The organism is Allokutzneria multivorans, assembly GCF_039537405.1.
GTDB classification, from domain to species: Bacteria; Actinomycetota; Actinomycetes; order Mycobacteriales; family Pseudonocardiaceae; genus Allokutzneria; species Allokutzneria multivorans.
This window is the reverse complement of sequence record NZ_BAABAL010000016.1, coordinates 376,336-477,547: the sequence shown is the minus strand read 5'-3', so window position 1 is coordinate 477,547 and position 101,212 is coordinate 376,336. Positions and strand designations below refer to the sequence as shown.

Here is a 101,212-nt window from a genome sequence, read left to right as displayed (position 1 = left end):
GGGGTTCTATCCCGTGCCCCTGTAAGGCCCAGGGGCACGCGCAAGGGGCCCCAGGTCAAGCCGACCCCACCCAGGAACCGGCGCGAACCACGCACCCCCGCTGGTACCGGTGCGGCCCGGAAGCCCAGCCGATACCAGCAGAAAGCCCAGCCGTCCCCAACCAAAAAACCCCACCCCAAGAGCTAAACCCCCAACCCCCGCCACCTCCGCACACTCAACGGCACAAAAACCGCCACCAACACCACCGGCCACACCACAGCAAAAATCACAGCATTCTCGGCCACCCAAGACGCCCCAACCCCAGGATTCCCGAACAACCCCCGACAAGCAGCAACAGTCGCCGACAACGGATTCCACTCCGCCACCGCCCCAACCCACCCGGGCATGGTCTCCGGCGACACAAAAGCACTCGACAAGAACCCCAGGGGCCACACCAGAATCTGCGCGGCCGCCAACGCCTCCGGCCCGCGCATCAACAGCCCGACGTAAATCCCCACCCAGATCAACGCGAACCGCAGCAACAGCAACAACCCGAACGCCACCAGCGTCGGCAAGAACCCGCCGTGCGAGCGCCACCCCACGAGCAGCCCGCACACGACCAGCACCACGAGCACCGCCGCCGCGTTGAGCATGTCCGCGCAGCTCCGCCCCAACAGCACCGCCGACGAAGCCATCGGCATGGACCGGAACCGATCGGTCACACCGCGCTGCGCGTCCGCGACGACGGACGCCATGGTCGATTCCATGCCGAAGACCATGGTGAGCGCGAACATCCCCGGCATCAGGAACTCGCGGTAGTTCCCTCCGCCGGGCACGCTCAGCGCCCCGCCGAACAGGAATCCGAACATCAGCACGGTCATCACCGGGAACAGCAGCCCGATGACGACCGGGGTCGGCTGGGCGATCCAGTGCCGCAGATCGCGCTGGGTCAACGTCCACGTGTCGGCGGCGAGCCTGTTCACGCGGCCTCCTTCCCGGTCAGGTGCAGGAAAACCTCGTCGAGGGTGGGGCGGCGCAGCGTGAGGTCCTCGACGTCGACGGCGGCCTCGTGCAGCGCGGTGACCGTCCGCGTCAACGCGCGAACCCGATCAGAGACGAGCGCTCCGATCAGGCGAGTGTCCTTGTCCACCAACGGTTCCGAGCCGGTCGCGACGGCGATGAGCGAAGCAGCTCGCGCGAGGTCGGCCGCTTCGTGCAGCACCACCTCGATCCGGTCTCCGCCCAGGTCCTCCTTGAGCGCGGCCGGGCTGCCCTCGGCGATCACCCGTCCTGCCGCGATCACCGCGACGTGGTCGGCGAGCTGGTCGGCCTCCTCCAGGTACTGCGTGGTCAGCAGCACCGAGGTGCCCGCCGCCACCAACGCGCGCACCTCCTCCCACACTTCGGCTCGGCTGTGCGGGTCGAGACCCGTCGTGGGTTCGTCGAGGAACAGCACCTTCGGCGCGCACACCAGGCTCGCGGCGAGGTCGAGCCGCCGCCGCATCCCTCCGGAGTACTTGCCGACCGCCCGCGTCGCCGCGTCGACGAGCCGGAAGCGCTCCAGCAGCTCCCCCGCCCGCGCCCGCGCCGCACGAGGCCGGAGTCCGTGCAGCCGCCCGAACATCACCAGGTTGTCGCGCCCGCTGAGCACCTCGTCCACCGCCGCGTGCTGCCCGACGAGGCCGATGCTCGCGCGCACTTCCCGCGGCTGCGTCGCGACGTCGAAGCCCGCGACCTCCGCTCGCCCGGAATCGGCCTTGAGCAGCGTGGTCAGCACCCGCACCGTCGTCGTCTTGCCCGCGCCGTTCTGCCCGAGCAACCCGAGCACCCGCCCCGGCGCCAGGTGCAGGTCCACCCCGTCCAGCACCGTCGTGTCGCCGTAGCGCTTGGTCAGACCCTCCGCGCGGACAGCCGTCTCCGATCCCAACCGGCACCCCCTTCGTCGTCGTACGTTGTACCGTACACCGTACCGAGAAGCTACGATGACCCTGTCGTCAGCAGAGCGGAAGGCGTTACATGGGCACCGAATACAGCGGCACGGGAGACCCGGCCAGGAGCCTCGCCCTGCTCTGGCGCACCGCCGAACGCAGCGCGAGGAAGGGCAAGACCGACCTCAGCGTCGACAGCATCGTGCGGGCCGCGATCGAGGTGGCCGACCGCGACGGGCTCGGCGCCCTGTCCATGCGCCGAGTCGCCGAGGAGCTCGGCGTCGGCACGATGTCGCTCTACACGCACGTGCCCGGCAAGGGTGAGCTGTTCGACGTCATGCAGGACACGGTCAACGCGGAGACCGCTCGCCCCGACCTCGGCGACCAGCCGTGGCGCGCCCGCCTCGACCAGGTCGCGCGCGAGAACCACAAGCTCTACCTGCGGCACCCGTGGCTGCTCCAGGTCGCGGCGAACCGCCCCGTGCTCGGCCCGAACCTGATCGCGAAGTACGACTACGAGCTGCGCGCGGTGGACGGGATCGGCCTGAGCGCGGTCGAGATGGACTCGGTGATCACCCTGGTGAACGGCTTCGTGCACGGGGCGGCCCGCACCAGCCTGGACGCGGCGCAGGCCGAGCAGCGCACGGGCATGACCGACGAGAAGTGGTGGCAGGCGCACCAGCCGTTCCTGGCCCGCATGTCCGACGCGGAGAGCTACCCGCTCGCGGCGGCGGTCGGCACGGCGGCGGGCGAGGCCCACAACGCGGCGGTGAACCCCGACCACGCCTTCGAGTTCGGCCTCGAACGCATCCTCGACGGCATCGAAGCCCTGATCAGCCGCCGCACCGGCTAGCCCGAGTTCACCAGTCTTCAAGACCCGCAAACCCCCGCCGCAACGGTCTTCAACGACCGCAAACCCCGTCAGCCGCGCCGAAGTAGGACGCGGTTGACGATGATCGAAACCGGGGTTGAGGGGTCTTGAAGACACGCGAACCCCGCCCCGGGCGCGTTGGGCCCGGGGCGGGGGGTCGTGTGACTACAGGTTCTCGCCCCAGCCGCCCTGGATCATGGTCTGGAAGAGCCACTTCCCGTCGACCTTGACCAGGATGTCGGCGTAGCGCACGTCCTGCGAGCCCTCCGCGGTGGTGAACCGGGCCTCGGTCACCACGACGACGAGCTTGTCGGTCAGGAAGATCGGGTTCCGCACCGACTCCATCGTGACGTCACCGCCACCGCCGACGACGTGCTTCATCGACTCGACGAAGCCCTCGCGCGACCACTGCGCCGCCGCGCCGTTGCCCTCGGCCGAGTCGCTGACCACGTTCAACGGGTACAGCGCCATGTCGGCCATCTTCTCGACCGCGCCGGCGGCGGCGTGCGCGTCGTACTCCGCGAACCACGCGTGCACGCTCGCCACGTCCTGCTCGCCCGGGCTGAACGCACCGCTGACCGCCACGGACTCCGGAACACCTGACATCTGCTCTCCTCCTCGTTCGCCGTACATCATACCGTACACCATACGACGAATGCGGAGCGTGTTAAGTTCCCGGATCGGGTTCTGGTCTTGTGATTGCGACTCACGCGGTCGAGCGAAGCCGTGCAACCATGTGTGCTGCCTCGCGTCGGTTTGCGCCCATCTGGAGGAGTGTTCGTGGTTCCCTCGACAGTGAACGCCGCTCCGCAGAGCACCGCCCGCTGACGGGGTTCCGGGAAGGCAAGGACATGCGCGAGCGACTCGGATTCGACATCGAGGTCTCGCACAACGAGCACCTTCGGCCGGGCGCCCGCGAACTGGACGCCGTGCTCTCGGTGACCGCCTCCCCGCTGGCCACGGCCCCCACCGAACCACCACCGGCCGCCGAAGTGATCATCTTCGACGCCTCGGCCCCCGCCGCCCTGGACGGCGTCAAGCACGCCGTGATGGCCGCGATCGACGCCCTCCCGGACGGTGTGGCCTTCGCCGTGCTGGCCGGAGCGCGGATGGCGTTCCCCGTCGGACGCCAGCTGTGCCCGTCGACCCCCGAGAACCGCGCAGTGGCGAAGGCGGCCGTCTCGATCGTGACACCGACCGGTGTTCCGGCCGCGATGCGCGACCAGCTCGCGTTGGCGGACCGGCTCTTCGTCGAGCACGAGGGCGCGGTTCGCCACGCCCTGCTCGTCACGGCCAGTGACAGCGGCGAGTCCGAGCAGGACCTGGCCAGCGCCGCCGAAGCGTGCGTCGGCCACTTCGTCTGCGACTGCGTCGCGGTCGGCGAGGGCAGCGACATCGGCGGGCTGCGCACGGTCGCCACCCGGCTCGGCGGCTCGGTCGAGCTCGTCGCGGACCCGGCCCGCCTGGCGACGAACCTCGTCAGCGCGGTCTCCGGCGTGATGACCAAGTCCGTCACCGACACCGCGATGCGCCTGTGGCTGCCCAAGGGCGCGCGGGTACGGCTGCTGGAGCAGGTCCACCCCGTGCGCGTCGACCTGACGCAGCGGCGCGGGCGGCTCGGCTACCGCACCGACGCGTGGGGAGCCGAGCGGCGCGAGTACCACCTGCGCGTCGAACTCGACCCCTCCGGCCCCGGCCAGTCCGTGATCGCGACGCGCGCCAGGCTCGTACGGCCCGCCGTGGTCAGCGAGCCCGGGGAGTTCGTGCCGCTCGCCGCGGGCCTGGTCACCGCGAGCTGGAGCGAGGAGATCGCCCGCACCCTGCCGCTGGACCGGCGGGTGGCGGACGTGCTCGGCAAGGCCGACCTGGCCAAGGCGGTGCACGCCGCGCTGACCGCTCGTGCTGAAGGGAACTTGGTGGCCGCGAACGAGCAGTTCAGCGAGGCGGTGCGGCACGCGGCCGAGGCCGGTGACTCCGAGACGCTGAACCAGCTGGACCGGGTCGTGGAGTCCGACCCGGTGACCGGCGCGGTCCGGCTCAAGGAGCAGCCCGCCGCCAACGGCATGTCCGTCGTGCCCAAGCCGCCCAAGCCCGCTCGCCGACGCCGCGCCGTCGTGCAGGCCATCGAGACCACCGTGAGCACGCCCAGCCCTCGCCCGCGCGGACGCCACCGCCGCGCCGACGACGAGATCCTCGACGCCCCTTGGGAACCCGCCACCGACGAGGTCCCCTCTCCCGTCTCCGCCGAGGCCCTGCCCAAGCCAGAGGCCGCCGCCGAGCGAGCCCCCGACCCCGCGTCCGCTCCCGCCGAGACCCCGCTGCCGCGCGTCGAGATGTCGCCCCCAGCCGAACCTCCCGCCACCGAGCCACTCGAAGAGCCGGTCGCGGAGACGGTCGACGAACCTGTCGCGGTGCCGATCGAAAAGCTGGCCGGAGATCTGGTCGGAGAGCCGGTCATGGCATCGGCGATGACGTCCGTAGTGCCGCCGGTCGCGCTGCCGTCGATCACCGCGCTGCCGAACCTCGAACCGCTGCCCGAGCCCACCGCGACCGCGCCGTCCACGCCATCCGCATCGCCCGCGCCGCCCCGGCCGCCCGAGTCGTCCGTGCCGATCACGCCGTCTGGGTCACCAGCGCCGCTCACATCGTCAGCTCCGCCGCCAACGCCCACGCCGTTCGGATCCTCGGCGCTGTCCACGCCGCTCGGATCGCCCGCGTTGTCAGCGCTGTCGTCATCGCCCGCGCCGTCCGGGTCGTCTGCACCGCCCACGCCACCCACACCGCCCGCACAGTCCACAGTGGACAGTTCGGCGGGTTCGTGGGGCGGCTGGCCTTCGCTGCCCGCGAGCCCGAACGGCTCCGCCGCACGTCAACCGGGCGCCACCGAGACCACGGTGCTCCAGCACCCGGGCCGCCGCCGCAAGCACGCACTGCCGTCCGGCGAGATCCCGCGCGTCACGAAGCTGATCTCCCAGGTCGCCGCGCCCGAGCCACAAGCGACGACGGTCCTCCGCCGCGACCCCGCCGCGAAGCCGATCGCGCTGACCCCCGTGCCCTCCACGCCGCAGAAACCCTTGCACCCCAAGCCCGCGACACCGAGCCCTGGCACGCCGCAGCCCACTGTCCCACCAAGCACAGGTGCCCCGCAGAACCTGGCCGCCCCGCCCACCGTCGTCGCCTCGCTCGCAAGCTCCCCCGCGGTCGACTCGCCCACGGTGCTCGCCCCCAAAACGACCGAACCGACCGCGCTGACCCCAGCCGCACCCGACGCTGAGCCACACCCTGTTGTCACCAAGGCAATCGCGCACAATCCCGCAGCAGCACCGAACGCAGGCACGCGCCCAGAAGCAGCCACGCAGAACGGCGCGCCCACGGTGCTCGCCCCGGTTCCCCTGGCGGCGCAGTCGCAGCCGATGCACCCGGCCCACCCCGCGCAAGCCTCGCGACCGGCGATCCCCGCGCCGAGCCCGAACGGTGGGCGGTCGAGCGGTCCGTGGCCCGCCTCGCTCCCGCCGGTGACCGCCGTGCGCACGGGGCTCGCGCTGGCGGCCGATCCGCGCAAGGACCTGGACCCGGGACTCGGCGTGCTCGCGGCGCAGAACTTCTGGTTCTGGGTGGAGATCCCGGCACTGCAACCGGTTCCCGGCGCGGAGGACTCCGTGCTGTCGGTGGCGCTGTTCGAGTTCCCGGGCGAGTTCGCGATCAAGCAGGACGCCGCGCTCGGGCAGATCCGGCTCGGCGCGGACGGCAGCTCGACGGTCCTGCGGCAGCCGTCGATCGTCCAGGACGGGACGCGGCTGTGCTTCCCCGTCACCTCGCCGTACACGCTCGGCCCCGCACGCCTGCGCTGCAACGTGTACTGGCGGCAGACGCTGGTGCAGTCGGTGCTCGTGCACGTCCAGATCACCGCGAAACCCGTTCCGTGCCAGAACGCGATGACGTCCACAGTGGACTACCGCGTCGCGGATCCGGTGGAAACGCTCGGCATGACAAGGGTTCCCGAGCACTCGGCGAGCCTGATGCTGACCGGGGACGGCAGGGGGAGCCAGTCGGTGCGGCTGCTCGCGACGGACGGCAGGCAGACGCTGCGCGCGGAGACCTCGCTCGGCGAACACCAGCTCGCCGAGGAGATCCGCCTCGCGCGCGGCGCGCTGAACCGGGTGGCGTGGGCCAGTTCGGAGCCGTGGCGCGCGGGCCTGGAGTACCGCTACGCCAAACCCCCGACGATCGAGCAGTTCACCGTCGACCTCGGCCTGCTCGCCACGCACGGCCGTCGCCTGTACCAACTCCTGATGAGCGGGGTGCCCGGGGACGTCGGCGCCGCGTTCGCCAAGCCGGGTTTCGTGCAGGTCCCGCTCGCGCCGTCCAGCCGCCACGTGCTGCCGACGGCGCTGATCTACGACCTGCCGCTGGACATCGGCTCGCCGGTCCTGCGGCTGTGCGCGGACTTCCTCGCGGCGGTGCAACGCGGCGGCCTCTACGGCAGCCCGTGCTTCCTGCGCACCTGCGCGCACGCGCGGCAGCCCGACCCGGCGACGGTGTGCCCCGGCGGTTTCTGGGGTTTCCGGCACGCGCTCGGCCTCCCGGTCTCCGTCGGGCTCGGGCCGTCACTGCCGCCGACCCTGCCCTCCGGAAACGGCGTCGGCCTGGCGGGCGGGCTCTACCGGGGTTTCGCCTCCGCTGACGAGCACAGCGCCTCGCTGCGCAGAATGCTTCCCTGGCGCGGTTTCCAGCTCGGCGAGACCCCGGATCGCACACTGTCCGAATTGGACAGTGACCCGCAGGTCGTCTACTTCTACGCGCACGGTGGAGTGGACGGCGACACTCCGTTCCTGCGCGTGGGCACCGACTCCGACGAGCCGCTCACGCCCGCCGACTTCCGCCAGCGCGGGCTGCGGTGGCAGCGGAGCAGACCGCTGGTCTTCCTCAACACCAGCGGTGTCACCGGGATGCGGCCCGAACGCGCCATGGGACTTGTCGGCTACTTCGTCACCGAGGCGCTCGCCAGCGGAGTGATCGGCACCGAGACGACCGTCTTCGAGGAACTGGCCGACGAGTTCGGCCAGGAGGTGCTGCGCTCCTTCGTGATCAACCGCGACGCCATCGGGGTCGCGGTGATGCGCGCCCGGATCTCGCTGCTGGCGAAGGGAAATCCGCTCGGCCTCGCCTACGTGCCGTTCGTCTCACCGTCGATCGGCCTCGCCGCGGGGTAGTCGCGGCCGGGTAGTCTCCGACGATGCGGCAGCAGGCCATCGGCAACCTCATCGGAGCAACAGGCGGGGCGGCGTTCGTCCTGGTCAACGCGGGAGCCCCGCTCAGCGACACCCTGACGACCGTGGCACGAGTCCTCGGCATCGCACTGCTCGCCGCCGTGCTGGCCATAACGTTTCGGCAGAGGGAGAAACCCGCGACCGCGCCGGGCGGTTTCACCAAGGGCTACTGGTTCGTCGTGCTGGCCGAGGTCGTCGCGCTCTTCGGCGGCTTCCAGGTGTTGCGCGCGCTCGAAGCCCCGCCGCAGGCGAACGTCGCCTGGGTCGCGGTGGTCGTCGGCCTGCACTTCGTCGCGTTCGTGCTCGTGTGGCGGACGTGGACGATCGCGATCCCCGGCGTGATCTTGGCGGTGCTGGGCGGGATCGGTCTGGCGATGGCGTGGACGACCGCGGTCGCGTGGGTGCCGATCGTCAGCGGCGTGCTCTCCGGGCTGGCGTTGTTGCTGTGCAGCTTGGTCTTCAGCTTGCTGGCTTGATCTTGGCGTGCATGTGCGCGTCGTGCCTGCCGTCCGGTTGCAGGTAGGCGCTCTTGCGGGTGCCCTCGAAGGAGAAGCCCAGCCGCCGCGCCACCGCGCACGACGCCGTGTTGCCCACCGCGTGACCGAGCTCCAGCCGGTGCAGCCCGACCACGTCGAACGCCCACTCCTCCAGCACTCCCGCCGCGCGCGTGGCGACACCACGCCCGCGCGCGGCGGGAAGCAGCCAGTAGGACAGCTCCGCCTCTCCCTCGGCGAGGTCGACCCCGCGCAGCCCGACCTGCCCGAGCACCTGACCGCCAACGGTGATCGCCCAGCTGAAGGCTTCCTCGGCCGCCCACCGCCGCGCCCAGCTCGCCGCCCACTGCTCCGCCTCGGCCGTGGACTCCAGCGACAACCGGTGCCACTGCTGGATGTCCGGATCGGCGAAGGCGACGAGCAGCGCGGGCGCGTCCTCGGCACACCACGGCCGCAACTCCAGCTCCGCTGAGGTGATCACGGGCTGCGGCGATTGAGCGAGGCTGCCGGGTTCACGGACGGGAACGACGAGAAGAGGCATGGCGGTCAGTCTGCCAACCTCACGGCGCGGCGACTCCGACGGGCAGTTCCATCGCGGCTCGCTGCTGGGGCAGATCCACGATGTCCGCGACCATGGACAGGTCGCCGTTGGTGATCGGCACGCGGAGGAGATCTTCGGGCAGCTCGAACGCGGTGAGCAGGAGGTCGACGTGCGGCGTCAGCTCCTCGCAGAGTTCGTTGAGACGCCCGGGAATCGAACGGACCTGAGCGGAGGTCAACAAGCCCTCGCACAGGTACCACGCCGCCGCCGACTGGATCTCCGTCAAGGCGTACAGCTCCGCCAACGGGCGCAACGCCGCCGCTGCACCATCTGTGTCCACAGTGGACACAGCGTCCAGGAAGCTCTCAAGGATCAGGCGGTTGCCGTGGGCCTCGACGAACTCGACGGCCTCGGTGAGGCTGTCCTGGGTCTTGAGGGCGCGGTGGAGCTCGCGCTCGCGAGTGCGAAGCAGGCTCAGCCACAGGTCGCGGTCGAGCAGGTCGCCCGATGGCGGCTCGTAGTGGAAATCGGCGATCATCGAGCGAGCGGCGTCCAGGCACAGCAGGAAGTTGTCACCGCCGGCGGCGTTGCTGACGATGGCCAAGCCCTGGTAGTCGAGGAGGCGGTTGACGGTGAAGACACCGCGAGCGCCGCACCGCTGCCTGCACTCGGCGGTCAGGCGCTCCGTCTTCCACGTGGTGATCGCCTTGGTCAGCGAAAGCGTCCTGGGCAGCGGGTCCAGTGGAGACGGCGGGACCGGGCGGTTGGTCGAGTTGTGGATCATCGCGGTGGCCTTGGCCGCCTTCGCGCGGTTGGCGTGGCACGTCAGGGCGTACGCGGTGGCGAGGGCGGTGTAGAGCGGGCGCTGCTGGGTCCGGTGACGGATCACCGGACCCCACGGGCTGCCCGGCTCCATGGCGGGGCGTTGCATCGAGTAGCGCAACGCGATCTGCGCGCTGGCACGAGCGGCAGCGGCGAGCGCGGCGGTCTGGGCGGTGCGCACGCTCTGCGCGACGGTGAGCGAGCGGACCAGGCGCATCTTCTGGTCGTCGATCGGATCGTGGAAGCCACCGTCCTCGGAGATGGACGCACTGTCGTGCAGTAGCGAACTCATCGGGATGCGGACGTGGTCGAAAGAGATCACCGCGTAGTCCATGGGCACCTGCGTCGCTTCGGGCAGCTGCGTGATCGTCACGCCCGGGAGCAGACCGTCATCCCCGCGCAGGTGCACGACGAACAGGAACACGCCACGGTCCTCGCCGCCGATGTCGAGCTGCGCGGCGACTGTCGCGAGCTTGGGCACACCGGGAAGACCGACGTTGGGCATGAACTTGCGGGCGGCCTCATCTGCTGTGTGCAGCACGAAATCGCGGCGCTCGTGGTCGTAGGTCGCCCGCGTGCGCATGGAAACGTGGCTGTTGCCGTAGCCGAGTTCGGTGATGAGCAGCGCGCCGGTCGCGGTCATCCTCTCCAGCGCGGTGACGTACTCGTCGAGGTCGTCACGGCCCGCGCCGAGTTCGCGGATCGCCGCCAGGGCACCGCAGTAGTGCGTCACCATGGCGATGAACAGCGACGGGCTGACGACGGCGGAGAACTCCAGCAACGCGAACAGGCGGTGCGGGTGCTCCACCAGCTCCTCGGGGCTGACGCGGTCGTTGGCGAAGCGCATCCGCTCGTAGGTCAGCCGCAGCTCCTCCTGGTAGGTGAGCCCGTCGCGCCGGGCGAACAGCTCATCGCTGAAGATCTTGCGCAGCTCGTCGCGGAACTCGGGCTCGCAGTCACCGTGCACCAGCCGCGCCAACGCTGACAGGCTCTGATCGCTCACTGGGTTCTCCTTGTCTCGTTTCCACTCCGGCAACCAAGACGAGCACGGTTCCGGCAACGCTGGCCACGGCGGCACCGGAGGCGTCCGTGGTGAGCACGATCGACTTGCCATGACGGGAGAGCAGCTCGACGTCGTTGAGGTCCGTGCGCAGCTCGACCCTGCCGACGCGCACGGGGATGGCGACGCGCGGCAGCAGCGACAGCTGCACCAACGCGTCGATGAGCAGAACGGGAAGCCGGAAAGCCGTGAAGTCCCGGTCCTTCAACGACGGCGCGAACACCGCCGACGCACCCGATTCGGAGATCCGGGCATCACGGAGCGAGGCGAACGGGCCGCTCAACTCGACCTCTCCGCCAGGTGAGTAGAACGGCGGCGTGATCGCGGCCCCCTCGATCCGCTCGACCGAAGCGCCCGAAAACTGTCCTTTGTGGACGTTGTAGGTCACGTGCACGCGAGGGTCCTTGAGCACCGCGACGTCGCTCAGCACGGCACCGGTGGTCACCCGGTAGTCGGCATCGGGCAGGACCGGCGCGTGGAACTCCAGGTCGGTGAGCACATCGCCCGGACGCGCTATCCGATCGATGATCATCGCGGCGGGCACCACGGAGCGCCCGCGAATGCGATGGCACGAAAGGAACTCACCGGACGGGCGCCAGCGGAGCGAAACGAGTCGGCGCTCCGCAGGACCGAGGTGGGTGACCTCCGCAGCACCATCCACAGTGGACAGCTCGGCGGCGAACAACGCGCTGCCGTCGGCGTCGGACAGACCGGTCAGCGCGCTCTGCCTGAGCAGCAGGTCGCGGATCACCGGCTGCGCGGCGAAGCCCGACTCCGTCCACAGAGCCCAGGAGAGCGTCGTCTCGTGCGTGCCGCCGAAGCGCCGCTGCCAGCTCGCCGCCGCGTTCAGGACGTCGTTGCCGGAGCAGTAGTCCGCCTCCCCAGGCCACCCCAGAACGGCGAGCAGGGAGCCGAAGTTGATCCACCGCGAAGGTTCCCGGCCAGCAAAGGCACGGCGGAGGTTGAGGTAGCCGAGCAGCTTGGTGTCACGAACCGCGCGCGCCCGCTCCAGCGACACCGAACGCACACCACCGCCGTTGTGCAGCCCGGCGGCGTTGATCAGCAGGTCCACCCGAGCCGGAAGCTGCTCGACCGCTGTCGTGACAGCCGCCGCATCGGTGACATCGCACGGGATGTGGCGCACCTTGCCCGAGCCGCACAGCTCGGTGAGCACCTCCAGCGTGCGCCGAACCTCGGCCGCCGCGCTCCGCCGGTCGAACTCCGCCGAGGCCTCGCGAATCGTCCACTGTGGATTCTCCGTGATGAACGCCTGCCGGGGACCGACATCGGCGCCAGGCCCCGTCCGGCTGAGCACGTAGATCGTCGGCTGGTGCTCGCGGGCCAGGTCGGCGAGCAACCGCGCGGTCAGCCCGCGCGCGCCGCCCACGGCGACAACGACGTCGATCGGCCGCACAGGACCAGGAACGACCGGTGACGGATGCAGGACGTGCTCCATCCGCGTGCCGCCGGAGTACACCGCGACGGCCAGCTCACGCGCCAACTCCGACTCAGTCGCCAGCAGATCCGGCTGGACGTCCGTCGCATCGGTGAGGACGGCGAAGGCGAACCCCTCCCGGGCGAGGCTCTTCACCAGGCCGGTGAACGGCGCGGTGGCGGGGTGGACGACGCCGTCGCGCAGCGCGTCGACCATCAGCACCGCGAACGAGCCGCCCTCCTCCCACAGCTGCGCAGCCTCGTACGCCAGATCATGCGCCTTTCGCAGGCGCGACAACGCGGACAGGTCTTCCGGCGAGGTCCGCGAGGCTCCGATGTCGATGATCACGCGCACGTGCTGAGCGGCCGACACCACCTCGGTGTCCTCCGTGATCACCAACGCGCCCTCGGGGATCGCGGGCAGTGGCGGCCGGACCGCGCGAGGCGGCACGTGCGCGAGGCGGCGTTCCACCCGCTCGACGGCGGCGGGCGGGGGCGCGAAGACGATCTTCGGTCCCCACTCGCCTGCGCCGCCGACCGTGCGCGGGCGACCCGAAGCCAGCGCTGCGGTCATCGCCAGCAGCGGGTCGGCGCCGAGGTAGGTCCGGCCGAGCCCGGCGAGCGGGCGGGCCGCCTGAGGCCTGGAAAGCGGCTCCACAGCACCGATTTCCGTGCGGACGGTGCCGAGGACGCGCAGACCGTGCCGCGCGGCGGTGGCGCGCCGGGTCAGCACCACCATGAACGCGCCCTCCGCGACCGGCGGCTGGTCGGCGAGGACGGCGGCCAGCTCGGGCCCGCTGTTGCCGCTGACACCGGCCACCACCGCGACATCGAGGTCTCCGTGGCGCAAGTACCTTTCAGCACACCGAATCGCGTCGATCCCAGCATCGAAACCCGTGTCCACGGTCAGGTTCAGACCGTGCCAGTCGGCCAGCGCGGACAACCTGGCCGGGATCAGGTTCGGCATGATCCCGGGAAAGGCGTCTTCCGTGCTGGGCGGAACGGCCGCGCGCACCTCTCGCTCCAGCGACTCGAACCCGGGCTCCGAGCCGAGGTGAACCCGCAGATCGCCCAGGTAGCACCGCAATGCGTACTGCACGGCTCGCCGGGTCGGGCCGGTGTGACCGACCACCGCGCCGGTCGTGTCCTTGAGCTCCTCGCACATCGCCCGCACACGCGGGTCGAGCTGGTTCGCCGCGCGCAACACCATGATCTGGCTGCGATCCATCGTGCGCAGCGTCGCCGGCGGAAGCCGCACCTCCGTGAAGGACGGCAGCGGGTAGTCGGTACCGAACCCCGCGTCCGGGGCCGCGCGCTCACCCCGCAACCATGCCGAGGCTTCATCGGCGCCGAAGCCGGGCAAGTGCGCCGACCAGCCGACCACGACCAGGTCGTCACCGGAGATCGTGTCTTCGCGAGCCGTCGGGGTGTCGGAGAGCAGCAGGTGCGCGTTGGTGCCGCCGAATCCGAACGAGGAAACCGCGACGCGTCGAGGTTCCCTTGTAGGCAAAGGGGTTTCGGTCGTCATCGGCCGGAACCGGCTGCCCTCTAGGATCGGGATCGGTTGCTGGAGGTAGCGTTGCGCCGGAACCGTTCCGCGTGCCAGGCCGGAGAGCGCCTGCACCAGCGAGACGATGCCCGCGCTCCACCCGGTGTGCCCGACGATCGGCTTGTTGGAAGACAGGAGAGCGGGCGGGCCGGAACCGGCGACCTGGTGCAGCGCGGCCAATTCCGTGCTGTCGCCCGCCTGAGTACCCGTGGCGTGACCGATCACCCACTGCACCGAAGCGGGGTCGACACCAGCGCGTTCGTAGGCGCGGCGGAGCGCGAACTCCTGTCCTGTCTCGTTGGGCGCGTAGATCGCCTTGCCGCGCCCGTCACAGGACAGGCCGACGCTCTCGATCACGCCGAGCACGCGATCGCCGTCCGCACGCGCCTTGTCGAGCTGTTTGAGCACGACGACCCCGGCGCCGTCGGAGAACAGCACGCCGTCGGCATCGCGGTCGAAGGAGCGGACCTGTCCCGACCTGGAGAGCCCGGACAGCTTGGAGAAAAGCACCAGATTCCTTGCACTGTAAGCGAAAGTCCCACCGCACACCGCGACCTCGCACGAGCCCTCGCGCAGTGCCTTCATCCCGAGGTCGACCGCGTAGAGCGACGACGAGCACGCGGTGTCGACCATGACCATCTCGGTCCTGTCCGGCAACAACCCCGCGATGGCGTTGCGGCCGATGCGGTGGGGCAGGTACTCCGAGGGATCTGTGCCGTGCACGTAACGCTCACGGAGAAGGTCTCCCAAGCGTTCCCGCAGTCCGGCGTGCACGAGGTACTCCTCCAGCTCCTGGCTGCCGTCCGCCGTCGCGCCGAACGCGGCGAAGCACCGATCACCGACCTCCACTCCGTCCAGGGCCGTGATCAGGCTGTGCCGCAACCACTGCGTGCTCCGCTCGACCAGTTCGGGATGCGGGTCGAACGATGTCACGAAGCCGGAGCGCCGCGCGTACGTGCGGTCCTCAGCGGCCGGGTCGGTGGAGTGGAAGGAGGAGATGTCGAAGCGCTCCGGCTCCACGAAGACGTTGTGCTCTCCGGACAACACCTTCCACAGCTCGCCGGGGTCGGTGGCACCCGGAGTGACCACGCCCATGCCGACCACGGCGATCGCACCGGGGACCGACTCGGGCTCGCGACGCACGGGGGACAGCGACATCGCTCCCAAGGACAGACCACCGTCAGCGACAACGGTCTGCCCAGTGATCCAGGACGCCTGCGGGGAAGCCAGGAAGACCACCAGCTCGGCAAGCTCCCGCTCGGTGCCCAGACGGTTGCCCAGCGGCGTGGACGCCCGGACCTGATCGGCCAGTGCCTGCGCGTCGGGGAACATCCCGGCGATCGCGTTGTCCAGCAGGCCACCGGACGCGGTGTTCACCCTGATCCCGCGCCCGGCGTACTCGACGGCGAGGTAGCGGGTCAGCGACTCCACCGCGGCCTTGGTGGTGCCGACCGTGGCGTAGTCGCTGATCACCATGCCGCTGCCGAGCGAGGACAGGTTGACGATCGCCGGGTGCTCGCCCGTCATCAGCTCGGCCGCCCTGCGCGCACACCACAGACTGCCGCGCAGGTTGGTGTCGAACGCACGCTGCCAGTGCGAATCGTCCACTTCGGACAGTGGGAGCAGCGCACCGGAAGCGGCGTTGTTCACCAGCACGTCGAGCTTGCCGTGCCGGGCGGCGATCTCGTCGAACATCGCCCCGACCTGGCCCTGGTTGGCCACGGAGGCCCTGATCAGCTCGACCGGGTAGCCCAGCGCCGCGCACTCGGCCTCGAAGGCGACCGCCTGCTCACGGGCGTGGAAGTAGTTGGCGATCACCAAGTCACCACGGGCGGCGAACGCGAGCGCGATGGCTCTGCCAAGCCCGCGCACGCCGCCGGTGACGAGAACGATCCTGCTCACGACAAGACCCGCTCGACGCCCATCACGTGGTCGGCGATCGCGCCGAGCGACGGCAGCTCCCACACCCGCAGCTCGCCAGGCCGGTCCGGCAGCCCGAACTCCTCCACGACCCGCGACAGCAAGGCGGTCTGCTTCAACGAGTCCACGCCGAGTTCGGCTTCGAGCAGCGCCTTCTCGGTGAGCGCGTCCTCCGGGTACTCCAACGCCGCCGCGTACAGCGCGCGCAGCTTCGCCAGGACAGCGTCCTTGCCCATCATGGGCGCCACGACCGCCTCCGGCTCGCGCGCGGCGGGAATCTCCACCGGAGCCAGCGGAGCCACAGGAGCGACAACTGCGGAAGCGGTGTCGGTGCGCTGCGGACGCACATCGGCCTCACCGGCGAGCGCGCGGCGCAATCCCCCTGTCTCATCAGCGGGATCGAGCAGCGGCGCCACCGTCCGCACTCCGGGAACGGTCAGCTCGACGCACCGGGTGAGCGCGTTGAGCGCGCCGGACTCCACGAACACCGTCGCGCCCGACGAGTGCAGGTCGCGCACCGCGTCGGTGAAGCGCACCGGCAGCACCATGCACTCCGCGATGGCGAACTTCAGGTCGTCGGCGTCGGTGTACCAACGGCCGTGGACTGGCGAGTACACCCTGTGCTCCAAGGGTTTCTGCTCGATCCCGGCCATCAGCCCGACGAAGCGCGCCACGGCGGGCCGTGCGCTCGGGTGGTGCGAGGCGTAGGGCAGGTGGAGCTTGGCGTAGAACAGCTCCAGCGCCTTGGCCACCTGCCCGGCGCGGTCGATCGCCTCGACCGGTCCGCTGATCACCGTCTGCCTGGGCGCGTTGAGGCAGCCGACCGCGAGGTCCGGCTCGTCCATGGCGCCGATCAGGTGCCGCGCCACGGCCTCGTTCGCCCCGATCGCGGCCATCGCTCCCCTGCCCTCCCAGTCGGAGAGCGCCTCGGCGCGGGCGCACACCAGGTGCACGCCCTCGGCGAGGGAGAACGCGCCGGCGGCGACGAGCGCGGCCATCTCGCCGAAACTGTGCCCCAGCAAGGCGTACGGCCGCAGACCCGCCGCGGCGAGCACCCGGTGCGTCACCACCGAGGCGCCGAAGATCGCCAGCTGGAGGACCTCGGTCGGCAGTGCCAGCATCTCCCGGATGGGTCTCGGTTCGTCGCGCAGAACCGCTTGTGCCACAGAGGGAACCCCGTGCTCGGCGGCGGCGCGGTCGAGCTCGGCGAAGGTCCGCGCCACCTCCGGGTGCTCGCCCGCCGCCTGACGCAGCATTCCGGTGGAGTACGCCCCGAGCCCGGGGAACAACAGGACCGTTCTGGCGCTCATACCGGGATCCGTCCCATCTCCATCAGATCGATCAGCGTCGGGCCGCCGATCGTGCTGGTCATGCCGCCGTCGAGGGTCAGGCACGAACCGGTGGTCATCCGCGCTCCGTCCCCCGCCAGGTAGAGCACGGCGCCGACGACGTCCTCCGGATCGCCCCACCGCCGCGCGGGCACCGAGCGCAGCAGGCCGTCGGAGATCTGCTCCTGCCCCGACATCACGCTGGTCAGCTCGGTTCTGATCCACCCGGGGACCACGCAGTTGACCCGCACCCCGCTGGCCGCCCACTCCGCGGCCAGCGACCTGGTCAGCGACGCCACCGCCGCCTTGGTCGCCGCGTAGTGCGAGAGCATCGGCACGCCGCCGACCCCGGACACCGAGCCGACGTTGATCAGCGAGCCGGAGCGCTGGCGCACCATCACCCGGCCCGCCTCCCGGCAGAAGTGCACGACGGACGCCAGGTTGAGCCGGATCGCGTCGGTCCAGTCCTGAGCGGTCAGCTCCAGGAACGGCCCGGCGAAGCCGAACCCGCCCGCGTTGTTGACCAGCACGTCGAGCCCGCCGAACTGCGCGACGGTGTCCGAGACCGCGGCGCGCACCTGGTCGGGGTCGCCGACGTCGCAGGTCAGCACGACCGCGCGGCGGCCGAGCTTCTCCACGGTCTCGGCGACCTCGCGCACCGCGTCGGTCCCGCGCGCCAGCAGCGCCACGTCGGCGCCCGCCTCGGCGCAGCCCAGCGCGATCGCCCTGCCGATTCCCCGCGAGGCGCCGGTGATCAGCGCCGTTCTTCCTTCGAGACCGAACACCGCCGCCGCCTCAGATCTCGCCGAAGAGCAGGTTGCCCGGCGACGCGGGATCGGTGCTGAGATAGAAGTCGCAGAGCGCGTCGAGGATCTCCGAAACGGAGAGCGTGCCCCCGCCGTCGGTGTCCAGGCGGTCGAAGATCCGCTCGGCGTCACCGAGCGCGGCGGCGTTGAACAGGCCGAGCAGCCGCGCGAACTCGTCCCGGTCGAGCTGCCCGTCGCCATCGGTGTCGCACAGGTCGAGGTTGGTGCGCGCCAGCGGGGCGATCATGCGCGCGAATCCCTCGCGGTCACCGGCGACGCGAGCCATGCCGGTGACGAACTCCGGCTCGGAGATCCTGCCGTCGCCGTCGGTGTCGATCTCCGCGAGCAGCGCCGCGCACAGGTCCCGGTAGCCCTCCCGCACGCGCTGGGCCTTCGCCGATGCCGGGTCGGCGCCGAGCCCGCCGATCAGCCGCGCGGCCAGTTCGTCGAAGTCCGAGGGCTCCAGGTGGCCGCTGCCGTCCACGTCGAACATCGCGAAGCGGCGGGCGTACTTGCGCTCCAGCAGGTTCGCCGATGTGGTTGCCGAAGAAGTCGCCGATGAAGTCACTGTGAACACGTCCCATCTGTTTTCGGGCATGCGAAAATGACGAGGAAAGAAAAGTGAAAAAAAGACGCGGCCGGGCTGTTCTCGCAGTCGAACCAGCCATCAATCGACGTTAGTGCCGTCTCGTGGAACACGTAAGTCGCACGTTCGAGAATCATCCGAGAACAAATTCGAGCGCGTGTCGATTACACAGAGTCGCCCGAGGACGATCCGGTCGTGAAATGAACTGGAGAACTTCCAAGATCGATTTCAGGGACCGCCGACCTGCTGCGATTAGCGGGCGTTAAGCGAACCTCCCTACGATGCGCGGCGTGAGATTCCGGGTACTGGGCGCACTGGACGTCCGCGACGCGGGCGGCGCGCCGGTCGTGCTGAACCGGCGCAAGCAGCGGGTCGCGCTGGCGATGCTGCTCGCGCGCGCCAATGAGCCGGTCAGGACCTCGGAGCTGGTCACGCAGTTGTGGGGCGACCAGCCTCCGCCCTCGGCCGCGGCGAACCTCCAGTCCTACCTCGCGGGTCTGCGCAAGGTGCTCGACGACGACGGCGGGGCGCCGAGACTGCCCGCGAGCCGGGGCGGCTACCTGCTCCGGGTGGAGCCGGGCGAGCTGGACTCCGCGCGGTTCCAGGAGCTCGCGGCCGCCGGCGGCGAGGCGTTGGCGGCGGGCGATGCGGTGCTGGCGCTGGACCGGTTGACGGCGGCCCTGGAGCTGTGGCGCGGGGCGGTGCTGGAGGACCTGCCGCTGCCGCAGGCGCTGGAGGTCGAGGCGGCGCGGCTGGAGGAGCTGCGGCTGGACGCCACCGAGGACCGCTACGCGGCGCTGCTCGCGCTGGGCAGGCACGACGTGGCCGCCGCCGAGCTGCCGCTGGTGACCAACGCCAACCCGCTGCGGGAACGGCTGTGGGAGCTGGAGATGCGGGCGCTGCACCGCTCCGGCAGGCAGGCGGACGCGCTGGCCACCTACCGCAGGGCCGAGGTGCTGCTGCGCGAGGAGCTGGGCATCGAGCCGGGGGCCGCGCTGTGCGAGCTGCGGCGGCGCATCCTGGACGGCGACCCGTCGCTGAACCCGGCGCGGGCCAGTGCGGCACTGCCCCAGCAGCTCCCCCTCGCGGTGCCGGATTTCGTGGGGCGCCAAGAAGAACTCGCTCTGCTGGACGAGGAGCCCGGCCCGCTCGTGGTGATCACCGGGGCGGCCGGGATCGGCAAGAGCGCGCTCGCGCTGAGCTGGGCGCACCGGGCCGCCGAGCGGTTCCCGGACGGCCAGCTCTACGCGGACCTGCGCGGCGGGGCGAGCACGGTGGACGTGCTGACCGCGTTCCTGGTGTCGCTGGGCGTTCCGGCGACCGAGGTGCCGCCGAGCGTCGACGGCGCCTCGGCGCTGTTCCGCTCCACCCTGGCCGACCGCAGGCTGCTGATCGTGATCGACGACGCCACCCACGCCGACCAGATCCGGCCGCTGCTGCCGGGCTCCGCGCCGTGCACGGTGCTGGTGACCAGCAGGAACCGGCTCAGCGGGCTGGTCGCGCTCCAGGGAGCGGCCCGGGTGGAGCTGGGGCCGCTGGCCACGTCGGAGGCGGTCGCGCTGCTCGGCAGGGTCACCGGTGAGGCGCTGGTGATGACGGAGTACGACGCCGCGGCGGAGATCGTGCTGCTGTGCTGCGGGAACCCGCTCGCGGTGCGGGTCGCCGGGGCCAACCGGTGCGGCCAGTCGCTCGGCGAGCTGGTCACCGACCTGTCCTCCGGCGACTTCTTCTCCGCCGTGGTCATCCCCGGTGACGAGAACGCCTCCGTCCCCGCGTCCTTCGCGCGCACCCAGGAACGGCTCACCTTCGCGGCGCAGAGGTTGCTGGCGCTGCTGGGAATGCTGCCGCGCTCCTCGTTCACGGTTGCGGACGCGGCGGGGCTGCTGCGCACCTCGGTGACGAGCGTGCGACGGCCGCTGAGCGAGCTGGTCGCCTGGAACCTGGTCCGCGCGGAGGTGGACGGCTTCACGGTGGACCTGCTCACCCGGCGGCTCGCCGCGGCGCTCGGCGGGGCACCGAGCCCGGCACCGGTGGCCCCCACGCTCAGCCCTCGGCTGCCGTGAGGACCTCGGGCAGGCCGAATGCCGCGTAGAGGCCGGTGTCGAGGAAGACGGCCGCGTGGGAGACACCGCTCGGCCCGACGGTGAGCACCTGGATGTTGAACGCGCGCAGCACGCCGTCCTCGCCGCGCAGGTAGTTCGCGAAGCCGGGCTGCCCGTTGGCGCTGACCGGGATGAGGCGCTGGCCACCGGGAACGGCGGGACAGCGGTTCGCGAGGTGCCACGCGATGTCCTGCCGCCCCTGGTACCACGTGGCGAACGGCGGCATCTCCCAGACGGCGTCGGCGGTGAACAGCTCGACGATCGCCGCGACGTCCTTGGCCTCGAACGCACGCACGTAGCGGTCGAGCAGCTCGCGCTGTTCCGGCTGCTCGACGAGCTGGTCCTGTTGAGGTGCAACGGAATCCAGCTGAGCGCGAGCGCGCTGGAGCAGGCTGTTCACCGCCGCGACCGACACCTCCAGCGCCTCGGCGACCTCGGCGGCCCGCCACTGGAGCACATCGCGCAGCACGAGCACCGCGCGCTGGCGCGGCGGCAGGTGCTGCAACGCCGCGACCAGGGCGAGACGCAGGCTCTCCCGGCCCACGACGATGGAGGCGGGATCGTCGTCGCGGTCCGGGAACGGCTCCAGCCAGGTGATCTCCGGCGGCCGGAAGGGCTCGTCGCCCGGGTCGCAGCGCTGACCCCCGAGCCCCGTCGGCATCGGCCTCCGCCCGCGTCCTTCGAGCGCCGTGAGGCACACGCGGGTGGCGATGCGGTAGAGCCAGGTCCGCACCGACGACCGCTGCTCGAACCGGTCGTACGCCCGCCACGCGCGCAGGTAGGTCTCCTGCACGAGGTCCTCGGCGTCGTGCACCGAGCCGACCATCCGGTAGCAGTGCGCGAGCAGCTCCCGCCGGAACGGATCGGCCACCGCGTGGAAGGCGTTCATGGCGCAGAAGGTAACCCGCGCCACCGACACTCAGCCGATTCAGCCGACTCAGCCGAAGGCCGAGCCGAGCCACGCCTTCCACGCCGCCGCGTACGCGTCGACGTCGATCGGTGAGTACACGTGGTGGGACACGGCCGCCGTCATGCCGAAGGGCACCCGGCAGTGGAAGCGCAGGAGCGAGTCGCCCGTGCGGATGCCGACGAAGCCCGGCATGACGATGTCCACGACGCCCTCCTGCTCCGGCAGCCCCGGCACGGTCAACGACACCTCGTCGCCGACCTCGGTGGGCCCCAAGGACGTGATGAAGTGCTCCCACCCGGGCCAGGTCGCGGACCGCTCCGGCCCCTCGGCCTCGACGTAGACGGCCGGGCGCCCGGGGAAGTGCACCAGGTACTCCCGCAACGAGTGCAGGTAGGCGCCCCAGCCCATCCTGGTCATGTCCTCGAACTCGTCGGGCCACTGGTCCCCGACGATGAGTCCACTGTGGACGAACCGGAGCACGGTCGAGCCCTCGCGCCCCTCGATGAGGTACTCGTAGGCGTCGAAGGAACCGTCCTCGCCCTCCGGCGCCCTGATCACCAGGCGCTTCGGCGGGTCCCAGACCTCGGCGTCGGAGGGCTCGACCGCCTGGCCGGACATGAACCAGGCGGCCTGCCCCTCCGGCGTGGCGACGGCGGCCCAGACCTCCTCCGGCGTGACCGGCAGGACGATCTCGTTGACCAGGTCGAACTCACGGCTCATCTCATGCCTCCTGGAAGGTCGTGCCGAGCCACGCCGTCCACGCCCTGGCGTAGACGTCGGTGTCGATCGGCGAGTACACGTGGTGCCCCACCGCGACAGGCATGTTCAGCCGGGACCTGCCGTGGAAGCGCACGAGCGAGCCGGCCGTGCGGATGCCGACGAAGCTCTCCTCGATGATGTCCACGACGCCGTCCTGGCTCGGCAGTCCCGGCAACGCGATGGAGGCCTTGTCGCCGACGGCCGACACGCCGAGCTTCGCGACGAGGCGGTCCCAGGTCGCACTGTCCACAGAGGACTTCGGAGCCTCGGCCTCCACGTAGCGCGCCGGGCGTCCGGGGAAGTGCACCAGGTACTCCCGCAACGAGTGCAGGTAGGAGTTCCAGCCCATCGAGGTCATGTCGACGTACTCGTCCGGCCAGGCCTCGCCCGACATTCCACTGTGGACGAAGCGGAGCACGGCGGTGCCCTCGCGGCCCTCGATGAGGTACTCGAAGGCGTGGAAGGAGCCGTCCTCCGCCTCGGGCGTCTTGATCACCAGGTGCTTCGGCGGGTCCCAGACCTCGGCGTCGCCCGGGGAGATCTCCTCGGTGCTCATGAACCAGGCGGCCTGGCCCTCGGCCGTCGCGACGGCGGCCCAGACCTCCTCCGGACTCACCGGCAGCACGACCTCCTTGCGCAGCTCGAACTCGCGCCCCACGTCAGCTCCCCTCGAACTGCGTGCCCAGCCACGCCTTCCACGCCCGCGCGCAGCTGTCGGCGTCGATCGAGGTGTACGCGTGGTGGCTCACCGCGATCGGCATGCCCAGGCGCATCCTGCCGTGGAAGCGCACGAGCGAGTCGGCCATGCGGAACCCGACGAAGTTGTCGTTGATGATGTCCACGACGCCCTCCTGGGGAGGGAGCCCGGGAACGTCGAGGCGGACCTCGTCGCCGACGGCGGAGACGCCCAGCGTCGCGAGGAGCTGGTCCCACGCCTGCTGCTTCGCCGAGGACGCCGGGCCGTCCGCCTCCACGTAGGTGTTGGGGCGGCCGGGGAAGTGGGTCAGGTACTCGCGCATGGTGTGCAGGTAGAAGGCCCAGCCGATCGTCGTGATCTCCTCGTACTCCTCCGACCACCCCTGCCCGGTCACTCCACTGTGGACGAACTCGAGGGCGGTACCGCTGCCGTGGCCCTCGATCACGTACTCGAAGGCGTGGAAGGAGCCGTCCTCGGCGGCGGGCAGCCTGAGGGCGAGGCGCTTGGGCGGGTCCCAGACCTCGGCGCCGTCCGGCCCGATCTCCTCACCCGGCATGAACCAGGCGCCCTGGCCCTCCGGTGTCGCAACGAGCGTCCAGACGTCCTCCGGGGAGGCGGGCAGGACGATCTCCAGGCGCAGTTCGAACTCGCGACCCATCTCTCTCAACTCTCCTTGACGCTCGGGTGCAACGCGACGACGACGCGGTGCGGTCGTCCGCCCTCCGCGGACTCATCGTGGTACTTGGCGACCAGGCTCCGCACGGCGAAGCCGAGCTCCTCGGCGAAGGCCGCACGATCGGTGGCCGAGGCGAAACGGATCTCTCCGTCCACCGCGAAGGTGGCCAACCGCTTGCGCGCCTTGGTGGCCCCGGTGATCAGCGAGCCCACGTCGCGGACCAGGCGCGCGGCCACCGCCAGCAGCCAGCGCGCCGACAGGTTGTCGCGCGCGCGGGCCGGATCGGGCTGGACCGGGGCCAGCGCCGCCGGGGAGATCACGTACGAGGCGGCGGTGGCGCGCAGGACCCGCTCGGTGAAGTTGCCCCTCGGGCGCTCCTCCACCAGCTCCACCAGCCCGTGCGCCTCAAGAGCGCGCAGGTGGTAGTTCACCTTCTGCCTGGTCAGGCCGACCTTGGCCGCCAGCGTCGTCGCCGAGCCCGGCTCGGCCAACTCGGCAAGCAACCGGGCGCGAACCGGGTCCAGGCAGACCTCGGCCGCCGCCGGGTCCTCGATCACCGCCACGTCGAACATGGCTCAACGCTGACACTGACAAATTTTTTTGTCAAGGGCAGGTTCACCTCGACGGATCACCGTGAGAGCGCTTACCATCCGATGCGGCAACACAATTCGCGGATGGCAACAAGCCGCCGGTTCCCTCCGCAGTACCGAAGGGACCCTGCATGTTCAAGCGTCTGTTAGTGCTGTTCGCCGCCTTCTTGTTTCTGACCACGCTGCCCGCTCAGGCAGCCCCGCGCTTCAAGGTCCTCGCGCTCTACAGCGGGACCTGGGACGCGGCGCACATCAGCTTCGTCAAGGAGGCCAACGAGCGCTTCCCGCAGCTCGCCGCCCAGCACAACTTCTCCTACACCGCCTCGACCAACTGGAACCTGCTCACCTCCAACGAGCTGTCGCAGTACCAGGTGGTGATGTTCCTGGACAACCTGCCGCAGACCGCCGCGCAGCGCTCCGGCTTCCAGCGCTACATGGAGAACGGCGGCGGCTGGCTGGGCTTCCACGTGTCGGCCTTCACCACCGACCCGGGCGGTTGGCCCTGGTACCACAACACCTTCCTCGGCACGGGCGCCTTCCGCTCCAACACGTGGGGCCCGACGACCGCGACGCTCAGGACCGAGGACCGCGCGCACCCGTCGACCACGCGACTGCCCGCCACGTGGACCTCGGCGGTGAGCGAGTGGTACAGCTGGAGCAACGACCTGCGCCGCAACCCCAACATCAAGATCCTGGCCTCGGTGGACTCCTCCAGCTTCCCGCTGGGCACCGACCCGAACCAGAGCTGGTACAGCGGCTACTACCCGATCATGTGGAGCAACAAGAACTTCCGCATGCTCTACGCCAACTTCGGGCACAACGCCATGGACTACCCGAACAACCGGCCGCTGTCCTCGACCTTCGGCAGCGAGGTGCAGAACCGGTTCCTGATCGACGGCCTGTCCTGGCTGGGCCAGCGCTGAGCCGGTCTTCACAGGATCTGCACAACTCGGCCGCGTGAGCACCACATCCGGTGCTTAGAGTCGGGTCCATGCAGCAGCGAGTGCTGGTCGTCGAGGACGATCTGACCATCGCCACCTCGGTGGCCGACCGGCTGCGGGCCGAGGGGTTCGCGGTGGAGCTGGCGCACGACGGCCCCACCGCGGTCCGCCTCGCCGAACAGACCCTGCCCGACCTCGTGGTGCTGGACGTGATGCTCCCGGGCTTCGACGGCCTCGAAGTGTGCAGGCGCGTCCAGGCCAAGCGCCCGGTGCCCGTGCTCATGCTGACCGCGCGCGACGACGAGGCCGACATGCTCGTCGGGCTCGCGGTGGGCGCCGACGACTACCTCACCAAACCGTTCTCGATCAGGGAGCTGGCCGCCCGGGTCCGGGTGCTGCTGCGCAGGGTCAGCCGCGCGGCAGCGCCCGACCTCGGCGACCTGCGCATCGATGCCACCGAGCGGCGCGTGCACCGGGCGGGCGCGGAGGTGCACCTCACACCCACCGAGTTCGACCTGCTGGTCTGCCTCGCCGACCGGCCGCGTGCCGTGCTCCCGCGGGAACAGCTGCTGCGCGCGGTGTGGGGCTGGAGCGACGCCAACGGCAGCCGCACGGTCGACAGCCACGTGAAAGCGTTGCGCCGCAAGCTCGGCGCCGATCTGATCCGCACCGTGCACGGCGTCGGCTACGCGCTGGAGGTGCCCCGGTGATCCGCGCGTGGCTGGACCGGGTGCCGCGCCCGCTGGACGGCGTTCCGTCGATCAAGTTCAAGCTCGGCGTCGTCGTGGCCGGCTCGATCACCGTGTCGCTGCTGTTCTTCTGGTACCAGATCGGGTGGTTGCCGCCGCGCACCGCTCTGACCGCCGTGGTGATCGCATTGGTGGCATCGCAGGTGCTGGCGCACGGCATGACCCGGCCGCTGCGCGAGATGACCTCCGCCGCCAAGTCCATGGCGCGCGGCGACTACGAGCGCCGCGTCCGCGCCACCGCCCGCGACGAGGTCGGCCAGCTCGCCACCGCCTTCAACCGCATGGCCGCCGACCTCGGCGCGGCCGACCAGCAACGCCGAGATCTGATCGCCAACGTCTCGCACGAGCTGCGCACACCCATCAGCGCACTGCGCGCCGTGCTGGAGAACGTCGTCGACGGTGTGACCCAGCCCGATTCCGCGACCATGCGCACCGCGCTCGCGCAGACCGAGCGCCTGGGGAACTTGGTCGCTGAGCTGCTCGACCTGTCCCGCATCGACGCCGGAGCGCACGCGTTGGATCGCACCGTCTTCCTCGTCGAGCCGCTGCTGGAGTCCGTCGTCGCCGAGGCCCGCGTCATGGCTCCCTCCGCGCGCTTCTCTCTTGTTGTTTCCGCCGGTGTCACCGTCTACGCCGACCGCGCGCGACTGCACCAGGTCGTCGTCAACCTGCTCGACAACGCCGCCCGCCACGGCCCTCCCGACGGCTCCGTCCGGCTGATCGCGTCCACGCGCGGCGCCGATCTGGTGCTTGAGGTGCACGACGAGGGCCCCGGCATCCCGCCCGAGGACCGCGACCGCGTCTTCGAGCGCTTCACCCGCGGCGAGCGCGCCGGAGGCGGTGGCACCGGCCTCGGCCTCGCCATCGCGCGCTGGATCGTCGACCTGCACGGCGGCACCATCGCCGCCCTGGGCAGCCACATCCGCGTCACCCTCCCCTCCACCTCCCCCTAACCCCTCCCCCGCACTCCGCCCCCGTTCTCCCCAACATCAACGCCCAGTTCGGTGCGCTCAACGCCCTGAACGACCCGTTCAGTGCGCTCAACGCACCAAACGACCCGTTCAGTGCGCTCAACGCACCAAACGACCCGTTCAGTGCGTTCAAGTACCCAAACGACCCGTTCAGGGCCCCAACCACCCCCTGAACGACTCCTTCAGCACGCTCAACGCCCTGAATGACTCATTCAGGCCCCCCAAGTACCTCAATGAGTCATTCAGCGCGCTCAAGTACCTGAATGAGTCATTGAGGGCGTATCACCCTGCCCAGGACCAGGAGTGTCTACAGTGGACGGTAAAGAAGTGGACAGAGCGGCGCCCTCGGTGTTGGCGGCGGTGGCCACGAGCGGTCTGGTCGCGGCGCTCGCGTTGAGCCCGGCACGACCGGGGCTCGGCTGGCTGGTCACCGCGTTGGCCGTGGCCGCTGCGGTGATCGTTGCGGCGAGGCGCGCGGAAACCAGCGCCAGGAAAAGGAATCCGGTCTGGGCGGTGTTCGCGGTCGCCCTGATCGCGGTCGGGGCGTTTCGCGACTCGCGGTGGTTGTTCACGTTGTGCGTGCTCACGGCGCTCGTCGCGGCCTCGCTCGCGGTGGCGGGAACGTCCTTGCGCGGAGCCGTCGAAGCGCCGATCAACGCGCTGACACGGCTCTACTGGATCAAGCGTGGTGTACAGGCGATTCGCCCACGCGGCAACACGAGAACGTTGCTCGCCGTCGCGGTGTCGGCAGTGCTGCTCGTCGTGTTCGGCGGATTGCTCGTGAGCGCGGATCCGGCCTTCGAAGCCCTGGTGAAGCGCCTGGTGCCCACAGTGGACGGTTCGTCCTTCACGTCGGTCACGATGTTCGTGTTGGCCGCGCTGTTCACGACGGGGCTGTGCTGGGCGTTGACCCAACCCCAAGCGGAATTCTCCCTGAAAGCACAGCGAATCAGCTTGCGCCGGATCGAGTGGGTGCTGCCGATCGGCGTGCTCGTGCTGCTGTTCGCGGCCTTCGTCTCGGTGCAGCTGCCAGCGTTGTTCAGCGTCGTCGGCGACCTGTCCTACGCGGAGTACGCGCGGCGTGGTTTCTGGCAGCTGCTGGTCGTCACGGCACTCACGCTCGGCGTGATCGGGCTAGCTTCTCGTTTAGCTCCAAGGGAAACGAGTGCGGACCGCGCGTGGCTGCGCGCGTTGCTCGGAGCGCTGTCGGTGCTGTCCTTGGTGATCGTCGCGGGCGCCGCCGCCAGGATGTGGGTCTACCAGCAGGAGTACGGGTTCACCGTGCTGCGCGTGCTGGTGCTCACGTGCGAGCTGTGGCTGGGCCTGGTCTACCTGCTCGTGATCGTGGCGGGAGTGCGGCTGCGCGGATCGTGGCTGCCGGGTGTCGTGGTGGCCACCGCGATGGCGACACTGCTGGGACTCGCCGTGCTGAACCCCGAGCGGTTGATCGCTGACGGCAACCTCGACCGCTACGAGCGGATCGGCCGAATCGACTACCACTACCTGTTGGGCCTGTCCGCCGATGCGGCGCCCGCGCTCGCGCGGCTGCCCGAACCTCAGCGCACCTGCGTGCTGAGCTGGCCGACGCGCGAGCTCGCCGCCAACCCGGACAGCCTGCTGGAGTTCAACCTCGCGCGAGCCCGGGCGCGGGGTTGGCTGGCCCTGACACCGCTTCCCTGCAAGGACGCGTCCTTCAGAAATTGAGTGGCGGGGACGTGCGACGATCGGGCCATGCGCGTCTTCCTGGAGACCGAACGCCTCGTGCTGCGCCGGTTCACCGAGTCCGATGTGGACAACCTCGTCGAGCTCGACAGCGACGCCGAGGTCATGCGGTACCTCGACGACGCGCCGACCCCGCGCTCCAAGGTGGAGAACACCATCCTGCCGAGCTTCCTCTGGTACTACGAGAACTTCCCGCACTACGGCTTCTGGGCGGCGCAGGACCGGGACGGCGCCTTCCTCGGCTGGTTCCACTTCCGCCCGAGCGAGGACGCGCCGGAGGGCGAGGTCGAGCTGGGCTACCGGCTGCGGAAGTCCGCGTGGGGCAAGGGGTACGCGACCGAAGGCTCACTGGCCCTGATCGAGCTGGGCTTCCGCGAGGCCGACGTCCAGCGCGTCACCGCGTACACGATGTTCGTGAACTCGGGGTCGCGGCGCGTGATGGAGAAGTGCGGGCTGCGTCACGTGCGCACCTTCCACGAGGAGCACGAGAACCCGCTGCCCGGCACGGAGCACGGCGAGGTCGAGTACGCGCTGACGAGGGACGAGTGGCTCACTGCACGAGCAGGTGGATGACCGCCGCGACGCCGACCACGACGATCACCCCGCGCAGCACGGTCGGCGAGAGCTTCCTGCCGATCTTCGCGCCGAGCACGCCGCCGAGCACCGAGCCCGCGGCGAGCAGGCCGACCACCGGCCAGCTGACCGGAGCGACGAAGGCGTAGATCGCACCGGCGACCACGTTCACCACGGCGGAGAGCACGTTCTTGATGCCGTTGAGGCGCTGCAAGGGCTCCGTCATCAGCATGCCCATCACGGCGACCAGCATCACGCCCTGCGCTGCGGTGAAGTACCCGCCGTAGATGCCGATCAGGAAGATCAGGAACAGCAGCAGCGCTCCGCCGCCGGTCGCGGCGGTGCGCTTGCGGGAGGCGACCCACTTCGCCACGCGCGGCTGGACGATCACCAGCACCACGGCCATGCCGACGAGCACCGGCACGATCGCCTCGAAGGCGTCCTTGGGCAGCGAGAGCAGCAGGACCGTCCCGCAGATCGCGCCGAGCAGCGAGGCGATGCTGAAGCGCAGCAGCCTCGGCCCCTGTCCGCGCAGCTCCTCGCGGTAGCCGATGGCACCGCTGATGGTGCCGGGCGCGAGGCCGATCGCGTTGGAGGTGGTCGCCGTGACCGGGGGGTAGCCCAGCGCGACGAGCACCGGGAAGGTCACCAGGGTCCCCGAGCCGACAACGGTGTTGATCGTGCCCGCCCAGACCCCGGCGACGAAGATCACGACCGCGTGCCACCAGATCACCGTGCAATCCTTAGCATGCTGAACGGTCCTGGCGCGGTAAGCGGGCGAGCAGGATCACAGGAATGCCCCGCCACCTTCACGCGTTGGGGCAAGGCAGAGGCAAGAGTCGGTCGGGTACTGGGAGGCAGCGGTGGCACTGGAACCGGAACAGCTGGTGGAGGTGGACTCCGACGTCCCCGACCTCGACGGCGCCGTGCTGCTGCACAACCTCGACGGGTTCATGGACGCCGGTGGCGCCGGACGCGTGCTGGCGGAGCACCTGGTGGACTCGCTGGAGGGCCGCGTCATCGCGCGCTTCGACGTGGACGCGCTGATCGACTACCGCTCGCGCCGCCCCGCCATGACCTACGCGACCGACCACTGGGCGGCCTACGAGGCGCCCGAGCTGGTCGTGCGGCTGATGCACGACACCGTCGGCACGCCGTTCCTGCTGCTCACCGGCCCTGAGCCGGACAACCAGTGGGAGCGTTTCATCGCGGCGGTGCGCGGCCTGATCGAGCGCTGGGGCGTCCGGCTGACCGTCGGCTTCCACGGCATCCCGATGGGCACCCCGCACACCCGCCCGCTCGGTGTCACGGCACACGCGACGCGCGGCGAGCTGGTCGCGGACTACGCCCAGGTCTTCAACCGCATCCAGGTTCCCGGCAGCGCGTCCGCCCTGCTGGAGCTCCGGCTCGGCGAGGCGGGCCACGACGCGATCGGTTACGCCGCGCACGTGCCGCACTACCTCTCGCAGTCGGTCTACCCCGAAGCAGGCCTGCGCCTGCTCGACGCCGTCGGCTCCGTCGCCGCGCTCGAACTGCCCGATCGCGGCCTGCGTGAAGCCGCCGAGCGCACCAACGAGGAGATCGAGCGCCAGGTCTCGGAGTCCGACGAGGTCTCCGAGGTCGTGCGCGGCCTTGAGCGCCAGTACGACACCTTCACCGAGGCGGTCGGCGAGCGCAGCCTGCTCGCCGAGTCCAACGAGCGCATGCCCACCGCTGACGAGCTCGGCGAGGAGTTCGAGCGCTTCCTCGCCGAGCAGGCCGACGGCAAGTGAGCTACCAGCCGGGCATGGGCGGGGTCTTGGCGTCGTAGAGCCAAGCTCGGAGGAAGGCCGTCAGGTCGGTGCCGGACTCGCGTGAGGCCAGCGCGATGTAGTCGGCCGTGCTCGCCGCCTTGTCCCGGTACTGGGCGACCCACGCGCGCTCGATCTTCTCGAAGGTGGCGGCGCCGACCTTCTGGCGCAACGCGTAGAGCACGAGCACGGAGCCGTCGTAGACCATGCGACTGAACAGCTTCGGCTCGGTCGGCTTGGCGGGCGGGCCGTAGGTGGAGCGCCAGGAGTCGTGCTGCGAGTAGATCTCGCGCATCTTCGACTCCAGGTTCTCCCAGCCCTTCTCGGCGGCGAAGAGGCGTTGGTAGAACTGGGCGTGGCCCTCGGAGAGCCACAGGTCGGACCACTGCCGGACGGTGACGCTGTTGCCGAACCACTGGTGCGCGAGCTCGTGGATCATGTCCTTCTCGGCCGAGCTCTCGGAGCCTGCGAGGTCGCCCTCCGGGAACATCGACAGCGTCTGCGTCTCCAGCGCGACACCGAGATCTGTGTGCGCCACAAGGATTCCGTAGTTGTCGAAGGGGTACTTGCCGACCCGCTTCTCCATCCACTCCAGGTGCCCGGGCGTGCGGGTGCGGTACTTCTCGACCTGCTGCACGAGGTCGGTCGGCACGACGTCGCGCAGCGGCAGGCCGTTGGGCCCGGTCCCGTTGGTGACGGTGAATTTGCCGATCGCGAGGCCGACGAGCTGCGTCGCGACGGGCTGCGGCGAGTCGTAGCTCCAGCGCACGCGGTTTCCGGCGATGGCCGTGCGGGATTTCAGGGTTCCGGTCGCCACGGCGGTGATGTCGGCCGGAGTGGAGATCGTAATCGAGATCGGCGCCTTCTGGCTGGGGTGGTCGTTGTTGGGGAAGATCAGCCGCGCGCCGTTGGGCTGCGGGTAGACGACGGTGCCGTCGGGCGTGGGAATCCAGCCGTAGACGCTGATCGCGTCGCTTCGCCTGCGCTGCAAGGTGGGGTCGGCGGTGTAGCGGACGGTCGCGGTGAAGCGCTGCTGCGCCGCGAGCGCCTTGGCCGGGGTGACGGTGAGCTTGTCGCCGGTGCGCTTGGTGGTCGCGGCGGCACCGTCCACTGTGACCTCACGCAACTGGTTGCCCGCGAAGTCGAGGGTGAAGCTCGACAGCCCCTGCGTTGCCTCGGCCTCGACGGTCGCGGTAGCTTCGAAGGGCTTTTTCGTTGCCTGCCAAGCAAAATCGAGCGCATAGTGGGTGACGCGGTACCCGGTGTTGCCATCGTTGGGGAAGATCGGGTCGCCGAGTCCTGCCGCGTGCGCGGGCGGCGCGATGAGGATCAGCGCGAGGGCCAGCGCCACGAGATGACGAATGTGCTTCACACGTGCTGTACGCCGTCGACACGATGCGGGGTTGTAGGCGGCTGAGCATTCGTCCCGAGCCGAAGGCTAGCTCGCTTTCGTCGTGCCGAGAACCCGATGCGCGCCAACGGTGATCCGTTCCGTGCGCGCACGTTCCGGCACCACGTCCGCGACCACGCAGGTGATGTTGTCGGGCCCACCCCCACGCACGGCCAGCGTGATCAGCCAGTGCACAGCGTCGGCCGGTTCGGTCGCGGTCGCCAGCGCCTCGCGCACCGCGTGATCACCGACAACGTCGGTCAGGCCGTCGGAGCACAGCAGGAAGCGGTCGCCCACGTGGGCTTCGACGCGGAACAGGTCCGGCTCGAAGGCGTTGCCCGCCTGGAGGGTGCGCATGAGCACCGAGCGACGCGGGTGCCGCTCGGCCTCCTCCGCCGTGAGCCGCCCCGCGTCGACGAGGGACTGGACCATCGTGTGGTCGTGGGTGATCTGCCCGAGCAGGCCGTCCCGCAGCACGTAGGCGCGGGAGTCCCCGACGTGGGCCACCGCGAAGCCGCTGCCGTCCCAGAGCAGCGCCGTGACCGTCGTGCCCATGCCGCGCAGGTCGGGATCGGCGTCGGTCAGCGCGTCCAGCCTGCGCGCCGCCTCCGCCACGCCGTCCCGAACGAGGCCGAGCATGTCGTGTTCGCGCAGGTCAACGCCTTCGGCCCAGAGGTCGAGGTCGAGGAGGGCGCCGATGGTCGCGGAGCTGGCCACCTCGCCGTGGACGTGGCCGCCCATGCCGTCGGCGACCGCGAGCAGGCTCCGGCCGAGCAGCGCCGAGTCCTCGTTCTCCGACCGGCGCGGCCCGGGGTCGGAGCCGATGGCCACGCGCAAGCTGTGTGTCATGCCCCCAGTAGAACACCTGTGAACTGAGTTCACAAGCAACTCGGCTGTGCATTCGCGCGCTGCTACAGTGAACGGATGAGTGAGGCCACGGTCAACGCGGGTGACATCGCGCGTCTGGTCGACGTGGGCCGTGCCGCGGTGAGCAACTGGCGGCGCCGCCACGAGGACTTCCCGCAGCCGGTCGGCGGCACCGCGACCAGCCCGCTGTTCTCGCTGCGCGAGGTCGAGGACTGGTTGCGCCGTAACGGCAAGTCCTACGAGCTCTCCGCCGCCGACCGCGCGTGGCAGCGGTTGCGCGCGGAGGGCGACGACCTCCGGCTGGGCGAGCTGGTCGCGTCGGCCGCCGTTCTGCTGCTGCGCGAATCCGGCTTCTTCACCGCGGGCGCCATGCCCCGCGACACCGAGGCGATCCTTGACCTGGCCAGGGAGAACGGCCCGGCGACCGCGCTCGACCTGCTCTGCGAACGCTACGTCGAAGCGCACTCGCGGCGGCTGACCGTCACCTCGCCCGAGGTCGCCGAGCTGATGATCCGCTTGGCGGGCGCCGACACCGGCACGGTGCTGGACCCGGCGTGCGGGCTGGGCACATTGCTTCTGGGCACACCGTTGCTCGGCGGCTCAACCGATCGCGTTCTCGGCCAGGACATCGACCCCGTGCAGGCCACGATCGCCGAGGCGCGCCTGGTCCTGCACGGGCTCACGTCGGCCGTCGTCTGCGCGGATTCTTTGCGGCAGAACGGTTTCCCCGGCCTCGAAGCCGACACCGTGGTGTGCGAGCCGCCGTTCGGCGACACCAAGTGGGGCTACGCGGAGCTGACCGCTGATCCTCGGTGGGTGTACGGCCTGCCGCCGCGCGGGGAGCCGGAGCTGGCGTGGGTGCAGCACTGCCTCGCGCTCGTGCGGCCCGGCGGGCGCGTGGCGATCCTGCTGCCCAGCGCCGCCGCGAGCCGCCGTCCTGGGCGGCGCATCCGGGGCAACCTGCTGCGCGCGGGGGCCCTGCGCGCGGTGGTGACGCTCCCGGCGACCGGCTCGGACCTGTGGCTCCTGCGCCGCCCTGAGCCGCAGGAGCGCCCGCCGTCGCAGCTGATCCTGATGGAAGCGGGCACCGATCTGTCCACAGTGGACCTCGAAGCCGGAGAGAAGGTCCGCATCATCGACCTCCTCGACGACGACGTGGACCTCAGCCCGGCGAGGCGGCGAGGCGGGAACCGCGACCTCGGCAGCGAGTTCTCCTCGGCGCTGCGCCGCTTCCACGACTTGGCTCCGGCCGCTGCCCCCGAGCTGGAGGTGCTCGCGCGGCGCAGGTCGCTGCCCACCACGACGCTCGGCGAGCTGATCAAGGCCGGGTTGGTGTCGGTGCGGCACTCCCCCGCCAGGATGGGCGAGGGCGACCAGCTCGTGCTGACCTTCGACGACCTCGCCGACGGCCTCGCCCCGACCGGCCGCGCTGGTGGCTTCGACCTGGTCACAGCAGAGCCCGGCGACGTGATCGCTTCGCCCCTCGGCATCGCGCGCGTGGCCACGGCGCCGGTCACGCTCGGCGCGCACCTCGCGGCGTACCGCGTGGACCCCGAGCGGATGGACGCCGAGTTCCTCGCCGGGGCGCTGCGCGCGGGTGACCACCGCGCGCACCTCGGTTCCAGCCGCGTCGACGCGCGCCGCACGCAGCTCCCCCGGCTCTCGCTCGCCGAGCAGCGCACGTACGGTGCCGCGTTCCGCCGCCTCGCCGAGCTGGCCGACGCGCTGCGCGAGACCGCTGCCGCCGGGCAGGCGCTGGTCCGGCTAGGCTTCGACGGACTCGTGGATGGCAGCCTGGGACCGAGGAGCTAGTGGATGCTCGTCGCCGACCGCTATCTGCTCGAAGACCTGCCGCTCGGGCGCGGCGGGATGGGCGCGGTGTACCGGGGGCATGACAAGCACCTCGATCGCCGCGTCGCCGTGAAGTTCCTCCAGTTGCCCGGCGGCCCCGACGACGAGCTTGAGCGGCGTTTCGTGCGCGAGGCGCGCATCCTGGCTCGCTTGGAGCACCCCGGCGCCCCCGTGCTCTACGACTTCGGCACCGTCGATCACCGGCTGTTCCAGGTGATGCAGTTCATCGACGGCGTCACCGTCTCCGATCTCGTCGGCGAACTCGGCCCCGTCCCCGTTGCGTGGGCCGCTTCCGTCGCCGCGCAGGCGTGCGCGGTCCTCACCGCGGCGCACGCTCTGGCGATCTGCCACCGGGATCTCAAGCCCACCAACCTGATGCTGTGTCCCGATGGCAGCGTGAAGGTGCTCGACTTCGGCCTTGCCGTGCTCCGCGAGAGCGACCTCGCCCAGTTCACGCGCGCCGGCCAGCTCCTCGGCACTCCGTCGTACATGGCTCCCGAGCAGATCCAGCGCGGTGTCGCCGGTCCGCGCAGCGATCTCTACGCGCTCGGCTGCGTTCTGCACGAAATGCTGACAGGCCAACAGCTTTTCACCGGCCCCACTGCTTACGCGATCTTCGAGAAGCAGGTGAAGGAGCAGCCTCCGGCCGTGCTCGGTGTCCCGCAGGAGCTGAACGCCCTGGTGCTGCAACTGCTGGAGAAGGACCCGGAGCACCGCCCCGCCGACGCCGTCGAGCTGTACGACCGCTTGCGCCCTTTCGCCGCGATTGTGCCTTCCCTGCCCGGTTTCCTGACTCCGCCGACCACTCCGAGCCCCGGCCGGATGTACGCCCGCATGGTCGGGCAGGCGGAACCCCTGACGCGTTAAATCCGCTGGCCCGGCACCTTCGCGTGCGGCTATCGTGCCGCTGACCGAGTCGCCCAGCCAGGGACGTGCCGTTGTACGCCTAGTGAGATCTCCCGAGCACTCGCGCGCCGCGCATTAGCGCCTCGCGCTTCTTCTTGCTGCGGTTTTCTCACTGAACGGGTGTACTCCTGTGCTCGAACAACAATGGGTGGTCGTTCCCACCTGCCCTCCGCTCGTCGTCCGGCGTTGTCACGCGTGCGCTTCCGAGCGCTTCGAGGCGAGCGGCAAGTTCCGCGTCAACGCTCACCACAAGATCCTCGACGCTTGGCTCCTCGTGCTCTGCACCGTGTGCGGCGACACCGTCAAGCTCAGGCTCGCGGAGCGCGCGAACGTGCGCTCGATCAGTCCGGAGCTGCTGAATCGTTGGCACAACAACGATCCCAGCCTCGTGACTGAGTTGCTTCAAGATCCGGGTGTGCAGCGCCGCAACCGCTTCACCCTGGATTGGGACAACACCTGGCGTCTCGACACCGGCGGCGCTCTCCCGGATCAGGAGGTGATTGACGTCCGCGTTCGCTTCGCCGCGCGGATTCCTGTCCGGCCGGTGCGGTTGATCGCCGAGGGGTGCGGTCTTTCGCGGGGCGAGGTCGAGAGGCTGATCGTGGAGGGGAAGCTCGTTTCGGCCGCAAGGCTGAGCGGCAAGCTTTCCGATGACTTCACGTTCACGCTGAAGCGCTGAGTCTCTTCTAGGGCCTCTCCGGTCGGAGGGGCCCTAGAAGGGTGCGGGTTCGGCGATGGGCTCGGGCGCGGTTTCGTAGGTGTGGCCCCGAGGTGTGGTCCATGCGTGCGTACCGTCGTCGCGGTTTTCGCAGGTCCAGTTGGTGTGGGTTTTCATGCGGTGGTGATGCCTGCATTTGGGTCGCAGGTTCTTGAGCGTGGTGTTGGAGCCGTTGTAGGGGCAGCAGTGGTCGAGGTCGCAGCGGTGTGCGGGTTGTCTGCATCCGATGGCGGTACAGGTGGGGTAGCGGGCGGCGATGAGTTCGCGTTGCTTGTCGGTCGGCCGGTAGATGTTGCTGATCTCCTCGGCCATACCGGTCTTCGGGTCGGTGAGGATGCGCTTCCAGATGCCGCCTGCTGCGATGTCCCTCGCCAGTGGTGCGGGGAGTGGGCCGTAGCCGCTGAGCATCCCCGGCTTGTCAGTGAGACCGAGGGCTGAGGTGACGGGCATCGTCAGGTAGACCATGGTCTGGCCTTGCGGGGCGGCGGTTTCCATGCCGTGCAACAGGTCCCGGGCTACGTCGGAGCGCTTCTCGTCGAGAGTGCGGCGGTCCTTAAGGAGAGCTTTGGCAATGCGGTCGATGCGGTCGTAGGACAGGGCCGCGTCGTGGGCGGTCATAGTCAGGCGTAGGGAGGACATGCCGTCCTCCAGGTTGAACTTCTCCACAAGACGGGCCTTGTGTTTGACCTTGTGACGGCGCTCAGCTGCCTTCGCGTCCATGCGGTGGATATAGCGGACCCCGTACTGACGAGTCGCGGAGTAGGTGTTGGTCTCGGCGTGGGCGACGAGGACTTTCTCCACGATCAACGCCTGAGCAACGGGCAGTGTGCGGAGCAGGTCGAGGATCATGAGCGACTTGCCCTCGTCAATTCGGCCTTCGGCCATCGCCTTGAACACCACCCGATGCTCCACAAGCTCCGTCGCACGGTCGATCAACCGGGCCCCCTTGACCGGCGACACCTTCAGCACGGGCGCAATGAAGTTCTCGGCGAACTCACGATCACGATGATCTAGTCGCGCTAGATAGTCGACCAGCACACCAGAGAATGTTGCGATGGCTTGAGCGATACCTGCGTAGGCTGTTTTTACGTCAGCTTCGTCCATACCTCCTATTTTACGCCGATTAAATAGTGGATCATGGCTCTAATGGATGAATTCCCAGGCGCCCGCAACGCCAAAACGCCCCCCGCTGGAACGTAAGTCGCACAACAAAGCCGGGTCGGCTTTACCTGGGGTGCGCGTGCCATACGCTTGCCCGCGTGGGCCGGTGATCCTTCACCGTGCCCGTCCGGCCCATGACGGCACGCGCAAGGGGCCCCAGGTCAAGCCGACCCTCACGCTGGTACCGGCGCAGGCTGGAAGCCGAGCCGTCCCCGACTCGGAAGCCCAGCCGTACCCCACAAAAAAAGGGGCGTCCCCAAAGAGGACGCCCCCCACAAACCTCAACGCGTGTACAACAACCGATTAGGCGACCCACTCCCAGGATTCCGAACAACCCCAGAAGTCCCAGCAGCCACCAACCCCGCAGAAACCTCCGCAGGCGTTGCCGTAGGACGCCCAGCCAACCACAACGCAGCCGCACCAGCAACATGCGGACTGGCCATCGAAGTCCCACTCATCGTCGCAGTACCACTATCGCTCGAATGCGACGCAGACGTAATCCCCGACCCAGGCGCGAAAATATCCAGACAACGCCCGTAGTTCGAGAAGAACGCCCGGTTGTCAGAGCTGTCCGTGGCCCCCACGGTGATCACCGCAGGCACCCGAGCGGGCCCGGCCGAACACGCGTCCGCCGAGCTGTTCCCGGCCGCGACCACGAACGGCACGCCGGCCGCGGTCAGCCGACCGATCGCCTCGTCACCGATCCCCGGCGTGTCGAAGGTGAAGCTGCCGTTGACCACCGCCGGCTTCACGGCGTTCTTCGCGATCCACTCGATGCCTTCGACCCCGTCGGAGTCCGGCGCGCTGCCGTTGCAGCCGAGGATTCTGACCGCGACGAGCTTCACCTTCTTCGCCACGCCCCACGTCTTCCCGCCGACCGTCCCGGACACGTGGGTGCCGTGGCCGTTGCAGTCTTGGGCGATGGGGTCTTCGTCGACGAAGTCGTAACCGTCCGCCGCGCGGCCCTCGAAGTCGTTGTGCGACTTGCGAATGCCGGTGTCGAGGATGTACGCCGTCACGTTCGACGCGGTGGTGTCGTAGGTGTACTTCTTGTCCAGTGGCAGGTTCCGCTGGTCGATGCGGTCGATGCCGTAGGTCGGATTCGTCTGGGTGTCCGCGATGCGCGCGGTGCCGTCCTGGAAAACCTTGCGCACCAACGGGTCCGCTGCCAGGCGACGAGCGGCTCCGTCCGAGAGGCCTCGCACGATGAAGCCGTTCATGGTCGCGGTGAGCACCGACTTCACGGTGCCGCCGTACCGCTGAGCCAGCGAAGACGAAGCGGCCGTCGCGGGACCGTCCTTGAGGGACACGAGGAAGCTGCCGGGCACGGGGTTCTTCGCCGGGACGAAGTCGGCCGCTGCCCCGGCGGTGCCCGGAACTCCCAGGGAGAGCAGGAGCACCGCCGCGAGCAGCTTCACTACCGCGCCCCGGTGAAGAGCAGCTTGTTCGGGGAGCCGTTGCCCGCGTTCTTCACGACGCCGTTGGTGGCGGCGCCGGTGAGCGCGGTGGCGACCTGCGCCGGAGTGGCGGAGGCGTTGCCCGCCAAGTAAAGCGCCGCAGCTCCGACGACGTGCGGGGTGGCCATCGAGGTGCCGCTGATGGTGTTGGTGCCACCGGTGTGCCACGCCGAGGTGATGCTCGAACCCGGCGCGAAGATGTCCAGGCAGCGTCCGGTGTTGGAGAACGACGACCGGTTGTCGGCGTTGTCGGTGGAGCCGACGGTGATCGCCTCGGGAGTGCGCGCGGGGCTGGTGTTGCAGGCGTCAGCGCCGTTGTTGTTGCCCGCGGCGACACCGAAGGTCACGCCGGACTGGACGGCCTTGCGCACGGCGTCGTCGACCGAGGTGTTCGCGCCACCGCCAAGGCTCATGTTGGCGACGGCGGGCTTCTTGGCGTTCTTGGCGACCCAGTCGATGCCGCCGATGACCTGCGACCACTGGCCGGAGCCCTGGCAGTTCAGCACGCGGACGCCGACGAGCTTGACGCCCTTGGCGACGCCGTAGGTGGTGCCGCCGACGGTTCCGGCGACGTGCGTGCCGTGGCCGTTGCAGTCCTGCGCGACGGCGTCGTTGTCGATGAAGTCGTAGCCGTCGCTGGCACGGCCGCCGAAGTCGCTGTGCGCCTTGTGAACCCCAGTGTCCACAATGTACGCGGTGACGTTCTCCGCCTTGGTGGAGTAGGTGTACTTCTTGTCCAGCGGCAGGTTCTTCTGGTCGACGCGGTCAAGGCCCCACGTCGGGTTGTTCTGCGTGTCACTGGCGTAGGCGTACCCGTCCTGCTCCACGTACTCGACGGCCGGATCGGCGGCGAGGCGCTTGGCGGCGCTCTCGTCCATCTTCGCGGAGAAACCGCGCAGGGCGGCGGTGTACTCGCGCTCGACCGCGGCGCCGACCTTCGAGGCGACACCGGCGGAGCTGATGCCGGGCCCGTCCTTGAGCACGACGATGTAGCTGCCGGGCACCGAAGTGGGCTGGTTGGCGTTGCGGATCGAGCCCTCGGCGGGCGTGGAGCCCGCCTGGCCCGCGGTCACCACGAGGGCCGCGAGAGCGGTGATGGTGGCGGCGGCGATCTTCTGACGTCGCATAGTTCGCACTCCGTTCACACGGGTGGCCGTCGGGCAGGGGGTTAACTGACAGCCACGCAGTCATCACCTTCTGACGGGTACTGCCGTTCGAACAATCCGGGTAGGCATACGTAGGCATACGGATTCTTATCCGCGAGCGAACCGGAGGTGGACACGTGACGCGCTCATCGGCGTTCGTCGGCCGCTCCGCGGAGCTGGAATCCCTGCGCGCACTGCTGCTGCCGCGCGAGACCGCCGCGTTCGCCGTGGTCGAGGGCGAAGCCGGGATCGGCAAGAGTCGCCTGGTCAGGGAAGCACTTGCCTCGGTCGACCGCACCGTCCTCATCGGACGTTGCCGTGAGCCGTTCCCGTACGGGGCGATTCTTGATGCGCTGCACGGCCTAACGACTACGGCCGAACGGCCCAATCAGATAACGGGCGTGCTTCGAACACTCCTACCCGAAATCACGCACTTATTGCCCTCGGAGCCCACTCCGGTCGGCGATCGACGGTTCGACCGACACCGGATCTTCCGTGCCGTGCGCGAACTCCTCGCCGCGCTCGGCCCGGCGGTGCTGGTGATCGAGGACCTGCACTGGGCCGATGACGACACCCGGCACCTGGTCAGGTTTCTGATCACCGATCCACCACCGGAGCTGGCACTCGTGGTGACCTTCCGCCGCGAGGAACTCCCCGCAGGCCTGAACGGCAGGCGCCCACCGGAGAGCGTCCCGCGCGCGCACATCTCGTTGCGTCCCTTCACGATCTCCGAAGTTCGCGCTCTCATCGGCGAGGAATGCGCGTCCGCCGAGGCGCTGCACGAGCGCACGGCGGGCATCCCCTTCGTGGTCGAGGAAACCCTGCGCTGGGGCTCCGACGGCGTACCTCCGATGGTTCGCGAGGAGCTGCTGGAACGGCTCGCGCGGCTGCCGATCACCGCGAACCGCGTCGCTCAGGCAGCGGCAGTGCTCGGCGTCGCGGAGACGGCGGAGGTCATCGGCGAGGTCGCGGGCCTGACACCGCAGCGCTGCCGCGTCGCACTGACCGCCGCGCTCGCCGCCGGAGTGCTCCGCGAGGTCGGCGATTGCCGCTACGGTTTCCGGCATTCCTTTGCCCAGCAATCGGTTCACGACACCGTTCCCGGACCGGACCGCCGCGAACTGCACCTTCGTGCGCTGCGCGTGCTCGAACGGCGCGAGCCGAAACCGTTGCTGCGCTTGGCCGAGCACAGCCGCCGAGCCGGAGTGCTGACGAACTGGATGCGCTACGGGGAAGCAGCAGCGGCACAGGCGACGGAGTCCGGTGATCACGCCACAGCGACGGACCTGCTGCAACGTCTGCTGGAGGAACCGGAGTTGGCGGCGGCGGACGTGAACCGGCTCGCCGTGCGGTTGGGTCAGTCGGCGCACGTGGGCATAGACCAGCTCGACCCGATCGCGACCCTGCGGCGGCTGCTCGGCGATCGTCGGCTGGCCACGGCCGTGCGCGGTGAAGTGCGGCTGTTCCTGGGAATGCTGCTCATTCGCCAGGACGGCGACCTCTCGGCAGGGCTCGCGGAGATCGAGCTGGCAGTGCGCGAACTCGCCGAGCGGCCGAACCTCGCGGTCAAGGGCGTTGCCGTGCTGGCGCAGCCGTTCCTGGGCTCGGCGCCGCTGCCGGTGTTGCGGCGGTGGCAGAAGCAGTTGCACGACGGGGTCTTCGACTGCGCCGACCCCGAACTGCGCGTTTCCTTGCTGGCAAGCCATCTTCCGGCGCGGTTGCACATCGGCGAGGGCGGCGGAGTGCGGGAGCTGCTCGCCGCGCTACCGGAGGACGTCGCGACGCCGGGTGAGCAACGGCAGCTCGCACGGGCGCACTGCAATCTCGCGGACGCGTGCACCTCCATCGGCCACTACGAGTGGGCGGACAGCCTGCTGGTCAGCGGGTTGCGCTTGGCCAACGACTGCGGAGCACCGTTCGTGGTGAGCACCGCGCGGGCGACGCAGGCCCGGCTGGACTGGTTCACCGGCGCGTGGTCAGGGCTGGCGGACCGCTGCATGCGGCTGCTCGACGAGTACCACGACCTGTTCCCGGTCTCTAGCGAGCTGTCGTTGGTGCTGGGCCTGCTCGCGGTCGCGCGCGGCGAGTGGGACGAGGCCGCGCGGTGGTTCGCCGCGACCGGGGTGACTCGCCCGCGCGAGGCGATCGGGCCGGTGGCGATCGACGCGTGCGCCGGCCTGACCAGGATGTGGCTGTCCAAGGGCGAGCCCGAAGCCGCCGCGCAGGCAGCGGACGACGGGCTGAAGCTCTTGCGGGACAAAGGAATTTGGTCTTGGTCGGGCGATATGGCCCCGGTCGCGGTGACCGCGCTGCTCGGCACTGGGCGGGAGCATGACGCCTACCGGGTGGTTGACGACCTGGAAACCGGGATCGCCGGGCTGGACGCGCCGCTGCCCGCCGCCGCCCTGCTCACCTGCCGGGCTCAGCTGGCCGAGGCGCGCGGCGACCGCTCCGGCGCGATCGAGCTGCACCGCGCGGCGACCACGCGCTACGAGAAGATCGGCGCACCGTACTTCGCCGCGCTGGCCACCGAGCGGGAACTGTTGTGCCGCATGGACGGCGATCGCAGTCAGGAGGAGCTGGCCGCGCTCGCCGAGACCTTCGACGACTTCGGCGCGACCAGGGACGCGGCGCGGTGCAGGCACCTGCTGCGCGGGCTCGGCGGCGGAACGCCCTCGCGGCGCGGCAGGCGGGGCTACGGCAACGAGCTCTCGCCGAGGGAGCAGGATGTGGCTCGGTTGCTGGCGCAGGGCCGGACGAACAGGGAGATCGCCGAGGTGTTGTTCCTTTCTCCACGCACCGTCGAGCAGCACGTGGCGCGGGCGCTGCGCAAGCTCGGCGTGAGCTCGCGCGGCGAGCTGCTCACGTGACCGGGCGCGAGGTGCGGATCGACCAGTGGAACGCCTTCGACGTGAAGCGGGCGGGCATCGGATCGGCGGCCTTCCCGCTGTCGATCGAGGTCGTGCCGCAGGGCGAGACCTGGCTCGTGCACGGCACGGCGTCGACCGCTTACGACATCGTGGACGCGTTGCCGTGGGCCGAGAACGTCGCGGTGCTCAACGTCGGCCAGAACAGCTGGCTCGACGAGGATCTGCGCAGCTTGCGCCCGCACGAGATCGCCGAGGAGCAGAACGTGCCCGCCGTGGCGCACGACATCGGCGACGCGGCACCACTGATCGTGCTGGCGCGGCAGGACCTGCGCGCGTTCTTCGCGGACTGGACCCTCTACGGGGTCGACATCGTGGACTGGACCGGTGATCTGGCCCCGGAGGCGGTCGCGCGCGGAGCTGTTCGCGGTACGCACCTGCACAGCGACCACGACTGCTACCTCAGCGTGCGCAGCGACGATTCTTCAGTGGCACCAAGGGTTTTCACTCGATTACTCGCCCTGCTCGCGGCGAGCGCGCTCGGCGTCGAGGACGGCGGGACGATCACCGAGCCGCCGTGGGAGCTGTGCGCACACCTGCTCGACCAGAGCCCGTTCTGGACCGGCCGCGCCACCGGGACGGGCCCGTACGGCGTGGAGATCGGCCTGGCACCGCGGGCTTGGCGGCCCAACGATCCCGGGCCGAGCGCCTATCCCGTGCTGGTCAAGCATGATCGCGTGACCGGGACGTGGAACGGGGCCGGTGGATAGCCACCGGCCCCGCCCTGGGACGTGCTACTTCAGGCCGTTGCTCATCGCGGTGATCAGCTCACCGTTGGAGGTGTCGCCGGAGAGCTCCCAGAAGAACGCTCCGCCGAGGCCCTGCGTCTTCGTGTAGCCCATCTTGCCGCCGATGGTGGCGGGGGTGTCGTAGCTCCACCACTCGTTGCCGCACTTGGCGTAGGCCGTGCCGCCGACGGTTCCCGTCGCGGGGCACCGCGTCTTGAGCGTCTTGTAGTCGGCGATGCCCGCCTCGCCCTGGTCGCCGGGGGCCGGCCCGGTCGCGCTGCCGCCGGGGGCGCTCTGGGTCACGCCGGTCCAGCCACGGCCGTAGAAACCGATGCCCAGCAACAACTTCGACGCCGGAACGCCCTTGCTCTTGAGCTTCTGGATCGCCGCGTCGGAGTTGAAGCCGTCGGCGGGGATGCCCGGGTAGGACGTCAGTGGCGAGTGCGGGGCGGTCGGGCCCTGCGGGGAGAAGCCGCCGAAGTAGTCGTAGGTCATCACGTTGTACCAGTTGAGCGAGGCCGCGGCGCCGCCGTAGTCGGCCTTGTCGATCTTGCCGTTGTTGCTGCCGTCCGCGGTGATCGCGGCGGTGACCAGGTAGCTGGAGCCGAAGCGGTCGCGCAGCGCCTCCGACAGCACCTTGAACGAACCGAACCCGCTGGCGTCACAGGTCAGGCCGCAGGCGTTCGGGTACTCCCAGTCGATGTCGATGCCGTCGAAGACATCGGCCCAGCGCGGGTCCTCGACCAGCTTCTGGCAGGACTCGGCGAAGGCGCCCGGGTTCTGCGCGGCCTGGCCGAAGCCGCCGGACCAGGTCCAGCCGCCGAAGCTGTAGAGCACCTTGATGTGCGGGTACATCTTCTTCAGCTTGCGCAGCTGGTTGAAGTTGCCGCGCAGCGCTCCGGCGTCCCAGCTGTCCGCCACGCCGTCGACGCTCGCACCGGCGTCGTAGAACTTGTCGATGTCCGCGTCGCGGTCACCCATGACGCACTGGCCGTTGCTGACGTTGCCGAAGGCGTAGTTGATGTGCGTCAGCTTCGCGGCCGAGCCCGAGGTGTGGATGTTCTTCACGTGGTAGTTGCGGGCGTAGACCGTCCACTGCGCGAAGTACCCGAGGTTGATCTTGCCGCCGGGGCCGGGGTTGTTCGTCGTGGTCGTCGTCGGTGGCGGCGTCGTGGTCGTCGGCGTGACGCCCGTGCCGTCACAGGTCCCGCCGTCGATGCGGCAGTAGACCGGGTTGCCCGAGTTGCCGCTGTAGGTGGCGTTGAAGCCGAAGCTGGCCGACGCGCCGGGAGCAACGTTGCCGTTCCACGTGCTCTTCACCGTGACGCGGTTGCCGTTGGTGGTCTTCGCGCCGTCCCACACCGAACCCACGGTGTTCCCGGCGGGCAGCTCGAACTCCACGGTCCACGAGCTGATGGCGGAGGTGCCGCCGTTGGTGATCGTGTACTTGCCCTCGTACCCCGAACCCCAGTCCGAGGACTTCGAGAAGGTGGCGGTGACGCCGGTGGCACCGCTGGCGGGTGCGACGGCGATCAGCCCCAGAACCAGTGCGGTCACCACTCCGCACAAGGCGGCGAGGTGCCATCTGACCTTGGTCATCAATTCCTCATTCCGAACCGGGCGGCGGCGCGGACAAGTTGGCCAAAGATGTGGTCTAGACCACCGCGAGGTCAAGGCACGAGCCTCTTTCGCGCCCCGATTGCCCCCGATCAGCCCACCGCGCTCCCCCGAACGCCGCCCATCGCCCCGACGGCGCTCTCCACGCCCGCCCGGCCAGCGCCCGCTCCTCCCCCGCCGCCACGCCCACCCCGCTCGCTCCTCCTCCCCCGCCGCGCCGTTTCTTCGCCCGCCCCGCTCGCCCCTTCCTCCACCGCCGCGCCGTCTCGTCGCCCGCCCCGTTCGCCCGCTCTGCGCACCCGCTACGTCGCGCACCTGCTCTCCGCCAGTGCCGCTGCCACTGCCGCCCACCCGCTGCCGCCCACTGCCGCGCCCGCACTCCGCCAACGCCGCGTTCGCTCCGCACCAAACGACCCGTTCAGGCCCCCCACACGCACCAAACGACCCGTTGAGGGACTTGAGCGCACCAAACGACCCGTTCAGCGCGCTCAACGCACCAAACGGGTCGTTCAGGGAGCTGGGCGCACCAAACGCGCCGTTCACTGGCACCCGAACGGACCGAATGAGTCATTGAGGTACTTGAGCGTGCTGAATGAGTCATTGAGGGCGCTCAAGTACCTCAATGAGTCATTCAGCACGCTCAACCACACAAACGCGGCATTGGCGGAGAGCGCGGAGGGCGGAGAGCCGGGGGCGAGTGCGGGGCGGAGGTGGGGTGGGCGTAAATGGGGTGACCGGGGGAGCTAACCTTGAGCAAAGGCGTTGATCCGGCCATCACCGGGGAGCCTCCGGAAGAACGGGGCGCGAGCCCTCAGTAGAACCGGACGGGTCGGCCCGTCACAGCCTTGTCGAGAGTGGCCCCGTTCGCGGGGCAAGCGGGGTGGTACCGCGGAGCGCGCCGGGCACGGCGGGGGCTTCGTCCCCGCGGTTTGTGCACGAGACGAACCGCGAGGAGCGCCACGATGGCCTACCCCAAGGCGAGCGCCGAACCGAACCAGGGCGCTGTCGCGCCGCAGCCGTCCTTCCCGGAGCTGGAGAAGCACGTCCTGGCCTACTGGGAGGCCGACAAGACCTTCCAGGCCACGATCGACGCGCGCGAGACCGGGGTCAACGGCGCCAACGAGTACGTCTTCTACGACGGCCCGCCCTTCGCCAACGGCCTGCCCCACTACGGGCACCTGCTGACCGGCTACGTCAAGGACATCGTGCCGCGCTACCAGACGATGCGCGGCAAGCGCGTTGAGCGCCGCTTCGGCTGGGACACCCACGGTCTGCCCGCGGAACTGGAGGCCGAGCGGCAGCTGGGCATCACCGACAAGTCGCAGATCGACGAGATGGGCGTGGCGGCGTTCAACGCGGCCTGCCGCGAGTCGGTGCTGCGCTACACCGACGAGTGGCAGGAGTACGTCACCCGGCAGGCCCGCTGGGTGGACTTCGACAACGACTACAAGACGCTCGACGTGAGCTACATGGAGTCGGTGCTCTGGGCCTTCAAGCAGTTGTGGGACAAGGGTTACGTCTACGAGGGCTACCGCGTCCTGCCGTACTGCTGGCGCGATGAGACGCCGCTGTCCAACCATGAGCTGCGGATGGACGACGACGTCTACAAGAGCCGTCAGGACCCGGCGGTCACCGTCGGATTCCGCCTGTCCGGCAACGACTCCCCGATCGACGGCGCGCAGCTGCTGATCTGGACCACGACGCCGTGGACGCTGCCGTCGAACCTCGCTGCGGCCGTGCACCCCGAGGTCTCCTACGTCGTCGTGCGCACCGAGAACGACCGCCGTTTCCTGTTGGCGGAAGCCAGGACCGGCGCCTACGCGAAGGAACTGGGCGAGGAGCCCGAGGTCCTCTCGCGGCACACCGGCGCGGAGCTGCTGAACCTGCGCTACGAGCCGCCGTTCCCGTACTTCGCCGGTCACGAGGGCTCGCACCGCATCCTCGCGGCGGACTACGTCACGACCGAGGACGGCACGGGCATCGTGCACATCGCGCCCGCCTTCGGTGAGGAGGACAAGGCGGTCACCGACGCGGTCGGCATCGTGCCGGTCACGCCCGTGGACTCCAAGGGCCGCTTCACCTCCGAGGTCACCGACTACGCGGGAGTGCAGGTCTTCGACGCCAACCCGCAGATCATCAAGGACCTGAAGCAGCGCGGTGCGCTGCTGCGCCACGAGACCTACGAGCACCCGTACCCGCACTGCTGGCGCTGCCGCAACCCGCTGATCTACCGCGCGGTGTCCTCGTGGTTCGTGAAGGTGACCGCGTTCAAGGACCGCATGGTGGAGCTCAACCAGGAGATCACCTGGTACCCGGAGCACATCAAGGACGGCCAGTTCGGCAAGTGGCTGGAGAACGCGCGCGACTGGTCGATCTCGCGGAACCGGTACTGGGGAACGCCGATCCCGGTGTGGGTCTCCGACGACCCCGCGCACCCGCGCACGGACGTCTACGGTTCGCTGGAGGAGCTGGAGCGCGACTTCGGCGTGCGCCTGACCGATCTGCACCGCCCGTTCATCGACGAGCTGACGCGGCCCAACCCGGACGACCCGACGGGCAAGTCCACGATGCGCCGCGTGCCGGACGTGCTGGACGTGTGGTTCGACTCCGGCTCGATGCCCTACGCGCAGGTGCACTACCCGTTCGAGAACACCGAGTGGTTCGAGCACCACTACCCCGGTGACTTCATCGTGGAGTACATCGGCCAGACCCGCGGCTGGTTCTACCTGCTGCACGTGCTGGCCACGGCGCTGTTCGACCGGCCCGCGTTCCGCACCTGCGTCTCGCACGGCATCGTGCTGGGCTCCGACGGCCAGAAGATGTCGAAGTCGCTGCGCAACTACCCCGACGTCAACGAGGTCTTCGACCGCGACGGCGCCGACGCCATGCGGTGGTACCTCATGGCGAGCCCGATCCTGCGCGGCGGCAACCTGGTCGTCACCGACCGCGGCATCCGCGACTCGGTGCGCCAGGCCGTGCTGCCGCTGTGGAACTCGTGGTACTTCCTCAGCCTGTACGCGAACGCGGCGGGCGTGGAGGGCACGTGGCGCACGGACTCCACGCACGTGCTCGACCGCTACGTGCTGGCCAAGACCAACCAGCTCGTCGCGGACGTGCAGCGCGGTCTGGACATCTGCGATGTCGCGGGCGCGTGCCAGTCGGTGCGCGAGTTCCTCGAAGTGCTCACGAACTGGTACGTGCGCCGTTCGCGCGACCGCTTCTGGGCGGGCGAGAAGGACGCGATCGACACGCTGCACACCGTGCTGGAGGTGACCTGCCGCGTCATCGCGCCGCTGCTGCCGCTCACCTCGGAGGCAGTGTGGCGCGGGCTCACCGGCGAGCGTTCGGTGCACCTGACCGACTGGCCCGCCGCTGACTCGGTTCCGGCCGATGACGCGCTGGTGACCGCGATGGACCGCGTGCGCCAGGTGTGCTCCTCGGCGTCCTCGCTGCGCAAGGCCAACAAGCTGCGCGTGCGGCTGCCGCTGTCGCGCCTGCTCGTCGCGGCCGAAGACGTTGCGGCGCTTGAGGAGTTCGCGGACATCATCCGCGACGAGGTCAACGTCAAGTCCGTCGTGCTGGACACCGACGTGGCCACTCACGGCGCGTTCGAGGTCGCGGTCAACGCCCGCGCGGCCGGGCCCCGGCTCGGCAAGGACGTGCAGAAGGTGATCAAGGCGGTGAAGGCCGGGGAGTGGACCACGTCCGGCTCCGGCGCCGTGGTCGCGGCCGGGATCGAGCTGCTGGAGACCGAGTACGACCGCCGCTTGGTCGCGAAGGACTCCGGCGCGGCGGCCGAGTTGCCTGGTGGCTCCGGCCTGGTGCTGCTCGACACCGAGGTCACGCCCGAGCTCGCTGCTGAGGGCGTGGCGCGGGATCTGGTGCGGATCGTGCAGCAGGCGCGGCGGGACGCGGACTTCGACGTCTCCGACCGCATCTCGCTGACCGTGGACGCGCCCGCCGAGGTCGTGGCCGCGGTCAAGGCGCACGAGGCGTTCGTGGCTCAGGAAACCCTGGCCACCTCGGTCGCCTACGCCCCGGTCGAGGGCTTCGCGGGGACCGTCGGTGACAGCGTGAAGGTCACTGTGGCGGTGGCGAAGCAGTAGTCCTGCGCCACCTCGGCGCGCTCGCAGCGACGAGCGCGCCGAGGAGCAGGACGATCACCGGACCCGCGTAAACCCTTGCGGTGAGCCAGAAAACGTTCAGCTGCTCGAACTGCTCCTGGGTGAGGATCTGGTACCCCGAGCCGTAGTCGATCGTCCACTGCGGCCACCAGAGCACCACGAGGTAGACGGCGGAGGTGGTGGCCAGCACGGCGCTGCGCTCAGCGACCGCGTAGGCCATCAGCACGGCGAAGACCACGAGCAGGAACCCGTCGACCGGGCGCAGCACCGTCGCGGCCAGGCTCGCCCCGAGCACTCCGGCCAGGCCCCACCACCGATCGCGGCGGTAGAGGTACAGCGCGAGGCAGATCAGCGCCACGCCCACCACGACGAACCCCATCGCGACGGCGATGTTGTTGAAGGACAAGGACTTCACCGCTGACAGCACGGCGAGGAAGACCAGGAAGATCGGCAGCGGCAGCCACGCGTTGCCCCGGTGCTTCCACCACGAGCAGCCCACAGCGACGGCGAGCACGAGCACCGCGAGCCCGAGCGTGCTCCAAGGCAACGGTGGCACGCGGTTGTCGTCGGCGCGGTCGAAGACGCCCAGGTTGAGCACCGCCCACCACGTCTCGTCGCGCCGGGTCGCGGTGAAGTCGAAGTCGCGCAACGGGAACAAGTTGCGGAGCACCGCGTAGAGCGTCACGAGCAGCGCGAAGGACAGGGGCGGAAGCCAACGGGTCACCGCTTCACCGTAGTAGCCCGTGCAGATGCTCCGGCGTCACGCACGCGTTCGCGGCGAGCGTCTCGATGAAGGCACTGGTCAACGGGTCCGGCGTGCCGCGCGTGTACGCGACGAGGCTGCGCCGGATCGGTGGTTCGGGCCGCAGCACGCAGCCGTCGAAGTGCTGCGGGATCACGTTGGCCGGAGCCAGCGCCGGGCCGAGTCCCGCAGCGGCCAGGATCGGCGCGGTCGCGGTCTGTTCCGTCCGCACCGCCGCGCGAGGCTGGAATCCCGCTGCGGCGCAGTGCTGGTCGAGCACCGTCGCGAGCCCGTGGCCCGGCGCGTAGTGCACCCAGCTCCGGTCCGCCAGCGCGCTCAGCTCGACGGTTCCCGCTCCCGCGCACGGGTCGTCGGGTGCCACCACCACGACGAACTCCTCCTCGCCGATCGTCCTCACAGGACCGTCCCAGTCCGAAGGTGTTGGCCCGACAGCGATATCGGCTTCGCCCGCCGCCATGGCCTCGCGCAGCTCGTCCGCGTGCCGGTGCTCGAAGAGCCGGATGTGCACGTCCGGGTGCTCGCGGCGCCAGCACCTCAGCACCGGCGGGAGCACGCCGAGGCTGACCGAGTACACCGTTGCCAGCTGAAGCTCTCCGCACTCCAGGCCGGACGCCTGCCTCGCCGCGCAGCGCCCGCGCTCCGCCGCCGCGAGCGCGGCCCTGGCGTGCGGCAGCATCGCCCGGCCCATCGGCGTCGGCCGCACCATCCTCGGCAGCCGCTCCAGCAGCGGTCCGCCCACTGTCCGCTCCAGCACGCGCACCTGGTGCGACAGCGCCGGCTGCGTGACGTGCAGCAGTTCGGCGGCGCGGGTGAACGATCCCTCGTCCACCACCGTGACCAGGTACTCCAGCTGACGCAGGCTCGGCATGAACGCATCTTATTACCTTCATGAGAACTAAGCCTTGGACTTATCCGTGCTGGTAGACGGAGGGTAGAGGCATGCAGAACGAACGCAAGGTCGCCCTCGTGGTCGGCGCGAACGGGGTCATCGGCCGCAACCTCATCGAGCACCTGACGACGCTGCCCGACTGGGAGGTCATCGGCCTCTCACGACGCGGCGGCGCGCCGGAGTCGGAGTCGGAGTCGGAGTCGGAGCGAGTGCGGCACGTGGCCGTCGACCTGCTCGACGCCGAGGACACCCGGGCGAAGCTCAGCGGCCTCAGCGAGGTCACGCACGTCTTCTACGCCGCCTACCAGGACCGCCCGAGCTGGGCCGAGCTCGTGCCGCCCAACCTCGCCATGCTCGTCAACGTCGTCGACGCGATCGAGCCCGCCGCGCCCGAGCTGCGGCACGTCAGCCTGATGCAGGGCTACAAGGTCTACGGCGCGCACCTCGGACCGTTCAAGACCCCCGCGCGCGAGGACGACGCCGGGCACATGCCGCCGGAGTTCAACGTCGACCAGCAGCAGTTCCTGGAGCGGCGCCAGCTCGGCAAGCAGTGGACGTGGTCGGCGATCCGCCCCTCCGTCGTCGCCGGTTTCGCGCTGGGCAACCCGATGAACCTGGCCATGGTGATCGCCGTGTACGCGTCCGTCTCCAAGCAGCTCGGCCTGCCGCTGCGCTTCCCGGGCAAGCCCGGCGCGTACCACTCGCTGCTGGAGATGACCGACGCCGGACTCCTCGCCAAGGCCACAGTGTGGGCCGCCACCGACCCGCGCTGCGCCAACCAGGCCTACAACATCAACAACGGCGACCTGTTCCGGTGGAGCGAGCTGTGGCCCAAGATCGCCGCGTTCTTCGACATGGAGGTCGCGCCGCCGCTGCCCATGTCCCTGTCGGTGGTGATGGCCGACAAGGAACCGTTGTGGGAAGCCATGATCGCCGAGCACGGCCTGGCGCCGCACTCCTACTCCTCGGTCTCGTCGTGGGCCTTCGGTGACTTCGTCTTCTCGTGGGACTACGACATGTTCGCCGACGGCTCCAAGGCTCGGCGCGCGGGCTTCCACGAGTTCGTCGACACCGAGCGCATGTTCTGCGACATCTTCACCGACCTCCGCGCCCGCAAGGTCATTCCGTAGTTCTGGCCCGCACTCCGCCTCAGCGCGCCAATGCCCCGTTCAGTGCGTTCGCACCGTGGACGACGCGGCGCGCGATCGTGCATGTGCCCAACCTGTGCTGTTCAGCTGAGGTTGCCACCGGCGCGTCAGCGAGGAGGGTGTTCATGGTGGACGACGCGCGGATCAACGACCTCAAGGCAGTGCTCGCCCAACTCGCCGACCGGGCAGAGCAGCACGCGGGGCACGCCGAGGCCTTGTGGCGAGCGCAGGTAGCGACGTTGAACGAGCTGACCGCGACTTGGGAAGGCTCGCGCCACGACGCGTCCTGCACTGCGCGGGGACTCGTCGCGGACGCGGTTGGAAAGCTCGACGGGGCGCGGTCTCGACTTCACCGGACTGTCGTGCTGCTGCGCGTGGTCGCGGCAGCGCTGTGATCGACAGTGGCTTTCACTCTTGCGTGCGTCGCCGCGCGTCTGTTGGCAGCGCGCAGTTCGCTCGCCCCGGAATCGTTGCGCGCGTTGGCTGAGCGGATCGGATACGACGTCTGGCTGCCGTTGGGCCATGCCAGTCAGAGCACCGAGAGCTTCGCGCTGCACGACGCCCTGGGGTTGCTGCGGTCAGTGATGGACGAGCTAGCCGATGCCGCCGAGCGACTCGACTCCGCAGCGGACAGCAGATCGATCCCCCACCCCTCAACGTTGTCCCGCGAGACGATGCGCACCACGCTCGATCCCGCGTGGGCGCGACGGCAACAAACCAAGCTCGCCGACCGCCCCGGTGGCAAGGGGCCCACGACGGGCCTGGTGTTCTTCGGCGGCGGCGAACACGAGGACGAAGTGATCACCAGCGGAGAGCCTCCGCGGCCCCAACCCGGCGAGATCGACCCACCCGAGCACCGGGCACGGCGAGAACTGATCGACGCGGCGGAGCTCATCCTCGTGAACTCCGAACACTTCCCCTCTCCGCCGAGGCTGGGGCGCCCTGACGTGCGTTGGCACGCGGAGACGCAGACCGCGACCCTCATGCGGCTACGCGGTATCACGCACGGGACCATCGTCATCAACAACACACGGGTGTGCCCCGGTGTCGCGGGGTGCAGGTTCGCGGTCGCCGCGATTCTGCCGGAGGGGTATACGCTCGCCGTCTGGGAGCGTGGAGCCGATGAACCTGTTGTCATTCAAGGAAAGGCGCGACCGTGATCGTGACCGCGATCCTCTCGAACGAGTTCCACTTCGCTGAAACGGACGACGAGATCAGCGCCCTGGTGGACTACGCCCTTTCCGGAAGGCACTGGGGTTCACTGAGCAAGTTCTACGCCTCTGACCGGCGTTGCTCAGAAGGAGACGAGAACTTCCGCGGCCGCCACTACCCGAGCCACCAGTTCGGCATCGGCGTCAGCTCGGACGGCGAGCGCGCAGCGGCCCACTTCGTCTCCTTCGACTCCGAAGGCGTCCTGGTCCAGTCGCAGAGCGCACACCGGCAGGACGGCCCGGACATCCTGTTCAGCGACGAATCCGGGCAGCTCTTCAGCAGCGACGCCGCGCTCCCACCGACAGCGGTCAAGCAGGCCGCTCTGGAGTACTGCCGAACCGCGAAGCTGCCCACCTCGATCACCTGGCAGGAAGCCGACTTCTACTGACGTGTCAGGGGCGGCGGGCCAGGGTGGCGGGGAGCGTGAAGGTGCCGTCGGCGTTGGGCGGGAAGTCGTGCACGCCCACCACGAGCTGCACGGGCAGCTCGCCGTAGAGGTGCGGGAACCACGGCCCGCGGGGCGACTCGCCGGTGCCGGGCTCCCACCGCAGCTCGACGTCCACAGTGGACGGATCGACCTCCAGCAGCACGAGGTCGGTCCGCCCGGGGAACAGCGCGGTGGCGGGCAGGTGCACCGTGCCGGGGTCGGAGAAGTGGATGAACCCCTCCGACTCCAGCGACGGGTGCCGGTAGACGCCGCTCGCGAGGGCGGCGTCCCAGTCCGACCGGGGGCAGAAGTGCAGGATCACTTCTTTTTCTTCTCGCGCACGCGGACCGACACGCGGATCGGGCTTCCGGTGAAGCCGAAGTCCTCGCGCAGCTTGCGCTCGATGAACCTGCGGTAGCCCGCCTCCAGGAAGCCGGAGGTGAACAGCACGAAGGTCGGCGGCCGGGTGCCCGCCTGGGTGCCGAAGAGGATCTTCGGCTGCTTGCCGGAGCGCACGGGCGGCGGGGTGGCCGCGGTGAGGTCGGACAGCCAGGTGTTGAGCTGGCCGGTCGGCACGCGGTAATCCCACGAGTTGAGCGCGGTGCGCAGCGCGGGGGCGAGCTTGGCGACGGCGCGGCCGGTGCGGGCGGAGACGTTGATCCGCTCGGCCCACGGGATGCGGGCGAGGTCGCGGTCCATCTCCTTGGCCAGCTGGAGCCTGCGGTCCTCATCGACCAGGTCCCACTTGTTGAACGCCACCACGAGCGCGCGGCCGGACTCGGCGACCATGGTGATCACGCGCTGGTCCTGCTCGCTGATCGGCAGGCTGGCGTCCAGCAGCACGATGCCGACCTCGGCGGACTCGATGGCCGCCTGGGTGCGCAGCGAGGCGTAGTACTCGGCGCCCTGCGCGTGGTTGACGCGGCGGCGCAGACCGGCGGTGTCGACGAAGCGCCACACCTGCCCGTCCAGCTCCACCAGCGAGTCGACCGGGTCGACCGTGGTGCCCGCGACGTCGTGGACGACGGAGCGCTCCTCGCCGACGAGCTTGTTGAGCAGGCTGGACTTGCCCACGTTCGGCTTGCCGACCAGGGCGACGCGGCGCGGGCCGCCCTCGCCGCCGAAGACCTCGCGCGGGGTCTCGGGCAGCACCTCCAGGATCTTGTCCAGCAGGTCGCCGGAGCTGCGGCCGTGCAGCGCGCTGACCGCGTACGGCTCGCCGAGGCCGAGCGACCACAGCGAGGCCACCTCGGACATCAGCCGCTGGTCGTCGACCTTGTTCGCCACCAGCAGCACGGGCCGCTTGGAGCGCCGCAGCACGCGGGCGACGGCCTCGTCCGTGCTGGTCGCGCCGACCGTGGCGTCCACGACGACGAGGATCGCGTCAGCGGTCTTCATCGCGTACTCGGCCTGGAGCGCGACAGCTCCCTGAAGCCCCTTGGCGTCCGGCTCCCACCCACCGGTGTCCACGACGGTGAAGCGGCGTCCGCTCCACAGCGCGTCGTAGGCCACCCGGTCGCGGGTGACACCGGGCACGTCCTGCACCACGGCTTCCCGGCGGCCGAGGATGCGGTTCACCAAGGTGGACTTGCCGACGTTCGGCCTGCCGACGATGGCCAGCACCGGCTGCGGGGCCTCCGCGCCGTTGTCGGCTCCCGCCTCGGCGGCGGCCTCGATGGCCGCCCAGTCCGCCTCGTCGGTCCACGTGCCGTCCAACCCGGTCACGCCCGGTCCCCTTTCGCCTTCTTCGGTGCGCCGAGCTCGCCGGCCAGCAGCCGGTCGAGCTCGCTGACGAGCCCGGAGAGCTCGGAGCGCACCCTTTCGGTCGCGGCGGCGAGCACCACCCGACCCTTGCCAACAGGCACCGCGAACGGCTCTCCGACCAGCACGTCCACCCTCGGGCGGAAGCGCGGCCAGGAGCCCGGCGGCCGTCGGATCCCCCGACACGCCACCGGCAGCACCAGTGCTTCTCCGGAGCGGGCCAGCCACGCGGCGCCGTGCTGCGCCTTGACGACCTCTCCGGTACCCCTGGTGCCCTCCGGGAACACGGCGACCACCCCACCGGAGCGCAGCAGGTGCACGGCGGTGAGCAGCGGCGTGCGGTCCGGCGCGCCGCGGCGCACCGGCAACTGACCGAGGCGACGCAGGAACCGGCCCAGCGGGCCGCGGTAGTTCTCGTGTTTGACCAGGAAGACCGAACGCCGCCGCAGGACGCAGAACAGCACGGGGCCGTCCAGGAAAGCGGTGTGGTTGGACACCAGGACCAGCGGGCCGGTCCGCGGGATGAGTTCCCCGCGGTGCACCCGCACCCGGAATAGTACGTGCACCAGCAGACGGCCCAGTCGGCGGCACGCGTCGTGCAGGCGCGGCCACGCCCCGTCCGGGAGACCGGACCCCTGCTCGCTCATCCGGTCCGCGGCCTCAGCGGCTCCGCCAGCTCCAGCAGCCGGGCCAGCACCCCGTCGATGTCCAGCTCGGTGGTGTCGAGCTCGATCGCGTCCTCGGCCATCCGCAGCGGCGACACGGAGCGGGTCGAGTCGTAGCGGTCCCTGCGCTGCACGTCGGCCAGCGTAGCGTCCACAGTGGACACTCGCCCGGAGGCGGAGTCCTGCGCGGTGCGCCGCCGGGCGCGGGCTTCGGCGGAGGCCGTCAGGTAGACCTTGAGCGGCGCGTCAGGGGCGACGGTGGTGCCGATGTCGCGGCCCTCCACGACGATGCCCCGCCCGTCGGCGGTGGCGTCGGCGATGATCGCCCGCTGCTGCCCGACCAGCAGTTCGCGCACGCGCGCGACCGCCGAGACCGGGGACACGGCGGTGGTGACCTCCTGCCCCCGGATCTCGGCCGCGACGTCGTCGCCGTCCAGGCGCACCGTCGGAGCCGTCGGCGAGGTGCCGATCTCCAGCCGCGCGCGCTCGGCGACCTCAGCGACCTTCTCGGCGTCGGTCGGGTCGATCCCCGCGCGCAGCACGGCCAGCGTGACCGCGCGGTACATCGCACCGGTGTCCAGGTAGCGGGCGCCGAGGGCTGTGGCCAGCCGCCTGGAGACGGTGGACTTGCCCGTACCCGAGGGACCGTCCATCGCAACGACTCCCACTGGTGTGCCCTCCTAGACAGTTCGCGGCTGTTCGCACTGAAGTTCGCAGCCATTCTGCCTGGAGGGTCCGATGTCAGCGCTTGCGGGCGAGGGTGACGCCGTCGCGCACGGGGAGCATGACGGAATCGACGCGGTCGTCGGCCATGACGATCTCGTTCATCCGGCGCATCGCGATGTCGCCCTCGTTGGTGCTGTTCTCCTCCAGCACGCCACCGCCCCTGAACACGTTGTCGAGCACGATCAGCCCGCCCTGGCGCAGGCGCGGCACCAGTTCCGCGTAGTAGTCGGGGTAGCCGACCTTGTCCGCGTCGATGAACGCCATGTCCAGCACGGGGTCGGTCGGCAGCGAGCGCAGCGTCTCCAGCGCGGGCGCGATGCGCAGCTCGATGCGCTCGGTCAGCCCGGCGCGCTCCCAGTAGGCGCGCGCGATCGAGGTCCACTCCTCGCTGACGTCGCAGGCGAGCAGGTGCCCGTCGGCCGCCATGCCGCGTGCGATGCAGATCGAGGAGTAGCCGGTGAAGACGCCGACCTCGACGACGCGGCGCGCGCCGATCAGCCGCGTGATCATCGTCAGGAACTCGCCCTCGTCGTGCGAGATCTGCATCATCGCCGCGTCCGGCAGCTTGGTCCGCGTCTCCTCGGCCAGCTCGCGCAGCAGGTCGTCGGCGGGCGTGCAGTTCTCCAGCAGGTAGTCGCTGATGGCGGGGGCAAGGATGTCCACGGATGTCCTCCCAGAGCGGTAAGTGTCTACCATCCTAGACGCTTTCGGGGCGCGCTGTGCCAGGCTGTTCGAGTGGAGAACAGACCTGTTGTGCTGAGCACGCCCGAGCAGTTCAAGGCGCTCGGCCACCCGTTGCGGCACCGCATGGTGATCACACTGCGGCAGCGCCCCGCGACGCTGGCGCAGCTGGCCGCGGCGCTGGGCTCGACCAAGGGCACGGTCGGCTACCACGCGGGCGTGCTCCAGGAAGCGGGCCTGGTGCGCGTGGCCGGCACGCGGCGCGTCCGGGGCGGGACCGAGCAGTACTACGAGCCGGTCGGCAGCGGCCTCGTCGTCGGCCCGGACGCCGAGCCGGGCGCGGGCACCCGCGTGATGATCAGCACCGCGCTCGCCGAACTGCTGCCGGGCGAGCCGTCCGCGACGCGGCTGCGGCACCTGCGGATCACCCCGGAGCGCGCCGCCGAGCTGGCCGACCGGCTCGGCGAGTGGGCCGAGCAGGGCACGCTGCCCGACGAGGACGACGGACTCGCCTACACGCTGCTGCTGAGCCTGCACCGCGCCGACATCCCGGCGCTGCCCCCGGAAACGCCGCCCCCGGATTCGGGCGAACCGGACTGTTGAGCGCGCAATTGTTAGGGTGGTCTCCGTGCATGTCGAGGTGACGCCGCTTCCGGGGATCGGCACCCGCCAGGACTTCCAGACGCGTTCCGGCCGCAGGATCGGGATCGTGAGCTACCGCGACGGTCGGCACGAGCTGATCGTCTCCAAGACCGACGATCCGGACGCGTGCGTGGCGTCCATAGCGCTGACGCCCGAGGAGATCAGCACGCTGGCGAACCTGCTCGGCGCCCCGCAGCTGGTCAACCACCTGGAGCGGCAGCACGCCGAGGTCAGCGGCATCTCCACCGCTCAGCTGCCGATCACGCCGGGCTCGCGCTTCGACGGCGGCACGCTCGGCGACACCGAGCTGCGCACCCGCACCGGCGTCTCCGTGGTCGCCGTGATGCGCGCGGCGGCGGCGCATCCCTCGCCCACGCCCGACTTCCGCTTCGCCGGTGGTGACCTGCTCGTCGTGGTGGGTACCCCGGACGGGATCAGCAGGGCCGCCGAGCGGCTCGACAGGGGCTGAGAGGGGCCGCATGCACAACATCGCACTGTCCCTCATCGAGCTGGGCGCCGTCTTCTTCGGGCTCGGCCTGCTCGGCAGGCTGGCGTGGAAGATCGGGATCTCGCCCATCCCCCTGTACCTCATCGGCGGGCTGGCCTTCGGCCACGGCGGTGTGCTGCCGCTGGACGGCATCGAGGGCTTCACCGAGCTCTCGGCGGAGCTCGGCGTCGTCCTGCTGCTGCTCTTACTCGGCCTGGAGTACTCGGCGGCGGAGCTGGTCACCGGCCTGCGCCGGTCGTGGTCGGCCGGGCTGATCGACCTCGTGCTCAACGCGCTGCCCGGCGCGGTCGTGGCGCTGATGCTGGGCTGGGGCCCGGTCGGCGCGCTCGTCATGGCGGGCGTCACCTACATCTCCTCCTCCGGCATCGTCGCCAAGGTGCTCGGCGACCTGGGCCGACTCGGTAACCGGGAGACCCCGGTCATCCTGTCGGTCCTGGTCTTCGAGGACCTCGCGATGGCCGTCTACCTGCCGATCCTGACCGCCCTGCTGGCCGGGGTGAGCTTCGTCGGCGGTCTGACCACCGTCGGCATCGCGCTCGTCACCGTGACCGTGGTCCTCGTGGTGGCGCTGCGGTTCGGCCGCTTCGTCTCCGCCCTCGTCGACTCGCCCGAGCCCGAGGTCTTCCTGCTCCGCGTCCTCGGCGCGGCGCTGCTCGTCGCGGGCGTCGCCTCGCAGCTCCAGGTCTCCGCCGCGGTCGGCGCGTTCCTGCTCGGCATCGCGATCTCCGGCTCCACGGCGGAGAACGCCACGCGGATGCTCGAACCGCTGCGCGACCTGTTCGCCGCGGTGTTCTTCGTGGTGTTCGGCCTCAACACCGATCCGAAGGCCATCCCGCCCGTGCTCGGCGTCGCGATCGCGCTGGCCCTGGTCACCACCGCCACCAAGATGCTCACCGGCTGGTTCGCCGCCAAGCTCCAGGGCATCGCCCGCCTCGGCCGCCTCCGCGCAGGAGCCGCCCTGGTGGCGCGGGGCGAGTTCTCCATCGTCATCGCGGGCCTGGCCGTGGCCAGCGGCGCCGTTGACCAGGGCCTTGCCCCGCTGGCGACCGCCTACGTCCTGCTCATGGCCGTCTTCGGCCCCGTCGCCGCGCGCGTCGTCGAACCCATGGCCCGCTGGGCGTGGTCCCTCCGCCAACGCCGCCTCGCCGGCGCCGAGTCCTGACCCCCCACCCACTCATCTCAGCCACCACTGAAACCCCGAACGACCCCTTCAGGTACTTGAGCGCACCAAACGACCCGTTCAGCTCCTTCAACGCACTGAACGGGTCGTTCAGCGCCCCCAACGCACTGAACGAGCCGTTCGCGGGAGCCGCCGAAGTAGCTGAATGACTCATTGAGGTACTTGAGGGTCCTGAATGAGTCATTGAGGGCGCTCAAGTACCCGAATGAGTCATTCAGCGCGTTCAACCACACGAACGCGGCATTGGTGGGGGGCGGAGTGCGGCGCGTCTCGCATTGTGGGTCGGGGGGACGGGGATGGGGGAAGATGCGGGGCATGCGTGCTGTCACTGCGTTGTTCGCCGTCGTGCTCGTCGTGGTGGCGGGGTGTGCTCCGGTCGAGGAGCAGGGTCCCGCCGCCGAAGGTCCCGCCACCGCAGGGGCCGGTGACTGCGCCAAAGCGGCGTTGAAGACGAGAACCCCGGGCAAGTTCACCTTCGGCACGGACCAGCCAGTGTACGAGCCGTGGTTCTCCGGCGACGATCCGAGCAACGGCAAGGGTTTCGAGTCCGCCGTGGCCTACGCGGTCGCCGGGAAGCTGGGCTACGCCAAGGCCGAGGTGGACTGGGTGCGCGTACCGTTCAACGCCGCGATCCAGCCGGGACCGAAGTCCTTCGACGCCAACCTGAACGAGTTCTCGATCACCGACGACCGCCGCAAGGCCGTCGACTTCTCCACGCCGTACTACGACGTGACCCAGGCCGTGGTCGCGTTCAAGTCCTCCCCCGCCGCGAAGGCCACGACGGTCGCCGCGCTCAAGGAGTTCAAGCTCGGCGCGCAGGTCGGCACGACCAGCTACGACGCGGCGGCCAAGCAGGTGCAGCCGACGCAGCAGGTCGCGGTCTACAACAACAACGACGACGCCAAGCAGGCGCTGCGCAACAACCAGGTGCAGGCGATCGTGGTCGACCTGGCGACGGCGTTCTACATCACCTCGGCGGAGCTGACGGACGCGGTGATCGTCGGCCAGCTGCCCGCGAGCGGCGGCAAGGCCGAGCAGTTCGGCATCGTGCTGGACAAGGGCAGTTCGCTGACGCGCTGCGTCTCGGCGGCCGTTGACGCGCTGCGCGCGGACGGGACGCTGGCGCAGGCGGAGAAGCAGTGGCTGGCCGAAGCGGGCAAGGCGCCGAAGCTGACGTGAGCGCGCCCAGCCAACTCCACCTGGAGCGCTTGGCGTACAAGCGCTCCCGCGCGCGAAGGTCCACAGTGGTCGCTCTGCTGTCCACTGTGGTCTTCGCGGCAGCCGCCTGGTTGACGATCACCAACGCGCCGGGCTGGCCCAGGGTCCAGGAGTCCTTCTTCGACTGGGAGGCGGCCAAGAAGTCGTTCCCCGCGTTGCTGGACGGACTGTGGCTCAACGTCCGGGTGCTCGTCGTGTGCGGAATCCTGATCCTGGTCATCGGCCTGGGGATCGCGGCCCTGCGCACGCTGCGCGGGCCGGTGTGGTTCCCGCTGCGAGCGCTCGCGACCGCCTACGTGGACCTGTTCCGGGGGCTGCCGCTGATCATCTGCCTGTACCTCATCGGTTTCGGCCTTCCCGGGCTGAGGCTGGGCGGCATCCCCAACGACCCGGTCGTGCTGGGCTCGATCGCGCTCGTGCTGGTCTACTCCGCCTACGTGGCCGAGGTCTTCCGCGCGGGCATCGAGTCGATCCACCCCTCGCAGCTGGCGTCGGCGCGCTCGCTCGGGCTGACCCACGCGCAGACGATGCGCATCGTGGTGATGCCGCAGGCGGTCCGGCGCGTGCTCCCGCCGCTGCTCAACGACTTCGTGGCGTTCCAGAAGGACTGCGGTCTGATCTCCGTGCTCGGCGCGGTGGACGCGGTGCGGGCCGCGCAGATCGAGTCGGCCACGTCCTACAACTTCACCCCCTACGTCGTGGCGGGGTTGCTCTTCGTGCTGCTCGCGGTGCCCTCCAGCCGCTTGGCGGACTGGGCTTCCCGGCGCGCGGCGCGGCGGCAGAACGCGGGAGGCCCCGGTGCTTGAGGTCCGCAACCTGGTGAAGCGCTACGGCACGCACCAGGTGCTCGACGGCGTCGACCTGGACGTCGCCGAGCACGAGGTCGTCGTGCTGATCGGCTCTTCCGGCTCGGGCAAGTCCACGTTGCTCAAGTGCGTGAACCTGTTGGAGGACATCGACGACGGGCGGATCGTGCTGGACGGCGTGGACATCTCCGACCCGCGCACGAACCCCGACCACGCGCGGCGCGGCATGGGCATCGTGTTCCAGGCGTTCAACCTGTTCCCGCACCTGACCGTGCTCGACAACGTGGTGCTCGCGCCGAAGGTCGTGCACAAGGTGCCCGAGGAGCAGGCCCGCGAACGAGCGCTGGAGCTGCTGGCGAAGGTCGGCCTTGAAGAGAAGGCGAAGTCCTACCCCGACCGGCTCTCCGGCGGTCAGCAGCAGCGGGTGGCGATCGCGCGCGCACTGGCCTACGACCCGAAGCTGTTGCTGCTGGACGAGATCACCAGCGCGCTCGACCCGGAACTGGTCGGCGAGGTGCTGACGTTGGTGCGGGAGCTGGCCGCGAGCGGGACGACGCTGCTCATGGCGACGCACGAGATGGGCTTCGCCAAGCAGGTCGCCGACCGGGTGTGCTTCCTCGACGGCGGCGCGCTGATCGAGTCGGGACCGCCGTCCCAGATCCTGGAAGCCCCGGAACACCCTCGTACGCAACAGTTCCTGTCACGAATCATCCAGGCGGGACGGTTGTAGCTGCCGAATCGGGCCCGGAGGTGCAGGATGGCCTTCTCAGAGTGAGGAGGCGCGCTGTGACATCGATTCACCCGCCAGGCCCAGACATCCTTCGCTGGCCGGGGCTCGCCGCTCCCCCGCCCAGCCCGCTGCGCGCGGGCATCGCCGAGCGGCTGTTCCGGCACGCGGTGCGCACGCTGCCCGTCCAGGTCCGCTTTCCTGGCGGGCAGGTGCTCGGCGCGGGCGGGCCGGACTCCCCGGTGCTGCGGGTGCTGCGGCCCGCCACGTTCTTCCACCGGCTCGGCCTGGACTCCAAGATCGGCTTCGGCGAGTCCTACATGGCCGGGGACTGGACGAGCACCCGGCTCGCCGACGTGCTGACCCCGTTCGCGCGGCGGATGGCGACGCTCGTTCCCAAGCCGCTGCAAGCGTTTCGCCGCCTGGTCGACCACGAGCAGCCCTCCGCCGAGCGCAACACCGTCGACGGCGCGCGCGAGAACATCCACCGCCACTACGACCTGTCCAACGAGCTGTTCGCCACGTTCCTGGACGAGACGATGACGTACTCGGCCGCGTGGTTCACGCCGGGCTCGACCGATCTCGCGCAGGCCCAGCGCCGCAAGATCGACGGCATCCTGGACTACGCCGGAGTGCGCAGGGGCACGCGGATGCTGGAGATCGGCACGGGCTGGGGCGAGCTGGCGATCCGGGCCGCCCAACGTGGCGCCGAAGTGACGTCGCTGACGCTGTCCGGTGAGCAGAAGGCCTTGGCGGAGCAGCGGATCAGCTCAGCAGGCGTCAACGACAAGGTCGAGGTGCAGCTGCGCGACTACCGGCACGCCGAAGGCCGCTACGACGCGATCGTGTCCGTGGAGATGATCGAGGCGGTCGGCCGCGAGTACTGGCCGATCTACTTCGGCGCGCTGGACCGGTTGCTGGTGCCCGGCGGGCGGATCGGCTTGCAGGCCATCACGATGCCGCACGACCGGATGCTGGCCACGCGCAGCACCTACACGTGGATTCACAAGTACGTCTTCCCAGGCGGGCTGTTGCCGTCCTTGCGCGCCATCGAGGACAACCTCGCGCCGACGGGTCTGCGGCTGGTGGAGCAGCGATCACTGGGCCCGCACTACGCGCGGACGCTGCGCGAGTGGCAGGAGCGGTTCTCCGAGCGGTGGAAGCAGGTCGCCGACCTCGGCTTCGACTCCACGTTCCGGCGGATGTGGGAGTTCTACCTCGCGTACTGCGAGGCCGGGTTCCGCGCCCGCTACATCGACGTCTGGCAGCTCGGCATCACCAAGGGAGCGTGAGCGAAGCCCGGCCGTCGCGGGGAACGGCCGGGCTCGGTCCAACGGTGCTCAGAGCTTGACGAGCATCTTGCCGGTGTTGGCTCCGCGCAACAGGTCGATGAAGGCCGCCGGAGCGTTCTCCAGGCCCTCCACGACGGTCTCGCGCGCGACGATCTTGCCTTCGGCCAGCCAGGCGCCGACCTCGGCGAAGAACTGCTCCTTCACGTCGCTGTACTCCCCGACGATGAAGCCGCGCATGTTGATGCCCTTGCCGATCACGGCGAAGAGGTTCGGCCCTCCGGTCGACTCCGTCGCGTTGTACTGCGAGATCGCCCCGCACAGCGCGAAGCGCGCGCCCTTGTTGGCGACGGCGAGCGCGGCTTCCAGGTGGTCGCCGCCGACGTTGTCGAAGTAGACGTCGATGCCCTCCGGCGCGGCCTTCTCCAGCTGCTCGCGCACGGGGCCGTCCTTGTAGTTGAACGCCTCGTCGAAGCCCAGATCGTCCTTGAGGTGCGCGACCTTCTCCGCGCTGCCCGCGGAGCCGATCACCTTCGAAGCTCCGCGCAGCTTGGCGATCTGCCCGACAAGCGCACCGACCGCGCCCGCCGCGCCGGAGACGAACACCACGTCGCCCTCGCGGAAGTCCGCCGCCTTGAGCAGGCCCGCGTAGGCGGTCAGGCCCGGCATGCCGAGAACTCCGAGAAAGGCGCCCAGTGGAGCCAGGTTCGGGTCGATCTTGACCGCGCTCGCCGCGTCGAGGACCGCGAACTCCCGCCAGCCAAGGCCGTGCAGCACGACGTCGCCCACCGCGAGGTCCGGCGACTCTGACGCGATGACCTCGCCGACCGCGCCACCTTCGAGCGCCTTGCCCAGCTCGAAGGGCGGGATGTAGGACTTCGTGTCGTTCATCCGGCCGCGCATGTAGGGGTCGACGCTCATCACCAGGTTGCGCACCAGCACCTGACCAGCGCCGACGGCGGGCACCTCGGCCTTGGCCACGGTGAAGTTCTCCGGCTTCGGCCAACCGTCGGGGCGGGCGGCCAGGCGGATCTCGACACCGTGCTCCGGAAGCGTCATCGCGAACTCCTCATAAATTCTGTCATCGACTGACAAAAAACATACCATGACAGCTCCGGGCGTGCGAGGTGGCACAATCGGGGTGTGACCACCGAGCCAGGACTGCGCGAGCGGAAGAAGCGGCGCACCAGGGCGGCGCTGACCGACGCCGCCCTGGAACTGTTCTCCGCCAAGGGCTACGACGCCACGAAGGTCGAGGAGATCGCCGCCGCCGTCGAGATCTCGCCGCGCACGTTCTTCCGCTACTTCGACGGCAAGGAGGACGTGGCGCTCGGCCAGCTCTCCGCCATGGACGAGGACGCGATCACCGCGCTCGCCACGCGCCCCGCCGACGAGGCGCCGCTGACCGCGCTGCGCGCCGCGCACGGCGCGATGCTCGACCGGCTCTACGAGGAGGAAGGTGGGCCGGAGCGGTTCAGCGCCACCCACGGTCTCATCGCGCGGAGCCCCACCCTGCTCGCCGCATCACTGCGCCGCGACGCCGCGACGGAAGACCGGCTGGCGGTGATCATCGGCGAGCGCCAGGGCGCCGACCCCGAGCAGGACCTGCGCTGCCGCCTGCTCGTCCGCCTGGTCCTCACCAGCGCGCGACTCGGCGTCCAAACCGCGTGCCGCAGGGGCGCCTGCGACCCCGCCCAACTCCGCGCCACCGTCGACCAGGCACTCCGCCTGGCCACCGCGACCCTCCCCACCGAATGGTCTGCCTGGCACTGAACCCTCCCGTTCGTACCGGTGGACTCAGGCGGTCACCGTGGGGATGGGGGCCGTGGGGAGATCGGGTGCGGTGGGGAGCGGCAGTACCAGGCGGAACGCGGCGCCCTCGTGACCGAACGGGGGTTCCACGCAGGCCAGGTCGCCGCCGTGAGCGCGCGCGATGCCCTTGGCGATCGACAGGCCCAAGCCCGCGCCCGCCTTGCCACTGGTGCGCGCGCCGTCCAGCCGGACGAGGCGGCTGAAAATGCGCTCGCGGTCGGCGACGGGCACTCCGGGACCGTTGTCCAGCACCACGAGCTCCACGTGCTGCGGGTGGCGCGTGACTCGCACACGCACCGCGGCGTCTGAGGACGTCGCGGCGTGCCGACGGGCGTTGTCGAGCAGGTTGCCCACCACCTGTCCAAGGCGCAGCGGATCGGCGGCGATCACCGGATCGTCGCCCTCCACCACCACCTCCAGCGACGGCGCGAGCAGGCGCAGTCGCTCCACTTCGGACTCGACGAGCCCGAGCAGGTGCACGGCCTCGAACCGCAGCTCCAGGCCCGCGTCGATCTGCGCCAGCGACAGCAGGTCCTCGACGAGCCGGGTGGCGCGCCTGGCCTCGCGCACCATCATCACCTGCATGCGCTCCACGTCGTCCTGTTTCGCACCAGTTCCCAAGCGCACCAACGTTTCCGCCGCTGCTTGCACTCCGGCGAGCGGCGTGCGCAGCTCGTGCGCGGCGTCGGCGACGAAGCGGCGGGTCTGCTGCTCCGAGGTGCGCGCGTGCGCTTCGGCGCCCTCCAACGCGTCGAGCATCTGGTCGAAGGCGACGGCGGTGCGGCCGAGCTCGGTGTTGGTCCGCACCGGGGCGAGGCGGCGGCCGCGGTCGCCGAGCGCGATCGATCGGGACAGCCCCGCCATCACCTCCAGCGGGCGCAGCGCGAGGCGCACGGTCACGATCAACACGATCACGGTGAGACCGAGGGTTCCCAGTCCCACCAACAGAAGCACGTTGCGCAGGCGGTTCTGCGCGGGCTCCGGCGAGTCGGTGAGCAGGATGACGCTGAAGCCGTTGCCGACGGGCTTCTCCAGCTGGACCGTTCCGCCCAGCTCGGCGATCGAGTCGACCTCACCGTTGAAGTTGAAGAGCTTGCGGTCGGGCCTGCGCACGAGGACGGTCACGCCACCGTGGCTGAACTTCGCGGAGAAGTCGGTCGGGTAGATGACGCGCCCCTTGGCTGCGCGCTCCACCTGCGAGAGCTTGGCCTCCACCTTGACGTCCAGCTCGCGCTCGGACTGCAACTGGAACGCCGTCTGCACGGTGAAAGCCATGGCCAGCAACGCGATTCCGACCACAAGGATCACCATCAGGGTGACCCGCCTGCGCAGTGAGAAGGTGCGCAGCCCGACGTTGCGGGTGCTCACGACTCGTCTGCCCGCAGCACGTAGCCGAGGCCGCGCACGGTGCGCAGCAGGCGCGGACCGCACGCTTCGAGCTTCTTGCGCAGCGCGCTCACGTGGACCTCGACCAGGTTCGGGTCGTAGTCGTCGTAGCCCCACACGCCGGTGAGGATCTGGGTCTTGCTGACCACTCGCCCGCGCTGCGCCGCCAAGTAGCTCAGCAGGCGCAGCTCGGTCGCGGTCACCTCGATCTGCTCGCCGCCGCGCATCACCACGCCCGAGTCCGCGTCGATCACCAGGTCCGCGACCTGCACCACCGACGGCACCCGGCGCAGCCTGCGCAGCACCGCGCCGATCCGCGCGACCAGCTCCTCCAGCTCGAACGGTTTGACCACGTAGTCGTCGGCGCCGCCGTCCAGCCCGCGCAGCCGGTCGCTCACCGCGTCGCGCGCGGTCAGCAGCACCACACCGGCTTCGCTGCGCCGCCGCACGACCTCCAGCAGGGCGAAGCCGTCGCGGCCGGGCAGCATCACGTCCAGCACGACGAGGTCGGGGCGGAACCGCTGCAGCTCCTCCTCCAGCGTCGAGCCGTCGGGATGCCCGGCCACCGCGTAGCCCGCGTCCGCGAGCGCGGCGAGCACGGCGATGCGGATCGTCTCCGCGTCCTCGATGACCAGGACCCTGGCTGGCTCACTCACCGGGCCATTCTCGCGGTTCGGGCTGAAGAGCCGCTGAACGACGCGGCCGGTCCCGAAGTGAGAGCGTTTCCAAGCAGGTAGAAGCGCTAAGCTACTTTCGTTCAGCGCGGAGACGGAAGGCGGAGCGGAGTGCGGCGACCGGCAGCACCACCCACCCTGGAGGACGTCGCGGTGCGCGCCGGGGTGTCCAGGGCGACCGTCTCGCGCGTGATCAACAAGCAGCCGAGGGTCAGCCCGGAGACCGCCGCGGTGGTGCTCTCCGCCGCCGCTGAGCTGGGCTACACGCCCAACGCCGCCGCCCGCTCGCTGGTCACCCGGCGCACCGGGGCGGTCGCCGTGGTGCTCTCCGAGCCCGAGAGCATGATCTTCGACGACCCGTTCTTCGCCGCCGTGGTGCGCACCGCCTGCACCGAACTGGCCCGCAACCAGCAGCAGATGGCACTGCTGCTGGCGCACCGCCCGGAGCAGGCCGAGCGCGTCGAGCGGTTCCTGCGCGCCGGGCACGTCGACGGGGTGCTGATGTTCAGCCCGCACCGCGACGACCCGCTGCCCGACCAGGTCCGCCGCCTGCCCGTACCCGTGGTCTTCGGCGGGCGCCCATGGCTGCCGGAGGACGGGCTGCACATCGTCGACGCCGACAACCTTGGCGGCGCCGAGCTGGCCACGCGGCACCTCCTCGATCGCGGGCGGAGCAACACCGTCACGATCACCGGGCCGCTGGACCACCGCGCCGCCGTGGACCGCCTCGAAGGCTGGCGGCAGGTGACCGGCGCCGACCAGGACGCGGTCCGGCTGCTCAGCGCTGAGGGCGACTTCACCAGGAGGGGCGGAGAGCGCGCCATGGCCGAGCTGCTCGACCGTGTGCCCGACCTCGACGGCGTGTTCGCGGCGAGCGACCACATGGCCGTCGGTGCGCTGCACGTGCTCCAGCGAGCTGGGCGGGCCGTGCCTCACGACGTGTCCGTGGTCAGCTTCGACGATCACCCGTCGATCGCCGCCTCCGCGCGGCCCGCGCTGACGGCGGTCCGGCAGGACCCCGTCGGGATGGTCGCGGAGATGGTCGCCAACCTGCGCGCCCTGCTCGACGGCGAGGACCTCGCCCCGGCGTGCCGCATCCTTCCCGCCACGCTGACCGAGCGCTCCTCGACCTGAGCTCAGCGGCTCCGCGTCGTAGTGATCGGCGGCGTCGTTGTTGTCGTTGCCGTTGTCGGGGCGGTCGTCGGGGCGGTCGTTGTCGTGCGCCGTGGTAGCACTGGGCGCCGGATGCTCGGGCCGCTCGACGAGGTCTGCGTGGTGGTGCTGGAGACCTGTGCGCACGGAGGCGCGGTCGGAGTTGGTATCGGCTCCGTCGTGGTCGTGGTCGTGGTTCTGATCCGCCTGGGCCCGGTCGTAGTCGTCGGCGCGGGGCACGGTGGGGGCAGCGTGGTCGTCGGGGCCGCCGTGGTGGTCGTCGTCGGGGCGGACTCGGGCTCGGGTGGGGCCACCGGGCGGGCGCGCTGCACGAGCGGTGGAAGGTCGGGCAGCGGCGCGAGGCCCATCGAGTACCCGATGGCGAGGCCGAGCACCTTGGCCACGTAGGCGTTGGAGTGGTTGTAGCGGAACACCGCCGTCGCCAGCTGCTCGGGCTCGCGCAGGTCAAGGCCGCCGGAGCAGAGGTAGCGGCCCGCCGAGAGCGCCGCGTCGTAGATGTTGTGCGGGTCGGCCTTCCCGTCGCCGTTGCCGTCGACCCCGTAGCGGGCCCACGTGCCCGGGATGAACTGCATCGGCCCGACCGCGCGGTCCCACACCGCGTCTCCGTCGAGCTTGCCGCCGTCGGTGTCGGCGATCGCCGCCATGCCGGGCGCTCCGGAAAGCACCGGGCCGAGGATCGGGGCCGGCGTGGTGCCGTTCGCATCGACCTGGCCGCGCGCGTGGTTCGACTCGACCTTGCCTATGCCTGCCAAGTAGGACCAGTGCAGTCCACAGTCGGGCAACGTGGTGGCCAGCGTGCGGTCAGCGCGGAGGTAGGCGTCCAGCACCGGCCCGGGAATGCCGTAGCCGACGTCGCGCAGCGGGTCGAACGGCGCGTCCTCCCACGGAGCGTCAGCGGTGGCGCTCTCCTCAAGATCGGGGCCGGTGCGCAGCGCGTCGACGAGGCGTTGGCTCACCTCGTCGCCCGCCTCCGGCTTCGCCACCTCGAAGTGCCCCAACGTGACCGTCTGCTCTTCGACGGTCCGCGCCGCCGCTGGCACAAGATCGGTCCGCGCGGCGGCGAACGCCGAGGGCACCACGAGCGCGGTGACGGCCGCCGAGAGCCCGATCCGAACCCCCTTGCGACCAGGTGCGTTCAGAGCCACAGGCGCCCTTTCCTCCGGGAATGCGCACGCAACGACCGACCCGGCCAGCATTCCCCGCCCCGCCGCCCCTGTCGCGCCGAACCCCCGAACAGGCGACCCACCACCCCTGCATCAAGCCCTCAATGACTCATTCAGGTACTCCAACGCGCTGAATGACTCATTGAGGTACTTGAGCGCCCTGAATGACTCATTCAGCGCGTTGAGCGTGCTGAATGAGTCATTCAGGTACTTCAACGGACCAAACGCGGCATTGGCGCGAGTGGACGTGGAGGGTCAGCCAGGAGGGACGGTGTTGTCGCGGACGATGTCGGCGAACAGGCGCGCGGAGTCCTTGAGGGTGCGCTGCTGCGTCTCGAAGTCCACGTGCACGATGCCGAAGCGCTGGCGGTAGCCGAAGGCCCACTCGAAGTTGTCGAGCAGCGACCACGCCAGGTAGCCCCGCACGTTCGCGCCCGCGGCGACGGCGGAGTGCACGGCGCGCAGATGCGAGACGAGGTAGTTGAGACGGCCGGTGTCGTGGACGCGGCCCTCGGGCGTCACGACGTCCTCGAAGGCGGAACCGTTCTCGGTCACCAGCAACGGCAGCCCGGGCGCCTGTTCACTCAGCCACACCAGCAGATCGCGCAGCGCGGCGGGCTCCTGCTCCCACCCGATCCCGGTCAGCGGCCCGCGAGGCGGCAGCATCTCGACGCCGCGCAGACCGGGCAGGTGGCTCTGCGGCACGTAGTCCGGTGCGGCCGGAGCGACCCGCGTCGGGCTGTAGTAGTTCACGCCGAGCCAGTCCAACGGCGCGGAGATGATCTCAAGATCGCCCTTCTGCACCACGGCTTCCAGGGCGCCCACGTGCGCGATGTCGGCCAGGACGTCTGCCGGGTACTCGCCGCGCACCACGGGGTCGAGGAAGATCCGGTTCTGCAGCCCGTCGGCCTTGCGCTGCGCCTCGCGATGAGCCGGGTCGTCGTGGTCGATGCGCACCGGCGAGAAGTTGAGCACGAGGGAGAACTTGTGGTTGGCGGGCGCCTGCGCGCGCATCGCCTGGGTGGCGAGCCCGTGCCCGAGCAGCAGGTGGTGCAGCGCGCGCAATGCCTGCCCCGCATCGGTTTCACCCGGCGCGTGCACTCCGCTGAAGTAGCCGAGGTAGGCGGAGCAGAACGGCTCGTTGAGCGTCGTCCACTCCGCGACGCGGTCGCCGAGGTGGGAGTGCACGACCGCCGCGTAGTCCGCGAAGCGCGCGGCGGTGTCGCGCACGGTCCAACCACCGTTGTCCTGCAAGGCTTGCGGCAGGTCCCAGTGGTAGAGCGTCGGCAGCGGCTGGATGCCCGCTTCGAGCAGCGAGTCCACCAGACGGTCGTAGAACGCCAGGCCCGCGCGGTTGATCGCGCTGGAGCCGGTGGGCTGCACGCGCGGCCACGCGATGGAGAAGCGGTACGCGGGCAGCCCGAGCTGCCGCATCAGCGCGATGTCCTCGGGGTAGCGGTGGTAGTGGTCGCACGCGACGTCGCCGGTGTCCCCGCCGTCCACCTTGCCGGGCGTCGCGGCGAAGGTGTCCCAGATGGACGGTCCCCGTCCGTCCACAGTGGACGCGCCCTCGATCTGGTACGAGGAGGTGGCGCTCCCCCACAGAAAACCCGTGGGGAACCGCAGTTCCTCCTGAACCCGGACCGGATCGGTCGTGGTCATCGTGATCCCCTCATCCCTTTACCGCTCCCTGCATGATCCCGCCGACCACCTGCCGCGCCAGCAACAGGAACAGCGCGATGACCGGGAGCACCCCGAGCGAGGTGCCCGCCAGCATCAGCGAGTAGTCGGTGAAGTGGCCGCTGGCCAACGTGGACACCGCGACCTGGACGGTCGGGCTGTCGTTGGGGTCCAGCACGATCAGCGGCCAGAAGAAGTCGTTCCACGCGGTCATGAACGTCAGCATCGCCAGCACAGCGGCCTGCGGGCGGATCGCGGGCAGGCCGACGTGCCAGAAGGTGCTCAGCACCGAGCAGCCGTCCATCCGCGCCGCCTCGACCAGCTCCGGCGGCACGGACTCCTCACAGGCTTGGCGCATCAGGAACACGCCGAGCGCGCTCACCAGCGCGGGGAAGATCACCGCCTGGAGCTGCCCGTACCAGTCGAGCTCGGCCATCATCAGGTACAGCGGGATGACGCCGAGCTGCGTCGGAACCATCGCCGTACCAACGACAACGAGGAACAGCGTGTTGCGGCCACGGAAACGCAGGCGCGCGAACGCGAAGCCCGCCAACGAGGACAGCAGCACGTTGGACACCGTCACCGAGCCCGCCACGATCAGCGAGTTCTGCACGGCGGCCCAGAAGTCGACCGTGTCGAAGACGCGCGCGATGTTGGCGAAGAGGTTGCCGCCAGGAACCAGCGGCGGCGTGGCCTCGCCGAGCGCCGAGTTGTCCTTGCTGGCGATGACGAAGGACCAGTACAGCGGGAACACCGAGGCCAGCATGATCGCGGCGAGCGCGCCGTAGACGAACACCCCCGGCCGCTTCACGACTCACGCACCGATCGCCGGGTGACCATGAAGTTCACCAGCGCGAACACCAGCACGACCACGAACAGCATCCACGCGATGGCCGAGGCGTATCCGGCGTCGAACACCCGGAAACCCTTCTCGTACAAGTACATCGTCAACGTCTGGTACTGCCGGTCGCTGCCGCCGACGCCCGCCGTGCCCTTCGGGTCGAACAGCGCGGGCTCGACGAAGAGCTGGAGCCCGGCGATCGTGGACACCACGACGGTGTAGAGGATCGTCGGCCGGATGCTCGGCACCGTGATCGACCAGAACGCCCGCCAGCGCGAAGCCCCGTCCAGCTCGGCCGCCTCGTACTGCTCGCGCGGCACGGACTGCATGGCCGCGAGGTAGAGCAGCGCGTTGTAGCCGGTCCATCGCCACATCACCATCGCGCTCACCGCGACGTGCGAGGAGAAAACCCCTGCCTGCCAGTCGATCCGGTCGATGCCGACGAGGTCGAGCAGCCAGTTCACCATGCCGAAGTCGCGGTCGAAGATCTGCGTGAACACCAGCGCGACCGCGACCACCGACACCACGTTCGGCAGCAGGATTCCCGCGCGCCACAAGGTCTTCGCCTTCAAGCCACGGTCCAGCAGCGCCGCGAGGCCGAGCGCCGCGAGCAGCTGCGGGACCGTGGAGATCAGGAACAGGCTGACCGTGTTGAACAGGGCGTTCCAGAACAACGGGTCCGACAGCAGTGCCGCGTAGTTGTCGAGCCCGACGAAGCCCTGGTTGCCGTCCGCGAGCTGCCAGTCGTGCAGCGACACCCACGCGGTGTAGAGCAGCGGGAACAATCCGAACACGCCGAACACCAGGAAGAAGGGTGCGATCAACAGGTACGGCGTGATTCGGGTGTCCCAGCGGGAGAGGGCGCGTTTCACTTCAGCTCAGCGCGGGACTGGCTCAGCGCCTGGGCGAGCGCCTCCGGCGGCTGCTGCTTGCCCTGCTCCACGCGCAGCAACGCTTCCTGGAACTTGGGGCGCACCAACGAGTCCTGCGTGCCGCGGTAGTTCGGCTTCAGGCTCTCCGCGGAGGAGGCGAAGATCTGGCCGACGGGCGCGCCGGAGAAGTACTCGTTGGCCTTGCCCTGCACGGTCGCATCGCGCAGCACCGACGGCTGGCTGGGCAGGTTGCCGGTCTTGTCGAAGATCTTCTTCTGCTGCTCGGGAGCGGTCAGCCACTTCGCCACCTCGGCGGCGGCCTGGATGTTCTTGCCCTGCTTGGGGACCATCAGGAACGAGCCACCCCAGTTGCCCCCGTTGCCGGGAACCGAGGCGACGTCCCACTTGCCCTTGGCGCCCTCGCCAGCACCCTCGGCGATCTGCGCGAGCGCCCACGCCGGGCACACCTCGGTGGCGAAGCCGCCCTGCTTGAGGCCCACGGTCCACTGCTGGCTGAACGGCTTCACACCGGAGGTCCTGCCCTTGGCGGCCAGCCCGGCGGAGAGGTCGAAGGCCGCGCGCACCTTGGGGTTGGTGTCGGCGATGAAGGAGTCGTCGGCCTTGGCGAAGAAGCCCTCGCCCGCCTGGTTGAGCATCGCGAGGAAGACCTGTTCGGCCGCGCTGACGAACTTCACCTCGGGCTTGCGCTCGGCGAAGCGGTCGGCGGTCCTGGCGTAGTCCTCCCACGTCGGCCAGAGCTTGCTGACCTCGGCGCGCTCGGTCGGCAGGCCGGCCTGCTGGAAGAGGTCCTTGCGGTAGCACACCGCGAGGCTGCCCACGTCGGTGCCGACGCCGAGGACGTAGGAGCCGTTGTCGGTGACGCCCTGGTTCCACTTCCAGTCCAGCCACTGGCCGGAGAGGTCCTTGGCGCCGAAGTCGGCGAGGTTGACGAACTTGTCCTTGGAGCCGCGGAACTTCGGCAGCCAGCCCTCCTCGACCGCGACCACGTCCGCCGCGCCCTTGCCGCCCGCGAGCTGGGTCGCCAGTTGCGAGTGGTGCGCGTCGAACTCCAGTTTGCGGTTCTCCAGCTTGACCCCGGGATGCGCCTTCTCGTACTCGGCGAAGAGGTCCTCGTAGCCGAAGTCGGCGAAGGTGGCGATGGTGATCCTGGTCTGCCCCGACCCGGAACCCCCGCCGCACGCGGCGAGCCCCGTGCCCATCAGCGCCGCCGCGCACGCGGCCACCGCCACCCTGACCGTCCTGTTGCGCATCCCGTCCTCCTTGACGTGCTCCGCGTTCCCGGTAGCCGCCCGCTGACACCGTTGCGAGAGCGCTCTCACGATGCAGTGGTCCGCGTCACCCGTCAAGAGGCAACAGCAAGTGAATCCTTTTCGCTACCCGTCGTGCATCCGGAAGTCGTATCGCGCGGGGAGCGGCTCTCCCGGGCACGCCAGCGCCCACAGCCGGTCCAGACTGACCTCGCCCTCTCGCAGATCAGGGACCTCGATCCCGGCGCGCAGCAGCTCAGCGGCCTCCGCTCGGCGGCCCGCCTCCAGCGCCGCGCGCACCCGGGCCAGCCGCAACCGCCCACGCGCGGCAACCTCCGGTCGCAGGCTGTCCAGCAGCGCGAGCGCGTCCGCTCCCTCGCGCGCGTTCACGGCTTCAACGGCCAACTGCCAGATGTGCGGAGCCTCAGCCAGCGCCTCGGCCAGCAGCCCGAGCCCTCGCAGCGCCCACGCGCTCCGCCGAAGTTCAAGGGACCGTTCGTAGTGGTGCCGTGCCTGCTCGGTTCTGCCGTCCGCGTGCGCGATCACCGCGCGGTGGTAGTGGGTCGCCCAGTTCTGCGGTGCGTCGGCCAGCCGCTGCTCCCACTCCGCGCCGATCACGTAGGAATTCGGCTCCGCATCGGGAAACGTGCCACTCCGCAGCAGCTCCAGCCACGGCGCTTGCTCCGCTCCAAGGGCGCTCTCCGGGAAGCTGACGCCCCTGGTTCGCGGGTCTTCAAGTAAGCCCCACCCGCTGCCCAGCGAGAAGAACTCCCCTGGTTCCAGGTCCAGTGCCGCGTCGAAGGCAGCCACGTCAAGCTCCGGCTCCATGTCGGAGGGACCGTAAGCCTCCACCCAGCGGATCTCCCCGGCCAGCGGCACGTGCTCGTACTGCGTGTGCGCGAGCCCGGCTTGGATCTCGCAGTAGGGACCACCGCCGAGCCAGTCCTGCCAGCGCTTGCCTCCGGTCGAGGTCCCCCAGCAGAACTGCTTGCGCCCCTTCAACTCCGGCGTCGACACCTGCTTGAGCCCGCGCCCACTCGCGTCCACGGCGGCGATCCAGGGCTCTTCGACCAGGTAAAAGTAGTCCGCCGCATCCCGCGAGCGCGCGGGGTGCTCCACGGCGTCATCAACGTCCACTTCGGACAGAGCACCTTCGTACGACGTGCGGAGAGCCGTCTTCGCCGGAGCCACGACGCGCAGGTCCGGGGTCTCGCGCACCGCCGCGTTCGACCACCAGTACATCGGAGTGTCCTCAGTGGACGGATTGTGAACGCGCACTCCGATGTACAGCGCGGAAGAGTCCGGCGGTAGCCAGGCGTCGACGGAGAACACCACTCCGCGCAAGCGCTCCCACTCCCACATCCGCAGGCGGTCCTCGCCGACCCGCGCAGCGAACAGCGGCGAGCACGTCGTGGGGCCGTGCCCGCGCGTCCCGATGTTCCACTCCACCCCGCCCGCGAACCACGCGTTGCGCAGCGCCAAGTTTGCCAGCTGAAGCACGTCCGGCACGTGCACCAGCTCGCGGCCGTCCTGCTTGTCCACCAAGGACCACAGCCGCCCACCCCATCCGGGCAGGAACGTCGCGCGAAGCCTGGAGTTCTCCAGCGCGACAGTGTCCACAGTGGTCAGTTCGGCATCGCGCCCGTAGCCGTCCTGCATCAAGTACGGCATCATCGTCCGCACTTGACCGTACGGAAAGCCCATGTCGTACGGAGCGTCCAGCAGCCCTCCGAGGGGCGGCAGCGGATTGGGCTCGCCCAACGGAGTCACCGGGATTTCGAGTTGCCCGCGCCGCAGCACTACTTCACCGCGCCCACGGTCAGGCCCTCGATGATCCGCCTACCCAACCAGACGTACACCGCCAGCATCGGCAGCACGAGAATGCACACTCCCGCCAGCAAAGCACCGTAGTCGGAACCGGAGTACTGCTGCGTCTGGAGGAACCCGAGAAGCGACAACGACAGCGTCTGCTTCTCGCTGTCCTGGACGAACACCAACGCGATGAACGTCTCGTTCCACAGGCCGATCAGGTTGAGCAACAGCGCGGTGATCAACCCGTTGCGCGCCAACGGCAGCACGATCTGCACGAACGTGCGCACAGGCCCGGCGCCGTCGATCTCCGCCGCCTCCTCGACCTCCTCCGGCAACGAGCCGAAGAAGCCGGTCAGCAAGAACACCGTGAACGGCAACGACAAAGCGACGTAGAGCACGAACAAGCCGGACAGGCTGTTCACCAAGCCCGCGTCCTGCATGAGCACGAACAACGGAATCACGATGACCTGCACCGGAATCCCGATTCCCAGAGCGAAGAACACCGACATGGCACCAGAAAGCCGAGTGCGGCTCTTCGCCAACGCGTACGCCGCAGGCGCCGACACCACCACGACGACAACCGAAGCCGCCACCACGAGCACGACGGTGTTCAGCGCGGCTTGCCCGAAGTTGCTCTCCGACCACGCGCGCACGAAGTTCTCGATCTGCCCGAACGTCTCGACGCCCCAAGGCGAATCGAAGATCGCCGTGTGCTCGCGCAGCGCGGAGACGCCCATCCACAGCAGCACCCCGAGGTTGAACACCACGAGCGCCCACACCGCGCCGATCCCGAAGCGGCGCATCAGAAAGCCACCGCCTCTCGACGGAGGAGCCTGCGCAGCAGCACGACGAGCACGGTGATCACCGCGAGCGTCACCACGGCCGAAGCGGAGGCGTAGCCGAACTGGTACTGGGGCGTCCGCCCGCCGAAGGTCGCCCCGTACACGAACAGCGCGCTGTTCCACACGGTCACCGTCGGCATGTCGTTGGTGTTGCCGCCGAACGCGTAGATGAACTCGAAGATCTTCAGCGAGGAGATCGTCCAGATCACCGCCGCCGTGGCCACCACGTCCCACGACAGCGGCAGCGTGACGTGCCGGAACCGTTGCCAGGCGGTCGCTCCGGCCAGCGCGCAGTCCTCGTAAAGATCCGGCGGGATGCGGTCGACACCCGCCATGATCACCGTCGTGTAGAAGCCGGTGTTCACCCAGATCAGCCCGATCATGATCACGCCGAACAGGTGGTCGCCGAGCCAGTTCACGCCGGTGCCCCCGGTGAGCGCGGCCCACGCGGAGTTCACCAGGCCCTCCGGCGTGCGGAACAGGAAGCCCCACAGCACCGACAGCACCAGCGGCGAGATGATGTACGGGAAGAACAGCACGGCGCGCACGAAACGCTTGCCCCGCATGTCCCTCAGCACCATCGTCAGCCCGAAGCTCACCGCGAACGTGGCCACGCCGACGACGACCAGGATCAGCAGCGTGTTCCCGAACGCGGCCAGGAACGTGTCGTCGCTGAACAGGATCTCGTAGTTCTGGAGGCCGCGCGGCTCCATCTCCCCGACGCCGTCCCACTTGTGGAAGCTTATCCACAGCGAGGCCAGCGCCGGGCCGATGAAGAACACCGCGTAGATCACGAGAGCGGGCAGCAGGAAAGGCCAGAACGTCTTGCGGCGCCGTCGAGCCAGCGCGCCGCCACCCGCGACCGCCTTGCGGGGCCGGGAAACCGGGATCGCCGTGACGGCCACTACCTGTGCTTCTTCCAGTAGTTGGCCTGCCGCTCGGCGATCTGCGTAAGGAAACCGTCCACTTCGGACTTCCCCTTCACCAGCAGGTCGTTGGCGGGGTAGAGCACCTCGTCGACGTAGCCGGGGTAGTCCGCCTCCAGGCCGTCCAGTGGACGCGACACCGGCAGCTCGGCGGTGGCCTTCGCGAGCCCGGCCAGCTCGGGCGGCGCGGGCAGGGCGGGGTTCGGCGTGAGGTTTTTCGCCTCGGTCGCGATCTTGCCGAGGTGTTGGTCCTTGAGGAAGAACGCGATGAACCGCTCAGCGGCCTCGGGGTTCTTGGCGCGCTTGGGAATGGTGAACCCGAGCGAGCCGACCGGGATACTCTGCCGAGCGCCGGGCAGCGGCGCGAACTGGTAGGTGAAGCCCGCCTTCGCCTTGGCTCCGGTCTCGCTCGGCGCCCAGCTGCCCATGAGCAGGAAGTCGGCCTGCCCCTGCGCCCACTTCTCTTGCACCGCAGGCCATTTGCTGCCGTCGAAGCCCGGAGCGAAGTAGCCCTGCTTCGACAGATCACGCACCGACGCGAGAACCGCGCGCACTTCGGCGGAGTCCCACGCCTTGCCCGTCGGGTCCTTCGCCAGCTCGGAAACGCGACCCGGCCCGAGCGCGTTCTGCAACGCGCCGACCGTCCAATACGCGTTGTAGTAAGCGATATCGCCGTCGAGAGCAATCGGGCTGCGGCCCTCGGACTTGCTCTTCGCCAGCAGCGCGGTGAAGTCCTGCCACGTCTTCGGCGGACTCGCCGCGATCCCCGGGTGCGCCGCTCCGTCGAACCACAGCCCGTGGCCGATCACCTCGTAGGGCACTAAGAACGGCTTGCCGTCCTTCTTCAGCGTGCTGAGGTACTTGTCGGAGACGACCTGCGAAACCTTCTTGCCGCTGCCCGGGACTTCGGCCGCGAACACCGCGCTGAGATCGCGGAACGCATCCGCCTGCACGAGCGTGGCGCGGATCGGGTTCTCCTCCTGGTCGACCAGGTCCGGCACGTCACCGCCGCGCAGCGCCGGGGTGACCTTCTTCAGCACCTCACGGCCCTGCCACTGCACGCTGACCTTGACCCCGGTCTCGGCCTCGAAGGCGCGCACCGCGTCGGCCAGCACCTTGGCCTGCGGCTCGCTCTCCTTCCACATCGACCAATACGTGAGTCCTCCGCTGCCACCCGAGGAGCCTCCGCCGCACCCTGCGACGGTCAGCGCGAGCGCGCCGGTCATCACGGCCGCGAGTAGGGATGTCGAAGCACGCAGGGCCATCGTCGCTCCCGGGAGGTTGACTGCGCGAAGCTTGCGCAATTTCGCTCATATTCGCCGCGAACCACGCACTAGTCAACACCCGATGCTCGCACTTCGAGCAGCTTCGATCACTCAGACGCGGATGACCTCGATCCCCCGCTCCTCGAAGCGCCGTACGTCGTCCATGCTCGCGCCCACATCCGTGACCAGGACGTTCACCTCCGAGGGCGCGCAGATCCTGGCGAAGGCGCGCGCCCCGATCTTGGAGGAGTCGGCAACGACCACGACCTTGCGCGCCCGCTCCGCGAGCAGCCGGTTGATGCTGGCCTCGCCCTCGTGGTGGGCGGCCGCGCCGGACTCCGGGTCGATGCCGTCCACGCCGAGGAAGGTCACGTCCACGGTCAGCTCGTCGAGGATCTTCGTGCCGAGCGGGCCGATCAGCTCATAGGACTGCGGCCGCGCGACACCCCCCGTGACCACGAGCTTGACCTGCGGCCGCACGGCCAGCTCGTTGGCGATGTTGAGCGCGTTGGTGACCACCGTCAGCGCCGTCTCGGAGCCGGTCTCGTGCAGGTCCGGGCGGGTCGCGAGCGCACGCGCCACCTCGGTCGCGGTCGTGCCGCCGTTGAGCCCCACCACCGAACCCCTGCTGGCCAGCGCCGCCGCCCGCGCGCCGATGCGCTGCTTCTCGTCGGCGTGGCGCACGGACTTGTAGCGCAGCGGCAGGTCGTAGGAGACCGCGTGCGCGACGGCCCCACCCCTGGTCCTGGTCAGCAGCTGCTGACCGGCCAGGTGGTCGAGGTCGCGGCGGATCGTGGCGGCGGAGGCGGAGAGCTCCTCCGCGATGTCGTCGACCTCGATCCGCCCGCGCTCGGCGAGCAGTTCTAGCAGGGCGTTCAGCCGCTCATACCGGTTCACCCGGACATGATCGCTCATCTCGCTCTCGACGGTCGCCGCACCGTCGTGCACTATGGTGCTTGATTAGACCGAGTTTCGCGCACTAATGCGCATCTCCCTCTCATGCGCACAGCCCGGAGGTCGCACGTGGTCGAGCAGCCCTTCGTCGTGTCCGAGATCGCCAGCCAGCCCGACTGCTGGCGCCGCGCCGCCCAGTTGTGCACCGCCGACCTGCCCGCGCGCACCGAGCGGGTCGCGGTCGTCGGCTGCGGGACCTCGTGGTTCATCGCCCAGGCCTACGCCGTGCTGCGCGAGGCGGCGGGGCACGGGATCACCGACGCGTTCGCCGCGTCGGAGTTCCCGATCGGCCGCGAGTACGACCGCGTCGTCGCGATCACCAGGTCCGGCACCACGACCGAAGTGCTCGACCTGCTCAGCCGCGTCACCATGGCCACCGTCGCGGTCACCGCCGACCCGGCGACGCCGGTGATGCAGCTGGCCGACTCCACCGTGGTCCTGGACTTCGCCGATGAGCGCTCGGTCGTGCAGACCCGCTTCGCGACCACGGCGCTGGCGCTGCTGCGCGCGAGCCTCGGCGAGTCGTTGGAGACCGCCATCACCGACGCCGAGCGCGCACTGGAGTTCCCGCTGCCCGAGGAGCTCCTGGCGGCGGAGCAGTTCACCTTCCTCGGGCGTGGCTGGACGTGCGGTCTCGCCCAGGAGGCCGGGCTCAAGATGCGCGAGGCCGCGCGCGCGTGGACCGAGGCGTACCCGGCGATGGAGTACCGGCACGGCCCGATCAGCATCACCGGCCCCGGTCGCGTCGCGTGGATGCTCGGCTCCGCGCCCGCCGGGCTGGCCGAGGACGTCGCCGCGACGGGCGGGCTCTTCCTTGAGGCGCAAGGTGATCCGATGGCCGAGCTGATCAAGGTCCAGCGCCTGGCCGTCGCGCTCGCCCAGGCTCAGGGCCTCGACCCGGACAACCCGCGCCACCTCACGCGCTCGGTCATTCTCAACGCGGCGGCGAGCTGACATGCCGCTCTCCCCGACCGGCCCCATCGTCCTACCCGCGGCGCGAGCTCGGCGCGGCGTCGGAGCGTTCAACGTCATCCAGCTCGAACACGCCGAGGCGCTGATCACCGGCGCAGAGCGCGCGGGCTCCCCCGTGATCTTGCAGATCAGCCAGAACTGCGTGCGCTACCACGGTTCTCTGGAGCCGATCGGCGCCGCGACGCTCGCGCTGGCCCGTCATGCGAGCGTTCCGGTCGCGGTTCACTTGGACCACGCCGAGGAGGTCTCGCTCGTGCGCGAGGCCGTCGCGCTCGGCTTCTCCAGCGTCATGTTCGACGCCTCCGCGCTCGACTACGCGGCCAACGTCGCCGCGACCGCCGAAGTGGTGAGCTTCTGCCACTCGCACGGTGTCTTCGTGGAGGCTGAGCTGGGCGAGGTCGGCGGCAAGGACGGCGTGCACGCCCCCGGCGCGCGCACCGATCCCGCCGAGGCGCGCGCGTTCGTCGAGGCCACCGGCGTCGATGCGCTCGCGGTCGCCGTCGGCAGTTCGCACGCGATGCTCACCAGGGACGCGTCGCTGGACTTCGAGCTGATCTCACGGCTGCGAGCCGCTGTAGCTGTTCCGCTCGTGCTGCACGGGTCTTCCGGCGTTCCGGAGGAAGACCTGGCCAAGGCGATCGAGCACGGCATGACGAAGGTCAACATCGCCACCCACCTCAACAAGGCCTTCACCTCGGCGGTCCGATCCTCCCTTGCCGCCAATCCATCCACTGTGGACACTCGGAAGTACCTGGGTGTGGCACGGGAAGCGGTCGCCTCGGAGGCCGAGAAGCTGTTGGGCGTGCTCGGCGCGGCACCGTGATCCTCACGGTCACGCTCAACGCGGCACTGGACATCACCTACAGCGTGCCGTCGTTGGTCCCCGGCACGACACACCGCGTGCGGAAGGTCTCACAGCGCGCGGGCGGCAAGGGGATCAACGTCGCTCGGGTGCTGCACCAGCTCGGTTTGCCCGTGCTGGCAACGGGTCTGGCCGGTGGCTTGGCGATTGATCTTCCACACTCGTTCGCTCCGTTGTCCGCGTCGTCGCGGCGGACGGTCACGGTGGTGGACGGCGGCGGGGCGACCCTGCTCAACGAGCCAGGTCCGGAGGTCAGCTCGGCGGAGTGGCTGCGCTTCGTCGACCACTTCCGCATTCTTGCTCGCGAAGCGACGGTGGTGGTGCTGTCCGGGAGCCTCCCGCCAGGCGTTCCCTTGGACGCATATGCTGCCTTGGTGTCCCTTGTGGACTGTCCGACGATCGTCGACGCGTCAGGTTCCGCGCTGTCTCATGCGCTGGCGGCACGGCCTGATGTCGTCAAGCCGAACGCGGACGAACTCCTTGAGGTGACTGGGCATCGCTCGCCCCAGGCTGGCGCCGCAGCGCTCGTGCGGTCCGGCGCACGAGCTGTCGTTGCGTCGCTCGGCCCTGAGGGGCTGGTGGCGGTGACCGAGAGCGAGTCGTGGCAGCTCGCTCCGCCCGCTTTCCTGGCCGGAAATCCAACCGGCGCAGGCGATGCGTGCGTCGCGGGCATCGCCGCCGGGCTGCACTCGGGCGCTTCGTGGCCCTCGCTGCTCCGCGAGGCGGTGGCCCTTTCGGCCGCCGCCGTGCTCCATCCGGTGGCGGGCGGCTTTGACCCGAGCGCTTACGAACAGCTTCATGCAACTCTGCCTGAGGCCAGGAAAGCGCTGTAGTAAACCGATTCTGACCTGAAGCCCCTGGCGATCACTGCGACGCGTGTGCGAATGTGCTTGAAACATGCTTATTCCGCTCACCTTCACTCAGGAGTTGCGATGGAACAGCACGGGGTGTCCAGGCGATCGATGCTCGGCGGAGCCGCCGCTGCGGGGATCGGGCTCGCGGCGCTCGGCACCGCTTCCGGCGAGGCCGCACCCGATGCGGGACCGAAACCCCAGGGGCGCAGCATGATCGGCGTTCCGTTCGAGGCGCGGCAGACCGTGCGCGTCGGCATCATCGGCCTCGGCAACCGCGGCGCGGGCATGCTCCCCCTGTTCCTCGCCGTGCCCGGCGTCAAGATCACCGCCGTCTGCGACACCCGCCCGGCGACGGTCGAGAACGCCGTCAAGGTCGTGCGCGCCGCCGGTCAGCCCGAGCCCGCGCGCTACGGCAAGACCGACCGCGACTACGAGAACCTGTTGCGGCGCGAGGACATCGACTTCGTCTACATCGCCACACCGTGGGAGTGGCACGTTCCCATGGCCGTGTCGTCCATGCGCAACGGCAAGCACGTCGGCGTCGAATGTCCGCTCGCCGTCACCATTTCCGAGCTGTGGGAACTCGTCGACACCTCCGAGCGCACGCGGCGGCACTGCATCCAGCTGGAGAACTGCTGCTACGGCCAGAACGAGCTGCGCGTGCTCCGGATGGCCAACGCAGGTTTGTTCGGCGAGCTGCTGCACGGCGCCGGCGCGTACATCCACGACCTGCGCGAGCTCCTGTTCTCCGACACCTACTACGCCAACGAGTGGCGGCGCGCCTGGCACACCAAGCTCAACGCCGATCACTACCCCACCCACGGCCTCGGCCCCATCGCCGCGTACATGGGCGTCAACCGCGGCGACCGGATGGTTCGCATCACCTCCATGGCCACCGCCGCGCTCGGCCTCGCCGACTACCGCAAGGACCACGAGGAGCCCGGCGACTCGTCCTGGCGCGAGCGCTACGTCAAGGGCGACACCACCATGAGCATGATCCAGACCGAGAAGGGTCGGCTCATCCGCTTGCAGCACAACGTGTCGAACCCGTATCCGTACAGCCGCCTCAACCAGCTCGCGGGCACGAAGGGCGTCTTCGAGGACTACCCCGCGCGGGTCTACCTGGAGCCCAAGTCAAGCGGCCACAAGTGGGGATCCTTCGACGAGTACAAGTCCTACGACCATTGGCTGTGGAAGGACATCGGGCCTGGCCCTGGCGGGCACGGCGGCATGGACTACCTGATGCTGTACCGAACCATGCAGACGATCCGGCTGGGCTTGGTGCCGGACATCGACGTGTACGACTCGGCAGCGTGGAGCGCGCCGGTCGCGTTGAGCGGGGAGTCGTTGAAGCGCAACGGGATGCCCATGGCGTTCCCGGACTTCACGCGGGGACGGTGGCGGGAGTCCCGGTCCGGGTTGGATTCGGTGAAGCCTGTTTGACGTTTTTGCTTGCACCGGCTGGGGTTCGGGGTCGGGCTTCCGGGTCGGGGACGGCTGGGGTTCCGGCTTGGGGACGGCTGGGGTTCCAGCGTGGGACGGCTGGGGTTCTGGCTTGGCCACGCTGGACTTCCAGCTGGGGAAAGGCTGGAGCTTTTAGCTCTTTCCAGCGGGGTACGGCTGCGCTTCCAGGTCGGGGACGGCTGGACTTCCAGGTGGCACCGGGTGTCAGTGGCGGTGGGGTGCGTGTGGGGCGTGGTGGTTCCAGCGTGGGGGTCGGCTTGACCTGGGGCCCCTTGCGCGTGCCGTAATGGGCCGGACGGGCACGGGATGAATCCCGGCCACGCTGACAAGCGTATGGCACGCGCACCCCAGGTAAAGCCGACCCGGTTTCGCTGACGGCTGAAAGTTGGTCTTTCCCTTAGCCTGCAACGGATTTGACGTTGTTGGAGGAGTTGCTAAAATTAGGGGTAGCCAACGGGTGAGGGGGTGAATCATGTTGGATATCAAGGCCGTGAAGTCTCTTTTGGTAGATCATCTCGAATCACGCGACGTCTACACGTTGTCGGAGAAGGAGCATCTGGCGTTCTTGGTCGACTTGGAGACGCTGACGAATTTGGTGACGGCGGTGAAGGTTGATGCTGCTGAGTATGCGGAGGATCGTGGTCTGCACACCGCGCAGGGGCGCAGGAACCTCGCGACACTGTTGCGGTCACACTTGAAGATTTCTCCGGCGGAAGCGAAGCGACGCTCGCTGCTCGTAGAAGACCTGCCCGGCGTACCTTCCACGAAGGACGCCCTGTACGCGGGTGAGATCAGTGGTGATCACGCGGCGGTCATCGCCGATGTCATCAAAAATATCCCCGCTGATGCGGCCGACGAGGCCGAAGACATCCTGCTTGAATACGCACCCGAACTGACCTCACGCGAGCTGATGCAAGCGGGCAAACGAGTCCGGTCGCACTTCGATCAAGAAGGCGCCTTCGCGGACGAGCAGAAAGCCGTCGAAGCGCGGTCGTTCAAGATGGGCAAAGACCAACACGGATCACTGTTCTTCAACGGATGCCTGCCCCCGATCGAAGGCGCGATCTTCGAAGAAGCCCTCCACGCCGTATCCAAACCTCGCCCCACCAACGGCGAGCAAGACCCGCGCACAGTGGAGCAGCGGTATGCCGACGGACTCTGCGAGTTGGTCGCAGTCGCGATGGCCACCCACGACCTCCCCGCCAGCGGAGGAGTACGGCCACAGATGGTCGTCACCATGCGCCTGGACTACCTGGAGGAGAAACTCCGGACCGGGTACACCGACTGGGACGGCGAAGCCACCGCATCCCTCATGCGCCAACTCGCCTGCGACGCCGAACTCATCCCCGTCGTCCTCAACGGCGAGAGCATCCCCCTGGACTACGGACGCTCCGCCCGAACCGCACCCCCACCTCTGCGACGGGCGTTGGCGTTGCGGGACAAGGGATGCGCCTTCCCCGGATGCGACCGGCCACCCGCGTGGACGGAAGCCCACCACGTATTGCACTGGGTAGAACATCGCGGGCCGACCGACCTCAACAACATGACCCTGTTGTGCTCGCACCACCATCACGTGATCCACCAAGAAGACTGGAAGATCGTCTTCGCGAAGGACGGGCGGCCAGACTTCATTCCACCAACCTGGGTGGACCCCGAGCAGAAACCGATGCGCAACATCAGAGTCGATCCACGACTGGCGGCGTAACCGAGGAGGGGAGGTGTAATGCGCACAACACGAGGGGCTGGAAAGCAAGCTGCGCAACGGAACGGAGGCTTTACCTGGGGTGCGCGTGCCATACGCTTCCCCGCGAGGGGCCCCAGGTCAAGCCGGACCCGAGCAGGAAAGCAGCTGGGGTGGCACCGGAAGAACCGGCACCACCCCAGCTTGGTAGATCAACTACAAACAACCGCCCTAGAAGCGGAGCGTCCAGGAGTTCACGGTGCCCGAGTCACCACGGGCGACGTCCTGCACCCGCAGCTTCCAGGTGCCGTTCTTCACCTTGCTGCCGACGTTGACCGTGTAGGTCTCGTTGACGTTGTCGGCGCTGTCGTAGGCGCTGGAGTTCTTGACGCGGAACGCCGCGCCGTCCGGAGCGATGACGTCGATCACCAGGTCGCCCCGGTAGGTGTGGGTGATCTTGACCTCGGCCTTGACGGTCGTGGTGTTGCCGTCGCAGCGGGCGACGACCACGGGGCTCTCGACGGTCTTCAGGTCACCGATGGCAACGGCGCCGCCGCTGGTCACAGCGTCACAGGTGGGCGGAGGAGTGGTGCCGCCGCCACCGACGAAGAGCAGCTTGTTCGGCGAGCCGGCGCCCGGGTTGGTCACCTTGCCGTTGGTGGCGTCGGCGACGAGCTTGTCGCGCACCTGGGCCGGGGTGAAGGTCGGGTTCGCCGCGAGCACCAGGGCCGCGCCACCGGCGACGTGCGGCGTCGCCATCGAGGTGCCGCTGATGGTGTTGGTCGCGGTGTCGCTGTCCTTCCACGCCGACGTGATGCCGACGCCGGGAGCCCAGATGTCCAGGCAGGTGCCGAAGTTGGAGAACGAGGCCGACGCGTCGGTGTTCTGCGTCGCTCCAACGGTGATCGCCTCGGGCGTGCGCGCCGGGGAAACCGTGCACGCGTCCTGCGGGCGGCCGAAGATGTCACCGTTGCCCGCCGCGATGGCGAAGGTGATGCCCTTGGCGATCGCGTTCTTGATCGCGGTGTCCAGCGCGTCGTTCGCGCCACCACCGAGGCTCATGTTCGCGACAGCCGGCTTCACCGCGTTGGCGGCGGTCCAGTCGACACCGCCGATGACCTGCGCCCAGGTGCCGGAGCCCTGGCAGTTCAGCACGCGCACACCGACGACCTTGGCGTCCTTGGCGACACCGTAGGCGGAACCGGCGACGGTGCCCGCCACGTGCGTGCCGTGACCCTGGCAGTCATCGGTGTTGTCGTCGTTGTCGATGAAGTCGCGGCCCGAGCGGGCGCGGCCACCGAAGTCCTGGTGCGTCTGGCGGACACCGGTGTCGATGATGTACGCGGTGACGCCCTCGGAGGACGGGTAGGTGTAGGACTTGTCCAGCGGGAGGTCGCGCTGGTCGATCCGGTCCAGGCCCCACGTCGGGTTGGGCTGGGTGCCGGTGAGCTTCACGGTCTTGTTCTGCTCGACGTAGTCGACGTCGGGGTTGGCGGCCAGCTTCTTGGCCTGCGCCTCGGTCATGTCCACCGAGAAGCCCTGGAGCGCGGTCGCGTAGACCAGTCCGACCTTGCCCTGGTACTGCTGCGCGAGCGCCCCGGCCTCGGCGTTGACGGCAGCGGCCGTCCGCACCTTGTCCTTGAGCACCACGATGTAGCTGTTGGCTACGGCATCGGCCCCACCGGCGTTGCGCACGGCGCCCTCAGCCGGTGCGGCGGTCGCGGTGGAACCCAGGGCCACCAGGCTCACAGCCAGGGTGGCACCGAGCACCGAGGCAGCGGCGAACCGTGCCCTGGTCCTGTGCATACGAGTCATATCGCGGTCCTCTCTCCTCCATGCACGTCCGGCGCCCGTCGTAGCGGGAGCCGAGCAAGGAAAAGCGCACGTCCTCCCCACGGCAGGGGTTTCTGCCCGTGGGGTCAAGGAAACGGAGTACTGATCAGTGTTCGCCGCCCTGAACGGACGCTGCGAACGTGAGATCGATGTTAGGCACGGTTCCCCGAGTTCGTACAGACACGGATTTCAACGGCCACACCGGGTCAGAACTAAAAATTTACCCAATTCCTGGGAAATGAAAAGCAGACGAAGTTCGGCGACTTTATCGCAGTACAAACGACCAGTCGATACGCCAACGGGCGCCGCAGCGCTACCCCGAGCCGCCCACGCCGAACGGCGGCTTGGTTAGCCCAAACCGCCCTATAGACAAAGTCGCAGCTCACAGGGCTGTGACCAGGAGGCCGCCAGAGCACAGACGTTGTTACCTGCGCCTATACCGAAAACGACCACCTCGGAGCCATCGCGACCGTGACACGAACAGCCCACAGCACGCGCGAAACCGGTCATAGCCTGTTCCACAGTCCTCCAGAGACGGAACTCGCGCATCCCCAGGTGGCACGGCCGGGAAAAGAACCCCCGTTTGTCGTAACGGGAGCAGCAACTCGAATGGCGGCACTAACGAACGCGAGGCCACCGTTCGGCCCAGGTCGAGACCTCGCTCGCCTCCCTGGTACCCAGCCGCCGGAACTCCTCGGCGGCCTCCGCCCACGCGCGCTCGGTGCTCGCGACGTCGCCGGAGATCGCGTGCGCGGCCCCGAGATCGCGCAACGTGCGCGCCCGCCACACGGGCAGCCGGATCGCGTCCCAGTCGACGAGCGCCTGGCCGAGGTAGTCCAGAGCGCGCTCCGGCTCCCCCATCGCGATGTAGCACTCGCCGAGCGTGCGCCTGGCCAGCGCGACGCCGAAGGTGTCGTGCAGCTCGCGGCAGCCGTGCAAGCACTCCAGCAACATCGGCTCCGCCTCAGCCGCCCCGCCCCGGCGGATGCGCACCTTCGCCAGGGCCTGCGCGGTGTAGCGGACCAGGAGCGCGTCGTCGACGGCCGTCACGATGTCGTGCGAACGCGCGCAATACTCCTCAGCGGCCGCGAGGTCGTCGGCCGCGCGGTGCACGAGCCCGATCCCGCGCAGCGCCAGCGCCTCGCCGCGCTCGTTGCCGACGAAGCGGTACATCTCGGCCGCCTGGTTGAGCGTGCGCAGCGCCGCGCTGTCCTCGCCCAACTCGCGGTAGGAGTAGCCGATCCCGTAGAGCGCGTGCGCGACGCCCTCCTCATCGCCCTGGTCCGCGAGCAGCCTGCGCGCACGGTTGAGCGCGGGCAGCGCGGCGGAGTGCTCGGCGAACTCGCGGTTCACCATGCCGATCCCGTTGAGCGCCACGGCTTCCCCGCGCGCGTCGCCAGCCTCGGTGAACAGGGTGAGCGCGGTCCTGAAGTGCTCGCGCGCGGTCTCGAAGTTGTCGCGCTTGTAGTACATCTGGCCGAGGCTGCATTCGAGCGCGGCCTCACCGTGGCGCAGTCCGGCTCGGCGCAGCGCGGCCAGCGCGGCGTTGTGCGTGCGCTCCCACCCGTCGTAGCGGTTGCGCACCGCGAACCACGCGAACACCAGCGCCTCGGCCAACCCGGCGGCGGACTCGGCCAGGTCCAGCTCGGCAGCGCGCTCCACGGCGGTGATCAGCGCGGCCTCCTCCTGCTCGAACCAGGTGTCCGTCTCCGGAGTGCGATTTCGCTTGGAGGGCGCGGAGTTCAGCTCCGTCTGGCACAACCGGGGCACCGCGGGCGGGAGGTTCTCGACCAGAGACTCCACAGTGGACAGAAGGGCGGAGACCGCGCGGTGCACGGCTTCGCGGCGCACCTCCTCGTCGTCCTCCAGCTCCGCGCGCTCGCGGGCGTGGATGCGGACGAGGTCGTGCACGCGGTAGCGCGGCGGCTCGCTGGGCTTGCTGATCACGTCGACGAGCTGCGCGTCCACCAGCTGCTCGAACACGTTCTCGGCCTCGTCCTCGCACACGTCGAGCAGCGGTGCGGCCAACCACCCGGGCAGGTTGGCGTAGCCGAGCGCGCCGAGCAGCCGGTATGCGCGCCGGCTCCGCTCGTCCAGCCCGAAGTAGGTGACGGCGAGGCCGGTGCGCACCGCGAGATCGCCGACGGACAGCTCATCCAAGCGCTGGCGTTCGTCACGCAACCTGCGCAGCAGCCGCGACACCGGCCAGTGCGGTCGCGCGGCGAGCTTGGCGCCGGTGATCCGGATCGCCAACGGCAGGTAGCCGCACAGCTCGACGACCTCCGTCACCGCGGCCGGTTCGGCCTTCGCGCGGTCGTCGCCGAGGATGCGCGCGAACAGGGTGCGCGCGTCCTCAGGAGGCAGCACGTCGAGCGGAACCCTTGTCGCGCCTTCGATTCCGGAGAGCCGCTGACCGCTCGTCACGATCACCGAACACCCGGCTCCGCCTGGCAGCAACGGCCGCACCTGAGCTTCGTCCGCCGCGTCGTCGAGCACCACCAGCACGCGACGCCCGGCCAACTCCGCTCGCCACAGCGCGGCGCGTTCCCTGAGCCCGTCAGGGATGCGCTCGCTCGGCACGCGCAGCGCTCGCAGCAACGCGTCCAGCGCGACCTCTGGCGCCGCGGGGCTGTGATCGGCGGATTGTCCGTGCAGCTCAACGAAGAGCTGTCCGTCCGGATAGCGGTCAGCGAGGCGGTGGGCCGCCCGGATCGCCAACGCCGTCTTGCCGACTCCGGTCGGACCGTCCAGCCACCACACCCGCAGCGCCGACGGTGAGTCCACTGTGGACATTACGAGTTTGCGCAGTTCTTGTTCTCTGCCAGTGAAATCGTGCACATCGCGCGGGAGGTAGTTGCGCGTGGCCTGTTCGCGGGCGCTCGTCGCCTCACCGCTGAAACCGGGGGCGTCCGGGCGGCCTTCCAGGATGTCGAGATGGAGCCGTTGCAGATCAGGTCCGGGCTCGATGCCGAGTTCCTCGGTGACCGCGCGCCGCGCCTCCTGGAACACGCGCAGGGCTTCGGCACGGCGACCGCAGCGGTAGAGGGCCGTCATCAGCTGACCGCGCAAGCGTTCCCGCAGCGGGTTGTCCGCGACCAGCGTCGGCAGCTCGGTGGCCAGCTCCGCGTGCCTGCCCAGCGTGAGGTCCGCGTCGATGCGCGCTTCGACCGCGGCCAAGCGCTCCTCCTCGAGACCGGGGAAGAACCGTTCGCGCATCCAGTCGGAGCCGACGTCGGCGAGCGCTCGGCCGCGCCACAGGGCGAGCGCGTCACGCAGCAGCTCGCTCGCACGCCCGGGGTCGGTCTCCTGCATCGCGGCGGTGACCCTGGCCCGGAACACGTGCAGGTCGACCTGGTCGGGGCGGACCGCGAGCAGGTAGCCGGGCGGGCTGTAGCGCAGCGACACCGACGGCAGCAGCTGGCGCAGGTGGGAGATGTGCACCTGGAGCGCCTTGCGCACGTGCGGTGGCGGCTCGTCCCCCCAGACCGCGTCGATCAGCCGCTCGGCCGGGGTGATCCGGCCGGCGTCGAGCAGCAGCATCGCCAGGATCTGGCGGGACTTCGGCGGCGGCGGGTCCAGGCGGGCTCCCGCCTCCCAGACCTCAACCGGGCCGAGAATGCGAAAGTCCACCGTGGCCCTCCGTGCTCGGACGGTCGATGGCCAATTGTTGGTGGTGCCGTCCGGTGTGTCTGCCTCCGACTGTCGCAGCCGACACCAGAAAACTTGATATCCAGTGCCGAAATGCCGGGTGGGGGCGCAGGTCCCCACCCGGCTGTTCCCCCGGCGTCAGGGGTGGCTGCCGCCGTAGAAGGTCCGGCTGCTCAGGGTGCGCTTGACCTGGCGGACCTTGTTCTTGGAGTTGCCCTCGATCAGCGTCACGGAGCTTCCGGACACCGATTTCACGATTCCGATGTGGGTGCTGGTCTTCGTGCTCGACGGGCCCGTGCCGAACAGCAGCACATCACCCTTGGTGGCCTTCTTGAGGTTCGCCTTGCCGTAGGACTTGCCCTTGCGCTGGCCCCACTTGTAAACGTCGCCGGTGAACGGGTACTGCGGAATGCCCACTCCGGCCTTGCGCCAGACCCAGGTGGCGAAGAGCGCGCACCACGCGACGCACATCTTCGAGTACTTCGTGCAGTTGCTGCCGTTGGGCTTCTCCCCGTTGCCCTTCTCGGCGTTGGCGATCTTGACGATGTTGTCCTTGAGCGCCATGGCGTTGAGGTCGTCAGCACTCGTGTCGTCGGAGACGTCCGGCTCCGTGCCCGCCGTGCGAGCCGCTTCCTCCTCCAGGAACTCGCGGAGCTCGGCGCCGACCAGGGGCGCGCCGTGCTCGTCGAGGACTTCCAGCACCGCCGGTGCCGGGTCCACAGGTGCGGCGGAGGCGGGCACGGAGACCGAGCTGACGGCCACCGCCGCGCTCATGCCGACGATTGCGAACCCGCGACCGAGCCGCAGGAGAACACTGCTTTCCATCGCTGCATCCCCTCTTCTGGTGCCCAGCGGCGGCAGGGGTTGCCACTGGAGCACCACCGCCAGGTCTCCCCGGCGACCACCTCACCGTCCTCCGTCCGCCCTAAGCCCCACCCAAGACCCGGTAAACCCGCACTCCCAACGGCCCCTTCGACGCGTTGAACGCACTGAACGACCCGTTCAGGTTCTCTAACGCACTGAACGACCCGTTCAGTGCGTTAGACGCGTCAAAGGAGGCGTTGATCTTGGGGGCCGCCTGGCGGATGTGGTGGTTCGCGTGCGGCGCTGCGGCCGTGCCTGGCAACGACGACGTGGGTGGAGGGCAGGGCCACGTCGGAGTTCGGCGGTCTTCAAGACCCACAAACCCCCGCCCCGGCGGTCTTCAACGACGGCGAACCCGCACGGAGCGCGGGGTTTGCGGTGGTTAGCGATGATCGAACGGAGGGTTTGGTGGTCTTGAAGACACCCCGACCTCAGAGGGCCAGGGAGCGGACGAGGGAGGGCAGCGAGGCGGAGCGGAGGAGGTCGCCGGAGACCTCGGCGCGCTGGGCGATGAGGGTGTCCAGGAGCTCCCCCGCGTCCCAGACGTTGACGTTCATCGTGGCCATCACGCGCCCGCCGGAGAGCCAGAACGCGATGAACTCGCGCGCGGCCACGTCACCGCGCACGACCAGCTCGTCGCTGGGGCGGGCCACGCCGCGGAACTCCATGCCGAGGTCGTACTGGTCGGAGAAGAAGAACGGCACCTCGGAGTGCACCTCGTTGCGCCCCAACATGTTCCGCGCGGCGACCGGGCCTTGGCTGAGCGCGTTGGCCCAGTGCTCGACGCGGACCTTCCTGCCCAGCAACGGATGCCGGACCGTGGCCACGTCGCCCGCCGCGTAGATGCCGGGAGAAGAGGTCTCCAGGTACTCGTTCACCACGATCCCGTCCTCAATGGACAGTCCTGCGGCTCGGGCGAGCTCGACGCGCGGCCGAACACCGACGCCGACGACCACGAGGTCGGCCTCGACGAGCCCGCGATCGGTGCGCACCCCGGCGTCCACGATCTCGGTGACCGTCACGCCCATGTGCATGTGCACGCCGTTCTCCGCGTGCAGGTCGCGGAAGACCTCGCCCATGCGCGCGCCGAGCACCGTCTGAAGTGGACTGTTGCGCCGCTCGACGAACGCGACAGAGCGGCCGAGCCGCCGCGCGGACGCCGCGACCTCGGTGCCGACCCACCCGCCGCCGATCACCGCGATCCGCTCGGCGCCGTCCATGGCGGAGCGCAGCGCCTCGGCGTCGGCCATGGTGCGCAGGTAGTGCACGTTCGGCCGGTTGGCGCCGGGGACCGCGAGCGGGCGCGCCGTCGCACCGGTGGCCAGCAGCAGCCGGTCGAACGGGAGGCGCTCGCCGCTGACCAGCACGACCTCGCGGCTCTCCCGGTCGAGCGCGGCGACCCGCTGGCCGACCCGCAGCTCCACCCCGTTCTCGGCGTAGAAGCCTTCCGGGTGCACCCAGGACGCCGGGGCGCCGCGCAGGAAGTCCTTGGACAGCGACGGCCGCTCGTACGGCCGCCGGTCCTCCTCGCCGAGCAGCGCGATCCGGCCGTCGAAGCCCTCGGCGCGCAGGGTCTCCACGGCCTTCGCACCCGCGAGGCCGGCTCCCACCACCACGAAGTTCCGATCGCCACCCATGGGTGAACACCATGCAGCGCCATCGATCAAACGATCAACAACCCAGGCGAACACCTACCTGTCAGGGTGACGCCCACCCCCCACCTGTGCCGTTGCGCGGTGGTTACCCCGGGTGAGCGCCGGGTTACTAGGCTGGGCGCTTCGTGCCAGGGCCAGGAGGGGGACACCGAGCGTGCTGGAGCCTGAGATCGGTCTCGTCGGCCGCGACGCGACCGCCGCGCTGGTGGAGTCGCTCATCGACCGGCGGGCCCGGTACCCGCTGCCGGTGGTGGTGGCCTTCGGCCCCGGCGGAAGCGGCAAGACCACGCTGCTCGACCACGTGCGCCGCCGGTGCGAGCCGTCGGTGCCGCTGGCGCGCGTGGACCTCGACGAGACGGGCTCCAAGTCCTGCCGCGACGTGCTCGACGCCGCGCACAACCAGCTGCGCCAGTACTTCCACCCGCAGTTCGGCAGGCTGCGGATGCCGCGCTACGGCCTGGCCAGGGCGATCCTGGGCGGCCGCCCGCCCGCCGAGGCGGACCCGCTGCGAGCGGCGCGGGAGCTGATCAGCCGTGACGCGCGCACCATTCCGACGGTGACCGACGCGCTCAGCTCGGTCGCCGAGGCCAGCACGCCGACGCAGTGGCTGGGCAGGCTGCTGCGCCCGCTCGGCCGCTGGCTGGTCACGCTGGCCACCGTGCTGCCCGGCTGGCTGCGCTGGCTGGCCGGGTACCGCCAAGCCGCCGTGCTGGGCTGGTACGAGCGCGTCGCCGGGCGCGAGCTGCTGGGGATGAGCCCCGGTTGCAAGGTCGACGCGGTGATCTCGCAGCTGTGGCACCTCGCCGACAGCGAGGACCGCAGGGACCGGCTGACCGTGGACCGCTTCCTGGTGGCCGCGTTCCTCGCCGACATCGACGCCGCCTACCGCCGCGCCAGGCACCGCAAGGTGAACTGCGTGCTGCTGCTGGACGGGGCCGACCTGCTGTCCCCTGTCGAGCTGAACCTGTTCCCCGCCAACCGTCCTGTGCCGCCCGCGCCCCCTACGGACGTCGTGGAGCTGTTGGCCGAGGCGCGATTACGCCATCCGGACCTGCCGCTGCTGGTGATCGCCACCAAACAGTCCACTGCGGACATCGAAGACATCCCGCTGCCGCACGAGCTCGTCGGCGAGGACGGCGGCGAACCGTCCCCTGTGGACATCGCGCGCGCCGTTTACTGGGGCTGGCGCACGAGGTTCGAGCGCACTAAGCGCACGGACAGCGCCTACCTGCCGATCCGCCTCCGCCCGTTCACCCGCGACGAGACGGGGCAGTTCCTCGCGCAGTGGACGGAGCGGCGCGCCGGAACGGCGGAGCGCACCAGCCTCGTCTCGGAGATGCACGAGGTCACGCACGGGCACCCGCTCGCCGTCCGGCTGGCGATCAAGGTCGTCGACCGCCGCTACGCCCGCGACCGCGTCGTCCCGCCGGTGCGATCGGTCTACTCGCAGCTCGTGCCGAACCCCGAGGCCGAGGGCGCCGACCGCACCGAGACGGTCGGCGAGTACCTGATGTTGCGCTTCCTGCAACGGTTCCGGGACAGCGATCTCTCGCAGCGCACGCTGACCAGGCAACTGCTCGCCCGGCTCGCCGCGCCGCGCAGGCTCGACGTGCACACGATCCGGCTGCTGGTCCCCGACCGCGACGCCGACGAGATCTGGACGAGCCTGTCCACCTACAGCTTCGTCACGCTCAGCCCGGACTGCTCGCAGCTGGAGTTCCACCCGCTGCTGCGCGACCTGCTGGCCGAGGAGTTGTTGCGCACCAACGGCAACGCCGACTTCACGCACGACCAGGTGCACCGCGCGCTGCGCGATCACTACGGCAGGCTCGGCAAGCACGCCGACCGGCTCTACCACTGCCTCGCGCTCGGCGACGTGCGCGCGGTGGCGCTCTACCTCGCGCCGCGCATCGCGCAGTGGCACGGGCGCTGGGCAGCGGAGCTGGAGGAGATCGCCGCCGCGCCCTACCGCTCCGACATCGAGATCGCGCCGCTGAAGGCCGGGCTCGGCTGGCTCAAGGGACCTCGGCTGCGCCGCGTCGAAGATCTCGTGCGAGCGACGTGGCGGCTGCGCTCGCGCACGGGAACCGCGCTGCGAGGCGGAGAACTCTTCCACGACGTGCTGGACGGCTACCGCTCGCTCAACGCCGACGACGACCCTGCGGTGGCCCGGCAGCTCGCCCGATACCGTGCCTTGGTGCATGCCTCGCAGGACGCGAAACCCGCGACACCGCTGCCCGAGCTCCCGGAGTACTGCGCCGGCTCAGGCAAGCACCCCTACCCCCTGGTGTGGCCGCCGAGGCACGCGATCCGCAAGTCCGTCGCGGTGCTGTCCGTGGTGCTGCTGGTGCTCTACGGCGCTGTGTACGTCCGGCACGTGCTGGTGCACTGCGACCGCGAGGGGATCTTCTCCGTCGGCACGGTCGCTGGCACGCTCGTCGACGACAGCCAAGTTTTGTCCAATGTGGACGGTGAGTGCGTCGGGATCACCGGCGCGGCGGGCACCTTCCTCGCCGACGAGAGCACGGCGGGCGACGACGACCGCGAGGTCGCCGAGCTGACCAGGCTCATCAAGGAGCAGAACGACCAGGTGCTCAGGGAGGCCGGTCGCGACGGCGGCCGCCCGTACGTGAGCATCGTCGTGGCCTCCATGTTCAGCTCCACCGAGCGCCCGAAACGGGACCTCTCGGCGGGCGTCAACGAACTGCGCGGCGCCTACCTCGCGCAACGCGACTGGAACCGCTTCGGCACCTCGACCATCCAGCGCGGCTTCCTGATCCGACTGCTGACGGCCAACTTCGGCGGCGACTCCGAGCACGCCGAGCACACCGCCGAGCAGATCCGCGCGCTCGCCGACGCCGATCCCACGGTGATCGCGGTCAGCGGGATGGGCCAGACCAGGGACGCCACCGTGCGCGCGGCCGAGCTGCTGGGCACCGCGACCGCGACCTGGTCCGGCATCCCGATGATGGGCTCGGCGCCCTCCGGCAACACCTTCAGCGGCAAGCCGTACTTCTTCCGCGTCGCCCCGACCAACGCCAGGCAGGCGCAGGTGGCGGTCGAGTGGGCGGTGACCGCGCGGCCGTTCCGGGGCAGGCAGCCGTTCCTGGTCTACAACCCCACCGACCGCTACAGCAGGGAGCTGAAGGAGGACTACCAGCGCGAGCTGGACAAGGAGCAGCGCAAGCAGGTGCCGGAGCTGCGCGCGGGCATCGAGAAGCCCTACGAGGCGGGCACGGCGGGCACCGCGAGCACCCTGCACACGCGGGTCCGCGAGATCTGCGAGGAGAACCCGCCCGACCTGCCCGGCCCGATGATCGTCTACTCGGGGCGGGCGAACGAGCTGCCGACGCTGCTGGACGAGCTGAGCCGCAGCAGCTGCCGCGACGAGGCGATCATCATGGGCGGCGACGACCTCTCGCAGTTGGAGACCGCGGGCTTCCGCGATCTCGCCGGGCGCGAGGACTACGCCAGCGAGCGGCTGTTCTTCACCACCTTCGGCCCCACCAGGGAGGGCTGGGAGCAGCGCGGCAACGGACGGCTGGAGCCGGGGGTGGAGCGGTTCTTCGCCGACCACCTCGCCGTGGAGCGCGAGCAGCGGCAGCGCGGCGGCCCGGCCTTTCGCTCAGGGCCGAACGGGCACGTGATGCTGTCCTACGACGCGGTGCACCTCCTGCTGACCGCCGCCGAGCGGGCCAGGACCGACGCGAAGGCGGTGCCCAACCGGCACCAGCTGCACCAGTCGCTGCGCGAGACCACCGGCGCGCTGACCTACTCCGGCGTGACGGGAAAGGTCGATTTCGGGGCTCCTGACCGGGCACTCGGGCGTGGCGGAGCCAATCCGCAGGACAAACTCGTGGTCGTTCAGGAAGTGGAGAAACGAGACGGCCGTCTTGTTTCCAGCTACCTCGCCGGTTACGGCCGCTGACCGCTACCGTGTGCGCCCCCGGCCCGTCACCACCCTGCGTGACGAGCTGGGGGCGCCTCGCAGCGGCGGGGGTACGTCACCCGGCTGATATCGCTATCGGCGATTCGATGGAGTATTTCCCACCGACGGGTTTTCTAGGTATTTGTTGACGGTTCCGGTGCCCCTCGTGCCGGACACCCGCAAATCCCCCACGCCGCGGAGGGCTCGTGCTACGCATACGCTTCGGACCCGACGATCTGCCGCGGATCCGCTTCTTGGTCTCCCCGCTGGTGGAGACCCTGCTCAGTGTCCGGGTGCTGGCCCAGGCCGGTGGCGGCGCCGAATTCGGCCGCTGGCGCCGCAGGCTCGCCGAGCTGACCAGGTCGGACTCGCTGACCCTTCTCGACCTGGTGCCGCAGGACCAGCCGCTGAGCACCGCGCTGGTCACGGCGCTGGGCGAGCGCGCCACCTTCGACCGCGAGCTCCAGGACCTGGCGACGCACTGCGAGCAGCCGCTGCACCGGCACCTGCGCACGATCGACCCCCGCTCGGTCAGCGCGCCCAGCTGGATGTGGCACTCCGGTGGTCGCAGCGGCACCCGCATCCTGCTGACGGTGCTGCGCCGCTACCACGAGACGTGCCTGCAGCCGGACTGGGCGAAACTGCGCGCGCACCTGGAAGCGGACCTCGCCGACCGCTCGACCGTCCTGCTCGCCAACGGGACGGAACGGCTGCTCAGCGGCCTGCACCCGACGATCCGCTGGCGCGCGCCGGTGCTGGAGCTGGCCGCCACCCAGCGCTCCGAGGTGGACCTCGCCGGCCGCGGACTGGTGCTGGCGCCCTCGGCGTTCCTGCCGGAGGGACCGCAGCTGATGCGCGACCTCAGCGGCCAGCCGATCCTCGCCTACCCCACCAAGGCCCGCTTCTCCCCCGACGTCCCGTGGTCGGAGGACCCGCTGCGCTCGCTGGTCGGGCAGACCAGGGCGGCGATCCTGCGCGGGCTCGGCCAGGGCGGTTCGACCACGCAGATCGCCCAGCGCGTCGGTGTGAGCCTGAGCCGGGTCTCGGAGCACCTGACCGTGCTGCGGCACTGCGGGCTGATCGCCACCGCGCGCCAGGGCCGCTCGATGTGGCACGCGCCGACCGCGCTCGCGCAGCAGCTGCTGAACACGACCACGACGCCCGCGGTCTCGCGCAGGACTCCCGCGCCCGCGCTCGCCGTCGCCGCCGACTAGCGGCTTTTCGCTGGACCGTTAGAGCGCGCTAACGCTCTTGCGAAAAAGGGCGCCCGATCGGATCCGACCGGGCGCCCTTCGCGTTCCGAACTACTTGCAGGTGGCGAGCATGTCGCGCAACGCGGTCTTCTCGGCGTCGGTCACGTTGAGCGAGTAGGTCTTCTTCACCGTGATCCAGTCCTTGGCGTAGTCGCACCACGCGTCCTTGGCGGGCGGCTTCCACTGCGAGGGGTCCTGGTCGCCCTTGGAGCGGTTGGTCGCCGCCGACACCGCGAGCAACTGCGGGTTGGTCAGGTCGTTGGCGAACTCCTGGCGCTTCTGGTCGGTCCAGGTGTCGGCGCCGGAGCGCCACGCGTTGGCCAGCGGCACCGTGTGGTCGATGTCCATCTCGCCCGCGGCGGCGATCTCCTTGCCCTCGTAGCGGCTGACCCACTTGCCGGAGGTCGCCTTGCAGCTGGCGTCGGTGACCACGCTCTTGCCGTCCCGCTTGAGCACCGTCTCGCGGGTGTCGCACTTCTCGCCCTGGGTGATCCAGTGCTTGAACTTCTCCCTGGTGTAGCCCTTCATCGCGTGCGCGGCGGCGACGGTGAGCCGGTCAAGGTCGGCCTTGCTGGCCGCGGCGGTGTCCCCGGACGGGGCGGGCCCCGACGTGGTCGGCGACGGTCCTGAGCCGCTCGGCTGCGGATCGTCCATGAGCACCGCGGCGGCCCCGAACACGATCGCGATCACGGCAAGCACGGCGGCCAGAATCCAGCGCCCTCGGCTCACGCCAGTTCCCTTCCACGACAACGGACAAGCGCGCCGATCATGACGCATCGCCCGTGCGCTCGAAGGAACGACCCTCCGGTGGGAGGGGAAATCGCCGCGAGATTCAGCTCCGGCCGGCGTTGTCCAGCAGCTCGCAGACGCCGTTGCCGACGACCGCGAGCCCGACGAGCCCGGCGGTCGGCAGCACGCCCAGCGTCGCC

Annotated in this window: 82 protein-coding genes; 36 read left to right on the top strand and 46 right to left on the bottom strand. The window is 69.7% G+C overall.

Annotated features, from left to right (window positions below):
- Nucleotides 1-182 precede the first annotated feature (182 nt).
- Together ABD798_RS21095 and ABD798_RS21090 are read right to left on the bottom strand one after the other, a co-directional pair.
- Complete coding sequence (locus ABD798_RS21095) at nt 183-962, bottom strand: ABC transporter permease (RefSeq protein WP_344877399.1); 780 nt, start codon at nt 960-962, stop codon at nt 183-185.
- On the bottom strand, nt 959-1,906 hold the full coding sequence (locus tag ABD798_RS21090; RefSeq protein WP_344877397.1) for an ATP-binding cassette domain-containing protein: 948 nt from the start codon (nt 1,904-1,906) through the stop codon (nt 959-961). The genes ABD798_RS21095 and ABD798_RS21090 overlap by 4 nt, the downstream gene beginning before the upstream one ends.
- An 89-nt stretch (nt 1,907-1,995) precedes the next feature.
- Here ABD798_RS21090 and ABD798_RS21085 point away from each other — a divergent pair, with 89 nt between their 5' ends.
- On the top strand, nt 1,996-2,760 hold the full coding sequence (locus ABD798_RS21085) for a TetR/AcrR family transcriptional regulator (protein WP_344877395.1): 765 nt from the start codon (nt 1,996-1,998) through the stop codon (nt 2,758-2,760).
- Nucleotides 2,761-2,943: 183 nt separating this feature from the next.
- Here the strand turns inward: ABD798_RS21085 and ABD798_RS21080 are convergent, their stop codons facing one another.
- On the bottom strand, nt 2,944-3,384 hold the full coding sequence (locus ABD798_RS21080; RefSeq protein WP_344877393.1) for a nuclear transport factor 2 family protein: 441 nt from the start codon (nt 3,382-3,384) through the stop codon (nt 2,944-2,946).
- 245 nt (nt 3,385-3,629) lie between these two features.
- On the opposite strand from ABD798_RS21080, the gene ABD798_RS21075 reads away from it, so the two are divergent.
- Nucleotides 3,630-7,991, top strand: a complete 4,362-nt coding sequence (locus ABD798_RS21075; protein ID WP_344877391.1) for a hypothetical protein — start codon at nt 3,630-3,632, stop codon at nt 7,989-7,991.
- A 23-nt stretch (nt 7,992-8,014) separates the two neighbouring features.
- Complete coding sequence (locus tag ABD798_RS21070) at nt 8,015-8,524, top strand: hypothetical protein (RefSeq protein WP_344877389.1); 510 nt, start codon at nt 8,015-8,017, stop codon at nt 8,522-8,524.
- Here ABD798_RS21070 and ABD798_RS21065 read toward each other — a convergent pair.
- From ABD798_RS21065 to ABD798_RS21040, 6 genes are read right to left on the bottom strand one after another with little or no spacing between them, the layout of a single operon-like run.
- A complete protein-coding gene (locus tag ABD798_RS21065) occupies nt 8,508-9,083 on the bottom strand; it encodes a GNAT family N-acetyltransferase (RefSeq protein ID WP_344877387.1) in 576 nt (191 codons plus the stop codon). The genes ABD798_RS21070 and ABD798_RS21065 overlap by 17 nt on opposite strands.
- A 19-nt stretch (nt 9,084-9,102) precedes the next feature.
- On the bottom strand, nt 9,103-10,908 hold the full coding sequence (locus ABD798_RS21060; RefSeq protein WP_344877385.1) for an acyl-CoA dehydrogenase family protein: 1,806 nt from the start codon (nt 10,906-10,908) through the stop codon (nt 9,103-9,105).
- A complete protein-coding gene (locus ABD798_RS21055; protein ID WP_344877383.1) occupies nt 10,862-15,850 on the bottom strand; it encodes an SDR family oxidoreductase in 4,989 nt (1,662 codons plus the stop codon). Before ABD798_RS21055 ends, ABD798_RS21060 begins: the two co-directional genes overlap by 47 nt.
- The gene (locus tag ABD798_RS21050; protein WP_344877381.1) at nt 15,847-17,178 is read right to left on the bottom strand and encodes an acyltransferase domain-containing protein; all 1,332 of its coding nucleotides are present in this window, start codon (nt 17,176-17,178) and stop codon (nt 15,847-15,849) included. Before ABD798_RS21050 ends, ABD798_RS21055 begins: the two co-directional genes overlap by 4 nt.
- Nucleotides 17,175-17,981, bottom strand: coding sequence for an SDR family NAD(P)-dependent oxidoreductase (locus tag ABD798_RS21045; RefSeq protein WP_344877379.1), 807 nt, complete (start codon nt 17,979-17,981; stop codon nt 17,175-17,177). The genes ABD798_RS21050 and ABD798_RS21045 overlap by 4 nt, the downstream gene beginning before the upstream one ends.
- A 10-nt stretch (nt 17,982-17,991) precedes the next feature.
- Nucleotides 17,992-18,570 (bottom strand): EF-hand domain-containing protein, encoded by a 579-nt coding sequence (locus ABD798_RS21040; protein ID WP_344877377.1) that lies wholly within the window; start codon nt 18,568-18,570, stop codon nt 17,992-17,994.
- Nucleotides 18,571-18,878: 308 nt separating this feature from the next.
- On the opposite strand from ABD798_RS21040, the gene ABD798_RS21035 reads away from it, so the two are divergent.
- Nucleotides 18,879-20,651: an AfsR/SARP family transcriptional regulator gene (locus ABD798_RS21035; protein WP_344877375.1), complete on the top strand. Its 1,773-nt coding sequence runs from the start codon at nt 18,879-18,881 to the stop codon at nt 20,649-20,651.
- On the opposite strand, the gene ABD798_RS21030 is transcribed toward ABD798_RS21035, so the two are convergent.
- From ABD798_RS21030 to ABD798_RS21010, 5 genes are read right to left on the bottom strand one after another with little or no spacing between them, the layout of a single operon-like run.
- On the bottom strand, nt 20,632-21,579 hold the full coding sequence (locus ABD798_RS21030) for a sigma-70 family RNA polymerase sigma factor (protein WP_344877373.1): 948 nt from the start codon (nt 21,577-21,579) through the stop codon (nt 20,632-20,634). The genes ABD798_RS21035 and ABD798_RS21030 overlap by 20 nt on opposite strands.
- Nucleotides 21,580-21,627: 48 nt before the next feature.
- Nucleotides 21,628-22,320 (bottom strand): SRPBCC family protein, encoded by a 693-nt coding sequence (locus ABD798_RS21025; protein WP_344877371.1) that lies wholly within the window; start codon nt 22,318-22,320, stop codon nt 21,628-21,630.
- 1 nt (nt 22,321) lies between these two features.
- Nucleotides 22,322-23,017 (bottom strand): SRPBCC family protein, encoded by a 696-nt coding sequence (locus ABD798_RS21020; RefSeq protein WP_344877369.1) that lies wholly within the window; start codon nt 23,015-23,017, stop codon nt 22,322-22,324.
- Nucleotide 23,018: 1 nt separating this feature from the next.
- Entirely contained in the window at nt 23,019-23,714 is a 696-nt protein-coding gene (locus tag ABD798_RS21015; protein WP_344877367.1) for an SRPBCC family protein, read from the bottom strand.
- Between the two features lie 5 nt (nt 23,715-23,719).
- Nucleotides 23,720-24,304: an ArsR/SmtB family transcription factor gene (locus ABD798_RS21010; protein WP_344877365.1), complete on the bottom strand. Its 585-nt coding sequence runs from the start codon at nt 24,302-24,304 to the stop codon at nt 23,720-23,722.
- Between the two features lie 149 nt (nt 24,305-24,453).
- On the opposite strand from ABD798_RS21010, the gene ABD798_RS21005 reads away from it, so the two are divergent.
- The 5 genes from ABD798_RS21005 to ABD798_RS20985 all read left to right on the top strand — a co-directional run bounded on the left by ABD798_RS21005 (nt 24,454) and on the right by ABD798_RS20985 (nt 29,278).
- Nucleotides 24,454-25,245 (top strand): ThuA domain-containing protein, encoded by a 792-nt coding sequence (locus tag ABD798_RS21005; RefSeq protein ID WP_344877363.1) that lies wholly within the window; start codon nt 24,454-24,456, stop codon nt 25,243-25,245.
- Nucleotides 25,246-25,313: 68 nt separating this feature from the next.
- Nucleotides 25,314-25,973 (top strand): response regulator transcription factor, encoded by a 660-nt coding sequence (locus ABD798_RS21000; RefSeq protein WP_344877361.1) that lies wholly within the window; start codon nt 25,314-25,316, stop codon nt 25,971-25,973.
- On the top strand, nt 25,970-26,965 hold the full coding sequence (locus tag ABD798_RS20995) for a HAMP domain-containing sensor histidine kinase (protein WP_344877359.1): 996 nt from the start codon (nt 25,970-25,972) through the stop codon (nt 26,963-26,965). Before ABD798_RS21000 ends, ABD798_RS20995 begins: the two co-directional genes overlap by 4 nt.
- Nucleotides 26,966-27,310: 345 nt before the next feature.
- Nucleotides 27,311-28,687, top strand: a complete 1,377-nt coding sequence (locus ABD798_RS20990; protein ID WP_344877357.1) for a DUF4153 domain-containing protein — start codon at nt 27,311-27,313, stop codon at nt 28,685-28,687.
- Between the two features lie 27 nt (nt 28,688-28,714).
- Entirely contained in the window at nt 28,715-29,278 is a 564-nt protein-coding gene (locus ABD798_RS20985; protein WP_344877355.1) for a GNAT family N-acetyltransferase, read from the top strand.
- On the opposite strand, the gene ABD798_RS20980 is transcribed toward ABD798_RS20985, so the two are convergent.
- Nucleotides 29,256-30,011 (bottom strand): sulfite exporter TauE/SafE family protein, encoded by a 756-nt coding sequence (locus tag ABD798_RS20980; protein WP_344877353.1) that lies wholly within the window; start codon nt 30,009-30,011, stop codon nt 29,256-29,258. The genes ABD798_RS20985 and ABD798_RS20980 overlap by 23 nt on opposite strands.
- Before the next feature lie 130 nt (nt 30,012-30,141).
- Between ABD798_RS20980 and ABD798_RS20975 the strand changes: the two genes are divergently transcribed.
- Nucleotides 30,142-31,050, top strand: coding sequence for a proteasome assembly chaperone family protein (locus ABD798_RS20975; protein WP_344877351.1), 909 nt, complete (start codon nt 30,142-30,144; stop codon nt 31,048-31,050).
- Between the two features lies 1 nt (nt 31,051).
- Here the strand turns inward: ABD798_RS20975 and ABD798_RS20970 are convergent, their stop codons facing one another.
- Nucleotides 31,052-32,419, bottom strand: a complete 1,368-nt coding sequence (locus ABD798_RS20970; RefSeq protein WP_344877349.1) for a M1 family metallopeptidase — start codon at nt 32,417-32,419, stop codon at nt 31,052-31,054.
- Nucleotides 32,420-32,506: 87 nt separating this feature from the next.
- A complete protein-coding gene (locus tag ABD798_RS20965; protein WP_344877347.1) occupies nt 32,507-33,307 on the bottom strand; it encodes a PP2C family protein-serine/threonine phosphatase in 801 nt (266 codons plus the stop codon).
- 75 nt (nt 33,308-33,382) lie between these two features.
- Between ABD798_RS20965 and ABD798_RS20960 the strand changes: the two genes are divergently transcribed.
- From ABD798_RS20960 to ABD798_RS20950, 3 genes are all read left to right on the top strand, one after another.
- Nucleotides 33,383-35,137: an N-6 DNA methylase gene (locus ABD798_RS20960; RefSeq protein ID WP_344877345.1), complete on the top strand. Its 1,755-nt coding sequence runs from the start codon at nt 33,383-33,385 to the stop codon at nt 35,135-35,137.
- Between the two features lie 3 nt (nt 35,138-35,140).
- Entirely contained in the window at nt 35,141-36,043 is a 903-nt protein-coding gene (locus ABD798_RS20955; protein WP_344877343.1) for a serine/threonine-protein kinase, read from the top strand.
- Between the two features lie 169 nt (nt 36,044-36,212).
- Complete coding sequence (locus tag ABD798_RS20950; protein WP_344877342.1) at nt 36,213-36,761, top strand: DUF1062 domain-containing protein; 549 nt, start codon at nt 36,213-36,215, stop codon at nt 36,759-36,761.
- 33 nt (nt 36,762-36,794) lie between these two features.
- On the opposite strand, the gene ABD798_RS20945 is transcribed toward ABD798_RS20950, so the two are convergent.
- From ABD798_RS20945 to ABD798_RS20935, 3 genes are all read right to left on the bottom strand, one after another.
- On the bottom strand, nt 36,795-37,904 hold the full coding sequence (locus ABD798_RS20945; protein WP_344877340.1) for an HNH endonuclease signature motif containing protein: 1,110 nt from the start codon (nt 37,902-37,904) through the stop codon (nt 36,795-36,797).
- A 338-nt stretch (nt 37,905-38,242) separates the two neighbouring features.
- Complete coding sequence (locus ABD798_RS20940) at nt 38,243-39,205, bottom strand: S8 family peptidase (RefSeq protein ID WP_344877338.1); 963 nt, start codon at nt 39,203-39,205, stop codon at nt 38,243-38,245.
- Nucleotides 39,206-39,378: 173 nt separating this feature from the next.
- The gene (locus ABD798_RS20935; RefSeq protein WP_425549245.1) at nt 39,379-40,545 is read right to left on the bottom strand and encodes a S8 family peptidase; all 1,167 of its coding nucleotides are present in this window, start codon (nt 40,543-40,545) and stop codon (nt 39,379-39,381) included.
- A gap of 155 nt (nt 40,546-40,700) precedes the next feature.
- On the opposite strand from ABD798_RS20935, the gene ABD798_RS20930 reads away from it, so the two are divergent.
- On the top strand, nt 40,701-43,433 hold the full coding sequence (locus ABD798_RS20930; protein WP_344877336.1) for an ATP-binding protein: 2,733 nt from the start codon (nt 40,701-40,703) through the stop codon (nt 43,431-43,433).
- Nucleotides 43,430-44,200: a hypothetical protein gene (locus ABD798_RS20925; RefSeq protein WP_344877334.1), complete on the top strand. Its 771-nt coding sequence runs from the start codon at nt 43,430-43,432 to the stop codon at nt 44,198-44,200. The genes ABD798_RS20930 and ABD798_RS20925 overlap by 4 nt, the downstream gene beginning before the upstream one ends.
- Nucleotides 44,201-44,224: 24 nt before the next feature.
- Here ABD798_RS20925 and ABD798_RS20920 read toward each other — a convergent pair whose 3' ends face one another.
- Nucleotides 44,225-45,817, bottom strand: coding sequence for a glycosyl hydrolase family 18 protein (locus ABD798_RS20920; RefSeq protein WP_344877332.1), 1,593 nt, complete (start codon nt 45,815-45,817; stop codon nt 44,225-44,227).
- Between the two features lie 980 nt (nt 45,818-46,797).
- Here ABD798_RS20920 and ileS point away from each other — a divergent pair.
- Entirely contained in the window at nt 46,798-49,941 is a 3,144-nt protein-coding gene (ileS, locus tag ABD798_RS20915) for an isoleucine--tRNA ligase (RefSeq protein WP_344877330.1), read from the top strand.
- Here ileS and ABD798_RS20910 read toward each other — a convergent pair.
- On the bottom strand, nt 49,916-50,683 hold the full coding sequence (locus tag ABD798_RS20910; RefSeq protein WP_344877328.1) for a hypothetical protein: 768 nt from the start codon (nt 50,681-50,683) through the stop codon (nt 49,916-49,918). The two genes, ileS and ABD798_RS20910, sit on opposite strands and share 26 nt — an antisense overlap.
- 4 nt (nt 50,684-50,687) lie before the next feature.
- Nucleotides 50,688-51,590, bottom strand: coding sequence for a LysR family transcriptional regulator (locus ABD798_RS20905; protein WP_344877326.1), 903 nt, complete (start codon nt 51,588-51,590; stop codon nt 50,688-50,690).
- A 71-nt stretch (nt 51,591-51,661) separates the two neighbouring features.
- Here ABD798_RS20905 and ABD798_RS20900 point away from each other — a divergent pair, with 71 nt between their 5' ends.
- From ABD798_RS20900 to ABD798_RS20885, 4 genes are all read left to right on the top strand, one after another.
- Nucleotides 51,662-52,741, top strand: a complete 1,080-nt coding sequence (locus tag ABD798_RS20900) for an SDR family oxidoreductase (protein ID WP_344877324.1) — start codon at nt 51,662-51,664, stop codon at nt 52,739-52,741.
- 143 nt (nt 52,742-52,884) lie between these two features.
- On the top strand, nt 52,885-53,154 hold the full coding sequence (locus ABD798_RS20895) for a hypothetical protein (RefSeq protein ID WP_344877322.1): 270 nt from the start codon (nt 52,885-52,887) through the stop codon (nt 53,152-53,154).
- Nucleotides 53,155-53,160: 6 nt separating this feature from the next.
- On the top strand, nt 53,161-53,919 hold the full coding sequence (locus tag ABD798_RS20890; RefSeq protein WP_344877320.1) for a DddA-like double-stranded DNA deaminase toxin: 759 nt from the start codon (nt 53,161-53,163) through the stop codon (nt 53,917-53,919).
- Nucleotides 53,916-54,359 carry an Imm1 family immunity protein gene (locus ABD798_RS20885; protein WP_344877318.1) on the top strand — a complete coding sequence of 148 codons (444 nt, stop codon included), beginning with the start codon at nt 53,916-53,918 and terminating at the stop codon, nt 54,357-54,359. The genes ABD798_RS20890 and ABD798_RS20885 overlap by 4 nt, the downstream gene beginning before the upstream one ends.
- 4 nt (nt 54,360-54,363) lie before the next feature.
- Here ABD798_RS20885 and ABD798_RS20880 read toward each other — a convergent pair whose 3' ends face one another.
- The 5 genes from ABD798_RS20880 to ABD798_RS20860 form a co-directional block, all read right to left on the bottom strand.
- Nucleotides 54,364-54,720 carry a DUF952 domain-containing protein gene (locus tag ABD798_RS20880; RefSeq protein ID WP_344877316.1) on the bottom strand — a complete coding sequence of 119 codons (357 nt, stop codon included), beginning with the start codon at nt 54,718-54,720 and terminating at the stop codon, nt 54,364-54,366.
- Complete coding sequence (gene der, locus ABD798_RS20875; protein ID WP_344877314.1) at nt 54,717-56,123, bottom strand: ribosome biogenesis GTPase Der; 1,407 nt, start codon at nt 56,121-56,123, stop codon at nt 54,717-54,719. The genes ABD798_RS20880 and der overlap by 4 nt, the downstream gene beginning before the upstream one ends.
- On the bottom strand, nt 56,120-56,806 hold the full coding sequence (locus tag ABD798_RS20870) for a lysophospholipid acyltransferase family protein (RefSeq protein ID WP_344877312.1): 687 nt from the start codon (nt 56,804-56,806) through the stop codon (nt 56,120-56,122). The genes der and ABD798_RS20870 overlap by 4 nt, the downstream gene beginning before the upstream one ends.
- Nucleotides 56,803-57,477, bottom strand: a complete 675-nt coding sequence (gene cmk / locus ABD798_RS20865) for a (d)CMP kinase (RefSeq protein ID WP_344877310.1) — start codon at nt 57,475-57,477, stop codon at nt 56,803-56,805. Before cmk ends, ABD798_RS20870 begins: the two co-directional genes overlap by 4 nt.
- Before the next feature lie 88 nt (nt 57,478-57,565).
- Nucleotides 57,566-58,213: an O-methyltransferase gene (locus tag ABD798_RS20860; RefSeq protein WP_344877308.1), complete on the bottom strand. Its 648-nt coding sequence runs from the start codon at nt 58,211-58,213 to the stop codon at nt 57,566-57,568.
- A gap of 72 nt (nt 58,214-58,285) precedes the next feature.
- Here ABD798_RS20860 and ABD798_RS20855 point away from each other — a divergent pair, with 72 nt between their 5' ends.
- From ABD798_RS20855 to ABD798_RS20825, 7 genes are all read left to right on the top strand, one after another.
- Nucleotides 58,286-58,834: a helix-turn-helix domain-containing protein gene (locus tag ABD798_RS20855; protein ID WP_344877306.1), complete on the top strand. Its 549-nt coding sequence runs from the start codon at nt 58,286-58,288 to the stop codon at nt 58,832-58,834.
- A 25-nt stretch (nt 58,835-58,859) separates the two neighbouring features.
- Complete coding sequence (locus ABD798_RS20850; RefSeq protein ID WP_344877304.1) at nt 58,860-59,342, top strand: cation:proton antiporter regulatory subunit; 483 nt, start codon at nt 58,860-58,862, stop codon at nt 59,340-59,342.
- A 10-nt stretch (nt 59,343-59,352) separates the two neighbouring features.
- The gene (locus tag ABD798_RS20845; protein ID WP_344877302.1) at nt 59,353-60,543 is read left to right on the top strand and encodes a cation:proton antiporter; all 1,191 of its coding nucleotides are present in this window, start codon (nt 59,353-59,355) and stop codon (nt 60,541-60,543) included.
- Nucleotides 60,544-60,876: 333 nt separating this feature from the next.
- The gene (locus ABD798_RS20840) at nt 60,877-61,740 is read left to right on the top strand and encodes an ABC transporter substrate-binding protein (RefSeq protein WP_344877300.1); all 864 of its coding nucleotides are present in this window, start codon (nt 60,877-60,879) and stop codon (nt 61,738-61,740) included.
- Nucleotides 61,737-62,585: an amino acid ABC transporter permease gene (locus ABD798_RS20835; RefSeq protein WP_344877298.1), complete on the top strand. Its 849-nt coding sequence runs from the start codon at nt 61,737-61,739 to the stop codon at nt 62,583-62,585. The genes ABD798_RS20840 and ABD798_RS20835 overlap by 4 nt, the downstream gene beginning before the upstream one ends.
- A complete protein-coding gene (locus ABD798_RS20830; RefSeq protein WP_344877296.1) occupies nt 62,578-63,315 on the top strand; it encodes an amino acid ABC transporter ATP-binding protein in 738 nt (245 codons plus the stop codon). Before ABD798_RS20835 ends, ABD798_RS20830 begins: the two co-directional genes overlap by 8 nt.
- Before the next feature lie 56 nt (nt 63,316-63,371).
- The gene (locus ABD798_RS20825; RefSeq protein WP_344877294.1) at nt 63,372-64,604 is read left to right on the top strand and encodes a class I SAM-dependent methyltransferase; all 1,233 of its coding nucleotides are present in this window, start codon (nt 63,372-63,374) and stop codon (nt 64,602-64,604) included.
- A 48-nt stretch (nt 64,605-64,652) separates the two neighbouring features.
- Here ABD798_RS20825 and ABD798_RS20820 read toward each other — a convergent pair whose 3' ends face one another.
- Nucleotides 64,653-65,660, bottom strand: coding sequence for an NADP-dependent oxidoreductase (locus ABD798_RS20820; RefSeq protein ID WP_344877292.1), 1,008 nt, complete (start codon nt 65,658-65,660; stop codon nt 64,653-64,655).
- 84 nt (nt 65,661-65,744) lie between these two features.
- On the opposite strand from ABD798_RS20820, the gene ABD798_RS20815 reads away from it, so the two are divergent.
- A complete protein-coding gene (locus tag ABD798_RS20815; RefSeq protein ID WP_344877291.1) occupies nt 65,745-66,374 on the top strand; it encodes a TetR family transcriptional regulator in 630 nt (209 codons plus the stop codon).
- Between the two features lie 24 nt (nt 66,375-66,398).
- Here ABD798_RS20815 and ABD798_RS20810 read toward each other — a convergent pair whose 3' ends face one another.
- Nucleotides 66,399-67,781: a sensor histidine kinase gene (locus ABD798_RS20810; RefSeq protein WP_344877289.1), complete on the bottom strand. Its 1,383-nt coding sequence runs from the start codon at nt 67,779-67,781 to the stop codon at nt 66,399-66,401.
- Complete coding sequence (locus ABD798_RS20805; protein ID WP_344877287.1) at nt 67,778-68,455, bottom strand: response regulator transcription factor; 678 nt, start codon at nt 68,453-68,455, stop codon at nt 67,778-67,780. Before ABD798_RS20805 ends, ABD798_RS20810 begins: the two co-directional genes overlap by 4 nt.
- Before the next feature lie 129 nt (nt 68,456-68,584).
- Here ABD798_RS20805 and ABD798_RS20800 point away from each other — a divergent pair, with 129 nt between their 5' ends.
- The gene (locus ABD798_RS20800; protein ID WP_344877285.1) at nt 68,585-69,607 is read left to right on the top strand and encodes a LacI family DNA-binding transcriptional regulator; all 1,023 of its coding nucleotides are present in this window, start codon (nt 68,585-68,587) and stop codon (nt 69,605-69,607) included.
- Between the two features lie 2 nt (nt 69,608-69,609).
- Here ABD798_RS20800 and ABD798_RS20795 read toward each other — a convergent pair whose 3' ends face one another.
- From ABD798_RS20795 to ABD798_RS20750, 10 genes are all read right to left on the bottom strand, one after another.
- Nucleotides 69,610-70,791: a lytic transglycosylase domain-containing protein gene (locus ABD798_RS20795; protein ID WP_344877283.1), complete on the bottom strand. Its 1,182-nt coding sequence runs from the start codon at nt 70,789-70,791 to the stop codon at nt 69,610-69,612.
- 273 nt (nt 70,792-71,064) lie between these two features.
- Nucleotides 71,065-72,471 (bottom strand): GH1 family beta-glucosidase, encoded by a 1,407-nt coding sequence (locus tag ABD798_RS20790; RefSeq protein WP_344877281.1) that lies wholly within the window; start codon nt 72,469-72,471, stop codon nt 71,065-71,067.
- A gap of 10 nt (nt 72,472-72,481) precedes the next feature.
- The gene (locus ABD798_RS20785; RefSeq protein ID WP_086820047.1) at nt 72,482-73,255 is read right to left on the bottom strand and encodes a carbohydrate ABC transporter permease; all 774 of its coding nucleotides are present in this window, start codon (nt 73,253-73,255) and stop codon (nt 72,482-72,484) included.
- A gap of 41 nt (nt 73,256-73,296) precedes the next feature.
- Nucleotides 73,297-74,202: a carbohydrate ABC transporter permease gene (locus ABD798_RS20780; protein ID WP_344877279.1), complete on the bottom strand. Its 906-nt coding sequence runs from the start codon at nt 74,200-74,202 to the stop codon at nt 73,297-73,299.
- The gene (locus ABD798_RS20775; RefSeq protein WP_344877277.1) at nt 74,199-75,473 is read right to left on the bottom strand and encodes an extracellular solute-binding protein; all 1,275 of its coding nucleotides are present in this window, start codon (nt 75,471-75,473) and stop codon (nt 74,199-74,201) included. Before ABD798_RS20775 ends, ABD798_RS20780 begins: the two co-directional genes overlap by 4 nt.
- Nucleotides 75,474-75,596: 123 nt before the next feature.
- On the bottom strand, nt 75,597-77,270 hold the full coding sequence (locus ABD798_RS20770) for a DUF5107 domain-containing protein (protein WP_344877275.1): 1,674 nt from the start codon (nt 77,268-77,270) through the stop codon (nt 75,597-75,599).
- Nucleotides 77,270-78,085 carry a carbohydrate ABC transporter permease gene (locus tag ABD798_RS20765; RefSeq protein ID WP_344877273.1) on the bottom strand — a complete coding sequence of 272 codons (816 nt, stop codon included), beginning with the start codon at nt 78,083-78,085 and terminating at the stop codon, nt 77,270-77,272. The genes ABD798_RS20770 and ABD798_RS20765 overlap by 1 nt, the downstream gene beginning before the upstream one ends.
- Complete coding sequence (locus ABD798_RS20760; RefSeq protein WP_344877271.1) at nt 78,085-79,029, bottom strand: carbohydrate ABC transporter permease; 945 nt, start codon at nt 79,027-79,029, stop codon at nt 78,085-78,087. Before ABD798_RS20760 ends, ABD798_RS20765 begins: the two co-directional genes overlap by 1 nt.
- Nucleotides 79,029-80,315 (bottom strand): ABC transporter substrate-binding protein, encoded by a 1,287-nt coding sequence (locus tag ABD798_RS20755; RefSeq protein WP_344877269.1) that lies wholly within the window; start codon nt 80,313-80,315, stop codon nt 79,029-79,031. The genes ABD798_RS20760 and ABD798_RS20755 overlap by 1 nt, the downstream gene beginning before the upstream one ends.
- Before the next feature lie 111 nt (nt 80,316-80,426).
- Entirely contained in the window at nt 80,427-81,212 is a 786-nt protein-coding gene (locus ABD798_RS20750; protein ID WP_344877267.1) for a DeoR/GlpR family DNA-binding transcription regulator, read from the bottom strand.
- A gap of 102 nt (nt 81,213-81,314) precedes the next feature.
- Here ABD798_RS20750 and ABD798_RS20745 point away from each other — a divergent pair, with 102 nt between their 5' ends.
- From ABD798_RS20745 to ABD798_RS20725, 5 genes are all read left to right on the top strand, one after another.
- The gene (locus tag ABD798_RS20745; protein ID WP_344877265.1) at nt 81,315-82,223 is read left to right on the top strand and encodes an SIS domain-containing protein; all 909 of its coding nucleotides are present in this window, start codon (nt 81,315-81,317) and stop codon (nt 82,221-82,223) included.
- Between the two features lies 1 nt (nt 82,224).
- Nucleotides 82,225-83,064, top strand: a complete 840-nt coding sequence (locus ABD798_RS20740; RefSeq protein ID WP_344877263.1) for a class II fructose-bisphosphate aldolase — start codon at nt 82,225-82,227, stop codon at nt 83,062-83,064.
- On the top strand, nt 83,061-83,936 hold the full coding sequence (locus ABD798_RS20735) for a 1-phosphofructokinase family hexose kinase (RefSeq protein ID WP_344877261.1): 876 nt from the start codon (nt 83,061-83,063) through the stop codon (nt 83,934-83,936). The genes ABD798_RS20740 and ABD798_RS20735 overlap by 4 nt, the downstream gene beginning before the upstream one ends.
- Nucleotides 83,937-84,035: 99 nt before the next feature.
- Entirely contained in the window at nt 84,036-85,400 is a 1,365-nt protein-coding gene (locus tag ABD798_RS20730; protein WP_344877259.1) for a Gfo/Idh/MocA family protein, read from the top strand.
- A gap of 493 nt (nt 85,401-85,893) precedes the next feature.
- On the top strand, nt 85,894-87,126 hold the full coding sequence (locus tag ABD798_RS20725; protein WP_344877257.1) for an HNH endonuclease signature motif containing protein: 1,233 nt from the start codon (nt 85,894-85,896) through the stop codon (nt 87,124-87,126).
- A gap of 207 nt (nt 87,127-87,333) precedes the next feature.
- On the opposite strand, the gene ABD798_RS20720 is transcribed toward ABD798_RS20725, so the two are convergent.
- The 4 genes from ABD798_RS20720 to ABD798_RS20705 all read right to left on the bottom strand — a co-directional run bounded on the left by ABD798_RS20720 (nt 87,334) and on the right by ABD798_RS20705 (nt 95,084).
- On the bottom strand, nt 87,334-88,917 hold the full coding sequence (locus ABD798_RS20720) for a S8 family peptidase (protein WP_344877255.1): 1,584 nt from the start codon (nt 88,915-88,917) through the stop codon (nt 87,334-87,336).
- A 636-nt stretch (nt 88,918-89,553) separates the two neighbouring features.
- Nucleotides 89,554-92,565, bottom strand: coding sequence for an AfsR/SARP family transcriptional regulator (locus ABD798_RS20715; RefSeq protein ID WP_344877253.1), 3,012 nt, complete (start codon nt 92,563-92,565; stop codon nt 89,554-89,556).
- Between the two features lie 156 nt (nt 92,566-92,721).
- On the bottom strand, nt 92,722-93,408 hold the full coding sequence (locus tag ABD798_RS20710; RefSeq protein ID WP_344877251.1) for a CHAP domain-containing protein: 687 nt from the start codon (nt 93,406-93,408) through the stop codon (nt 92,722-92,724).
- A 470-nt stretch (nt 93,409-93,878) separates the two neighbouring features.
- On the bottom strand, nt 93,879-95,084 hold the full coding sequence (locus tag ABD798_RS20705) for an NAD(P)/FAD-dependent oxidoreductase (protein WP_344877249.1): 1,206 nt from the start codon (nt 95,082-95,084) through the stop codon (nt 93,879-93,881).
- 172 nt (nt 95,085-95,256) lie between these two features.
- On the opposite strand from ABD798_RS20705, the gene ABD798_RS20700 reads away from it, so the two are divergent.
- Nucleotides 95,257-99,030, top strand: a complete 3,774-nt coding sequence (locus ABD798_RS20700) for a hypothetical protein (RefSeq protein ID WP_344877247.1) — start codon at nt 95,257-95,259, stop codon at nt 99,028-99,030.
- 206 nt (nt 99,031-99,236) lie between these two features.
- Entirely contained in the window at nt 99,237-100,244 is a 1,008-nt protein-coding gene (locus ABD798_RS20695; RefSeq protein WP_344877245.1) for an ArsR/SmtB family transcription factor, read from the top strand.
- A gap of 90 nt (nt 100,245-100,334) precedes the next feature.
- Here ABD798_RS20695 and ABD798_RS20690 read toward each other — a convergent pair whose 3' ends face one another.
- A complete protein-coding gene (locus ABD798_RS20690; RefSeq protein WP_344877243.1) occupies nt 100,335-101,012 on the bottom strand; it encodes an HNH endonuclease family protein in 678 nt (225 codons plus the stop codon).
- Nucleotides 101,013-101,212 lie beyond the last annotated feature (200 nt).

What these genes read in the sequence shown, in the direction of transcription:
- ABD798_RS21085 (WP_344877395.1), top strand. Translation starts at nt 1,996, where the DNA reads ATGGGCACCGAATACAGCGGCACGGGAGACCCGGCCAGGAGCCTCGCC.
- ABD798_RS21080 (WP_344877393.1), bottom strand. Translation starts at nt 3,384, where the DNA reads ATGTCAGGTGTTCCGGAGTCCGTGGCGGTCAGCGGTGCGTTCAGCCCG.
- ABD798_RS21075 (WP_344877391.1), top strand. Translation starts at nt 3,630, where the DNA reads ATGCGCGAGCGACTCGGATTCGACATCGAGGTCTCGCACAACGAGCAC.
- ABD798_RS21070 (WP_344877389.1), top strand. Translation starts at nt 8,015, where the DNA reads ATGCGGCAGCAGGCCATCGGCAACCTCATCGGAGCAACAGGCGGGGCG.
- ABD798_RS21065 (WP_344877387.1), bottom strand. Translation starts at nt 9,083, where the DNA reads ATGCCTCTTCTCGTCGTTCCCGTCCGTGAACCCGGCAGCCTCGCTCAA.
- ABD798_RS21050 (WP_344877381.1), bottom strand. Translation starts at nt 17,178, where the DNA reads ATGAGCGCCAGAACGGTCCTGTTGTTCCCCGGGCTCGGGGCGTACTCC.
- ABD798_RS21030 (WP_344877373.1), bottom strand. Translation starts at nt 21,579, where the DNA reads ATGAACGCCTTCCACGCGGTGGCCGATCCGTTCCGGCGGGAGCTGCTC.
- ABD798_RS21025 (WP_344877371.1), bottom strand. Translation starts at nt 22,320, where the DNA reads ATGAGCCGTGAGTTCGACCTGGTCAACGAGATCGTCCTGCCGGTCACG.
- ABD798_RS21015 (WP_344877367.1), bottom strand. Translation starts at nt 23,714, where the DNA reads ATGGGTCGCGAGTTCGAACTGCGCCTGGAGATCGTCCTGCCCGCCTCC.
- ABD798_RS21010 (WP_344877365.1), bottom strand. Translation starts at nt 24,304, where the DNA reads ATGTTCGACGTGGCGGTGATCGAGGACCCGGCGGCGGCCGAGGTCTGC.
- ABD798_RS21005 (WP_344877363.1), top strand. Translation starts at nt 24,454, where the DNA reads ATGTTCAAGCGTCTGTTAGTGCTGTTCGCCGCCTTCTTGTTTCTGACC.
- ABD798_RS21000 (WP_344877361.1), top strand. Translation starts at nt 25,314, where the DNA reads ATGCAGCAGCGAGTGCTGGTCGTCGAGGACGATCTGACCATCGCCACC.
- ABD798_RS20985 (WP_344877355.1), top strand. Translation starts at nt 28,715, where the DNA reads ATGCGCGTCTTCCTGGAGACCGAACGCCTCGTGCTGCGCCGGTTCACC.
- ABD798_RS20965 (WP_344877347.1), bottom strand. Translation starts at nt 33,307, where the DNA reads ATGACACACAGCTTGCGCGTGGCCATCGGCTCCGACCCCGGGCCGCGC.
- ABD798_RS20960 (WP_344877345.1), top strand. Translation starts at nt 33,383, where the DNA reads ATGAGTGAGGCCACGGTCAACGCGGGTGACATCGCGCGTCTGGTCGAC.
- ABD798_RS20955 (WP_344877343.1), top strand. Translation starts at nt 35,141, where the DNA reads ATGCTCGTCGCCGACCGCTATCTGCTCGAAGACCTGCCGCTCGGGCGC.
- ABD798_RS20945 (WP_344877340.1), bottom strand. Translation starts at nt 37,904, where the DNA reads ATGGACGAAGCTGACGTAAAAACAGCCTACGCAGGTATCGCTCAAGCC.
- ABD798_RS20935 (WP_425549245.1), bottom strand. Translation starts at nt 40,545, where the DNA reads ATGCGACGTCAGAAGATCGCCGCCGCCACCATCACCGCTCTCGCGGCC.
- ABD798_RS20920 (WP_344877332.1), bottom strand. Translation starts at nt 45,817, where the DNA reads ATGACCAAGGTCAGATGGCACCTCGCCGCCTTGTGCGGAGTGGTGACC.
- ileS (WP_344877330.1), top strand. Translation starts at nt 46,798, where the DNA reads ATGGCCTACCCCAAGGCGAGCGCCGAACCGAACCAGGGCGCTGTCGCG.
- ABD798_RS20905 (WP_344877326.1), bottom strand. Translation starts at nt 51,590, where the DNA reads ATGCCGAGCCTGCGTCAGCTGGAGTACCTGGTCACGGTGGTGGACGAG.
- ABD798_RS20900 (WP_344877324.1), top strand. Translation starts at nt 51,662, where the DNA reads ATGCAGAACGAACGCAAGGTCGCCCTCGTGGTCGGCGCGAACGGGGTC.
- ABD798_RS20895 (WP_344877322.1), top strand. Translation starts at nt 52,885, where the DNA reads ATGGTGGACGACGCGCGGATCAACGACCTCAAGGCAGTGCTCGCCCAA.
- ABD798_RS20870 (WP_344877312.1), bottom strand. Translation starts at nt 56,806, where the DNA reads ATGAGCGAGCAGGGGTCCGGTCTCCCGGACGGGGCGTGGCCGCGCCTG.
- cmk (WP_344877310.1), bottom strand. Translation starts at nt 57,477, where the DNA reads ATGGACGGTCCCTCGGGTACGGGCAAGTCCACCGTCTCCAGGCGGCTG.
- ABD798_RS20845 (WP_344877302.1), top strand. Translation starts at nt 59,353, where the DNA reads ATGCACAACATCGCACTGTCCCTCATCGAGCTGGGCGCCGTCTTCTTC.
- ABD798_RS20840 (WP_344877300.1), top strand. Translation starts at nt 60,877, where the DNA reads ATGCGTGCTGTCACTGCGTTGTTCGCCGTCGTGCTCGTCGTGGTGGCG.
- ABD798_RS20820 (WP_344877292.1), bottom strand. Translation starts at nt 65,660, where the DNA reads ATGACGCTTCCGGAGCACGGTGTCGAGATCCGCCTGGCCGCCCGCCCC.
- ABD798_RS20790 (WP_344877281.1), bottom strand. Translation starts at nt 72,471, where the DNA reads ATGACCACGACCGATCCGGTCCGGGTTCAGGAGGAACTGCGGTTCCCC.
- ABD798_RS20785 (WP_086820047.1), bottom strand. Translation starts at nt 73,255, where the DNA reads ATGCTGGCCTCGGTGTTCCCGCTGTACTGGTCCTTCGTCATCGCCAGC.
- ABD798_RS20775 (WP_344877277.1), bottom strand. Translation starts at nt 75,473, where the DNA reads ATGCGCAACAGGACGGTCAGGGTGGCGGTGGCCGCGTGCGCGGCGGCG.
- ABD798_RS20765 (WP_344877273.1), bottom strand. Translation starts at nt 78,085, where the DNA reads ATGCGCCGCTTCGGGATCGGCGCGGTGTGGGCGCTCGTGGTGTTCAAC.
- ABD798_RS20755 (WP_344877269.1), bottom strand. Translation starts at nt 80,315, where the DNA reads ATGGCCCTGCGTGCTTCGACATCCCTACTCGCGGCCGTGATGACCGGC.
- ABD798_RS20745 (WP_344877265.1), top strand. Translation starts at nt 81,315, where the DNA reads ATGCGCACAGCCCGGAGGTCGCACGTGGTCGAGCAGCCCTTCGTCGTG.
- ABD798_RS20740 (WP_344877263.1), top strand. Translation starts at nt 82,225, where the DNA reads ATGCCGCTCTCCCCGACCGGCCCCATCGTCCTACCCGCGGCGCGAGCT.
- ABD798_RS20730 (WP_344877259.1), top strand. Translation starts at nt 84,036, where the DNA reads ATGGAACAGCACGGGGTGTCCAGGCGATCGATGCTCGGCGGAGCCGCC.
- ABD798_RS20725 (WP_344877257.1), top strand. Translation starts at nt 85,894, where the DNA reads ATGTTGGATATCAAGGCCGTGAAGTCTCTTTTGGTAGATCATCTCGAA.
- ABD798_RS20720 (WP_344877255.1), bottom strand. Translation starts at nt 88,917, where the DNA reads ATGACTCGTATGCACAGGACCAGGGCACGGTTCGCCGCTGCCTCGGTG.
- ABD798_RS20710 (WP_344877251.1), bottom strand. Translation starts at nt 93,408, where the DNA reads ATGGAAAGCAGTGTTCTCCTGCGGCTCGGTCGCGGGTTCGCAATCGTC.
- ABD798_RS20705 (WP_344877249.1), bottom strand. Translation starts at nt 95,084, where the DNA reads ATGGGTGGCGATCGGAACTTCGTGGTGGTGGGAGCCGGCCTCGCGGGT.